Origin of the sequence: Streptomyces sp. CC224B (assembly GCF_030010595.1) — a bacterium.
Taxonomy (GTDB): domain Bacteria; phylum Actinomycetota; class Actinomycetes; order Streptomycetales; family Streptomycetaceae; genus Streptomyces; species Streptomyces longispororuber.
This window is the reverse complement of the sequence record NZ_JASCXL010000030.1, coordinates 1-85,994: the sequence shown is the minus strand read 5'-3', so window position 1 is coordinate 85,994 and position 85,994 is coordinate 1. Positions and strand designations below refer to the sequence as shown.

Genomic DNA, 85,994 nt, shown 5'->3' with positions numbered 1-85,994 from the left:
GGCCGCAACGGGGCGCGCCGGGTCCGGTGCGGCGCTGGCGGGGCGCGCGAGGCACCGGCGACGCGTGCGGGGCCGCCGGACTCGCCCCGCGTGCGGCGGCGAGGACCGGGTGCGCCGCGTGCGCCGCGCACGGGAACGCCGTGAACGCACTCTCGATTCAGCCCGATGGTGACCTGGCCCCGGCACCGCGCGTTGGCCGGACATGACCCCCACACATGCTCCGGCAGGACCGCACCGGCGGACTCTTGTGATGCCGCCTGCCGCCGCAGAATCGGTTCATCATAGGTCTCACTACACACACCAGCAGCCCTTCGCGCCCCAGGCCTCCTTCACCCCACAGGCCTCGTACGCCTCACCGCTCTCCTACACCCCCCAGCAGTCCCCGCCGCCCCCTCCCCCGCCGCAGCCCTCGCCGCCGCCGGACCCGCCCATCTACCGGGCGCTGATCCGCCACTGGACCGAGCGCGGCCGGACCCTGCCGGGCCACCACGACCCGGAGTGGGTCCGGCTCGCGGCGCCCCCGGCCGGCAGCGGCCAGTTCACCCAGCACTTCGGGGGCGGCGGGGAGGGGCAGTACGGCGCCGTGCGCGACGACCAGTTCGGGCCGCCCGGGGACGGGCCGTACGCCATGCCCCGCGGGCGGCAGTTCGGGGCGCCCGGCGAGGCGTTCGGCGGCGGGCGGGAGGCCTCGTTCGGCGCCTGGCACGAGCCGTCGCCCGGCGTCCGCCAGACCACCGCGTTCGGCACCGGCCGGGGCGCGCCGCAGGGGCAGGCCGACGACACGCTGCCCATCGGCGACCGCGGCACCCGCTACGACGCGGCGCGGCGTCCGGCCGCCGCGCCCGAGCGGGAGGAGGAGCGCGGCCTGCGGCCCCGGGGCGCGGACCCCCGGCTGCTGATCACCCCCGCGCCGCAGAGCTCCTTCGGGCTGCGTCCGGAGCCCGCCTGAGCCGGGCCCCGGGAGCCTGGCGGAGCGCGTCGGGTGCCGGGGCCGACAGCGCGCCGGGGCGCCACGGGGCCGGCGCGGGGCCGGGTCCGGCGCATCGGTGCGCGCCGGGCCCGGAGGAGTCCGGTGCGCGCCGCGCTCGGAGGGGACGAGCGCGCGCCGGGCCCGGTCGGCCTCAGCGCGAGTCGGGGCCCGCGAGGTGGCGGGCGATGACCATCCGCTGGATCTGGTTGGTGCCCTCGACGATCTGCAGGACCTTGGCCTCGCGCATGTAGCGCTCGACCGGGAAGTCCGCGGTGTAGCCGTAGCCGCCCAGGACCTGCACGGCGTCCGTGGTGACCTTCATCGCGGCGTCGGTACACAGGAGCTTGGCCATCGCGGCCTGCTTGGAGAACGGCCTGCCCGCGTCCCGCAGCCGCGCCGCCGACAGGTACAGCGCCCGGCCCGCCTCGATCTGCGTCGCCATGTCGGCGAGCATGAAGCGCAGCCCCTGGAAGTCGGCGATGGGCCGCCCGAACTGCCGCCGCTCGGTCGCGTAGGACAGCGCCTCGTCGAGCGCCGCCTGGGCCACGCCGATGGCGCACGCGGCGATGCCGAGCCGCCCCGAGTCCAGCGCCGACAGGGCGATCGCGAAGCCCTGGCCCTCGTCGCCGATCCGGCGCTCGTCACCGACCCGGACCTCGTCGAAGTGGAGCTGTGCCGTGGGCGAGCCCTTCATGCCCATCTTCTTCTCCGGCGCGGCGGCCGCGAGTCCCGGCGCGTCCCCCGGGACGAGGAAGGCCGTGACGCCCCGGGGGCCCTCGCCGCCGGTGCGAGCGAGCACGGTGTAGAAGTCGGCGATGCCGCCGTGCGTGATCCAGGCCTTCGTGCCGGACAGGACCCAGTCGTCGCCGTCCCGCACCGCCTTGGTGCGCAGCGACGCGGCGTCCGACCCCGAGGACGGCTCCGACAGGCAGTAGGCGCCGAGCAGGCCGCCGCCGAGCATGTCGGGCAGGTACTCCGCCCGCTGCTCCTTGCTGCCGTAGCCCGCCAGGGCGTGGCAGGCGAGGGAGTGCACGCTGACGCCGAGGCCGACGGTGAGCCGGGCCGCGGCGAGCTCCTCGAGGACCTGGAGGTAGACCTCGTAGGGCTGGTCGCCGCCGCCGAACGCGGAGTCGTAGGCCAGGCCCAGCAGGCCCGACTCCGAGAGCAGGGTGAAGAGTTCGCGCGGGAAGCGGCCCTCGGCCTCCTCCTGTGCGGCGTGCGGCGCGATCTCCCGCTGGACGAGCTCGCGGACCAGCGCCAGCAGGTCCCGGGCCTCTTCGGTGGGCAGTTGACGCTCCACCGGCTGCACGGCTGACTCGGGCATGCTGCTCTCCTCTCCCCTGTGGGGCGCTTGCGGCGGACGCGCGCACGGGGTGTGGCGCCGCTGCCGTGAGATGCCCCGTCCGATGCTGCCCCTCCGGATCGCGGAGGCGGCTGACCAGTGACGGTGGCGCGTTGAGTATGCCCGATCGGAGGCATGGCGTCACGGGTGATCCCGGCCGGAATGGGATCTTCCCCAGTCGTTGTCCAGCCGCGCGCGAGGACGGTCGCCGACGGGGCCGGTCACTCCCCGAGTGATCCCGAAATTGGTCCGAACCATTGACGCACTGGTCTAGTCCTCCTACAGTCCAGCGGCACGGAATCTTTCGCGTCCATGCCAATTCAAGGCGCGACTGTTCTTCGGTCAACAGCACCACCCCCCTTGCTCCCCCCTCCCCCCACGAGGAGACAGCGATGCCAAGACCACACCGTCCCCGCGCCCGGTTCCGGGCGCTCGTGGCCACCGCCTGTACCGCCGTGCTCGGCGCGGGCCTGCTCGCCGGAGCGGGCACCGCGGCGGCGGAGCAGAACGCCGCCCCCAAGGCCGCGGAGGTGCAGGCGGGTTCGCGCGTCGTCGGCTACTTCACCGAATGGGGCGTCTACGGCCGGAACTACCACGTCAAGAACATCGAGACGTCCGGTTCCGCCAACAAGCTCACGCACATCAACTACGCCTTCGGCAACGTCCAGGGCGGCAAGTGCGCGATGGGCGACGCCTACGCCGCCACCGACAAGGCCTACTCCGCCGACCAGAGCGTCGACGGCGTGGCGGACACCTGGGACCAGCCGCTGCGGGGCAACTTCAACCAGCTGCGCAAGCTGAAGAAGAAGCACCCGGACCTCAAGGTCCTGTGGTCCTTCGGCGGCTGGACCTGGTCCGGCGGCTTCACCGAGGCCGCGAAGAACCCGCAGGCCTTCGCCCAGTCCTGCTACGACCTGGTCGAGAACTCCAAGTGGGCCGACGTCTTCGACGGCATCGACATCGACTGGGAGTACCCCAACGCCTGCGGCCTGACCTGCGACACCAGCGGGCGGGCAGCGTACAAGAACCTGATGGCCGCCGTGCGCGCCAAGTTCGGCTCCAAGAACCTGGTCACCGCCGCCATCCCGGCCGACGCCTCCCCCGGCGGCAAGATCGACGCCGCGGACTACGGCGGCGCCGCCCAGTACGTCGACTGGTACAACCCGATGACGTACGACTACTTCGGCGCCTGGGACGCCAAGGGCCCGACGGCGCCGCACTCGCCGCTGAGCTCCTACAGCGGCATCCCCAAGGCCGACTACCACTCGCAGGCCACGATCGCGAAGCTCAAGGGCCTCGGCGTCCCCGCCAACAAGCTGCTGCTCGGCATCGGCTTCTACGGCCGCGGCTGGACCGGCGTCACGCAGAAGGCGCCGGGCGGCACCGCGACCGGCCCCGCGCAGGGCACGTACGAGCAGGGCATCGACGACTACAAGGTGCTCAAGACCAAGTGCCCGGCCAACGGCACGGTCGGCGGGACCGCGTACGCGCACTGCGGCACCAACTGGTGGAGCTACGACACCCCGGCCACCATCGCCGGGAAGATGAACTACAAGAACCAGCAGGGCCTGGGAGGCACCTTCTTCTGGGAGCTCAGCGGCGACACCGCGAACGGTGAGCTGATCAAGGCCATCAACTAGCCGTACGCGGCACACGAGCGGGGCGGGAGCCGGCGGGCTCCCGCCCCTTCGCCGTGTCAGCCCCGGGGCGGGGCCGGGCAGGTGGGCTCGAACTCCTCGATCACGTCCAGGGTTTCGCGCAGGGTCCGCACGAGCAGCTCGCGCACCGCGTCCCGCGGCAGCTCCTTCTCCCCCGCCGCGTCCGCCCGGCCGATCCAGTCGAGCGTGATCCCCTCCACGCTGCACAGCCAGCCGAGCAGCGCCGTGCGCGCGAGGGGCGGGATCGCGCGGCGGCCGTACGCGCCCTCGGCGATCGTGCCGATGATCGCCTCGCGCACGCCGTCCCGTATGGCGTGCACCTCGGCGTCGAACCCGACGCCGCCGCTGACGATGGTCCGGTACGCCGCCTGGTGGTGCTCGGCGTAGCGCAGATAGCCGTCGATGGTGCGGTGCGCCCGCTCCTCCGGCGGGAGTTCGGTGTCCCCGGCGGCGCGCGCGACCAGGTCGGCCACCGAGTCCTCGATGATCGCGAGGTAGTAGCCGCGCTTGGACTTGAAGTAGTAGTAGATCAGCCCCTTGGCGACGCCCGCCTGTCTCGCGATGTCGTCCATCGAGAGCGCGTCGTAGGACGTGTCGGCGAAGAGCTTCCGGCCGATCGTGATCAGTTCGGCGCGGCGCGCCACCGAGCGGTCGGTGCCGCGCGCCTGCGGGCGGTCGGGATCGGGGGAACGATCGGTACCGCACTGTTGACTATTATTCAATATCGGCCCTAGTCTCCAACTGCCTTGGGATGGCCCGCAGTATGGCAGACCCGCGCGGCCCGCCCGTGCGGCCGCGGCCCTCCCGACGGCGCCCTGTAACGCACTCCCCTGACGCACGCGCGGTACGGCCGACTCGTACGGGAGGACAACAGTGAGCGCAGACAAGCGGCCCTTACGCGGGTCCGCGACCGAGGGCAGAACCAACTGGAAGAAGACGGCCGTCATCGCGCTGCCCGCGTTCGTCGCGGTCGGCGCGATGGCGTCGGTCATGGCGGAGGGCGCGCTGGCCGCGTCCTTCGCGGTCTCGGGGACCAGTTTCCAGGTCTCCTCCGGCCGCCTGTCGAGCCAGGGCCTGGCCAGCTACGTGGAGACGGACCGGTCGGTGGACGGCAAGGGCCACCCCGTGGCGCTCCTGGGCATCGGCGACGCCACGCTGTCCGACATCTGCCAGGCCGCCGCGGTCAAGACGCCGCTCGGCACAGTGGTGTTCAAGCTGACGGCGGGCGGCGACGCGGGCAAGGTCACCGCGAGCAACCTGGTCATCGACGCCGAGGACCTGGTCGGCGACGCCCGCTTCGGCACCGCCGAGATCGGCCGGGACGCCTCCACGCTGGACGAGGTGCCCGGGGTCAAGGGCGACAAGGGCAAGTTCGGCCTCCAGGCCGGGGACATCGAGGTGTCCGGGGTCCGGTCCAACGCCTGGTCGGCGACCGGTGGCAACTTCCGCCTCAAGGGCATGCGGGTCGACGTCAGCCTCGGCGGCAAGAAGTGCTTCTGAGCGGGCGGGGCGCACCGCGCTTCGGCGGGTGGCTCGACGAGCGGCTGCCGCTCCCGGGAGCGCGCCGGGTGTTCCGCCGCTGGCGGCGCACCCGGCCCTTCTGGGGCGGGCTGCTGCTCCTGCTGGGCGGCGCGGAGCTGCTCCTCGTGCCGCTGTCGCCGCTGACCGTCCTGGTCAGCCTCGGGATCGGCGGGATCGCCGCGATCGGCATCGGGATCGGGCTGATGGTCGCCGGGCTGTTCCTGTGGCTGCTGCCGCACACGCACCACTACGTGTCCGTCAACGCCATGATCCTGTCCGTCCTGTCGTTCGCCGCGACGAACCTCGGCGGCTTCCTGGTCGGCATGGTGCTCGGCATCGTCGGCAGCGCGATGGGCTTCGGGTGGACGCCGGTGCCCGCGGACGGCCAGGAGGAGGCGCGGCGGCCGGGGATCCGCGACGGGCAGGGCACGCGGACCCTCGCCGTGCTGCTTCCGGTGGTCCTCGCCGGGGCGGCGCTGTGGGGGGCCGTCCCGGCGAAGGCCGCGCCCGGCTTGCCGCCGGGAGCGCACCCGCCCGGGGGGCGGGCGGCCGGGGCGCCGCGCGCGCCGGGGGCGGGGGAGGTCGTGGCGGCGCGGACGCCGCCGACGGTCACCACCACGTTGTTCGCGCCGAAGGGCTTCATCGTCGCCGGGGTCCGCACCGTCCCCACCGCCGACGGGCCGCTGAAGGTCATGGTGCTGCGGATGCGCGCGGCCTCGCTGACCGACTACCGGCTGCGGACCCGGGACGGCGGCCGCGAACTCGCCCTGGGCGCCGACAAGCTGGACCTGAGCGGCAAGGTCACGCTCTACCTGACCAGGTTCAAGGGCTGCATCGAGGGTCTGCTCTGCCTGACCTTCACACCCGACCGGCTGCCGGTGCCGCCGCTGGTGCCGCCGTTCGTCTTCATGACCGACGTGAGCGCCGAGCAGGCCCTGGTCACCTCGGACGAGATCGTCGCCGGCGGGCTCACGCTGCGGGCCCGCCCCTGACCCGGGCCCGGCAGGCACCCCACACCCACCCCCCACGGGGAGGCACCGTGCTGCAGATCCAGGCCGCGCTGCTGTGGGCCTACGCGGTGGGCGCAACGTCCGCGCTCGCCGCGGGGCGCCAGCTCCAGGTGTGGGAGCGGATCACCGCGGGCGAGGGCCCGCGCACCCGCAGCCACGCCGCCAACCCGTACCTGGCGCTCACCCTGCTCTTCGCCGCCGTGCTCATGGTGCCGACGGGGCTCTTCCTGCTGTGGCAGAACCCGTCCTGGGCGACCATGCACGTCGCACGCGGCCACGACGACGTATGGGCCGGGTTCGTCCTGGCGTACGCGGGCGGCATCCCGGTCGGGGCGGTCCTCGGCTTCCTCGCGGCGCGCGCCCTGGTGCTCGTGGGCGCGGGCTACTAGGCGTACCTGCAGTGCGCGGGCGCCCACTTCCTGGTCTTCGGGGTGCTCGTGCACGGCTGGGACGGCAGCGGGTACGAGCGGTTCCTGTCGCCGGGGGCCCGCGACTGGGCGGACTGGCCGCACGACAGCGTGGTGAACAACGCCCTGGACTTCGCCACCTCGGGCACGTTCCTCGCCCTGCTCGTGCTCGGCGCGGCCGTCGTGGGCACCCTGCTGCTCATGCAGGTCGGCTGGCTTGTCGAGGGCTGGTCGCTGCCCGGTGCGGAGGAGGACCGCGGGGTGCGCCCGGTCCTCGCCGTGGCGATCGCGGCGGCCGGGGTGTACGGCCTGCCGTTCCTCGGGGCACTGGCCGCGAGCGCCCTCGTCCGGCTGCTCGGCGGCTGGCCGGGGCTCGTGCTGTGCGCGGTGGCCACGGGGCTGGTCCTGCTGCCCCGGCGCTCGCCCGTGCGGCGGCTCTACAACCTGGTGGGCGTCCCGGACCGGCACTGGCGGGCGGAGCCGGAGCCCGCCCGCGGCACGGCCGGGGTCAGATCAGACCGGCCTGCGTGACCAGCATCGCCAGCAGCACGACGAGCGTCCAGCCCAGCAGGTGTTCGACGACCTTGGGGCCGTCGTCCTGCGGGCCGCCGGTGCGGGCCTTGAGGCCCACGGGGGCCTGGAGAACGGTGGCGGTGGCGGAGCTCGCGGTCATGGCAACTCTCGATACGTCGTCCGGCAGCGCGTGCGCCGCGCGCCGGTGGCTTCCCCCGGGACCCCTCCACCATGCCAGGGAAACCCCTCCTTTCGAGGGAGACGTTGGTCACGCCACAACTCGGGCCCGGTGCCGTGCGTCTAAGTCGGCGTACGTCCGCCGGCGGCGCGTGCGCCCGAGTCGGCGTACGCGCGCGGGCGGCGGACGCGCGTTCGCGCACCGCCGACCGAAGGGTTCCCGATGAGCACGTTCCCGACGCCCCGCCGCGGCGCGCGGCTCGCCCTCGCGGCGGCCGTGGCCGTGACGGCCGCCCTCACCGGCCCGGTCTCGTACGCCACCTCCCCGGGCGCCGCCGACGGCGAGCCCACGCCCGGCGCCCCGGGCCTCGGAGACCCGATGTTCCCGCTCGACGGCAACGGCGGCTACCGGGTCGACCGCTACCTGCTGGACTTCGACTGGCAGGCGCCCCGGACGCCGTTCGCGGCCACGGCCACGATCAAGGCCACCGCCACCCAGCACCTGTCCCGCTTCAACCTCGACTTCGGCGGCAACACGCTGCACACGGTCACCGTCGACGGCAGGGCCGCGGGCACGTCGCGCGAGGGCGACGAGCTGACCGTCACGCCCGCGGCGCCGCTTGCCAAGGGCCGCCCCTTCACGGTCGAGGTCAGCTACACCGCCGACCCCACGCAGGTCCGGCACCGCGACGACGCCATCGAGACCTACGGCTGGATCCCCACGCCCGACGGCACCGTGGTCTACCCGCAGCCCAACGGCGCCCGGCTGATCTTCCCCGCCAACGACCACCCGAGCCGGCGCGCGCCCATCACCTTCCGCATCACCACGCCGAAGGACCTGACGGCCGTGGCCAACGGCAGGCTGGTCGGTAGGAGCGCCCGGCCCGGTGACCGGGTGCGGTGGACGTACGACTCGGAGCAGCCGCTGTCCACGCAGCTCGTGCAGCTCGCGATCGGCAGGTTCACCCTCGTCGACGGCGAGGGCCCGCGCGGCCTGCCGCTGCGCGACGTCGTCCCGGACGCGCTGGTGGAGCCCACGGCGAAGTACCGCAAGCTCACCCCCGAGCACCTGGCGTGGCTGGAGGAGAGGCTCGGCCCCTACCCCTTCAACCGCTACGGCGTCCTCGTCGGCGACACCGACCTCGGCGTCGCCCTGGAGACCCAGACCCTGTCGCTCGTCCCCAAGGCCGACCTGCTCGGCACCCAGGTCGACGCCGAGCGGAACCTGGTGCACGAGCTGGCCCACCAGTGGTTCGGCGACAGCGTCGCCCTGGCGAGCTGGTCGGACCTGTGGGTCAGCGAGGGCCACGCCCGCTTCTACGAGCGGATGTACTCCGAGCAGCACGGCGGCGACAGCTTCGAGGCCACGATGAAGGCCGCGTACCGGGCGCACGACCAGTGGCGCCGCGACTTCGGCGCCCCGGCCGAGCCCACCGAGCCGAACCTCTTCAAGCGCATGCGGTACGACGGCTCGGCGCTCGTCCTGTACGCGCTGCGGGAGAAGGTCGGCGACGCCACCTTCCAGAAGATCGAGCGGGCCTGGGTCACGCGGTACCGCGGGAAGGCCGCGAGCACACGGGAGTACGTCGACCTGGCGACCCGGGTCGCGGGCGCGGACGGCAAGGACATCGAGGGCTTCCTGGAGCCGTGGCTGTACGGCCCGAGCACGCCGCCGATGCCGGGGCACCCGGACTGGGTGGTGGACCCGGCGACCTGAGCCCCGCGCCCCGGAGGCCCGCGTTCCGGAGATTCGCGTTCCGGAGATTCGCGTTCCGGAGATCCGCGTTCCGGAGATCCGCGTTCCGGAGATCCGCGTCGCGGACGCCTCGCGCCCCGGAGATCGCGTGCGGCCTCCGGGGCGCCCCGGCGTCAGCGCACGCCCACCGCCGCGAGGGCGCGGACCTGCCGCTTCGCCGGCCGCAGCGGGAAGTACAGGTAGCAGACGCCGCCGCTGCCGGAGACGACCCTGCCCTGGGCGTTCTTGCGCTTGGTGCGCAGCCAGACGTTCTCGAACTCGCGGCGCCGGTAGACGCGCCGCACCGCGGCGTTGGTCGGGGACGCCGGGTCGTTGGCGATCACGTCGCCGTCGGCGGTGAAGCCGACGACCGTCATCAGGTGGCCCGCCGTTCCGTACCCGGCGCCGGTCAGCTCCTCCTTCAGGAACGACTGCGACGTGATGACCGGGATGCCCGCCGCGATCAGCGTCTCCAGGTCGGTGAGGGACCCGAGCCGCGTGACGACGCCCTGCATGTCCCGGTACGTCGCGGCGTAGGCGGCGTTGAACGGCCAGTTGCCGCAGCCGCCGTACTGGTAGTCGTAGGTGAAACGGGCCGCGTGGCACACCTGCGGGTCGGTGTAGGAGGGGTCGACCCAGGCGAGGTCGGCGGCCGTGGGCCCGCGGCCCCAGTACTCCAGGATCATCTGCGACGAGGTGGGGCTGCACCAGGCCTCGCCGCCGTTGTCGTACTCGGGGTACCGGCCCTTGTGGACCTCCTGCGAGTAGCGCGGCACGGCCAGCTCCGCGGCGGGCCCCGGCTCGGAGGCCGGCACCGTGAAGCGGTCGGGCACGTCCGAGGCCATGGCGCCGAGCCGCCACACCGTGGGGGTGAGCGCGGTACCGGGTCTGCGGTACAGGGTCAGGCGCAGCCGGTAGGCGGCCACGCGCAGGCCGCTCGCGGGGTCGTCGACGGCCAGGGTGTCGGTCCAGACGCTGGACCTGCCGTCCTTCTGGCCGTCGACGGAGGTACGCCGTATCACCGGGGCCGCCGGGTCCTGCCGGTCGTCGCCGGAGGCCCAGCGGCCGAGGACGTACCAGGGGGACGTGGTGCCGTCGGAGTAGGCGGCCTCCGCCTCGACCTGGATCCAGGTGCCGGTCGGGGTGCGGGCGTTCCACGAGGCGATGACCTCGGTGGCGGGCACGTCGGGCCGGTGCGCCGGGGACGTCCAGCGGGCGTACTCCCAGGTGGTGGTCGCGCCGGTGTGCGGGTCGGTGTAGCCGGTGGTGCCGGCGGGCTCGGCGATCGCGACGCCGGGGCGGGTGGAGCCGGTGACACGGGTGCCGTCGGGCGTGCCCGCGCCCCAGTCCTTGCGTGAGGTCCAGAAGCGGTTGTCCACGGGCCGGTCGGCGCGGGGCGGGCGGGTGCGGGGGGCGGTTCCGGGGCGGGCGCCGGGCACGGCGCCCGCGCGGGTGGCTACGGCCGCGACGGCGGTCAGGGCGGCGGCGCCCGCCGCGGTGGTGAGGAGTCTTCTGCGGGACATGTTCTCGGCTCGGTCCATGGACGGGACCCCCAGTCGGTTCCGGTCGACGGGCTGCGGTGGAGGGTGTGCGGGGGAAGGCGTGCCGCCGCGCCGCGGGAACGGCGTACGGGGCGCGGGACACGCCTTGGTCAGGTACACGTAGGGGACAGGTACAGGCTGGTCAGGTACACGACAGTGGGCCAACTATGGCCTCACCCTGGCGGGTTCTGCCAGGGAGAGGACCGTGGCGACACGCACCAATATTGGCCTCTACCACTGGTATGACCTGCGGCGCCACGCTGAACCGCGCACACGTTCGCTTTTCGGGTCCGGGGCCTAGGCTGGCGGGTGATGACAAGGAACCGCCGCCCCACGCCCCTCCCGCGCCTCGCCCGTGCGCTGCGCGCGCTCCCCCCGTCCTGCGGGCCGGTCCGGCTGGTCGCCGTGGACGGGCACGCGGGCTCCGGCAAGTCCACGTTCGCCGCCCGGCTCGCCGAGGCGCTCGGCGGCGCGCCGGTCCTGCGGCTCGACGACATCGCGAGCCACGAGGCGCTGTTCGACTGGACCGGGCGGCTGCGGCGGCAGGTCCTCACGCCACTGTCCCGGGGTGAGGCGGCGCACTACGAGGCGTACGACTGGCACACGCGCCGCTTCGGCCCTGCAAGCCGCCCCCTGCCCGCGGCCCCCGTGGTCCTGCTGGAGGGTGTCGGCGCCGGCCGCCGCCTGCTCCGCCCGTCTTTGGCGCGGCTGCTCTGGATGGAGCAGCCGCGCGACGCCGCCTGGGCCCGCGGGCGCCGCCGGGACGGCCCGGCGCAAAGTGACTTCTGGGACGGCTGGGAGCCCGCCGAGCGACAGCATTTCGCCGAAGACCCGTCCCGGCCGTACGCCCAGTTTCTGGTGCGTGAGGTGCCGGAGGGGTACGAGGTGCTGACGGGGCCCGCCGGGACGGCAAGGGACGCCCAAATCATCACGCAGAGTGAAGGCCGGTCGGCAACGCGCTGAACCTCCGGAACACCCCTTCCGGACGGCCTGGCCGGATTTCACGCATGCCTCAACTCGGCTTGACCGAGGGGCCTTACAGGACTTACGTTCTCAATGTGCGGCCTTTCGGGTCGCCCTTGTACGCGAAGCCCCCGGTTGTTCCCCCGTGATCGGGGGCTTCGTTCTGCCCGCGCACCCCTCGCGCCGGCCACCCGCGCGCCGCCGTCCGCTCACCCTGGGTGACCATCGCGCCCCCCTCATCCCCGCGCGCCCGCCCGGGGCGCCGCGGCCGATCCCCGGCGCCCGCACCCTACGGCCGACCGCCCGGCCGCAGGTACGATGCGGTGTGGTGCGACCGACGCACGGCGGCTTCGGGCACCGGGTCAACTCCCGTTCGCGGCATGGTGGTTCAGAACGGCTGCCGGCGGGCACCGGCCCGGTGTCGGACACCCGGGGGCACGGCTTGTGGGGGACGTGATGGACTTCGGCACGCAGAGCCAGGCCGCCCCGGCCGACCTCGCCTGGCTGCGGGGCGTCGACGCCTGCACGATGGGCGCCTACCCGCAGGCGGAGGAGGAGTTCCGGGCCGCGGTGCGCATGGACCCGGGCATGGCCGACGGCTGGCTGGGGCTGCACGCGCTGCGCGTCGACACCACGACGGCACTGCTGCGGATGTACCAGCACCGGGACCGCTTCGGCGAGCAGCGCGCCCGCCACGCGCGCACCCTGAACTCCTGGTACTGGCTCGGCTGGTGGGTCCAGCCCGTCCTGGAGTCCCCCCGCGACCTGCTGCTCGCGCACGCCTCGCACTGGCTGGACGGCCGCCACGTGCCCGAGCTCGACCGGGCCCTGGCCGGGCTCCCGCCCGTCGACGCCGACCCGCACGTCCGCTTCCTGCACGCCTGCCGCGCCTACCTGGTCAAGGACTGGGAGCAGCTCGTGCGCCACACCGACCCGCTGCTCGACGACCCGATGCTCGGCATCGAGGCGGGCCTGTTCGGCGGCATGGCACGGGTCCGCCTGGACATGTACGGCCAGGCCGAGCCGCTGCTCTCCGCGGCCCTGATGCGCTGCCGCAGCGAGCAGCCGCAGCGCAAGGAGCTGCGCTACTGGCTGGCCCGGGCGCACGAGGGCACCGGCCGCTCCGCCGCCGCCCTGCCGCTGTACCGCGCGGTGCACCGCGTCGACCCCGCCTTCATGGACACCTCGGCCCGGCTCGCCGCGATCGCCGAGGGCGACGGGTACGACGCCGCCGACCTGGCCGCGGTCACCCTGGCCGGCCCGGTCCAGGACGCGCTCGACGGGCCCGAGGGCGTCGAGGCGCTGCTCGGCGCCGAGGGCCGCGACCTCAAGGTCACCGAGCCCGAGCTGCCCTCCGGCACGGGCCCGGCCGAGCCGCCCGCCGCCGACACCGTGCGCGAGACGCGTGAGAAGGCGGTGCTGCCCGTCAAGCCCGCTGCCCCGCAGCCGCCGTCCGGGCCCACGGACCCGGCGCTGCTCGCCGAAGCCCTCGCCGAGCTGGAGCGCATGGTCGGTCTCGAACCGGTCAAGCGGCAGGTCAAGGCGTTGTCCGCGCAGCTGGAGATGGCCCGCCTGCGGGCGGCCCAGGGGCTGCCCGTGCAGCCGCCGAAACGACACTTCGTCTTCTCCGGCCCGTCCGGCACCGGCAAGACCACCGTGGCCCGCATCCTCGGCCGGGTCTTCTACGCCCTCGGGCTCCTCGGCGGCGACCACCTCGTGGAGGCCCAGCGCGCGGACCTGGTCGGCGAGTACCTGGGGCAGACGGCCGTCAAGGCCAACGAGCTCATCGACTCCGCCCTGGGCGGCGTCCTCTTCGTCGACGAGGCCTACGCCCTGTCCAACTCCGGCTACGGCAAGGGCGACGCGTACGGCGACGAGGCGCTCCAGGTCCTGCTGAAGCGGGCCGAGGACAACCGCGACCACCTCGTGGTGATCCTCGCCGGCTACCCGGAGGGCATGGACCGCCTCCTCGCCGCCAACCCCGGCCTGTCCTCGCGCTTCACCACCCGCGTCGACTTCCCGTCGTACCGCCCGCTCGAACTCACCGCGATCGGCCAGGTGCTCGCCGCCGAGAACGGCGACGTGTGGGACGAGGAGGCCCTGGAGGAGCTGCGGTCCATCAGCGGGCACGTGGTCGACCAGGCCTGGATCGACGAGCTGGGCAACGGAAGGTTCCTGCGCACGCTGTACGAGAAGAGCTGCGCCTACCGCGACCTGCGCCTGTCCGGCTACCCCGGCGAGCCGACCCGCACCGACCTGGCCACGCTCCGGCTGCCCGACCTGATGCAGGCGTACGGCGAGGTGCTCTCCGGCCGCGGCCCGACGGAGCCGCCCGGGGCGGGCTAGCCGGGCCTTCCGCAGCGCGGCGGGCGCGTCACCCCTTAAGCGCGGCGGGCGCGTCACCCCTTAGGGGCGTTTGACCGCCAAGACACCGAACGTCCGCCCGGGTGTCCGCGACCCTGACCGCAAGGGCGCGGACTCGGTGGGGGTGGGCGGCGGTGACCACCTGGCTGGCGTGGGGATTCTTCACCGCCGTCGCGGCGGCCACCGGCACCGGCGTGGCCCTGTGGACCGCCTGCGGCCTCGGCTTCCAGCTCGCCGTCGACAGCTTCGTGGTGACGGACACCGTCCTCTCCCTCACCCTCGCCTCCTGCGGCGTCGCCGTGGCCTGGCGCCGCCCCCGCAACCCCATCGGCTGGCTGCTGCTCGGCGGCGGGGCCGCGCACGCCGGGACCGTCATGGCCCTCGGCTTCCTCGCACTCGGGCTGCGCGAGGGCTGGAGCGGTACGACGCTGCGGGTCCTGGTGACGCTGGCGCTGGCCGCCTGGCCCCTCGGGCTGCGGCTGTTCGTGCCGCTCGCGCTGCTGCTGTTCCCCACCGGGGCGCTGCCGAGCCCGCGCTGGCGGCCGGTCGCCTGGGGCACGGCCGGGATCGGGGGCCTGTTCTGGCTGTGGAGCGTGACCACGCCCCGGCCGTACGCGCTCGGCGGCCCGCCGGGCTATCTGCACGTCCTGAGCTGGCCGCCGCTGGAGCCGTTCCGGCCGCAGACCGACCTCCTGGGCATCTTCGTGCCGCTGCTCATCGACCTCGCCGCGCTCGTCGTGCGCTACCGCTGGGGCGACGAGGCGCTGCGCCGCCAGGTGCTGTGGCTGATGCTCGCCGTGCTCTGCGCCGTCCCGTGGTGGCCGCTCGGCATGCGCGCGGAGGCGCTCCAGGTCCTGATCACCGCCCAGCCGATCGCGATCGCCGTCGCGATCCTGTGCCCCCAGCTGCTCGACATCCAGTGGGTGGTCTCCCGGGCCCTGCTCTACCTGGCGCTCTCCCTCGGCGTGCTGGGCGTGTACACCTCCGTGGTGCTGTTCCTGGACCACGTGCTGCGGGAGACCTTCCACATCGGCGGCGCCGCGCTCGTGGCCGTGGCCGTCGCGATCGCCTTCCACCCGGTGCGCGGCGCGCTCCAGCACGGCATCGACCGGCTGCTGTACGGCGACCGGGGCGACCCGGTGCGCGCGCTGACCCGCATCGGCGCCCGGCTGACCGCCGAGACCGGTCTGGACGGGCTGCTCCTCACGGTCCGCGACGCGCTGCGCCTGCCGTACGCCGCCTTCTGCCTGGAGGGGCGCCCGGTGGCCGCCTCGGGCACACCGCCGCCCGGCTGCGTACGGGTGCCGCTGCCCGCGCCGGGCACCCGGCGGGCCGAGCTCGTCGTGGGCACCCGGCCGGGGCAGGCCCGGCTCGGCGCGGAGGACCTGCGCGCCCTGCGGGTCCTGGTGGTGCCGCTCGGGGTGGCGGTGCGCGCGACCGTGCTCTCCGAGGAGCTCCAGTCCTCGCGCGAGCGCCTGGTGTCGGCGCGCGAGGAGGAGCGGCGGCGGCTGCGCCGCGATCTGCACGACGGGCTCGGCCCCACCCTCACCGGCCTGGCCTTCACCGCCGACGCCGCGCGCAACCTGGTCCGCTCCGACCCGGACACCGCCGAGGAGCTCCTGGCGCAGTTGCGCGGGCACGCGAGCGGCGCCATCGACGAGATCCGCCGCCTGGTCGAGGGGCTGCGGCCGCCCGCCCTGGACGAGCTGGGGCTGGTCGCGGCCCTGGCCCGGCAGGCCGAGCGGCTGAGCCACCGCGTCGGCGGCGCGCCGCTCGCCATCACCGTCGACGCGCCCGACAGGATCCCCCGGCTGCCGGCCGCGGTCGAGGTGGCGGCGTACCGCATCGCGACCGAGGCGCTGACGAACGCCGCCCGGCACTCCCGGGCGGACCACGCGCTGGTCCGGCTGCGCATCGACAGCGCGCACAACGCCGACAGCGCCGACGACACCGACGACGCGCTGCGCATCGAGGTCACCGACAACGGCGGCCCGTCCGCCCGGCCGTGGCAGCCCGGTGTGGGCATGTCCACGATGGCGGAGCGGGCCGCCGAGCTCGCCGGCTGGTGCCGGTGCCGACCCGGGCCGGAGGGCGGGGAGGTGAGCGCCGTCCTGCCGTTGCGGTCGGGTGGCACCAGCGCGGCGCCGTACGGCCGAGGTCCCTGAGCCCGTCGGCCGTACGGGGTCCGGTCGCGTGGGCCCCGGCCCTCAGGCGTGCGGGATCCGGGTCCACGTGTGGCAGACGTACTCACCGGCGGCCACCACCCTCGTGACCGCACCACCTCCCCCCGCCGCGGCCTCGGCTGTCGCCCCGGCGTAGCCGGCGCAGAGGGCCGCCGCGGCAAGGGTCGCCACGCCAACTGCCTTGAGGTGCTCGCGCATTGCCGTACTCCTTGGGATGCCGGCCCGCCGGGACGAGCACGTGCCTGAGGGCGCACGTGCCGACCGGCGGGCTCACGAGTGGTGCCCCGAGGGGAGGTGTCCGGCGCATGAGGAGCCTCCGTTCCGGGGCGTGATCATCGGCGTTCCAGGGACTGGTGCTTCAGCCGGGCCCGCCGCGGCGGGCCCGGCTGCCCCCGTGCCGCTCAGGATGGCCCGGGCCCGGCCCTCGCGGTCAGGGCGCGCGTCCCCGCCCGTACCGGGAAGACCTCCCGGCCGCCACGGGTGCGCGCACCCAGGACGGCGGGGTCCGCCGTCACGACGATGGGTAGGTACGGGGAGACGCACCGCCGCTGTGGGGAGCCGAGCCTTGACGACGTCCGCCGAGTCCTGTGAGCTCACCGTGGTCCTCGCCGACGACCACCCTGTCGTACGCGGCGGGCTGCGGGCTCTGCTCGGGTCCCTCGACGGGATCAGGGTGGTCGGGGAGGCGGCGGGCGGGCGCGACGCCGTGCGCGAGACGCTGCTGCACCGGCCCCGGGTGCTGGTCATCGACCTGGAGATGCCGGACCTCGACGGGGTCAGCGCGACCCGCGAGGTGCTCGCGTCCGCGCCGGACACGGCGGTGCTCGTGCTGACGATGTTCGAGGACGACGAGTCGGTGTTCGCGGCGATGCGGGCGGGTGCCCGCGGCTACATCCTCAAGGGCGCCTCCCAGGACGAGATCGTGCGCGCGGTGCGCTGCGTGGCCGCCGGCGAGGCGATCTTCGGGCCGCGCATCGCCCGCCGCGTGGCCGAGTGGATGTCCCACCCGCACCGCACGGCGGCGCGCTCGCCCTTCCCGGAGCTGACCGCGCGCGAGCTGGAGGTGCTCGACCTGATCGCCGCGGGGATGGCCAACCCAGCCATCGCGCGGAGCTTGCGGCTCGCGCCGAAGACCATCAGCAACCATGTCTCGGCGATCTTCATGAAGCTGCAGGTCGCCGACCGGGCCACGGCTATCGTCCGGGCCCGCGACGCGGGGCTTGGCCGTGGGCCTTGAGCGGGGTTGTCGCGCTGCGCGCTCGTCCTCAAGCGCCGGACGGGCTTGATTCTCGTCCCGTACGTGCTTGTCCGCGGGCTGGGCCCCCGTCCCGTACAGACTTACCGCGCTGCGCGCTTGTCCTCAAACGCCGGACGGGCTGGGATTCTCGTCCCGTACATGCTTGTCCGCGGGCCGGGGCCCCCGTCCCGTACAGACTTACCGCGCTGCGCGCTTGTCCTCAAACGCCGGACGGGCTGGGACTTCCCGTCGGTGGGGCTTTCCGTTGGTGGGGTGCCCGTCCGGCGTTGTGGGGGGTGGGGTCAGCCGACCAGTTCCTTGTCCTGTGGTGCTCGCGGGGGTGGGGGCGTGTGGGGGGCCGGGGTGCGGTGGGCCGGGTCGCGGACCTCGCCGACCAGGAGCTCCAGGACGTCCTCCAGGGCGACAAGGCCGAGCACCCGTCCGGAGGCGTCGGCCACCTGGGCCAGGTGCGTCGCGGCGCGGCGCATCACGGTCAGGGCGTCGTCCAGGGGCAGTTCGGCGCGGAGCGTCGTCATCTGGTGCCAGACGTGCTGCGGCACCGCGCGGCCGGTGTCCTCCAGGTCGAGGACGTCCTTCACGTGCAGGTAGCCCATGAAGGCGCCGCCCTCCGTACGGACCGGGAAGCGCGAGTAGCCCGTGCGGGCGGTGAGGTCGACGACCTGCTCCGGGGTGACCGACGGGCCCACGGTGACCAGGGACGCGCTGTCGAGCAGGACGTCGGTGACCGGGCGCGAGCCCAGCTCCAGGGCGTCCTCCAGGCGCTCCTGCTCCTGCGGGTCGAGCAGCCCCGCCTGGCCCGCGTCCTCCACGAGCCGGCCGAGCTGGACGCTGGTGAAGACCGCCTCCACCTCGTCCCGGGGCTCGACCTTGAAGAGCCGCAGGATGACCCGGGAGCAGGCGCCGAGCGCGGCCGTGACGGGCCGGCACAGCCGGGCGAAGGCGACCAGGCCCGGGCTGAGCCAGAGCGCGGTGCGCTCCGGCGCGGCCATGGCGAGGTTCTTGGGCACCATCTCGCCGACGACGAGGTGGAGGAAGACCACCACGGCGAGCGCGATGACGTACCCGAGCGGGTGGATCACGCCGTGCGGCAGGCGCACCGCCTCGAACAGCGGCTCCAGGAGGCGGGCCACGGTCGGCTCGGCGACCGCGCCGAGCGTCAGCGAGCAGACGGTGATGCCGAACTGGGCGGCCGCCATCATCTGCGGCAGGTGCTCCAGGCCGTACAGGACCTGCCGGGCGCGGGCCGAGGCGAGCGGCTCGATCTGGCTGCGGCGCACGGAGACGAGCGCGAACTCGGCCCCGACGAAGAAGCCGTTGGCGAGCACGAGCAGCAGGGCGAACAGGAGTTGCAGGGCGCTCATCGCACCGCCTCCGGGATCCGCGCGGCGCCCCGGTCCCCCGCCGCGTCGGCGAGGCCCGCGGGCGGGGCCGCGTCGCGTGCGCGGACCGGCTCGGCGGCGCCGGTGCCCCCGGTCCGCACCAGCCGCACGCGCTCGGCGCGGTAGTGGCCTACCTGCCGGACGGACAGGCGCCAGCCCGGCAGTTCGGCCCGGTCGCCGGGGACCGGGATGCGGCCGAGCAGGTCGGCGACGAGCCCGGCCACGGTCTCGTACGGGCCCTCGGGGACGGCGAGGCCGATGCGCCGGAGCGTGTCGACGCGGCAGCCGCCGTCGGCCTCCCAGGCCGGGCGGCCGTCCTCGGGGGCGGCCGCGGCGAGTTCGGGCAAGTCCTGGTGGTCGTGCTCGTCGCGGACCTCGCCGACGAGTTCCTCGACGATGTCCTCCAGGGTGACGACCCCGGCCGTGCCGCCGTACTCGTCGACGACGACGGCCATCGGCTGCTCGCTGCGCAGCCGCTCCAGGAGGGGCTGGACGGGCAGCGTCTCGGGGACGAGCAGCGGCGCCTTGGCGATGCGGCCGACGGGGGTGCGCAGCCGCTCGTGCCCGGGGACCGCGAGGGCGTCCTTGAGGTGGACCACGCCGACGACCTCGTCGATCCGCTCGTGGTAGACGGGGAAGCGGGACAGACCGGTGGCGCGGGTCAGGTTGACCACGTCCTCGGCGGTCGCTGATGACTGGAGCGCGCTGACCTTCACGCGCGGCGTCATCACGTGCTGCGCGGTGAGCTCGCCGAGCGAGAGCGCCCGGACGAACAGGTCGGCGGTGTCCTGCTCCAAGGCCCCGGCCAGCGCCGAGTGCCGGGCGAGCGAGACCAGCTCACCGGGGGTGCGGGCGGAGGCCAGCTCCTCGGTGGGCTCGACGCCGAGGGCGCGGACGAGCCGGTTGGCGACGGCGTTCAGGCCGGCGATCACCGGGCGGAACAGGCGCGCGAAGGCGTGCTGCGGGCCGGCCACGAAGCGGGCCACCTGGAGGGGGCGGGACACCGCCCAGTTCTTCGGCACCAGCTCGCCGATCACCATCTGCACGGCGGACGCCAGGAGCATGCCGACGGCCACGGACACCCCCGGGACCGCCGCGTCCGGCAGGCCCGCTGCGGTGAACGGGCCCGCGAGCAGTCGCGCGAGGGCCGGTTCGGCGAGCATGCCGACGACGAGGGAGGTGAGGGTGATGCCGAGCTGGGTGCCCGAGAGCTGGAAGGACAGCTCCCGCAGGGAGCTGACGACTCTGCGGGCCCGCCGGTCGCCGTCGGCCGCCGCGTTCTCGGCGTCGGCCCGCTCGACGGTGACGAGGCCGAACTCGGCCGCCACGAAGAAGCCGTTGGCGAGGATCAGCAGGAAGGCCGCTCCGAGGAGCAGCAGGGGGATGGTCATGATGCCGCCGCCTCGCCCGGTGCGCGGAGCCCGGGATGTCGGGAGGGGGCGGCGCAGGTACTACAGGACGATCCGTCCATCGCCGGAGAGGGTCACTCCTCGGGTAGCAGGGGCCCCTGGGGGCCGCGGGCCCGGCAGGGGCGGGGCGGCACACCGGGCCGGCCCCGCCACCAGGTTAATCAAGACCCGCCGCGGAGGTCAGCCGCCCTCGCGGGCGGAGCGCGCCTCGGCGAGGGCGCGCAGCGCGCGGGCGTCGCCGATGGCCTGCTGCTTGGCGATGCCCGGCTGGATGCCGAGGGCGGGCAGGCTGGTGCCGTCGCTGAGGTCGAGGAAGACCCAGGGGTCGCCGGGGCGGAGGTTGACCCGCAGGATCTCGGCCCAGGCCAGGCGGCGCCGGGTGGCGATGTTCACGACGGTCACGCCGGACTCCTCGGCGACGACCTTGGGCCGGCTGAGCAGCACGAGGACGCCGGCCAGCAGCGCACCGGTGAAGACGAAGCTGACGCGCTCGCCCGGGTTGAGGTTCGGCAGGATCATCGCGATCACCACCAGGACCGCGAAGATCGCGACCGCGGCGGTGAGCAGCACGGCGCGGGTGCGGCCCGGCCGGAAGGTGACGGGCAGCGCGGGCGGGGCCGGGGCCCCGGACGGCTGGGACGGCCCTGACGGCTCTGGGGGCTTGCTCATGGCGGGGTTCCTCTGCCCGGTCACAGGCGGCAGGCGTGGATGGCCGTGGTCAGGATGGCCCGGGCGCCGATGGCGTACAGGTCGTCCATGACGCGCTGGGCGTCCTTGGTGGGGACCATGGAGCGGACGGCGACCCAGCCCTCGTTGTGCAGCGGCGAGATGGTCGGCGACTCCAGGCCGGGGGTGAGGGCCACGGCCTGTTCCAGGTGCTCGGCGCGGCAGTCGTAGTCCATCATCACGTACGTCCGGGCGACGAGGACGCCCTGGAGGCGGCGCAGGAACTGCTGGACCTTGGGGTCGGCGTCGGCGTCGGAGTCGGCGCCGGCGCGCCGGATGACGACGGCCTCGGACGTCATGATGGGCTCGCCGAACACCTCGAGGCCCGCGTTGCGCAGGCTGGTGCCGGTCTCGACGACGTCCGCGATGACCTGGGCGACGCCCAGCTCGATGGCGGTCTCGACGGCGCCGTCGAGGTGGATGACGGAGGCGTCGACGCCGTGGTCGGCCAGGTGCTTGGCGACGATGCCCTCGTAGGAGGTGGCGACGGTGCGGCCGGCGAGGTCGGCGAGGCCGTGCGCGGTGCCCGGCTTGGCGGCGAAGCGGAAGGTGGAGCGGGCGAAGCCGAGCGGCAGGATCTCCTCGGCGTTGGCGCCGGAGTCGATCAGCAGGTCGCGGCCGGTGATGCCGATGTCGAGCTTGCCGGAGGAGACGTAGATGGCGATGTCCCGCGGGCGCAGGTAGAAGAACTCGACCTCGTTCGCCGGGTCGACGATGACGAGTTCCTTGGACTCGCGGCGCTGCTGGTATCCGGCCTCATGCAGCATCGCCGACGCAGGTCCGGACAGTGAACCCTTGTTGGGGACGGCGATGCGCAGCATGAGGCGGGATTCCTTTGCGGGAAGGGTGTGGGAAGGGTGTGAAAAGGGTGCGGGGAGGGTGTACGGGAAGAGGGGTGGCGGGCGGGGCGGGCGCCCTAGAGGTGGGCGTACACGTCGTTGAGGGAGATGCCGCGGGCGACCATCATCACCTGCACGTGGTACAGGAGCTGGGAGATCTCCTCGGCGGCGGCCTCCTTGCCCTCGTACTCGGCGGCCATCCAGACCTCGGCGGCCTCCTCGACGACCTTCTTGCCGATGGCATGGACGCCCTTGCCGACCAGTTCCGCGGTGCGGGAGGTGGCGGGGTCGCCGTTGACGGCTTTGTCTTGGAGCTCGGTGAAGAGCTCCTCGAAAGTCTTCTTGGACATGATGCCGCTTACTCTACGCGCCCGCGGCAGCCCCCTCAGCGCCAGGGCTCGGAGACGGTGCGCAGGGTGGCGGCCGTCGCGACGGCGGCGGTGACCGCCTCGTGGCCCTTGTCCTCGCTGGAGCCCTCCAGGCCCGCGCGGTCCAGGGCCTGCTCCTCGGTGTCGCAGGTCAGCACGCCGAAGCCGACCGGTACGCCGGTGTCGACGGAGACCTGGGTGAGGCCCTGGGTGACGCCCTGGCACACGTAGTCGAAGTGCGGGGTGCCGCCGCGGATGACGACGCCGAGGGCGACGACGGCGTCGTAGCCGCGGCCGGCGAGGACCTTGGCGACGACGGGCAGCTCGAAGCTGCCGGGCACGCGCAGGAGGGTCGGCTCGTCGATGCCGAGCTCGTGCAGGGCGCGCAGCGCGCCGTCGACGAGGCCGTCCATGACCTTCTCGTGCCACAGGGCGGCGATGACGGCGACGCGCAGGTCGCCGCAGTTCTTCACGCTCAGTTCGGGGGCACCCTTGCCGCTCACGCGCTTCTCCTAGGGGTGGTGGGGTGGACGGTGCAGAACGGGGTCACTGGTTGCCGCAGGCGGACATGTCCGTGGCGTCGAGCCAGGGCAGGTCGTGGCCCATGCGGTCGCGCTTGGTGCGCAGGTAGCGCAGGTTGTGCTCGCCCGCGGTGACCGGCATCGGCTCGCGCGCGACCACCTTGAGGCCGTGGCGGGTGAGCGCCTCGGTCTTGTCGGGGTTGTTGGTCAGCAGGCGCAGGCTGCGCACGCCGAGGTCGTCGAGGATCTGGGCGCCCGCGCCGTAGTCGCGGGCGTCGGCGGGCAGGCCCAGCTCCAGGTTCGCGTCCAGGGTGTCGCTGCCGCGCTCCTGGAGCTCGTACGCGCGCAGCTTGGACAGCAGGCCGATGCCGCGGCCCTCGTGGCCGCGCAGGTAGACCACGACGCCGCGGCCGGCGGCGGCGATGCGGCGCATGGACTCCTGGAGCTGGGGGCCGCAGTCGCAGCGCAGCGAGTGGAAGACGTCGCCGGTCAGGCACTCGGAGTGGACGCGCACGAGGACGTCCTCGCCGTCGTCGATGGCGCCGTGCACGAGGGCCACGTGCTCGACGCCGTCGGCGGTGGAGCGGTAGCCGTACGCGGTGAACTCGCCGAAGGAGGTGGGCAGGTGCACCTCGGCCTCGCGGCGGACCGTGGGTTCGGCGGCGCGGCGGTAGGCGATCAGGTCCTCGATGGAGATGATCGTCAGGCCGTGCTTGCGGGCGAAGCGGACGAGCTGGGGCAGGCGGAGCATGCGCCCGTCCTCGCCGGCGATCTCGACGATCGCCCCGGCCGGGCGCAGGCCCGCGAGCCGGGCGAGGTCGACGGCGGCCTCGGTGTGGCCGTCGCGGGCGAGGACGCCGCCCTCCTTGGCGCGCAGCGGGAAGATGTGGCCGGGGCGCACGAAGTCGTCGGGCCCGGCCTTGCCGCCGGCGAGCATCTGCAGGGTGGTGGCGCGGTCGGCGGCGGAGATGCCGGTGGTCACGCCGTGCGCGGTGCTCGCGTCGACGGAGACGGTGAAGGCGGTCCGCATGGACTCGGTGTTGTGCGCGACCATCTGCGGAAGCTGGAGCCGGTCGAGTTCGGCACCCTCCATGGGGGCGCAGATCAGGCCGCGGCACTCGCTCATCATGAAGGCGACGATCTCGGGGGTGGCCTTCTCGGCGGCGATGACGAGGTCGCCCTCGTTCTCCCGGTCCTCGTCGTCGACGACCACGACGGGGCGGCCCGCGGCGATGTCCCGGACGGCCAGCTCGACGGGATCGAGGCAGAGGTCCTCGGAGTTGTCGGCGGTGTACGAGAAGGGGTGCACAGGACTGGTGTCCTCGGGGGCGGCGGGAGGCGTGTGGGTGGTCATGCCGGGGCTCCTTCGATGACGGGCTGCGGCTGCTGCGGCGCGGCCGCGGCGCGCGAGCGCAGCCACCAGTCGCGCAGGCCCCACAGGACGAGGGCGAGGTAGACGACGTACACGAGGCCGGAGAAGGCGAGGCCGCTGGAGAACGCGAGGGGGACGCCCACGATGTCGACGAGCAGCCAGGCGAACCAGAACTCGACGAGGCCGCGGGCCTGGGCCACCATCGCGGCGAGCGTGCCGACGAAGATGTAGGCGTCCGGCCAGGGGTTCCAGGACAGGTCGGGCACGGCGGTGAACAGGGCGCCGACGGCGAGGGTGCCCACGGCGGTGGCGCCGAGGAGCAGCCCGCGCTCCTTCCAGGTGGCGAAGCGGACGGCGATGGAGCCGTCCTGGGCCTTGCGGGTGCCGCGGGTCCACTGGTGCCAGCCCCACAGGGCGACGGCTATCACCAGCAGTTGCTTGCCGACGCCGCCGCTGAGCTGGGCGGAGGCGTACGCGCCGACGAGGATCAGGCCGGAGAGGAACTGGGCGGGCCAGGTCCACACCGAGCGGCGCCAGCCGAGCGCGAGGGCGACGAGGCCGATGCTGTTGCCGATCATGTCGGACCACATGATGTGCTGGCCGAAGGCGGCGAAGGCCTCGCCGTTGAGCCAGTCCAGGTGCGGCGCGTTCATCGGGTGGTCTCCTCGGCTCCGGCGCGGCTGCCGAGCAGGCGCTCCACGTACTTGGCGATGACGTCGACCTCGAGGTTGACCGGGTCGCCGGGCTGCTTGACGCCGAGCGTGGTGAGCGCGAGCGTCGTGGGGATCAGGCTGACGGTGAAGTGGTCGGGGCCGGCCTCGACGACGGTGAGGCTGACGCCGTCGACGGTGATGGAGCCCTTCTCGACCACGTAGCGGGCCAGGTTCCCGGGCAGGGAGACCTTGACGATCTCCCAGTTCTCGGAGGGCTTGCGGTCGAGGACGGTGCCGGTGCCGTCCACGTGGCCCTGCACGATGTGGCCGCCGAGGCGGGCGCCGACGGCGGTGGGGCGCTCCAGATTGACCTTCGCGCCGGGGACGAGGGCGCCGAGGCTGGAGCGGTCGAGCGTCTCGGCCATCACGTCGGCGGTGAACTCGTCGCCCTCGCGCTCGACGACGGTCAGGCACACGCCGTTGACGGCGATGGAGTCGCCGTGCTTCGCGCCGTCGGTGACGACGGGACCGCGCAGGCGGAAGCGGGACGCGTCGGCCAGGGTCTCGACGGCGGTGACTTCGCCCAGCTCTTCGACGATTCCGGTGAACACGCTCAGTGCTCCTTCGTGGCAGGGGTGGGGAACGCGGCGGTGGCGGCCGCCGGGGCGGCGGACGCGGAGGTGGCGCCCGCGGGGACGGCGGTGACGCGCAGATCGGGTCCGACGCGGACGGCCTCGGTCACGTCGAGCCGCAACGCTTCGGCGATCGTGGTGATTCCGCCGCCGGTGAGGACGGCGGGGCCCGCGCCGAGCAGCGCGGGCGCGAGGTAGCCGACGACGCGGTCGACGGCCCCGGCGGCGACGAAGGCGCCCGCGAGGGTGGCCCCGCCCTCAAGGAGCACGGAGCGTACGTCGCGGGCGTGCAGGGCGGTGAGCAGGGCCGTGACGTCCAGGCCGCGCCCGGCGCGCGGCAGCCGCAGCGCCTCGGCGCCGGCCGGGGCGGGCGCGTCCTCGGCGACGGCGATCAGCGTGGGCGCGGCGTCGTCCAGGACGCGGGCGCCGGGCCGGACGGCGGTGCCCTCGGTGTCGACGACGACGCGCAGCGGCTGGCGCGCGCCCGCCTCGGCGGCGGGGCCGCGTACGGCCAGGTGCGGGTCGTCGGCGCGGGCGGTGCCGGAGCCGACGACGACGGCGTCGCACTCGGCGCGCAGGCGGTGCACGTCGGCGCGGGCCGCGGCGGAGGTGATCCAGCGGCTGGTGCCGTCGGCGGCGGCGGTGCGGCCGTCGAGGGTGGCGGCGTACTTCCAGGTGACGTGCGGGCGGCCGTGGCGCACGGAGGTGAGCCAGGCGGCGTTGACCGCCTCGGCCTCGGCCGCGAGCAGGCCCGCCTCGACGTCCACGCCGGCCGCGCGCAGGGCGGCGCCGCCGCCGGTCGCGGCCGGGTTCGGGTCGCCGACCGCGTACACGACGCGGGTGATCCCGGCGTCGAGCAGCGCCTGGGCGCAGGGGCCGGTGCGGCCGGTGTGGTTGCAGGGTTCGAGGGTGACGACGGCGGTGCCGCCGCGGGCCCGGTCGCCGGCCGCGCGCAGGGCGTGGACCTCGGCGTGCGGGCCGCCCGCGCGCTGGTGGTGGCCCTCGCCGACGGTGCGCCCGGCGGCGTCGAGGACGACGCAGCCGACGACCGGGTTGGGGCTGGTGAAGCCGAGTCCGCGCGCGGCGAGCGCGAGGGCGTGCCGCATGGCGGCTGCTTCGGCCTGGGTGGCCACCGGGTCCTCCTGCCTCTTCGGGCACGGACTCCGGGGCGCGTCGAGAAGACGACGGCAAGGACGAGCGGGAGCACACGGGACCGACGACGCCGGAGGAGACCTGTCCCGGGTACGGAACAAGCCACTACGGCGGGTCGGCACACAGAGGTGTGCCCGCTCGCCGCGCACTGCCTCCCATCCGGACTTTCACCGTCGGTCCAGGAGTTTCACCTGGTCAACCGGCCACTGGAGGTGGCCGGGTCGCGGACTGTAACCGCCGGTTCGGAATTACACCGACCCCGGAGTGCGCTGCTGCTGGTACCCAGCCAGTGTGCCACGGCTGGTCGTGGGCGTGCGGGGCGCCTTCTGTGGACTGGCTCACAGCGGCCTCGTTATCAGGCGGGGAGTCCGCTTCGCCCCCTATGCGGTCAGAAATCCGTCAGAAGCACATCAGAACCCCGTCAGAACTCCGCCAGGAATCCACGAGAAACCCGCCAGGAATCCGTCAGAAGTGCGGCAGAAACGCGGCAGTCGCTGGCCAGGAGTTGACCGGAAACCGATCCGGCGCCCGTCAGGACTCCGCCATGCCGTGGTCCGGATCCGGCCAAGAACTGACAGGCCACCTTCCGCATTTCTATTGGTCCATACCTATTGACGCTCTGGTCTAGTCCTCTTAGCGTCTGCGTCACCTCCGAGGAGTGGCCCGGCCGGTGTGCACGCCGCGGGCCGCCGTCCCCGTTCGTTGTGTGACACCAGCCTCCCCAGGAGGAACCACGTGCCCACCCCCACACGCGCGAGAGTCACGCTCCTGGCCGCCGGCACCGCCGCCGCCGGTCTGCTCCTGAGCACGCTCACCGCGACGACCTCGCACGCCGCGGACAACGAGTCCTGCAGACCCGACGGCCTGTACAGCACACCAGGCGTCGACGTCCCCTACTGTTCCGTCTACGATGCCGACGGCCGCGAGAAGATGGGCGCCGACCACCAGCGCCGCGTCATCGGCTACTTCACCGGCTGGCGCACCGGCAAGAACGGCGAGCCCGCCTACCTCGCCTCCGACATCCCCTGGGACAAGGTCACCCACCTCAACTACGCCTTCGCACACGTCGGCAAGGACAACAGGATCTCCGTCGGCTCCGACGGCGAGAAGAACCCCGCCACCGGCATGACCTGGCCGGGGGTCGCGGGCGCCGAGATGGACCCGGGCCTGCCCTACAAGGGCCACTTCAACCTCCTGAACAAGTTCAAGAAGAAGCACCCGGACGTGAAGACCCTGGTCTCCGTGGGCGGCTGGGCCGAGACCGGCGGCTACTTCGGCGACGACGGCAAGCGCGTGAACTCCGGCGGCTTCTACTCGATGGCCACCAACGCCGACGGCTCGGTGAACCAGGCGGGCATCGACACCTTCGCCGACTCGACCGTCGCGTTCCTCAAGAAGTACGGCTTCAACGGCGTCGACATCGACTACGAGTACCCGACGACCATGAAGGACGCGGGCAACCCGCTGGACTGGCAGCTCGCCAACGGCCGCCGCGCGGGCCTGGTCAAGGGCTACGCCGCGCTGATGAAGACGCTGCGCCAGAAGCTCGACAAGGCGGGCGCGGCCGACGGCAGGCACTACCTGCTCACGGTGGCGGCCCCCTCCTCCGGCTACCTGCTGCGCGGCATGGAGACCTTCCAGGTCCAGAAGTACCTGGACTACGTCAACATCATGTCGTACGACCTGCACGGCGCGTGGAACGAGCACGTCGGCCCCAACGCCTCGCTGTACGACGACGGCAAGGACTCCGAGCTGGCCGCGGCGGGCGTGTACGGCAGCCAGCAGTACGGCGGCCTCGGCTACCTCAACACCGACTGGGCGTACCACTACTTCCGCGGCTCGATGCCCGCGGGCCGGATCAACATCGGCCTGCCGTACTACACGCGCGGCTTCAAGAACGTGCAGGGCGGCACCGACGGGCTGTGGGGCAAGGCAGCCACGACGAACTGCCCGGCCGGGTCGGGCCTGACCAAGTGCGGTGACGGCGCCGTCGGCATCGACAACCTGTGGCACGACAAGGACGACAACGGCAAGGAGTCCCCGGCCGGTTCGAACCCGATGTGGCACGCCAAGAACCTGGAGAAGGGCGTCGTCGGGGACTACGTGACCAAGTACGGCTTCCCCGCCGGCACCAAGCTCACCGGCACCTACGCGCGCAAGTACGACTCCACGCTGGTCGCGCCCTGGCTGTGGAACGCCGAGAAGAAGGTCTTCCTGTCCACCGAGGACGAGCAGTCGGTGAAGGCCAAGGCCGACTACGTGGTCGACAAGGGCATCGGCGGCACCATGGTCTGGGAGCTGGCCGGTGACTACCGGTACGACGCCGCCAAGGGCCAGTACGAGATCGGCGACACGCTGACGACGGCGATGTACGAGAAGTTCAAGTCGGCCTCGCCGTACGGCGCCAAGGTCGCGGGCAAGGAGCTGCCGAGCAAGGCCGTGGACATCGGCGTGGAGTTCGGCGACTTCAAGCTCGGCGACTCCAACTACCCGATCACGCCGAAGCTGAAGATCACCAACAACACCAGGACGACGCTGCCCGGCGGCACGGAGTTCCAGTTCGACTACTCCACCTCCGCCCCGGCCAACGCCTCCGACCAGTCCGGCTTCGGCACGAAGGTGATCAGCAGCGGCCACACCGGGAACAACGTCGGCGGCCTGAAGGGCGACTTCCACCGGGTCTCGCTGAAGCTCCCGGCCTGGCAGACGCTGGCGCCCGGCGCGTCCGTGGACCTGTCGTTCAACTACTACCTGCCGGTGTCGACCCCGTCCAACTGGACCGTGACCATCGGCGGCACGACGTACGCGCTCGCCGGTGACCTGGCCCGCGGCACCACCGTGGTCGAGCCCGGCGGCGGCGGTCCGACCGACCCGCCCGGGCCGACGGACCCGCCCGGGAAGTGCACCGCGCCCGCCTGGAGCGCGAGCTCCGAGTACGGCTCCGGGACGACCGTGTCCCACAAGGCGCACACCTGGAAGGCCAAGTGGTGGACGAAGGGCGAGGAGCCCGGCTCCACCGGGCAGTGGGGGGTCTGGCAGGACCTGGGGGCCTGCTGACGCCCTGACCGGGCACCCGTGACCGAGGAGGGCCCGCGGGACACCGCTTCCCGCGCCCTCCCCGCAGACGCCCGGCGGCGGGAAGAACGTGCCCTTGCCCCGCCGCCGGGCTTCCATCCTTTCCTGGCCTTCCCGGCCTCCCTGGCCTCCCCGACGAGCCGGAGGCCCCGGCCCGCTCCTCCCCGTGGGCCGGGGCCTCCTGCCCGTCGGGGCCGTCGGCTTGTCGGGGGCTGGAGGATCCGGTCGGTGTGCGGGGCGCGCCGGCGCCGCTCACGCCCCCGTCGCGAACAGCTCCTCCTGGGCCGCGTCCCGGGCCGTGAGCAGGGCGCCCCGCAGCACCGCCGCGCCGCCGAGCGCGCTGGCCCGCACCTCCGTGCGCAGCGGCGACATCGCGGCGACCCGCTCGGCCACGCGCGCGGCCAGGGCCTCGCCGCCCGCCCGCCCCAGCTCGCCGCCGAGCACCACGCACCCCGGGTCGAGCACGGCCGCGACGGACGCCGCGCCGATGGCCACCCGGTCCGCGAGCGCGGCCAGGAACGGCGCGTCGCCGGTGTCGACGGCGTGCCGCACCAGCGCGGCCGCGGGCAGCTCGCCCGGCTCCGGCTCGGCCTTCAGGCCGTGGTCCGCCGCGAGGTCGGCCACCGCCGCCGACCCGGCGAGCGAGTGGAAGCCGCCGTCGCAGGCGGTCGCCGTCGGCAGGCCGCCCGTGCCGGGTACCGGCAGGAAGCCGATCTCGCCGGCGCCGCCCGAGGCGCCCCGGCGCAGCACGCCGTCCAGGACGACGGCCGCGCCCGCGCCCGCGCCGAGCCAGAGCAGGACGAAGGTGTCCTGATCGTGGGCGGCGCCGTCGCGCTGCTCGGCGCGGGCGGCGAGGTTGGTCTCGTTCTCCACCAGGACGCGCGCGGGCAGCCGCTCCGTCAGCGCGGCCACCAGGCGCCGGTGCCAGGCCGGCAGGCCCGCCGAGTCGCGCAGGTCCCCGGTGGCCGGGTCGATGAGGCCGGGGGCGCCCACGCCGACGGTGTGCAGCCGGGTGGCGCCGCCCGCGCCCGCGGTGCGCTCGACCAGGGCGACGGCCCGCTCGACGGCGCGCCCCGTGCCGGTGCCGTCGCCCATGGGCAGCGAGGCCTCGGCGAGCGGCCGGCCGAGCAGGTCGGCCACGACGACGGCCACGCTCTCGGTGCGGACGTCGAGCGCGGCCAGGTGGGCGCGGTCGGCGACTATGCCGTACAGGCGGGCGTTCGGGCCCCGGCGGCGCTCCCCCGCCTCGCCGACCACCGTGATCAGGCCGGCGTCCCGCAGCCGCTCGACGAGGTCGGCGACGGAGGGCCGGGACAGGCCGGTGAGCTCCTTCAGCCGCCCGGCCGTCAGGGGACCCTCGCGCTGCAGCAGGCGCAGCGCGAGCCGGTCGTTGATGGCCCGTGCGGTGCTCGGTGATGCGGGCATGGCCGGATCCTTCCACAGCGCTCACGCCGGTCCGCCGGGGCGGCCGCGCGGTCGCGCGCGATATTCGGTTTCCCGCCCCTCTTCTATCAGGCAGGGTTCCTGATAGTTTACTGCGGCGGTTCCGACCGGGACCGTGGAGGGGTGGAGCACATGAGTGGGCAGGGCCAAGTGGCGTACAGCAAGGAACGGTTGAGCCGGGCGCGGCTCGCCGTGGCGGTCGTCTTCTGCGTGCACGGAGCGGTCGCCGGGTCGTTCGCGACCCGGGTGCCGTGGATCCAGGACCACGCGGACGTCAGCGCCGGCATGCTCGGCCTTGCGCTCGCCTTCCCGGCGGTCGGGGCCTCGCTGGCGATGCCGCTGGCGGGCTGGGTGAGCCATCGCTTCGGCGCCCGTACGGCGCTGCGCGGGCTGCTCGCGCTGTGGACGCTGGCGCTCACGCTGCCCTCGCTCGCGCCGAACATGGTCACGCTGTGCGCGGCCCTCTTCGTGTACGGCGCGACGTCCGGGATGGCGGACGTCGCGATGAACGCGCTGGGCGTCGAGGTCGAGAACCGCCTGGAGAAGTCCATCATGTCGGGGCTGCACGGCATGTGGAGCGCGGGCGCCCTGCTCGGCTCGGCGGGCGGCACCGTCGCGGCCCACCTGGGCGCGGACGCGCGGCTGCACCACGCCCTCGCGGCGGCGGTGCTCACCGTGGCGGGCCTCGTCGTCTGCCAGGGCGTGCTCGACCTGCGCAGCACCCCGGAGGAGGAGCCGCCGCCGCGCTTCGCGCTGCCGCCGAGGTCGGCGCTGCTCATCGGCGCGGTCGGGTTCTGCGCGGTGTTCGCCGAGGGCGCGAGCCTGGACTGGTCGGCGGTGTACCTCAAGGACGTGCTGGACTCCTCGGCGGGCCTGGCCGCCGCGTGCACCACCGGCTTCACGCTGACGATGGCCGTCGCCCGGTTCGCGGGCGACAAGGTGGTCGACCGGTTCGGCGCGGTCCGCACCGTGCGGGTGGGCGGGGCGTGCGCCGCGCTCGGCGGCCTCCTGGTCGTGACCGCCCCGCACGCGGCGCTCGCCATGACCGGCTTCGCGCTGCTCGGCCTCGGCATCGCGGTCGTCGTCCCGCTGGCCTTCGCGGCGGCCGGGCGCAGCGGGCCGAACCCGAGCCAGGCCATCGCGGGCGTCGCCACCATCACGTACACCTCCAGCCTCATCGCCCCGTCGGCGATCGGCGCGCTCGCCGACGCCACGAGCCTGGTCGCCTCCTTCGGCCTGGTCACGGTCCTGGCGTGCGGCCTGATGGCGTTCGCCGGGGTGCTGCGCACGAACGGGCGCCCGGCGGCGGGCACGGCCGCGCCGGAGGCGGCGCCGGCGGAGCGGAAGAGCTGAGGGCCGCCGCCTTCCACCAGGCGGTGAGCGGGCCGGGGCGCGCGGGGACTCGAAAAGACCTGGTCCTTACGTCGCATTAACATGTCGACGCTGATCGTCCCGCGCACAGAAAGCGAACTCACCATGGATCTCGGCGTGCGCTGGAGACTGCACGGCGACGGGCGCACCCCCGCGCCCGGGGCCGTCGTCCGCCCCGACGAACGGCTCTCGTGGCCCCGCACGGCCGGGCTCGGCGCCCAGCACGTGGTGGCGATGTTCGGGGCGTCGTTCGTCGCCCCGGTCCTCATGGGCCTCGACCCGAACCTCGCGATCATGATGTCGGGCGTCGCGACCGTCATCTTCCTGCTCGCCACCCGCGGCCGGGTGCCCAGCTACCTCGGCTGCTCGCTGTCGTTCGTGGGCGTGGCCGCGGTGATCCGCGCCCAGGGGGGCTCCAGCGCGACGGTGACCGGGGCCGTGTTCGTGGTGGGCGCGGCCCTCTTCGTGGTGGGCCTCGCCGTGCAGCGGTTCGGCGCGCGGATCATCCACGCGGCGATGCCGCCGATCGTCACCGGCGCGGTCGTCATGCTCATCGGCTTCAACCTCGCGCCGGTGACGGCCTCGACCTACTGGCCGCAGGACCAGTGGACGGCGCTGCTCGTGATGCTGTTCACCGGTCTGGCCGTGGTGTGCCTGCGCGGCTTCTGGTCCCGGATCGCCATCTTCCTCGGCCTGGTCTTCGGCTACGCGCTGTCCTGGGCCCTCGACGCGGTCTTCGGGAAGATCCACTCGGCGGACGGCTCCGGCAAGGTCACCGACCACTGGCGCCTGGACTTCTCGGCGGTCGGCCACGCGGACTGGATCGGCCTGCCCTCCTTCCACGCCCCGGCCTTCGAGTGGTCGGCCATCCTCGTCGCGCTGCCCGTGGTGATCGCCCTCGTCGCCGAGAACGCCGGCCACGTCAAGGCCGTCGGCGAGATGACCGGCGACGACCTGGACGGCAAGCTGGGGACCGCGATCTCCGCGGACGGCGCCGCGTCCATGCTGTCCACGGCCGTCGGCGGCCCGCCGAACACCACGTACTCCGAGAACATCGGCGTGATGGCCGCGACCCGCGTCTACTCCACCGCCGCGTACTGGGCGGCGGCGGGCTTCGCGCTGCTCTTCGGCCTGTGCCCGAAGTTCGGCGCGGTCGTCGCCGCGATCCCGGGCGGCGTGCTCGGCGGCATCACCGTCATCCTGTACGGCATGATCGGCCTGCTCGGCGCCCAGATCTGGATCAACGCCGGGGTGGACCTGCGCAACCCGCTGAACCTGGTCCCGGCCGCCGCGGGCATCATCATCGGCGTCGGCAACGTCTCCCTGAAGTTCACCGACAACTTCTCCCTCAGCGGCATCGCCCTCGGCACCCTCGTGGTGATCACCGGCTACCACGTGCTGCGCGCGTTCGCGCCCGCCCACCTGAAGACCCAGGAGCCGCTCCTGGACGCGGGGACGTCGTCGTACGACGAGCGGGAGGACGCGTCGTACGACGAGCGGGAGAACGGGCGGGAGACGGACGGGACCGGGACGGGCGACCGGGACACGGGCGCGGGTGGCGCCACGTCCGGCAAGCCGTAGGCGGCCGCCGCGCCGTAAGCGCTCCGCCCGGCAAGCCGTGGGCGGGGCCGCCGCGCCGTCGGCGCCCGCCGGGTCGCGGGCGCCCCGCCGTCCCCCGTTTCGGGGAAGCGCCCGCCCGGCGGCCCCGTCCGCCGGGCCGGGGCTGGGACCCTGCCCCCATGGCGCGGTTGGAGCGGTTGGCCGAGTGCACGCACCCGGCGCACGGAGTGGACGCGGTGATCGCGCGCATGCGCGCGCTGGACAGGACCTGGCCGCACGGCGACGGCGTCGCGGTCTTCAACCGCGTGTATATGGCGGTGACACAGGAGGTCGGGCGGCACGTCGGCGCGGGAGCGTTCCCGGACGCCGAGGCCGCCGCCACGCTGGGCGTCCGGTTCGCCGAGCGCTATCTGGCGGCTGTGGACGCGGTGGCCGCAGACCGGCGCCCACCCGCGTGCTGGCGCCCGCTGTTCCAGCTCCGCCGCCATCCGGGCGTACGGCCGCTCCAGTTCGCCCTCGCGAGTTGGTTGAACATGCACTGCACTCACGGCCTTTTGACCTGCGAACATGCAGAAGCCCCACCCCCCAGCCGGGGTGGGGCTCCGTGCACTCCTACCAGCACCGACACCAGCAACGGGACGGCAGGAGCGGCGCCTCCTGTATGCCTGGGGGCACACCAGGAGGACGAGCAGGACGCTAGCGGGAAGTGGCAGCCTCTTCGGCCTCACCCTGGGACGGCCGCCGTAGCCTCCCCGCTGCGCCCACCACGCCCGGTGCGCTGTGATGAGCAGTCGGGCGCGGGTCTTAGGGGCCCCGACCGGCGACGAGCGATCAGACGCCAGTCGGGGCCGTGCCCGTCGGCCATGGCAGCGCCAGCATGGCCGCGGGCCGGTCGCCCTTGCCTCGCCCCCTCCCGCCGGGGGTGGTGGCGGGGCTTCTCGTACGAGGCAGGGCGGGTCTTTACGGGGCGGCGCGGTCGACGGACACGAAGACGGTTGCTGTGCGCCAGAAATTCACGTGCCCCAAGTCGGCCGCGTGCCGCTTGCAGGCCTCGTCGACCTGCTCCGGCGTGGCATTCTCCGGTGCCCGCCACCGGCAGTCAGGACGGGTACAGGCGGCGCCCACGTACTCCTGCGGGTACTGGACCACCTGGAGGTCATCTACTGCGTGCGCAGTCATCGGCGGCCTTTCCGTTGCTGGATTGCTTCGACCGATGTCGCAATGATGTCCTCCACCCACGCACGCCTGAAATGCGTGTGATCAGTGCTAGCCCGGTGACCGGCTATCGGGGTGTCCAACTCCTCCACGTCCCTGGCGGAGGCTGTTTCCGACCAGCTACATCCTCGGTGACTGCACCGGACTGTCACTTTGGCTACCGATCCAGGGACACGTCGGGTCTGTACCTCAGGGTGGGCCGTGGTCATGACGTCCTTTTGCCGTGGTCGCATTTACGGATCTCACGGGCACGAGAGGCGGCAATGTGCAGGTGTCCTGCCGACAAGGCGTCTTGGCGTTGCTTCTCAAGCGCTCCGCATACGTCGCACGACGGGTTCGGCTGACACGAGACACGGGCGTCGTCCACGAGAGCAGGCTGATTAGGAGGCATCACGAGCCCCCTACGAATGGGTGGTCGACGTGAACGCCGGCGCCGTCCGCGGTCGTTGACGGATGCGCCCGAATTCTCTGGGAGCACGCCTCCACCATGGGTAAGTCACCGGCGGCCCGCGCGATCTCCCGCGCCTCCGCCGCAACTCCACACGGGCCGCACCCCTCCACGGGTACGGGCTCCAACTCCAGGGCCGCGCGGTCTACTTCGCACTCAGCCATAGCCCCTCGCCTTCCCCTCGTGCTTGGGTGAGGACGACGGTACGGAGTGGCTGTAGCTAGCTCCAGCGAGTTCTACAGAATTCTACGGATCATCCCAGGGCATCGACAGCAGCAGTGATGCGCGCACGGGCCCCGGCTCCGTAGACAGCCAACTTCGCGAACTCCCTGAAGGCTTTGAGGTACTGCTCCACCTCGGAGGGTGCAGTGACGTTCACCTGAGCCGTTAGCAACTCGACCTGTGCTTGCGCCTCGTCGTAGACGCTGAAGGTCTCCAGCATCCACATGCGCCTATCAGCAGAGAACGGGATCACTCCGAGAGACACCGACGGAAGCGCCATGACCGAAAGCAAGTGCCCCAACTGTCCAGCCATAACTTCCGCGCCTCCTACGCGGTGGCGTAGGACGGCCTCTTCGACGAGCAGCGCGAACCTGTGATCGCCTTCACGGATGACGCGAGAGCGTTCTAGTCGCGCCTCCACGGCCTCCGAGACGTCATCTGGTGTCCCGCGGAACGTTGCGATAGACCCGAGTAGCGCACGCGCGTAGCCGTCCGTTTGAAGGATGCCGGGCACTACGTTTGAGCAGTAGATCCGGAACGAACGCGTACGCTCGAATAGCGGGACGTACGACTCCTGGAGGCGTCGAAGTCCTGTGCGCTGGAGGCGTCGCCAGTCGATGTACATGTTGTCTGCCAACCGCGAGGCCGCGATCAGGTCGTCCGCCATCGCGTCAGCGTCACAGGCTCGACACCAAGCTCTAATGTCGTTGTCTGACGGGGGAGTTACGGCGTTCTCCAGGCGTGAGACCTTCGACCGGTACCACCCTGTCCGGCCGGCTACGTCCGCAGCCGTCAGGTTGGCATCCTTGCGGATCTCCCGGAGGCGATCCGCAAGGGCCTTGCGAGCGGCCTGGACGCTCGATGATGGAGACGAGGACATGTGTGGGTGTTCCGCTAGATCCTGTACTCCCCGTGCGGCGTAGCACGGCTCCAGACGCCTTCAAAGGCGTCTGCACAGAGCTTCACTACCGACGGTTCATCGGTCACCTCGTCGCCCAGGTAGGTGCCGTCACCAGAGAAATAGCCGAACCTGACCAGCTGGTCGTCGAAGACCCAGAAGTCGTTACCGGGCAACGCGAGATCGGACGACTTGCGCCGGGGAAGCCATCGGATGTCCTCCCCAGCGGCGATGTTGGCGAACGTCCCGTCGTAGAGGTACCGCGTGTACTCACTGACGGGCTCCGACACGATCCGTGCCCGGCGGATCGTGACGCCACGGGCCACTGCACCCGCCACCATGTCCAACCAGGGTCGCCACCACGACGAGCGGTCGTCAGGGTCCGGGCGGTATCCCGTCTTCCAAGCCTCTACGCGCGGCGCCTCGTCAGGGTCGTCGTAGTGGTCGCGCATCTCAAGATGCACAGCCGACCGTTGACACCCCGCGAGCAGCTCACTGAACGGCGGAGCGCTCTGCCACATCACACGCCTCCCTGATGGCTGCCACCATTCGCATCGGCAGCCGTACGACGCCCTCACCGTCAGGAACCGGCCCACTCTTGAGGCAGTCCGCGAGGGTCTCCCCATCTGCGTCCCACCCCTGGAACACAAGCTCCTGACGATCTTCGTTGACCCACACCGTCGGGCAGTTAGCTCCGTCGGTCTCGGGGTCCTTCGCGATGAACCGTAGCGCCATAACCGTTCCAACCCTTCTGCGGGTTCTACGAATGTCTACGCACCATCACGCCTGCGGTGACAGCCGTCAAGGGCACCTAGACAGGGAAGCCCAACGCTCGCATCCGCCGCCGGTACGCCTTGCCGTGGTCCCCATTGCAGTACCGACGGACACGGCCCCGCCCCGTCCTCTGCTCCAGCACGGCCCCGCAGTGCAGGCAACCACAGTGGTGCTGCTTCGTGCTCTTCGTCATGTCGAACATGGCTGCTTCCTCTCAAGTCATGGGAGCGTCCTGCGCCGCACAGGGGCAGCGCAGGACGCATGGAGTGTGTGCGTGTGGTGTACGTCAGACGTAGCGGCCACCGTTGATAAGGCGTCCTGTCGCCGCATCACGAACCTGAATACGCTGGTCCACTAGGCCATGAAGTTCACGGCCGTCAAGCGTGGTGGAGTTGTGCACAGTTACTTCCACGTTGGGCACCCCGCTTCTAGCGTTGCGGATAGCATCCCATTGGCCACTTGTGAAGACGGGCTCGGGCCTTCCAGTTCCGTTGGCGACGAGTGACAGGCCCGGCGGCAGGTATCCGCCCTCGTCGTACCAGTGCGGAGAGCGTGACTGCCATTTCGCCCACGCTGCCGCAGGGCTGCCGTAGTCGGGGCGACTTGCGATGTACCCCAATCCCCAGTCAATCTGAGTTCGAGGGTTCGTCCTCCAGTCAGGACCGGCCGCCGCCATCTTCTCTGGGGGTAGCGCCTGGGGAATTCCGAACGCTCCAGATGACGGGTTCCGCGCGTTCCAGCGCCACCCGCTCTCGTTGTGCCACAGCTTTTTGAGTGGACCGAATTGACTTGGCCCCCAGCCGTATCGCGCAAGTGCCGATTTGGCGTACTGCTGTGCCGCGCCCACAGCGGTCGCATTGAAACCCCCGCGAGCACGCAGGTACGGCATGGGGTCAACAGGCTTGCCGTTCTTTCGCGCCTCCAGGTGGAGGTGCGGACCGGAGCTGTTACCCGTCGAGCCGACTCGCCCGATGGTGTCGCCACGCATGACAGCCTTGCCGGCGGACGTCAGAATTCGGGAAAGATGAGCGTAGAAGCTGGTCAGGCCACCACCGTGATTGACCTCGACATGGTGTCCGTATGGCCCTCCGCTGCCGGTCCTGAGCACGCGTCCCATGGCGACGGATTTGACGAATGTACCCGTCGGTGCGGGAAAGTCCAGGCCGGTGTGATACCCGGAGGACCACATCGGGCCAGCCTTACCGAACGGCGTTCCGTACCCGACGTTGACCGGCTTCAGCCACTGGCCTCCGCCGACGTCGATGAACATCGACTGTGCGGCACCGACGATCTTGTCCTTCAGCCCCGAAATCATCTTCTTGGGGATGCCGGCTATCACCTTCGCCATGGGTGAGCCGCCCAAACCGCGTTGAATCCGAGACACGATCGGACGCGTGAGCGCAGTCCATATTTTGCTCGGATTCGTGATGAGGTCAGAGCCGACCTTTGCCCAGTCGGTAATCTTCCGGGCGCCGTCCTTGGCCTTGTCCACCGTCCAGTTATACGGAGCGGTGAGACCTGACCCGAAGCGGCCGAGAATACCGCCGTCCTCCATGAGTTGCGTCCCCGCCGCCCTGTGGAGACTGAGAGCGCGAGACCGGTATTTGGGGTCCGTCGGAATGACGTACTCAGGCCAACGGGGGTTACCCTCTCCGACAATTGCTGTCGGCTTGTTGACCTTCATCGGGCGGGCAGCTCCCCAGCCGGAGCCTACCGTGCCACCAGCCTCAAGGAGCTTCGGATTCTCTGGAAGCAGCTTCGGAGCGACGGGCAGCTTGCCTAGTCCAACGAATTTCGCAACCTTGTCCCAGACCTTCTTAATCCCATTCGTGTATACGGTACGGATCACGAAGTTAACGGGACGGGCGGCTACACCAGCAACGCCGCGCCAAACTTCACCGATAATCTTCTTCGCGGATCTGAAGGCCTCGCCGACGAGGCGGACACCCTCCTTGATCCGGTCGAAAGCCGGGCGCAGTCCCTTCCGCCAGAGGAAGGACGCGGCGGAGGAAATCCCGCTGAACGCGGGTTTAATCGCCTTCTCGTGCAGCCGTCGTCCTGCGGCGCCGATTCCCCGGAAAGCAGGAGCAAGCGTCTTCTCATAGAGCGCTTTGCCAACCCGCCCGACCACCCGGAAAGCCTCGCCAATGCGGGCACCTGTCGGCTTGATCCCATTGTCGTATAGGGCTCCGAGCGCGCGCCGGATTCCGCGGAACGCGGGAGCTAGGGTCTTCTCGTACAGAGCCTTACCGATCCGACCCACACGACGGAGACCACCTCCGATAGCCTCCGCAGCAGGCTTGATGCCGTATTCCCAGAGTGCCCCCGCGGCGTCCGAAATTCCGTCGAAAGCCGGAGACATCCCTTCACGCCACAGCCATTTAGCGGTACCCGCCAGCGCCTCGAAAGCAATAACGATGGGCGCCACGAAGGCCACGACGATTACGGCTACAAGGATCTTCGCGGCCGTCGATATCGCATCAAAAGCGGGCTTAATCGCCTCGCGCCACAGCCACGTCGCGAAGCGCCCCACACTCTTGGCGCCGCTGACGATCCCGTCGAATGCTGGCTTCAACCCGCTTTTCCATGCCGCCTCCGCCGCCTTCCGGATTCCAGCCCAGGCGCCGTCGACGATCCGACGGAATGTCTCTGACTTCTTGTAGGCATATACGAGTCCGGCAGCCAGTAGCCCAATGAGCATGATGACGCGGAAGATGGGGAGCTGTCGCATGACGAATGCAGTGACGCCCAGCGCCAGATTCCACGCCCGGTTGGCGATGATCAAGGCCCACAGAGCCTGTACAGCAATCGGGCATGTCTCGGCGAAGTCGGCAAGCCCCGACGCCATGGCCCCAATGAATTCAAGCACAGGGCCTGACATCGGACTCAGTGCACGCGCTATCTCGTATATCGCTCGTCCGACATCGCCTAGCGTGTCAGCTAGGACGCCGCCCATTTCGTCGGAATAGTCGAGGAAGCGCTCGAATTCCGGCGAACCCTTGAGCGACGTCCCCCATTTCGCGAAGCGGGCAGTGATCGAATCGGACTTGTCCGCGATCGTGTCCATGTGGGGCAGGAAAGCGTTAATGATTCCTGCTATGCCCTTGAAGATGTTACCGAAGGCGCGGCCGAGACCCGTAATTGCAGGATACGCGCTCTTGGCTATGCCTTGTTTGAAGTCCTGCCAGAACGGCGACTTAATTTGCCGGGACGCCGCCCTTTGAAGGTCGGATACCGCACGAGCAGATTCACGGACAAGCGGCGTGAGTCCCGGAAGTGAATTCTTCGCCCCGGTTACCGCCCGCGTGAAAATGGGCAGGACGTCAGGCTCGACGCTCTTCGCCCATTCCTTGTACGCCGACGTAAGGCCCTTTGGCCCCGCGATAGCGTCGAAGAGATCCCGCTGTGCCGGTGAGAGCTTCTGGAGTGCCTTGCGGTAGTCGTCCGTCTTACTCGCGGCCTTTGCGGTGGTGTCGACGCCGGACAGCCGTGCCGACTCGACACCGCGCTCCGCGGCCTCGATGGACTCCGCAGCCTGGACCTGCGCCTCAGCGACACCGCGGACGGCATCCTTGACCTTGCGCTGAGCGTCGGCGACGCTGCGGGCCGCCTGCTCCTGCGCGTCGACGAGGCCCTGGTGAGCATCGGCGACCCGCTGAGCGGCCTCCACCTGCTCCCGAGCTGCCTCGCGCTGAGCGTCCGCGACGGCGCGCGTCTCCTCGCGGACGCGGCGCTGTGCGTCGGCGACGGCATCGGCCGCACGCTTGACGTCGTCGTTCCCGGCGACGCCCTCCTTGCGAGCCTTCTCCGCCTCCTTCTCAAGATCCTTGAGGCTGTCTCCCTGCTCCTTGGCGCCCTGGACGGCTTGGTCGTAGGCGAGGCGGGCGCGGTCGAGCTGTAGCTGAGTGGCCTTGCCCAAGTCGTACTGCTGCTGTGTCTTCTGGAGTTCGAGTTCCGCCTCCTGCACGCGCAGGGTGGCGTCACGCTGTGCGAGCCGGCCGCCGACGAGCCGGTCCTCCAGGTCCGCTAGCTGCTGGGCAGCGGTCGCACGGGCCTGTGTGAGATCGTCCTCCGCCTGACGCGCGGCCCTCTTGGCGTCGGCGAGGGAGCGCTCTGCCTGCTCCACGTTCCGTGCTGCCTGCCGACGCTGCTCCGCGGCCCGCTGAGCGGCCTCCGCGACGGCTCGTTCCGCGTCCGCAACCTGACGAGTGGCCTGGCGGGTGGTGTCCGCGAGTGCGCGTTGAGCGTCCTCCACGGCGCGGTTGGCCTGAGCAATCTGGCGCGACGCGTTCCGGTGAGCGGCTGCTAGCGACTGCTGAGCGGACGCCATCTGAAGAGCACGCTGAGCGGCACGGACCTGGGTAGCAGCTCCGGTCTCTGAAGCGCGAGTCGATTCCTGTTCGGCTGCTGTCTTTGCCTGGAGCGCGGACGCCACACGCTTTACAGCCAGCCCGCCCGCCAGGGCGAGCGAGCCGACGCCGACAGCCGCGACGGTGGCCATGGACGCGATGGCACCGAGACCCGCGGCTGCGACAGGGAAGACGGGGAGCGCTGCTACGCCGCCGAGAGCGACGCCGAGAGCCGTAAGGGACGCCATCGCGGGCGCCGTATTGGCTTTAACGCGGACATTGACGTCGTCGCGATCGAGACCGTTAACAGCGCTCTGCATGGCTGCGATTTCAGCGCGCGCCGCAGCGATATCTGTACGAACCTGTACGTTGGGAGACCGACTCCCCAACCGTGCAAGCTCGGCGTCGAGAGCCTCCATTTCCGCCAACGCACTAGCAGCGTCGACGTCAATACCTACTCGTTTACCGGAAAGGGTTTCAAGCCGAGACCGAACGCGAGCCAAATCAGCATCGAAGCCCGTTGTCGCAAGGCGAACATCCGCCCGCGGGAGGTTGCGGAACGCGGCCTGAAGCCTGCTCCGGAATGCTCTCCCAAACGCCCCGGCGTTGTCATCTCCCTGTCGTGTTGAAGCGGCGCGCGCCGCTCGCCCCCCGTCGTTGATTGCGTTGGGTATCGCAGTCACAATCCGACGCGCTAGAGCGTCACCAATGGCGTCACCGAGAGCATTGCCTATACGGTCACCGGAGCCGGTCAGCGTGGCGCGCATGGCCTGTGCCATACGCTCACCCATCTTCTGACCTGCGTCGACGCCTACGCGGTCCGCAGCGGGGAGGACAGCCTCCTTTAGCTTGCGGTGGAAATTGGGGACGACAGGAACGACGTCAACAGCGGCACCGCCGACTATATCCAGATCAGCAGCCATGGAGACTTCCGAGGATGTTGCAGACGTCAAACGGCTCCGAACGGCCGTCCAACAACCTCCGCAACGCGTCTAGGCATCGCGTTGCTTCGCCAATATCAGGTGTTGGGGCCGCGTTCTCAACGGCCTTGCGCAACCATTCGTAGTCTCGACACCCGTCTCCGCAATACATGGCTGGCAACGCCATGTTACCTATAAGGACGTGTTCCACATGGAATCGGCACCCGTCTCTAGCGCAAGCGTCGTCAGCATTCATTGATATCTCTTTCGGGCATAGAAAAAGCCCCAGAGCGCGTCCGCTCGGGGCTTTCGAAGGTCAAGAGTTCAGCACGAACCGCAGATGCTTCGTCACGCTTTCAGGTATCTGACCTGCGGCTTGTTACGGTAAATAGTTGATCTTGCGCGTCCCGCTTGATCGTTCCGTAGACACGCCCCCTCGCATCCGTGGTGCGGAGGCGGGTCCAGGAGCCGCCAGAGGGCGCCCAAGGGGCCCTTATGGCGTCCGTGTCCACTTCCCCCAGACCCGTACAGACAGAGAGGACCAGCACCTTAACGGTCTTCCGATCGACCCCACCTCGGGTCACTCCCCTGGGGTGGGGCTATCAACTGCGTTGCGCCTGCGGTTCGTTGTACGATTGGGAGTGCCAAGACGCCGTCAGCAGTGCTGACCGATGAGTCCAAGACGTCTGTAGCTAAGGCACCGACCCGACTAGTGAGGGTCAACCCGCGATCGACAGCACGTACAACGTCAGTAGGTCTCACGACCTCAACGGACCGTCACGACGACGGACGCAGTGAGCGCGGGCACTGCGGTAAGGCAGGCTGCCGTCTGCCTCGTTGGGGACGCTGCCTTAGCACCTCCACGAGGACGGCTCTGTTGTCGTGGAGGACTGCTCGTGTGGCCCGTGCTTGATCCCCTTACCGTGCTCGCCTACTGCTTCACGGTGCTGTGCCTGACTGCTGTTGCCCTTGTGTGCGTGGCCCTGCGTGGTTCCGCCCCAGCCGAACGCCCACTCATCTTGCGCAGTCTGGCCCACGTTGTGCGCGCCTGGGCGGACGCGCTCAGGTTCTGGCGTAGGCGTTAGCCCTGCGGATGGGTCGACGCACACTCGTCGAAGATGAGCGTTGACGTCATCGGTTCTCTACGGTGTAGGTCCGCTCATGGAAGGGATTTGTGCGACGCTGCTGCTCGTCTGCACGCGTCTCACGCTGCGGGTGCTTCGTTCGGTAGCGCTCAGCACCACCTGCGACAGTCCCGGCACCGTTACCGATGTCCGGGCCACGGTCCCCGCCGGATCGGTGCACAGGAGCGGGCGGGGACGTCAGGCCGAACTCTGCGGCCAACGTCTGTGCGTCCGCTTCCAACTCCTCCGGTGTCGAGCCCTGGAGGCGTGCGGACTGCTCGACCGACAGGCCGACGGAGAGAGCCGCGCGGACTCGCGCGAGTTCAGCAAGCGCGTTGTCGCGCTCCTGCTCGGGGGTGAGTTCGTTCACGGGTGCTCCTAGAGGTAGTCAGTAGTCGACGGCTCGCGGTCCGGGTAAGCAGCGTTCGCCTTCGTCTTTGCGGGTGTCGGCTGCGAGGCGTCCAGGTGCGGCGTGCGCGAGTGCGCGTAGGTTTGTGCCGGCCGTGGTTCACGGATCGGCACGACGCGCGGGGAGATGTCGATGAGGGGGCCGTGGTCGTCGTAGGCGACGGGCTCCGTCGCTGCCATGACTTCCGCCTCCAGGTCGTCATACGACGTCGGGACGTAGCCCGTGCCACTCTGCGCGACCCACACGAGGAACTCGGCGTCGTAAGTGCCGGAGCGCATTCCGTCGACGATGTGCGCCGGGATGTCGTCGACTCGTACGCCCTTGATCTCCCCGTGGCCCTGCGCGCGCCACATGCGCATTCGCGCCCGCTCGTCCTCCCCGGTCACGGCACGAAGGACGTCCCACTGAGCCGCGCGGACGTTTCGATAGTCCTTCAGTAATGACGTCAAGCGACGCCATGCGTCGAGGGCATCCGCGCCCGCTTCGATGGCCTGCTCCGCGGTCGTGACGCCCCCCAGTGCCTCGCCCGCGGCCTTCGCGGTGTCCAGGATCTCCTCTAGTCGGCCGCCGAGATGCTCCAAGGCGTCAGCGGAGAGGGAGTTTCGCAGGAACTCCGCAGTCATCTTCGTGGACTCCTCCAAGCGCCACAGGGCGATGCTCTCAGCCTCCCAGACGAGAGCCTCAGCGTGCGCCTTCGCCGCATCCCTCGCGAACGTCGACGACCACTTGCCGGTCTCCTGAAAGGTGGCGATAGCCGCGTCCCTAACGGCCGTCAGAGCCTCTGCGGGTGTCTTTCCCGGGGCGAATCCGCGACGGAGCTTCACGGCCGCCTCGTAGCGCTCCTGTGCCTTCGCTACTTCGGGCACTGTCGCCCACGCCTCCCGAAGGAGGGGATTGCTTGTTTCTCGCATGCTGTACGTGTCCTCTCATACGTAAGGCCCGTCACTCAGTAGTGACGGGCCCATGGCAGGGTCTGAGCGGCCATCAGGCCGCGTTCCAGTGCGCTTGAGTCTCCCAGTAAGCCGCGCGCTCTGAACGGCGCTTGCGCGCTCGCTCAAGGATCTCGTCGGCATTGGACGCGTAGCGTCTGCGCTCGGCTGAGTTACTGCATTGACGGCACGTCGCCTTCAACCCGTACCGGGCCATGGCGTCGCGGTGGAAGTGCGCAGCGTCGAAAGGCTTCGTGTCTCCGCATCTGACGCACGTCTGGGAGTGCGGTACAGCCTCGTTCATGTCTTCTCCTTCGGGTTATTCTGACGACCTGTCTCCGGAGGCCAACAAAAAGCGCGCCGCGACTCGGCGGCGCTTTGAAGAGGGTGAATGGGCGGCGGAGCGCAGCGTCACGGAGGCGAGAGGAGGGGGCCATCCGCGCGGCGCTCTACGCCACCCATTCCATCGCGCAAGCCCCGGGCGGAATCACGGAGCGCGCGGCGGGGGGGTACGTTGCACTTCCCCCTACTTATGTAGTGTCGTGAGTGTGACAGTGACACAGAGCGACAGACGTAGATAATGCCTGTTCAGGCCCCTGATAGGTCTCCGGCCTATTGGCATCAAGGTGTGCATCGTTGCATGTTCGTTACCTGATCCCGATGGGGGCCCACAGCCCCGCTGTACGTCGGCTTCCTCCTCCGGCGGCACGGAGAGTTACGAACGGCCGACGCGGACAAACCCGATGCCAAAGTGTCAAACTAACTGCCTTCTCAACTTTCTTCTAATGCGCGTTAGAGAGAAAGCTGAGAAGGCAGTTAGTTTGACACTTTGGCACTAGGTTTGGCGTTCCCGCTGGTCAGCGATGAGCGCGCCCGGAAGCCGATCGGAGTGTGACGGCTCCCAAGGTACCGAAACGGTAACGAACGAGGAGGACGATTCCGCTTCGACGGCGAGAGTCGACGCCCGCCAGGAGCGGGGGCGCGCCTCCGGGTTGCCCCGGTGCGCGCCCATCCACCACCTTGACTACGCAGCGTGCGCTAGCGAGCGATGTACCGCGGACGCCTGAGCGCACCCTCCGCAGACACTAGGCGTCCACGTCCCGCCAATGAGGCGCGGGCGGGCGCTCGGGCGGACAGCGCCACAGTGGGTGCATGCGCGGGTGGGCTCGAACGTCGCATGCAGCTCCTCCGGGGTCATCACGCACATGTCCCGCTCCATCGCTTCCGCGCCGAGCACGGCGGCCGACGTCGAGTCGAGCCAAGAGGGGTCAAGCACCACGCCCGCGTAGTCGTCGACGTTGTGCTCCATGCCGACCGCGACGACTGCGTGAAGGCGAAGCCGATCCGCAGCGTCAAAGGCGAGCGCGGTGAGGTCGCTCAGGGTGTCAGCGGTGCTCGTGTTGCCGATGACGAGGACAACGGGGGTCGCGTGCGTCATGATGGGGACTCCTCTGTGGAGGACGAACGCCCCGTGATGGTCTGCCAGGACTGCGGGGCGTTCGCCGTTTCGGCGTGCTGCTCTTGTGGCCACAAAACTACCCACCTTGTGGCCACAAACGCAAGCCTTGGGCGGCTTGTGTTTGTGGCCACAACCGAGCTACCGTCTGCGCATGGACGTCGAAGAGAACGAGTACGACAAGGCCCGGCGCGTGCGCATGCCTGACGACGAATGGGAGCCGCTTCTCCAGGCTGCGAAGACCATGCACCCCACGGGGCGCAGTCCGCGGGGGCGCGTCATTCGAGAGTTCGTGCAGTGGTATCTACGCCGACCGGGCGCCAAGCTCCCTGAGCGGCCCCCAGCCGGCCCGTGGAGTAACCCGTCGACTGGATGACAAAGAGCCCCTCTCCGGGTCTGGAGAGGGGCTATTCTGCGTCCGCTACAGCGTCGCTTGGTGCCTTGCTTCTTCGATCTCGTCCGACTCAGGGTCAGGGCGATCAATCTCCATCGTCAGCCGCTCCTCAATCGGGCGTCGCCATCCCGTCGGAGGGCCCACCGTGACGCGGACGTTCAGGGAGAGCATGATCTGCCGACGCTCCTCGTCACTCGCCTCATGGAAGGCGTCACCCCACGTCGTATCGAGTTCGATTTCTTGGACCCTCGGTGGCTCTACGGGGACGCTCCGCAGTTGCTCCAGTCGCTCCGCGATACCATTCATCTGCCTCATTACGACGTCAGCAGCGGCACCACGCATCTGGGGGAGGCGGTTTCCTAGCTCTTCTAGGTTCGTCTCCAACTCTGCGATCTCCGCGCGGTGGTCGACGCCCGGCGTGCGCACAATCTGCGTCTGTCGCATGAACCCAAACCGGCGGATGAACTCAGCATGTACCCACGCAACTGTTATCGACCGCGTAACCGTGGGCTTCGGGGCTTCCTTACCATGACGGCTGCTGTTGCAGCGAAAGACACCAGTCCGCGTCCCGTCGCCCTCCGTGCGCGAGCCGGTGTGCATGTTGCCGATGCACCAGTGACAGACCAGGACGCCCAGTAGCTCATGCGCGTCGCGCCGACGCGGGACCTGGAGCGCTTCGACGGCCATCTCCTTCAAAGCCTCGTCCAACTCCCGGGCTGTCTCGTCACTGATGAGCGCCTCTCCCTGAAGTACGGGGCTGCCGTCAGCATTACGTACCGTAGTTCCCTCGCGCGTGACGAGGTGCCCGCGGTTTAGTGCGGACATAAGCATTGAACGAACGGTGGTCGGCATCCACCGGCTTTCCGGGTCCTCTTCGCGTCCTGCGAGTCTGGCCCTGTGATTCGCGGGGGTGACGGCACCCGATTCAATAAGCCAATCAGTGATTGAGTTGAACGATTTCCGCGCGATAGCTCGCGCGATAGCTGCGCGACGGATATCGGCTGTCTCCTTGTGCTCTCCCAACCACCAACCCTCGTTGCCGTCAGGGAAAGTTTTCCGGACGGGCTGGAAGCCGTAAGGCACCGGGCCACCTGCCCACCTGCCGAGAGCTTGGAGACGAGCCGCAGCACCCTGGTTTCGCTCGACGATGGTCTGTCCTTCGAGTTGGGCAGCGAAGGCCAGAATCAGCATGATCAGTTCAGACATTGCTGAACCGAAGTCGAGTTCGAGCATGTCTCCGCCGGGTCCTGAAGCGAAGACGAGCCGCTTACCATACTGCTTGGCGAAACGTCCCAGGTTTGCCATATCGGCCATGGACCGTACAGCGCGGTCCATACGTTGCCAGACGAGTACATCCCACTCTTCCGGTCGCTCTAGCCAGTAGAGAAGTTCTTCCCGCTCCCATGGGGACGTCTTCAGTGCTGATACGTCAATGTCCTTCGCCCACCCGACGAGGACTCCTCCGATGCGGTGGGCGGCGAGAGTGATCATCTCCTCTTGCACTTCGGGGGAGGTTGATGCGTCGTTGTACCGGCTGAGTCGGATAGCACCTACTACCCGGGGGGCGTGGCGGGCAGCCACAGCGATGCCCGCGCGCCGTGCGAGTTGCGACATGGATGGGATGCTACTCCGAACGGTTCGCCCTGGCGGGCATCAACGCGCACATCGGCCACGACCTGGCGCTCGCCGTCGTGGACACCTGCCACAGCGTCGGCTGCGAACCGGCCGACCTGGAGGACGAGTTCGACCGCGTGGGCGACATCCTCGTCGCCTTGGAGGAGCGGGTCCGCGAGGAGCTGATGCCGGGCCCGGACGTGTTCCAGGTCGCTGATCCGCTGACCCATCTGCTCGGTTCCTGGAGCCTGGAGCGGGCCCGCGACGGCGCCTGGTCGGCCGCGCGGACCCTGTGGACGCTGCGCCCGTTCCCGGGCGTCGCCGAGGAGTTGCGCGAGCGGCTGGACGGGGCGGTGGGCGTGGTGGGGCGGATGCTGCTCACCCCGCTGCCGGACTGACCCACGCCGCACCGCCCACGGGATCGCCCCGCACCCCCACCGACTCCCCCGCGCCCCCACCGACCCGCTCCACACCGCCCACCGGCTCACCCCGCACCGCCCGCCCACCGGATCCAGCCACGCCGGTAACGGCAGCCTCCTGAACCTCCGTGCACGCGTTGTACGTTGCACCGCTCGACCGCGACCCGACGCAGCCCGACACTGGAGGACATCCATGGCGACCCGACTGGGGCTCGGCCTTCCGCAGATGAAGTGGACCGACCTGGGGCGCGACGTCCCCGACGTGGCCCGCGCCGCCGAGCGGACCGGCTTCGACAGCCTGTGGGTCTTCGAGCGCGTCCTGTTCCCGGACCTGCCCACGCAGGGCCTCTTCGGCGTCCCGGGGCTGCCCTGGCCGGACAGCTACCGCTCGGTCGCCGACCCGCTGGTCACGCTCACGCTCGCCGCCGCGGCCACCGAGCGGGCCCGGCTCGGCACCAGCGTCCTGGTGGCCCCGCTGCACGTGCCGTTGCAGCTCGCCCGCTCGCTGGCGTCGCTCGACGCGGCCAGCGGCGGCCGGGTGGTGGCGGGGTTCGGCACCGGCTGGTCCCTGGACGAGTACGCGGCGGCCTCGGTGGCCCCCTTCGAGCGGCGCGGCAAGGTGCTCGACGAGCTGATCGACGTGTGCCGCGCGGTGTGGGGCCCGGACCCGGTGGCGTACGAGGGCGAGCTGACCCGGATCGCGTCCGCCGAGGTGGGCCCGAAGCCCGCGCGGCCCATCCCCGTCCTGCTGCCCGCGAGCAGCCCGCGCGCCCTGCGCCGCCTGGTGGACCGCGCGGACGGCTGGATGCCCGTGGCCACGGGCGCCGCCGCGCTCGCCGAGCAGTGGCGCCGGGTGCGGGACGCGGCCGCCGAGCGCGGCCGCGAGCGGCCCCTGCGGACCGTGCTGCGCGTGAACGCCCGCTACACGCCCGAGCCGTACGACGGCGCCGACCGCTCCCCCTTCCAGGGAAGCGTCGACCAGATCGTCGAGGACCTGGCCGCGCACGCCGAGGTGGGTCTGGAGGAGATCCTCGTCGACCTCCAGAGCGGCGTGCGCGACGCGAAGGAGCTCACCGACGTCGCCGCCGAGGTGTACGCGGCGGCGCGTGCGGCGGGCATCTGAGCGGAGCCGGGGGCCTCAGTCCTCCGGCAGCTCGACCGGCGCGATCTCGTCGTAGAGGTCGCCGGGGCCGGGGTTCGTCGGGTCGGTCTCGCCGCCGAAGTGGTGCATGACGCCCCACACGGCGTTCAGCGCGGTCTGCACGGCGCCCTCGGCCCAGCCCGCCGTCCAGGAGATGTCGTCGCCCGCGAGGAAGATGCCGCGCTTGTCCTCGGGGAGGCGGTCCTGCATGAAGTGCGTGAACAGGCGCCGCTGGTAGCGGTAGTGGCCCGGCAGGTTGGCCTTGAACGCGCCCATGAAGTAGGGCTCGTTCTCCCAGGACACGGTCACCGGGTTGCCGATGATGTGCTTCCTGATGTCGACCTTCGGGTAGATCTTGCCGAGCGAGTCGAGCATGACCTCCATGCGCTCGTTCGCCGACAGCGGCAGCCACTTCAGGCTGTCGTCGCACCAGGTGTAGGAGAGGCAGATGACGGCGGGCTTGTCCGGGCCGTCGTCCAGCAGGTAGGTGCCGCGGGTCATGCGGTCGGTGAGCGTCATCGACATGACGTCACGACCGGTCTCCTCGTCCTTGTCCAGCCAGAACGGCCGGTCCACCGGCACGAAGAGCTTGCTCGACTCCATGTAGTGGGTGCGCTCCATCGCCGTCCAGTGGTCGATGGGGAACAGCGAGTCGTCACACTCGATCTTGGAGAGCAGCATCCAGGACTGGGCGGTGAAGATCACGGCCCGGTAGGTGCGGATGTCGCCGTGCGCGTCGGTGACGGTGACGCGGTTGCCCGCGGTGCGGTGCAGCCGGGTCACGGCCGGCTTCGGCGCGCGGTTCTCGTGCAGCGACGCCAGGGAGGTGCCGAGCGGCCAGTGCGTGATCTTCTGCGGCTCGCGCTCCCACAGCCGCAGCGGCAACTGCTGGGAGCCGCCGACGATGCCGCGGTGGTGGTCGTCGGCCTCGGTGTAGACGACGCGCAGGATCTCCAGGATGGAGTTGGGGAAGTCGGTGTCCCAGCCGCCGGTGCCGAAGCCGACCTGGCCGAAGATCTCGCGGTGGCGGAAGGACTTGAAGGCCTCGGACTCGCAGAGGAAGCCGTAGAACGTCTGGTTGTCGAGCTTCTCGACGAGCTTCGCCCAGATCTCGCGGATGCGCGGCACGTCGCGCTCGCGCAGCGCGCGGTTCATGTCGGAGAAGTCCGCGCCCTCCTCCAGGCAGTCGGCCCACGCCTTGGCCACGTCGCGGTAGACCTGCGGCAGGTCGTCGATGGTCTCGGCGTAGTGCGACTCGCCCTTCAGGTCGACGACGGTCGACGGCGTCGCCTCGGCGAGCGGGTTCGGGAACGGCCGGGTCTTCAGGCCCACCAGGTCGATGTAGTGCTGGAGCGCCGTGGAGGACGGCGGGAAGCGCATCGCGCCCATCTCCGCCGTCAAACCCTCGGCCTCGGGGCCGTCGAAGCCGACGGTGCGCAGCCGGCCGCCGATCTGGTCCGCCTCGTAGACGACGGGCTTGAGGCCCATCTTCATCAGCTCGTACGCCGCGATGATGCCGGACAGGCCACCGCCGATGACGGCGACCTCGGCCCCGTGCTCGGTCGCGGGTATCTGGCCGAGGCCGGCCGGGTGCGCGAGGAAGTCGTCGTAGGCGTACGGGAAGTCCGGCCCGAACATGGTGATGGGCGGCAGGGGGTGCCCCTGGACGACGTCCGGGGGAGCGTCGGTGTGCTGGACGGCGGTGGGCACCGTGGACGTCATGGGGTACGGACTCCTTGCGGCAAGGTACGAAAAGCTCGTGCGGGGGAGGTGTCAGATCAGGGACGCGTACAGGCCGGGGCGGCGGTCGCGCAGGTAGGGGTTGGCCTCGCGGGAGGCGGCGAGGAACTCCGGGTCGGCGTCGGCGAACACCAGCTCGTCGCCGCGCCCGGCCCGGGCGCGGGCCACGCCGTCGGGCCCGGCGAGCGTGGACAGGCCGACGAACTCGAACTCGCCCTCCTGCCCGACGCGGTTGACGTACGCGACGTACATCTGGCTCTCGAAGGCGCGCACCGGCACGACGGACTCGGCGACGAACTGGAAGGGGTGCATCTGCGCCGTGGGGACGAGCAGCAGGTCGGTGCCCGCGAGGGCGTGCGCGCGGACGTTCTCCGGGAACTCCACGTCGTAGCAGATCATCAGGCCGACCGTGAGGCCGTCGAGCTCGGCCTGGACGACGGCCTGCTCGCCCGGCGTGAAGTGGTCGCGCTCGAAGCAGCCGAAGAGGTGGGTCTTGCGGTAGTTGGCCAGGCGCGTGCCGTCGGCGCCGATGAGCTGGACGGCGTTGAAGACGTCCTCGCCGTCGCGCTCCGGGTAGGCGTAGGCGACGGCAAGGCCGTGGCGCGCCGCGATCTCGGCGACGGTGTCGGCCGCCTCGCCGTCCGCGGGCTCGGCCAGGCGCGGCACGTCGGCGCCGATCGCGTAGCCCGTCAGGAACATCTCCGGCGTCACCAGGAGCCGCGCCCCGGCCGCGGCGGCGCGGGCGGCGGCCTCGTCCAGGGCCTTGAGGTTGGCGGCGACAGAACCGGGACGCCCCGAGCTCTGGAGCAGGGCGGTGCGCAGCGACGGCATGGCTGACCTCGGGGACGCGGGGAAAAGGGGTGAGTGAGTCGGATAGACCGTACGTTTCGCGGGACTGGCGGGACAAGACACGACCGTTGCGCCCGCCTGCGCGATCCGTTGCGCGTCGGGGCGCTCCGGCGGCGATTCGTTGCGTACGGGCGTACGGGCCGCGTAAGGGAGGCGTACGGACCGCGTACGGACCGCGTACCGCTGGGGTCGCGGGGGTGTCCGCCTCGCGGCGCAGCCGGGTGTCCGGCGCCTCCCCCGCGCGGCGGAAGCGGAGAGCAGCCTCGGGCGCGACGTGCCGGGGCCCCGCTCCGGGAGATCGTGAGGTCACCCGGAACGACCGGGGCCGCCCGACCGACGGAGGTCTTCCCGTGAGCCGTGTCACCTTCACCCGCTCCAGCACCCGCGCCCTCGCCGTGGGCGCCGCGCTCCTGCTCACCGCGGGCACGGCGGCCGTCGCCGTGGCGTCCGGCGAGGACGGTACGCGCCCGGCGCGGGCCGCCGAGGCGAAGCCGCGGGAGGCCGCCGCGCTGACCGGTTCGGCGAAGCTGTTCCGCAGGACGACGGAGGACGTGACGTTCACCTTCGACGCGCATCTGGCGAAGCGCCACAACGCCGACCCGACGAAGGCCACCGGCACCTTCAGGTTCGTGCACCTGGACCGGCCCGGCGGCAAGGGCGGCTGGGCCGAGGGCCGCATCGACTGCCTGCTGACCGGCGGCAAGGTGGCGTCGGCGACGGGCATCATCACCAGGACCAACATCGGGAGGATGAAGGGCAGCCGCGTCGGCTTCAGCGTCCACGACCAGGGCAAGCAGGACCGGCTCGGCTACAGCTGGGCCGCGACCGGCGGCCCCGACGGCACGAAGAAGCTGACGAAGTGCACCAGCGCCGCGCCGTTCGAGAAGGTCAGGCAGGGCACGGGCGACTTCCACGTGACCCCGTGGAAGGTGCCGTACCCCGAGGGCCGCTGAGGAGCCCCCCGAAGGGGCGCGGGGCTGTTTCCATGTGCGGCTCCGCCGCGCGGGCGCGACCAGCCCCAACGCGCCCGCAGTCGCGAAACCCCGGACGAGGCAACCCTCTAGGCGGGGGAACCGGAGGAGAAACGGCGCATCAGCGGCGAGAGAACCAGCACCGACTTGGTCCGCTCGACGAACGGCTCCCCCGCGATCCGCTCCAGCACCCGCTCGAAGTGCCGCATGTCCGCGGCGAAGACCTGCACGATCGCGTCCGCCTCCCCGGTCACGGTGGAGGCGGACGCGATCTCGGGGTACCGCTCCAGACCCCGCTGGATCGCCTCCGGCGAGGTGTTGCGCCGGCAGTAGATCTCGATGAACCCCTCGGTCTCCCAGCCGAGCGCGGCCGGGTCGACGCGGACGGTGAAGCCGGTGATGGCTCCGGTGGCCCGCAGCCTGTCCACGCGCCGTTTCACGGCGGGCGCGGACAGGCCGACGAGCTGGCCGATGTCGGCGTAGGAGCGGCGGGCGTCCTCGGCGAGGGCGTGCACGATGCGTTCGTCGAGATCGTTCAGTCGCACAGGGGGTCGTTCACTTTTCTGCGTGGCGCTGCACGCGGGTCACTTCGCTGTGGAGACCTCCCCGGCGGCGGACTCGGTCTCCAGACGGGAGCGGCGCATCCCGTACAGGAAGTAGAACACGAGCCCGACGGCCATCCAGACACCGAAGACCGCCCAGGTGACCGCGTCGAGGTTGTACATGTTGTAGGCGCAGAAGCCGAAGCCGAGCACCGGGAAGAGCCAGCCGAGCGGCACCCGGAAGGTGCGGGGCATGTCCGGGCGGGTGCGGCGCAGCACGATCACGGCGATGTTGACCAGGCCGAAGGCGAAGAGCGTGCCGATGCTGGTGGCGTCGACGAGCTTGCCGAGCGGGACGACCGAGGCGAGGGCGCCGCAGAACAGCGACACCAGGACGGTGTTCACGCGGGGCGTGCCGGTCTTGCCGCTGACCCGGGCGAACGCCTTGGGCACGAGGCCGTCGCGGGACATCGCGAAGAGCACGCGGGTCTGGCCGTAGAGCACGGTCAGGACGACGCTGGCGATGGAGATGACGGCGCCGGCGGCGAGCAGCGTGCCCCAGACGGTCTGGCCCGTGACGTCGTTCATGATCGCGGTCAGCGACGCCTCGGAGCCCTCGAAGTCCTTCCAGTTCCAGGCGCCGACGGCGACCGCGGCGACCAGGACGTACAGCGCGGTCACGATGATCAGCGAGAGCATGATCGCGCGCGGCAGGTCGCGCTGCGGGTTCTTGGCCTCCTCACCGGCGGTGGAGGCGGCGTCGAAGCCGATGTACGAGAAGAACAGGCTGGCCCCGGCCGCGCTGACCCCGGCGACGCCGAGCGGCATGAAGTCGGAGTAGTTGCCGGACTTGAAGCCCGTGAAGCCGACGGCGCAGAACAGGATCAGGGCCGCGATCTTCACGATGACCATGATCGTGTTGGCGCGGGCGGACTCCTTGGCACCGCCCAGCAGGAAGACCATGGCGAGCAGCACCACGATCAGGCCGGGCAGGTTGATGAAGGTCCCGTCGGCCTCGCCGGGCGCCGCGGAGAGGGCGTCCGGGATGGTGACCCCGATGGTGCCGTCGAGCAGCTCGTTCAGGTACTCGCCCCAGCCGACGGCGACGGCCGCGACGGACACGCCGTACTCCAGGACCAGGCACCAGCCGCAGACCCAGGCGACGAGTTCGCCCATCGTTGCGTATGCGTACGAGTAGGAGGAGCCCGCGACCGGGATGGAGCCGGCCAGTTCGGCGTAGGAGAGGGCCGAGAAGAGGGCGGTGAGACCGGCGATCACGAAGGAGATCGTGACGGCCGGGCCGGCCTTCGGGACGCTCTCGCCGAGCACCACGAAGATGCCGGTGCCGAGCGTCGCACCAATGCTGATCATGGTGAGCTGCCACATGCCGAGGGTGCGGCGCAGCGTGCCGCCCTCGCCCTGACCACCCTCGGCGATCAGGCGGTCCACCGGCTTGCGCCGCGTCATTCGGCTGCCGAGCCCACCGACGCCCTGGGGGCGTGGGCGGGTCTGCGGGGGTGCGCCCTGGTCGAGCACTGGGCTGGCTCCTTAATCGCTGCCGGTCGGTGGGCAGGGACCCCACGGCAGCCCGCGCGAACACGGGAACCCACCGAGCAGGCAGTCCCCGCCACGCCACGTACAGCGCCCGACTCTAAGGGGTTGCGCTTCCCAGCCGAAATGCAGCAACGTTGCGCATCAGCACAAGATCGTTGCGTGACTGCCGCCCGGACGGGGCTTTGTTGCGCCGACCCTTTCGTCCGTTGCGCGACGCCCGATTTCGTCCGTTGCGTGACGCCCGTTCCACTCCGGTGCGCGCACGGACTCGCAGCTCGTGTTTCCTCGTCTGCCCAGGGGCTCCGGGAACATGCCGACGGCCCCCCGCGAGCGTGCTCGCGGGGGGCCGTCGGGGCGGCGGGAGGGGTCAGCTCCAGCTTGCGTGCAGCGGCTTGCCCTCGGCGTATCCGGCGGCGCTCTGGATGCCGACGGTGGCCTTCTCGGCGAACTCCTCCAGGGAGGCGGCGCCGGCGTAGGTGCAGGACGAGCGGACGCCCGCGATGATCGAGTCGATCAGGTCCTCGACGCCCGGCCGCGCCGGGTCGAGGAACATGCGGGAGTGCGAGATGCCCTCCTCGAACAGCGCCTTGCGGGCGCGGTCGTAGGCGGACTCCTCGGCCGTGCGGTTGCGCACCGCGCGGGCCGAGGCCATGCCGAAGGACTCCTTGTACAGGCGGCCGTTCGCGTCCTGCTGGAGGTCGCCCGGGGACTCGTACGTGCCCGCGAACCAGGAGCCGATCATGACGTTCGACGCGCCCGCGGCGAGCGCCATGGCCACGTCGCGCGGGTGCCGCACGCCGCCGTCGGCCCAGACGTGCTTGCCGTACTTCCTGGCCTCGGCGGCGCACTCCAGGACCGCGGAGAACTGCGGGCGGCCCACGCCGGTCATCATGCGGGTGGTGCACATGGCGCCCGGTCCGACGCCGACCTTGATGATGTCGGCACCGGCCTCGATCAGGTCGCGCACGCCCTCGGCGGCGACGATGTTGCCCGCCACGATCGGGACCGCCGGGTCCAGGGCGCGCACGGCCTTGACCGCGGTGATCATCGACTCCTGGTGGCCGTGCGCGGTGTCCACGACGAGCGTGTCCACGCCGGCGTCGAGGAGCTGCTTGGCCTTGCCCGCCACGTCGCCGTTGATGCCCACGGCGGCGGCGACGCGGAGCTTGCCGTTCGCGTCCACGGCGGGCTTGTAGAGGGTCGCGCGCAGGGCGCCGGTGCGGGTCAGGATGCCCGCGAGGCGGCCGTCCTTGTCGACGGCGGGCGCGTAGCGGCGGTTGGCGCCGTCCAGCTTGTTGAAGGCGTCGCGCGGGTCAATGTCCGCGTCGAGCAGCAGGAGGTCCTTCGACATGACCTCGGAGAGCTGCGTGAAGCGGTCCACGCCGTTCAGGTCGGTGTCGGTGACCACGCCGACCGGCCGCTGGTCGCCGTCCACCACGACGCCCGCGTTGTGCGCGCGCTTGGGCAGCAGCGACAGGGCGTCGGCGACGGTCTGCGTGGGGGCGAGGACGATGGGGGTGTCGAGGACGTGGTGGCGCGTCTTCACCCAGGAGATGACCTCGGTGACGACCTCGATCGGGATGTCCTGCGGAATGACGACGAGGCCGCCGCGGCGGGCGACGGTCTCGGCCATGCGGCGGCCCGCGATCGCCGTCATGTTGGCCACGACCAGCGGGATCGTGGTGCCGGTGCCGTCGGGCGAGGCGAGGTCGACGCCCTGGCGGGAGCCGACGGCCGAGCGCCGCGGGACCATGAAGACGTCGTCGTACGTCAGGTCGTACGCAGGCTGGATGTCATTGAGGAAACGCACGTGCTGCTCATCCCAGTCGATCAGAGGTGGCCCCCGAACCGGACGGCCGGGGGAAAAGCACGTACTTCATTGTCCCATGCCGGACGTGCTGCGCCGCCTGGGACGATCCCCCAGGCACCCCCGGAACGCCCTGGTCGGATCCTCCAAGGGCCGCGCCTGCCCGGCGGCGGCACCGGCCCTAGGCGCCCAGGGCGAGCACGACCTCCAGGGGCGCGTCCGCGGCGCGCCAGTGGTCCACCGCCGCGGCGAAGACGTCCTGGGCGGTCTCCCACTCCCCCGGCGCCTCGCGGGCGTACTCCTGCCAGCCGGTGACCACCACGAGGCGGCCGGGCGCCGTCGGGGCCCAGGACGGGTCCGTCAGACAGTCCGCCAGCGCGTCCCAGTTGCGCCCGAACCACCGCGGCAGCGTGAACGCGGTGGCGCACCGGTCCATGAACGCGCCCTTGTCCCGTACGCCGCCCAGGTCCAGGGCGACCGTGGTCCACCCGGTGCCCCGCACGGCCCCGGCCACCCCCGCGAGCGGCCCGTCCGGCCCGCCGGCCCCCGTCACGCTCCCGCCTCCGTCACCGTCGCCGTCACGCCCGCGCCTCCGTCACGCTCGCGCCTCCCCGTCACCGTCACGCCTTCCTCACCTTCCCGCTGCCGTCATCTGAGCACCGCCGTGAACGACGCGTAGTGGTCGTCCGTGTAGTAGGTCTCGCCCGCGCGGCCGGTGACCAGGCGCCGGGCGCCGCGGTCGCGCTCGCCGAGGGTGCGGACGGTGTACTCGCGGTAGTAGCCGCGGGGCTTGCGCGGCAGCTCGCCCTCGAAGTTGCCGAAGACGGTGCCGTCCTTGGGGTACGGGTACGGCCCGCCCTCGTCGATGAGGCGCAGGGTGCGGCGGGCCTCGGCGGGCAGCCGGCCGGCCGTGACGGTCGGCATGCCCTGCGCCCAGGCGGGCGTCGAGGCCGTGGGCCCGGCCTGCTCGCGCTCCGTGCCGCAGCCCGCGGTGAGCACCGCGAGACAGACCAGCAGCGCGCCGAGCACCCGCCCGGCCGACCGAACGATCATGGGCCCGATGCTGCCACAGCCTGGACGCACCGGCCCGGCGGGCGGCTCAGCTCCCGTCCGGGTCCGCGCGGTCGAGCGCGGGGCGCGGCGCGGGTCCGGCCTCAAGGAGGCGGTCGGCGGCCGCCGTGTCCGTGACCAGGCTGGTCACGAGCCCGGAGCGCAGCACCGCGTCGATGGCCGCCGCCTTGCGCTGGCCCCCGGCGATCGCGACGACCTCCGGGATGCGGCGCAGCCGGTCCGCCTCGACCGTGATGCAGCGCTCGCCGAGGTCGCGGCCGACCCGGCGGCCCTCGGCGTCGAAGAGGTGCGCGGACATCTCGGCGGCGACGCCGAGGGAGGCGTAGTGCGCGCGCTCCTCGTCCGTGAGCATGTCGTGCACGGTGGAGATGCCGGGCTCCCAGGAGCCGATGGACACCGCGGCGACGGTCACCTTGTCGAAGTACTCGAAGGCGCGGGCGATGCCGGTTTGGTGGCGCAGCGCGGCGGCCGTCGCCGCGTCGGGCAGGAGCATCGGCGCGTAGATGGGGTGGGCGTCGCCCCCGGAGACCTGCGCGGCGCGGCGCACGGCCTCGACCGAGCCGCGCTCGGCGGTCCCCGCGTCGTACACACCGGTGAGCTGCACGACCGTGCACGGCGGCAGCGATTCGAGGGCCGCCGCCATGGTGATGGTGGAGCGGCCCCAGGCGAGGCCGAGCACGTCGCCTTCGGTCACCAGTTCGCCGAGGAGTCCCGCCGCGACCTCGCCGAGGTTCTCCGGATCGGGGGAGTCGCCGGGGTCGTCGGCGGAGGTCGGGGACTCCACGACGACGGCGTGCCGCAGGCCGTAGCGGGCGCGCAGCGCGTCCGAGCGCTCGGCGTCCAGCTCCGCGGGCACGCGGATCTCGATCCGTACAAGGTCACGTTCGAGCGCCGTCTCCAGGACCCGGGCCACCTTGAAGCGGCTGACGCCGAACTCCTCGGCGATCTGGATCTTGGACTTGCCCTCGAGATAGAAGCGGCGGGCCATGGCCGCCGCCTGCACCAGCTCCGCGGGTCCCATCCGCATGGCTGACCGACCCGCCGACATGGCCGACACGGCGCTCTCCTCACTGCTCACGACTGCTCACTGCTGATCACGACATTCGTACACCTGGATGCGTTGTTCATCCTCGCAGATCCCGCGTACGTGATCAGCCCTGATGGACTGCGTTCACGTTCCCGTGGCCAAGCCGTCGGCCGGGCGGGCCCCCGGCCGTCCGGCGGGCGGGGGTCCGGCCGTGGGCGGAGGGGGTCCGTCCGCCGGCGCGGGTCAGTGGCCGCAGGCCCACCCGGCGTCCGCCGTCGCCGCCTCGGCCCGCTCGCGCAGGGCGCGGACCGCCCGGCCCGGGTCCTCGGCGCCGTAGACCGCGGACCCGGCGACGAAGACGTCGGCGCCGGCCTCGGCGCACCGCTCGATGGTGTCGGCGGAGACGCCGCCGTCGACCTGGAGCCACAGGTCGAGGCCGTGCTTGCCGATGAGCGCACGGGTGCGGCGGATCTTGGGGAGCATGATGTCGAGGAAGGCCTGCCCGCCGAAGCCGGGCTCGACCGTCATGATCAGCAGCATGTCCAGCTCGGGCAGCAGGTCCTCGTACGGCTCGATCGGCGTCGCGGGCTTGAGCGCCATGGAGGCGCGCGCCCCCTTCGCGCGGATCTCGCGCGCGAGCCGTACGGGCGCCGCGGCCGCCTCCGCGTGGAAGGTGACCGAGCCCGCGCCCGCCTCGACGTACTGCGGGGCCCAGCGATCGGGGTCCTCAATCATCAGATGGCAGTCCAGCGGCGTCTCCGTCGCCCGTGCCAGGGACTCTACGACCGGGACCCCGAGGGTGAGGTTCGGTACGAAGTGGTTGTCCATCACGTCGACGTGGAGCCAGTCCGCCCCGTCGACGGCCTTCGCCTCGTCGGCGAGGCGGGCGAAGTCTGCGGACAGGATGCTCGGGTTGATCTGCGCGGCCATGCCCCAAGCCTGCCATGCCCCGCGCCGCCCGCCCGCCCCGGTCCCACCGAGGCCCGCGCACGGCCTCCCGCACCCGTGCGCACCGTGCCATGCTGGCCGTCCACCTCAGGCGCGCGGGCGACGGGGGAACCGATGCCGGAAACGCCGGAACCGCCGACGGCGAGGCGCGGGCGGCCACGGCCGGCGCGCGCGGGAGCGGCGTGGCTGGTCTGCGGGCCGCGCGCCAAGTGGCTGGTCCTCGTGTTCTGGCTGGTCGTCCTCGTCGTCGCGGCGCCGTTCGCGCAGAAGCTCACCGACGAGCAGGACAACACCACCTCGTCCTGGGTGCCGCGCTCCGCGGAGTCCACCCAGGTCCTCGACCTCTCCGAGGAGTTCCGGCCCGAGTCCATGCCGATGGTCGTCGTGTACGCGCGCGAGGACGGCCCTCTGACGGCCGCGGACCGCGAGCGCGTCCAGGAGGGCGTCGCCGGGGTCAAGCAGCTGCGGTCCCACTCGATCCGCGGCGACGAGACGCGCGGGCCGGCGTTCGACAAGAAGGGCGACGGCGCCCGGGCGGCCCAGGTGTACGTGCCGCTCACCATGGCCGACGACACCTACAACGACCTGCCGAAAGCAGTCGACGCCGTCCGCGACCGCGTGGGCGGGAGCGCGGACGGCCTGGACGTCTACATCACCGGCCCGGCCGGCGTGAACGCCGACCTCGCGGAGGTCTTCGGCGACCTCGACTCCACGCTGCTGCTCGCCGCGGGCGCCGTCGTCGTGGTCGCCCTGCTCATCACGTACCGCAGCCCCGTCCTGCTCCTGGTGCCCCTCATTTCCGCGTTCGTCTCCCTCTACGCCGCCCAGGCGCTGATCTACCTGCTCGCCGCGCACGCGGGCCTGACGGTCAACGGCCAGAGCGCGGGCATCCTGACCGTGCTCGTCTTCGGCGCGGGCACGGACTACGCCCTGCTCCTGGTGGCCCGCTACCGCGAGGAGCTGCGCCGCCACGAGGACCGGCACGAGGCCATGGCGCTCGCCCTGCACCGGGCGGGGCCTGCCGTGATCGCCTCCAGCGCGACCGTGGTCCTGAGCATGCTGGTGCTGCTGGCGGCCGAGATGAACTCCACGCGCGGCCTCGGCCCGGTCGCCGCCATCGGCGTGGCCGTGGCGCTGCTCGCGATGCTGTCGCTGTTCCCCGCCCTGCTGGTGGTCTGCGGCCGCTGGCTGTTCTGGCCGAAGATCCCGCACCACGGTTCCGCCGACCCCGCGGAGAAGGGCTTCTGGGCCCGCACGGGCCGCCTCGTCGCGCGCCGCCCCCGGATGACCTGGGTCCTCACCTCCGTGGTGCTCGCGGCGCTCTCCCTCGGCCTGCTCCAGCTCCGCGCGGCCGGGGTCAGCAACGACGAGGCCTTCCTCGACAAGCCGGACTCCGTCACCGGCCAGGAGGTGCAGGCGACGTACTTCCCGGCGGGCTCCGGCGACCCGCTTGTCGTGGTCGCCGACCGGGAGCGGGCCCGGGAGGTCGCCCGCGTCGTCGCGGGCACCGAGGGCGTGGACCCGGCCGGCGTCGCCGTACCGCCCGGGACGAAGCCCGAGCACGACGGGAAGGTCCTGTACGAGGCGGTCCTCACCGACCCGTCCGACAGCGACGAGGCCAAGGACACCGTCGAGCGCGTCCGGGACGCCGTGCACGCGATCCCGGACGCGGACGCGAAGGTCGGCGGCGGCACCGCGACGCTGCTCGACATGGACAAGGCCACCGTTCACGACGACAAGCTGGTGATCCCGCTCGTGCTCGTGGTGGTGCTGCTCATCCTCACGGTGCTGCTGCGGGCGGTCGTGGCACCGCTGCTGCTCATCGCCACGGTCATCCTGTCGTTCTCCGCGGCCCTGGGCATCAGCGCGCTCGTCTTCCGCCACGTCTTCGACTTCCCCGGCGAGACCACGGACTTCCCGCTGTTCGTCTTCGTGTTCCTCGTCGCGCTGGGCATCGACTACAACATCTTCCTCGCCACGCGCATCCGCGAGGAGGCAGGCCTCCAGGGCACCCGCCCCGGCGTGGTGACCGCCCTGGCCGCCACGGGCGCGGTCATCACCTCGGCGGGCCTGGTCCTGGCGGGCACCTTCGCCGTCCTCGGCACCATCCCCATGGTCGCCTTCGTGGAAATAGGCTTCGCGGTCGCCCTGGGCGTCCTCCTGGACACCTTCGTCGTCCGCTCGATCCTGGTCACAAGCCTGTTCCTGGACGCAGGAGACAAGGTCTGGTGGCCCCGCAAGCCACCCACCCGCGCGCCGGGGTAACCCCCACCGGACACGCGAGGACGACCACGCGCACCGGCACAGCATCCAGCCCGTCCGGCGCTTGAGGACGAGCGCGCAGCGCGACACCCCACCCACTCAGCGCCGGACGACAACACACAGCACACCGGCACACTCCCAGCCCGTCCGGCACTTGAGGACAAGCGCGCAGCACAACCATCCAGCCCGTCCGGCACTTGAGGACAAGCGCGCAGCGCGACCATCCAGCCCGTCCGGCGCTTGAGGACAAGCGCGCAGCGCAACTATCCAGCCCGTCCGGCGTTTGAGGACAAGCGCGCAGCGCGAGAAGGGGTGCCGGGGCCCGCCAGGGCCCCGGTCAGTTCACCCGCCGCATGACCGCCAAGTACATCGCATCGGTGCCATGAACATGAGGCCACAACTGCACATCAGGCCCCTCCCCCAGCCCCGGCACCCCGGACAGCAGCGGCCGCGCGTCGAGCAACTCGGCGCCGCCCCGCTGCTTGAGGACGTCGTCCACCACGGCCCGGGTCTCCGCGAGGTGCGGCGAGCACGTGGCGTACCCCACGACTCCCCCGACCCGCACGGACTCCAACGCCGTGTGCAGCAGCGACCGTTGCAGCGGGGCGAAGCCCTCCAAGTCCTCGGGCCTGCGCCGCCACCGCGCCTCGGGCCGCCGCCGCAGCGCGCCGAGCCCCGTGCAGGGCACGTCCATCAGGACCCGGTCGAACGTGCCGGGCCGCCACGGCGGGCGCGTACCGTCGGCGGCGATGACCTGGTACGGCCCCGGGTTCCCGGCCAGGGCCTGGCCCACGAGACCGGCCCGGTGCGGCTGCTTCTCGGAGGCCAGCAGGACCGCCCCGCGCTCGGCGGCGAGGCCCGCGAGCAGCGCGGCCTTCCCGCCGGGCCCGGCGCACCCGTCCAGCCACTTCGTGTCGGGCCCGTCGACCGGGGCGTTCGCGAGCGCGAGCGCGACGAGCTGGCTGCCCTCGTCCTGCACCCCGGCGCGGCCCGCGCGCACCGCGTCGATGCGCCCGGGCTCGCCGCCCTCGGCGAGCCGCACGGCGTACGGCGACCAGCGCCCCGGCAGCGCGCTCTCCTCGCCCAGCGTGTCGAGCAGCTCGTCGGCGGTGGACCGTCCCGGGCGGGCCACGAGGGTCACCTCGGGCCGTTCGTTGTCGGCCTCCAGCAGGTCCTCGATCCCGCCCCGGCCGCCGCCGAGCGAGTCCCACAGCGCGGAGACGACCCATCGCGGGTGCGAATGCACCACCGCGAGATGCTCCTCGGGATCGTCGTCGTAGGGCGGCGCCACCTTCGCCAGCCACCCGTCGAGGTCGTCGCCCGCGACCTTGCGCAGCACGGCGTTGACGAACTTCGCCCGCCCGTCGCCGAGCACCACGCGCGCCAGCTCCACGGACGCGGACACGGCGGCGTGCGTGGGGATGCGGGTGCCGAGGAGCTGGTGCACCCCGAGGTTCAGCACGTCGAGCACGGGCGGGTCGACCTCGCGCAGCGGCCGGTCGATGCAGGCGGCGACGATCGCGTCGTACGTGCCCTGCCGGCGCAGCGTGCCGTACACGAGCTCGGTGGCGAGCGCCGCGTCCCGCGCGTCGAACCCCTCGTCACGCTCGCGGGCCTTGCGCAGCAGCGGCGGCAGGACGAGGTTCGCGTACGCGTCACGCTCGTCCACGGCCCGCAGCGCCTCGAAGGCGAGGATGCGCACGGGGTCCTTCTGCGGCCGCCGGTAGGGCTTGCCGGGCTTGCGCGGACGGCGCTTGGCTTGGTCGTTCAAAGGTGCTCCGCTGATGGGGTACGAGCGTGGGTACGGGTCCGCGTGCGGGCCCGGGTACGCGAGCGTCCCGAGCGGCGGGCGGCGCGTACGCGGGGCGCGCGCCACGGGGCGGACCCCCTCAGCGTACGTCGGCCGCCCCGGCCCTCCCACCCGCCTCCCGGCCCGCCGGGCCCCCGGCCCCGACGGCGGGGCTACGCGCCGAACCGCTCGTCCGCGGCGATCCGCACCCCGCGCGCCCAGTCGGCGGCGGCCATGGGCTTCTTGCCCTGCGCCTGCACCCAGAGCAGCTCCACGGCGTACGAGCCCGTACCGACGTACAGGTTCTTCTTGCCCGCGGACAGCTCGCCGGGCGCGAGGTCGGTCCGGTCGGGCACCGGCACGGCCTGGATCAGCTTCAGGCGCTCACCGCGGAAGACGGTCCAGGCGCCCGGGGCGGGCGTGCAGCCGCGCACCACGCGGTCCACGCGCAGGGCCGGGGCCGACCAGTCGACCTGCGCGTCCTCGACGGTGATCTTCGGCGCGACGGTGACGCCGTCGGCGGGCTGCGGCACGGCGGTCAGCGAGCCGTCCTCGATGCCGTCCATCGTCGCGGCGAGCAGCCCGGAGCCCGCGAACGCGAGCCGGGTCAGCAGGTCGCCGCTGGTGTCCGTGGGCCGGATCTCCTCGGTGACCGTGCCGTACACCGGGCCGGAGTCCAGCCCCTCCTCGATGAGGAAGGTGGAGGCCCCGGTGATCTCGTCCCCGGCCATGATCGCGTGCTGTACGGGGGCCGCGCCGCGCCAGGCGGGCAGCAGCGAGAAGTGCAGGTTGACCCAGCCGTGGGCGGGGATGTCCAGGGCCGCCTTCGGCAGCAGCGCGCCGTAGGCGACGACCGGGCAGCAGTCGGGCGCGATCTCGCGCAGCCGGGCCAGGAACTCCTCGTCGCGCGGCTTCGCGGGCTTCAGGACCTCGATGCCGGCCTCCTGCGCGCGCTCGGCCACCGGGCTCGCGACCAGCCTGCGGCCCCGGCCCGCGGGGGCGTCGGGGCGCGTGACGACGGCGGCCACCTCGTGCCGGCCGGAGGCGATCAGGGCGTCCAGGGCGGGGACGGCGACCTCGGGGGTGCCTGCGAAGACCAGCTTCACTGGGTGCTACCTCGGATTTCTGGGGGTCGGCGGCGGCTCTCGGCGGCGACGCGCCGTGCGGGCACGGCAGCGCACCAGTCTAGGGGCCGCCACGAGAACGCCCCCTGCGGGCCGCCCGCCCTCGGCACGCGGCGCACGCTGCGCCGTCGCGCGGCTCACATTGCGTCGTCGCGCGGCTCACGCGGCACCGTCGCCGCGGGCCCGCCGCCCGTGCCCGGACGCACCGAGCGCGACGGGGGCCGCTGGGCCGTCCGGGGGATGCCGCGCCAGGGGCGCCCCGACGGCGCACGACGTGGTACGGCGCCGCGGGGGCGTACGCACGCTCGTGCGCCCTGCGCATATGCGGATACGCCCTGCAACCGTGACCACACACGGCGTAGCGCGTTGGTCAAGAAAAGGTTGACCGGAACGGGCCGCACGAGGCAGACGCGGCCCACTCCCCATACCCCCTACCAGCACCACCAATCACCACAAAAGTTCCCTTGCGTCCGTCAGGCGGTCAGGACACCGACTCCTCCCGCCTCCGCCCGTCCCCTCACCCCAGACCTCCCCCGCACCTCCGAGCTCCCCGCACCTCAGATCTTCCCCGCACCTCAGACCTTCCTTTTCCAGAACTCCCCGACCCCGATCCCTCAACGCCGGTTCGAGAGGCTTGTTCATGGCCGACCACGCAACCCACGACGCCCAGGCACGGGCCAGCCTGCACCTGCTGGTGCGGGACATCGAGCGGGTCCGCCGGCAGGTGGACGCGCTGCGCACCCTCACCGCGCAGCTCGGCAACGTCTACCGCCCGCGTCGCTCCAGCCCCTCCGCGGGCTTCGTCGTGTACGGGCGCGCACCCGCTCCGACCGTCCGCCTCGCCCAGGAACTGCGGGACAGCGTCGAGACGCTGGTCACCGCCGCGGTCGACTTCGACCGTTCCCTGGGCTTCTCGTGGGACGCGGTGGGCTCCGCGCTCGGCGTCACCAAGCAGGCGGTGCACCGCCGGTACGGCGCCCGGCGGACCACTCCGCAGGCCCCGGCCACCGCCGAGCCGGAGCGCGCCGCCGAGCCGGCCACCGCTGCGGCCACCGCCGCCACCACCGCCCGCACGGTCCCCCTGGGTCCCCCGCTCCCCTCCGTCCCCGCGGCCCGGGCCATGCCGACCCAGCCGACCGCGGGCAGCCCCGGTCTGCGCGACGACGTCCGCCCCAGCGCCTTCCCCGGCCCGCGCAACGGCTGACGACCCGAGTGCCCCCGCCCGCCGTCACGTCGACGGCGAGCGGGGGCACTGGTGTGTCCGGGCACCGGGGTGTTCGGCCCCCGCTCCGTACAGGGTCCCCAGCTCCGGAAGTCCGGGCCTCCCGGCACCGCAACTCGCCGCGTCCGAAAACCCGTTGTACCGACGCGTCCGAAGACCCGTTGTACCGACGCGTCCGCACCAGCCGCTTGCTCAGGCCCCGGCCCGAGGCCGCCTCACCCGATGTCCAGCGGATCGATCCGCACCCGCACCGCCTGCTGCGCCGCCACGCCCCGCGCCATCCGCGCGGCCTGCGCCGTCTTCAGGGCGCGGGCCAGCGCCGCGCCGCTGCCCGGCGGCACCCGCACCAGGACCCGCTCCCACCGCTCCCCCGGCGGCGCGTCGCCGGGGCGGCGCGGGCGGCCGGGCTCGGCGGCGGGCACCGGCACCGGACCGAGTACCTCGGCGTCCGGGGGCAGTTCGGTCTGGCCCAGGAACTCGGTGAGCGCCTCGGGCGCACCCGTCACCGACGCCATCCGCGACACCGGCGGGAACCCCAGCTCCGCCCGCTCGGCCAGCTCCCGCACCGCGTGCCCGGCGGGATCCCACCGCACCAGCGCCTGCACCGGCCGCAGCGTGGGCTCGGCGACCACCACGACGGTGCCGCCCGCGCCCTGGTCCCGTACCAGCGCTGCGGCGCCGATCCACCGCCGCAGCGCGTCCTCGCCGGCCCGCAGGTCCGGCCGCCCGAGCATGGCCCAGCCGTCCAGGAGCAGCGCGGCCGCGTACCCGCCCTCGGCCACCGGCTCGGCGCCCGGCGTGCTCACCACCAGGGCGGGGGCCGGGCCCACCGTGTCCAGGACCTGCTCACGCCCCGAGGTGCGCACCGGGACCGCCGGGAACGCCCGCCCCAGCTCCTCCGCGGTGCGCCGCGCGCCCACGACCTGCGCGCGCAGCCGGAAGCCGCCGCACTCCGGGCAGTGCCAGGCGGCCTCGTCCCGCCCGCACCAGCCGCACACCAGAGGCCCGGCGTCCCGCGCCTCCAGCGGCCCGGCGCAGTGGCGGCACCGGGCGGGCTCCCGGCACCGCTCGCAGGCGAGCCGCGGCACGTAGCCCCGGCGGGGCACCTGCACGAGGACGGGCCCTTGCTTCAGCCCGTCCCGGGCGATCTGCCAGGCCAGGCTCGGCAGCCGGGCGGCCCGCGCGGCCTCGTCCCGGGCGAGGTCGCCGTCCCCCACGGTCCGTACCAGCGGCGCGGCGGCGCGCACCTGCTCCCGGTCGGCGGCGAGCGGCGCGGCCCAGCCGCTCTCGACGAGCTGGGCGCCCTCGACCGTACAGCTCCAACCCCCCAGCAGGAACGCGCACTTGTCCCGTGAGGCGCGCAGCTCAAGGACCTCCCGCACGTGCGGGAACGGGGCGTTCTCGTCCCCGTGGCCCGGGTCGCCGTCGTCCCACACCACGACCAGACCCAGGTTCCTGACCGGCGCGAACATGGCGGCCCGGGTCCCCACGACGGCGCGCACGGCTCCGCGGCGCACCGCGAGCCACTCCCGGTACCGCCGCTCCTGACCGGCGTCGGCGGTCAGCAGCGCGTGCTGCCCCTCACCGAGCAGCGCCCGCAGCGCCGCGTCCACGCGCGCGGCGGGCCGCCCGGCCGGTACGACGACGAGCGCGCCGCGCCCCGAGGCCAGCGTCGCCTGCACGGCCCGGGCGATCTCCTCGGCCCACAGCGGCCCCGGCAGCGCGGTCCACACGGCCCGCGGGGCCCCACCCGCGGCCAGCGCGGCGAGGAACTCGGGCCCCCGCGCGTACCTCCGCCACGAGCCGGGCTCCGGTGCCGCGGGCGCGGCGGGCGGAGGCGGCGACGGGCGCCCCTCGGCACGCGCGTGCCGCGGCGGCACCGCGAGCTGCAGGACGTCGGCGAGGCTGCCCGCGTACCGGTCGGCCACGGCGCGGGCGAGCCCGAGCAGCTCCTCGTCGAGCACGCGCTCGGGCGACACGACCTGGGCGAGCGCGGCCAGCGGCCCCGTGTAGTCCGACTCGGCGACGCGCTCGACGAGGAAGCCGTCGACGAGGCCGCCGCCCTCGCGCCGCCCGTCGCGCACGTTCCGCGCCCCGGCGCCGAACCGCACCCGCACCCGCACGCCGGGCTGCGCCTGCGCGTCCAGCTCCTCGGGCACCGCGTAGTCGAAGTACCGGTCGAGGTGCAGCACCCCCTTGTCCACCACCACCCGCGCCACCGGCAGCGCCCCGGCCAGCGCGGCCCCCCGCCACGTGCGTGGCTTGGCGCGCGGCACCTTGGCCTTGCGCACGCTGTCCCTGATGAGCGCGAGCTGCTCGGGCTCCACCCCGGCGGACCGCTCACCCTCCTCGTTCTCGCTGCTCACAGCAGCATTCCTACCAGACGGGTCCGACAACGCGGCCTGCCGGGACGCCCCGCCCCCGCACCCGGGCAGCCCCCGGTGACTGGCCGGTTTCCCTTCCTCGACATCCGCCACGTGCTGGACGACACCCGGCGCGCCGGGGACCCCGTCCCGGTGGCAGGACATCGCGCCGCCGTACGGCGGCAGGGACGCGGAAGGGAGCGGGGACGGGAACAGGGACGGCGGTGGGAACAGGGACGGCGGTGGGGCCGGTCCGGACACGGGCTCGCTCGACGTCTTCCTGTCGTGGTTCGGGATCTCGCCCGACGATCCGGAGGCCCCCCTCTTCGCCGAGCGGGCGAGGAAGCTCGCCGAGGCCCACGGCGCCGGCGGCCTCGCCGAGGCCCTCCGGCGCCGCTACGGGCAGGGCCCGCCGGACGACGACACCGGCGAGGACCCGCCGCAACCGGCCGCCGCCCCCTCCTGACGCACCGAGGCCCGGCGCCCCCACAGGGGGTGCCGGGCCTCGACGGAGCCGGGAGGGAGGGCGTCAGCCCTCCAGGCCCGCGGCCTTGCGCAGGGCGTCGACGCGGTCCGTCCGCTCCCAGGTGAAGTCCGGCAGCGCGCGGCCGAAGTGGCCGTACGCGGCGGTCTGGGAGTAGATCGGGCGGAGCAGGTCGAGGTCGCGGATGATCGCGGCCGGGCGGAGGTCGAAGACCTCGCCGATGGCCTGCTCGATCTTGTCGGTGTCGACCGTGTTGGTGCCGAAGGTCTCGACGAACAGGCCGACCGGCTCGGCCTTGCCGATGGCGTAGGCGACCTGGACCTCGCAGCGGGCGGCGAGGCCGGCCGCGACGACGTTCTTCGCGACCCAGCGCATGGCGTAGGCGGCGGAGCGGTCCACCTTGGACGGGTCCTTGCCGGAGAAGGCGCCGCCGCCGTGGCGGGCCATGCCGCCGTACGTGTCGATGATGATCTTGCGGCCGGTCAGGCCGGCGTCGCCCATCGGGCCGCCGATCTCGAACCGTCCTGTGGGGTTGACCAGCAGGCGGTAGCCCTCGGTCTCCAGCTTGATGCCGTCGTCGACCAGGGCCTTCAGCTCCGGCTCGACCACGAACTCGCGGATGTCCGGGGCGAGCAGGGAGTCCAGGTCGATGTCCGAGGCGTGCTGGGAGGAGACCACGACCGTGTCGAGGCGGACGGCCTTGTCGCCGTCGTACTCGATGGTGACCTGGGTCTTGCCGTCGGGACGCAGGTAGGGGATGGTGCCGTTCTTGCGGACCTCGGACAGGCGGCGCGAGAGGCGGTGCGCGAGGTGGATCGGGAGCGGCATGAGCTCCGGGGTCTCGTCGCAGGCGTAGCCGAACATCAGGCCCTGGTCGCCGGCGCCCTGCTTGTCCAGCTCGTCCTCATCGCCCTCGACACGCTGCTCGTACGCCGTGTCGACGCCCTGCGCGATGTCCGGGGACTGCGCGCCGATGGACACCGACACGCCGCAGGAGGCGCCGTCGAAGCCCTTCTTCGAGGAGTCGTAGCCGATCTCGAGGATCTTGTCGCGCACGAGCTGCGCGATCGGCGCGTACGCCTTGGTCGTGACCTCACCGGCGACGTGCACGAGGCCGGTGGTGATGAGCGTTTCGACGGCGACCCGGGACGTCGGGTCCTCGCGCAGAAGCGCGTCGAGAATGGTGTCGCTGATCTGGTCAGCGATCTTGTCGGGGTGGCCCTCGGTCACGGACTCCGAGGTGAAGAGACGGCGGGACACATCGCTCCCTGTGGTTGCAGCGGCTGCTGGCTGATCATTGACGGACGGGCCGAGAGCTGCGCTCGACGTCGTCCGAGACCAGTTTATCGGTCGTGCAGGCCCGCACGGCCACCCGCCTCGTCCCAGTCGAGGCCTGTGACCTGCGGCACTGCATTGTGCGATACGACGATCGGTCTTCACCAGAGGGTGCGGGGCCCGCGTAGGACGGGTTCAGGACGTGTTTAGGACGGGCCCACGGCGCCTCGTGGGGTGAACGCCACCTTCCGGTTACGCAGCCGCTGCCTCATTCGTACCTGAAGAGGCCGGATGGTGCGGATGGTGTCACTTTAGGCAGGAGCGGGTCGCTTCAGGCAGTGTCGGGTTGCTTCAGGCCGAAGCGGGTGGGTTCCGGCCCATCGGGTCGGATCAGGCACCTCGGGCCCGTGGCACGGCCAGCCAGCCAGCCAGCGGCGCGTGTCCGGGCCCGTCGGCGCCTCAGTCGAGGGGCGGGCCGGCGAGGCGGGGGACGACGAGGTCCCAGACGGTGTCCGCGAGGTCGTCCTTGGGGCCGTACGGCACCGGGGTCTCGCTGCCGTCGGAGCCGAGCACCACGGCCTCGTTCCGCTCGGAGCCGAAGGTCTTGCGCTCCCCCACCTCGTTGACCACGAGCAGGTCGCAGCCCTTGCGGGCGAGCTTGGCGCGCCCGTTGGCCAGGACGTCGTCGGTCTCGGCGGCGAAGCCGACGACGACCTGTCCCGGGCGCGGGCGGTCGGCCGCGAGCTCGGCGAGGATGTCGGGGTTGCGGACGAGGGCGACGGGGGCCGGGTCCTCGCCGTCCTTCTTCTTGATCTTCCCGGCGGCGTACGCGGCCGGGCGGAAGTCGGCCACGGCCGCGGCCATCACCACCGCGTCGGCGTCGGCGGCGGCCTTCAGGACGGCCTCGCGGAGCTGCACGGCGGTGCCCACGGGCACCACGTCGACGCCCGCAGGCTCCGGCAGCGCCGCGTTGGCCGAGACGAGCGTGACCCGGGCGCCACGCGCGGCGGCGCTGCGGGCGAGGGCGTAGCCCTGCTTGCCGGAGGAGCGGTTGCCGAGGAAGCGCACGGGGTCGAGGGGCTCACGGGTGCCGCCCGCGCTGACCACGACGTGGCGGCCGGCGAGGTCCTGGCCGCCGGTGCCGCGCGCCAGGACCCGGCGTACGACCTCGAAGAGCTCGGCGGGCTCGGGGAAGCGGCCCTTGCCGGTGTCGACGCCCGTGAGGCGGCCGACGGCCGGCTCGACGACGAGGGCGCCGCGGCGGCGCAGGGTCGCCACGTTCTCCTGGGTGGCCGGGTGCTCCCACATCTCCGTGTGCATGGCGGGTGCGAAGACCACCGGGCAGCGGGCCGTGAGCAGGGTGTTCGTCAGCAGGTCGTCGGCGAGGCCGTGGGCGGCCTTGGCGAGCATGTCGGCGGTGGCGGGCGCCACGACCACGAGGTCGGCGCCCTGGCCGATGCGGACGTGGGGGACCTCGTGGACGTCGGACCAGACCTCCGTGGAGACGGGGTGGCCGGACAGCGCCGACCAGGTCGGGGCGCCGACGAACTGCAGCGCCGACCGCGTCGGCACGACGCGTACGTCGTGGCCGGACTCCGTGAGCCGCCTGAGCAGCTCGCACGCCTTGTAGGCGGCGATCCCGCCGCTGACCCCCAGAACGACCTTCGGCTTGTCCACGGTGCCTCCCCGCACTTGCCCGCACTTGGCCGTGCGCGCCCGCGCACGACTCCATGACACACCACAGGCCCGGCAGTCGCGCTGCCGGGCCTGTGGTGACGTATGACTGCTTACTGCGCCGGGCCCTCGACGGCCTCGGACGTCAGCAGGCCCGCGTTGATCTCGCGGAGCGCGATCGACAGCGGCTTCTCGTGCACGTGGGTGTCCACGAGCGGGCCGACGTACTCGAGAAGGCCCTCGCCGAGCTGCGAGTAGTACGCGTTGATCTGACGGGCGCGCTTGGCGGCGTAGATCACGAGGCTGTACTTCGAGTCGGTGGCCTCGAGCAGTTCATCAATCGGCGGGTTGATGATGCCCTCGGGCGCGGTGATGGAAGAGGACACTCTCTGCCTTCCGAAGGGGGTGAAGATCAAACAACTTTCATCAAGGCTAGCAGCTCGCGCGCCACGTCCTCGACCGAGGTGTTGACCAGGGTGGTGTCGAACTCGGGCTCCGCGGCCAGCTCCACGCGCGCGGCGCGGAGTCTGCGCTCGATCACCTCGGCCGCCTCGGTGCCGCGGCCGGTGAGGCGGCGCACCAGCTCGTCCCAGCTCGGCGGGGCGAGGAAGACGAGCTGAGCGTCGGTCATCGACTCGCGCACCTGCCGCGCGCCCTGGAGGTCGATCTCCAGCAGGACGGGCTCGCCCGCCTCCAGGCGGTCCATGACGGCGCGCCGGGGCGTGCCGTAGCGGTTGCCCGCGAATTCCGCCCACTCCAGGAGCTCGCCGTTGGCGATCAGCTTGTCCATCTCCTCGTCGGAGACGAAGAAGTAGTGCACACCATGGCGCTCGCCGGGACGGGGCTTGCGGGTGGTCGCCGAGACCGAGAGCCAGACCTCGGGGTGTTCCTTGCGCATATGGGCGACGACCGTGCTCTTGCCGACCCCGGAGGGGCCGGAGAGCACGGTCAGCCGCGGACGTTCACTCATGCAGCGATTATCCAGGTTCTCAGGGGTGCCCGAGACCAGGTTCGCGCGACGGCCCGGGGCCGTCAGGCGCCGCTGCCGCCGAACTCGCGCTCCAGGGAGGCGATCTGATTGGAGCCGAGGCCCCGCACGCGGCGGCTTTCGGAGATGCCGAGGCGCTCCATGATCTGCTTGGCGCGGACCTTGCCCACGCCCGGCAGGGACTCAAGGAGGGCGGAGACCTTCATCTTGCCGATGACGTCGTTCTCCTGGCCCTGCTTGATGACCTCGTGAAGGGAGGCGCCGGAGTGCTTGAGTCGATTCTTGACCTCGGCCCGCTCCCGGCGAGCCGCGGCGGCCTTTTCGAGCGCGGCTGCGCGCTGTTCAGGGGTAAGGGGCGGAAGAGCCACGCCTACGTCACCTCGAAGATCGAACTGTCGGATACGGACCGGTGAGGAACCTAGTCGCCCCACACCAGGGGAGCAACGTGCAACGCGCTTGCCCGTTGGCTCTGCTCGGAGACTAGCGGCCATGGCCGCCGGAGTCAGCGAGAACAAGCGAAAAGTCCTGGTCAGCCTCTGTTGAGCCCGGCATACCGGACAAAATGCCCCGGATTTGGCCGGGTGTCGCGTAAGCAACGTGTCAGTTCGGAGGGGTGTGCCGTGGGTTCGGCGGGGTGCGCCGGCGGTCCGGCGGGGTCTGCCGACGGTCCGGCGAGGTCCGCCGTGGCGCGACATCCCTCCGACCGGCGCGGCCCCTCCCGTCGGCGCGGCCCCTCCGACCGGCGCGGCCCGGCCGCCCCCGCCGGCTACGACCCGCCGACCGCCTGCCGCACCTCGTCCGCGAACCGCGCGGCCGCCTCCCGCAGCGCCCCCGCGTCCGGGCCCGCCTTCAGCACCCCTCGGCTCACGTTGGGTACGACGTTGCGCACGGCCGCGCCGAAGACGCGGGGCAGGTCGGCGGGGGTCGCGCCCTGCGCCCCGATGCCGGGGGCCAGGAGCGGGCCGTTGATGGCGAGGTCGAAGGAGGACAGGTCGCCGAGCGTGGCGCCGACCACCGCGCCGTAGGAGCCCATGGGCGCGGCGCCGGCGTTCTCGCGCGCGAGGTGCGCAAGCATGGTCGCGCCGATCGTGCGCCCGTCCGCGCGCTGCGCGCGCTGCACCTCCGCGCCCTCCGGGTTCGAGGTCAGGGCGAGCACGAACAGGCCCGCGCCGCTCTCGCGGGCCAGGTCCGCGGCGGGCCGCAGGGACTCGTAGCCGAGGTACGGCGAGACGGTCAGGGCGTCCGAGAACAGCGGCGCGCCCGGGCGCAGGAAGGCCTCCGCGTACGCGGCCATGGTGGAGCCGATGTCGCCCCGCTTGGCGTCCATGACGACGAGGCCCCCGGCGGCGCGCAGGTCGGCGACGGCCCGCTCCAGGACGGCGACGCCGCGCGAGCCGAAGCGCTCGAAGAAGGCCGCCTGCGGCTTGAAGACGGCGACCTGGTCGGCGAGGGCCTCCACGACGGTGCGCGTGAAGGTCTCCAGGCCCTGGATGTCGTCGTCCAGGCCCCACGCGGCCAGGAGCGAGGCGTGCGGGTCGATGCCCACGCAGAGCGGGCCGCGGGTGTCCATGGCCCGGCGCAGCCGCGTACCGAAGGGTTCTGGGTGGCTCATGCGGCGGGGGCCTTTCGCGTGTCGGCGCCGATCGCTTCGGCGAGCGTGGCGTACGGGGAGGCGGCGAGCCGGGCGGCGAGCCCCTTGTGGATCGCGCGGGCCCAGAACGGGCCCTCGTAGATGAAGGCGCTGTAGCCCTGCACCAGCGTGGCGCCGGCGAGGATGCGCTGCCAGGCGTCCTCGGCGGTCTCGACGCCGCCGACGCCCACGAGGGTGATCCGGTCGCCCACGCGCGCGTAGAGGCGCCGCAGCACCTGGAGGGAGCGCTCCTTCAGGGGCGCGCCGGAGAGCCCGCCGGTCTCGGCGGTCAGCGCCGGGTCGGAGACGAGGCCGAGGCCCTCGCGGGCGATGGTCGTGTTGGTGGCGATGATGCCGTCAAGGCCGAGCTCGACGGCGAGGTCGGCGACCGCGTCGACGTCGTCGTCGGCCAGGTCGGGCGCGATCTTCACGAGCAGCGGGACGCGGCGGCCCTCGACACTGCGGTCGGCGGCCTCGCGCACGGCCGTCAGGAGCGGGCGCAGGGACTCGGTGGCCTGGAGGTCGCGCAGGCCGGGCGTGTTCGGCGAGGACACGTTGACGACGAGGTAGTCGGCGTGGCGGGCCAGGCGCTCGGTGGACTTCACGTAGTCGGCGACGGCCCCGGCCTCCGGGACGGCCTTGGTCTTGCCGATGTTGACGCCGACGACGCCCTTGAAGACGGGCTCGCGGGCGGCGAGGCGGGCGGCCACGGCGGCCGAGCCGTCGTTGTTGAAGCCCATGCGGTTGATCAGGGCGCGGTCCTGGACCAGTCGGAAGAGCCGCTTCTTGGGGTTGCCGGGCTGCGGCTCGCCCGTGACGGTGCCGATCTCGACGTGGTCGAAGCCGAGCATCGCCATGCCGTCGACCGCGACGGCGTTCTTGTCGAACCCGGCGGCGAGCCCGAACGGCCCGTGCATCCGCAGGCCGAAGGCCTCGGTGCGCAGCTCCTGGTAGCGGGGGGCGAGCGCGGCGGCGAGGAAGGTGCGCAGGACGGGGACGCGCGCGGCGAGCCGGATCCAGCCGAAGGCGAGGTGGTGGGCGCGCTCGGGGTCCAAGCGCCGGAAGACGAGCCGGAAGAAGAGTGCGTACATGCTGGTGTCCTCATAGGGCCGCATACGGCCTCATAGGGAGGGGGACACCGCGTACGGTGTCCCCCTCATGGGCTGCGAGTCGCTCCGCGGGAAGCGCGGTGCTCCGTCCGCGGGCCGGTGGGGGCTGGTCGCGCAGTTCCCCGCGCCCCTTCGGGGCGCTTCCGAACCGCGGGCCCCGCTCAGTCGCGGGCCGCGACCAGACGTTCCGCGTGCTCCTGGAGCGAGCGCACGCCCACTCCGCCGTGGTGGAGGGCGTCGATGCCCTGTACCGCGGCGGCGAGGCCCTGGACGGTCGTCAGGCACGGCACGGACCGGGCGACGGCCGCGGTGCGGATGTCGTAGCCGTCGAGGCGGCCGCCGGTGCCGTAGGGGGTGTTGACGATGAGGTCGACCTCGCCGTCGTGGATGAGCTGGACGATGGTCCGCTCGCCGTTCGGGCCCTCGCCCTCGGACTGCTTGCGCACGACGGTGGCGTTGATGCCGTTGCGCCGGAGCACCTCGGCCGTGCCGGACGTGGCGAGCAGTTCGAAGCCGTGGGCGACGAGCTCCCGCGCCGGGAAGATCATCGAGCGCTTGTCGCGGTTGGCGACGGAGATGAACGCGCGGCCCTTGGTCGGCAGCGGCCCGTAGGCGCCCGCCTGCGACTTGGCGTACGCCGTGCCGAAGACGGAGTCGATGCCCATGACCTCGCCGGTGGAGCGCATCTCCGGACCGAGCACCGTGTCGACGCCGCGGCCCTGGATGTCGCGGAAGCGCGACCAGGGCATGACGGCCTCCTTGACGGAGATCGGCGCGTCCAGCGGCAGCTCGCCGCCGTCGCCGCGGGCGGGCAGCAGCCCCTCGGCGCGCAGCTCCGCGACGGTCGCGCCCAGCGAGATGCGGGCGGCGGCCTTGGCGAGCGGCACCGCGGTGGCCTTGGAGGTGAAGGGCACCGTGCGCGAGGCGCGCGGGTTGGCCTCCAGGACGTACAGGATGTCCCCGGCCATGGCGAACTGGATGTTGATCAGGCCGCGGACGCCGACGCCGCGCGCGATGGCCTCCGTGGAGGTGCGCAGGCGCTTGATGTCGTGGCCGCCGAGGGTGATCGGGGGCAGGGCGCACGCCGAGTCGCCGGAGTGGATGCCGGCCTCCTCGATGTGCTCCATGACGCCGCCCAGGTACAGCTCGTGGCCGTCGTAGAGCGCGTCCACGTCGATCTCGATGGCGTCGTCGAGGAAGCGGTCGACGAGGACCGGGCGGTCGGCGCTGATCTCGGTGGACTCGGCGATGTACGCCTGGAGGCGGGCCTCCTCGTACACGATCTCCATGCCGCGCCCGCCGAGGACGTACGAGGGCCGGACGAGCACCGGGTAGCCGATCTCGTCGGCGATCTCCTTGGCCTCGGCGAAGGTGGTGGCGGTGCCGTGCTTGGGCGCGGGCAGTCCGGCCTCGGCGAGCACGCGGCCGAAGGCGCCGCGGTCCTCGGCGGCGTGGATGGCCTCGGGCGAGGTGCCGACGACCGGGACGCCGTTGTCCTTCAGGGCCTGGGAGAGGCCGAGCGGGGTCTGGCCGCCGAGCTGGACGACGACGCCCGCGACCGGGCCCGCGACGGACTCGGCGTGGACGATCTCCAGGACGTCCTCCAGGGTGAGCGGCTCGAAGTAGAGCCGGTCGGAGGTGTCGTAGTCGGTGGAGACGGTCTCCGGGTTGCAGTTGACCATGACGGTCTCGTAGCCGGCGTCGCTGAGCGCGAAGGAGGCGTGCACGCAGGAGTAGTCGAACTCGATGCCCTGGCCGATGCGGTTCGGGCCGGAGCCGAGGATGATCACGGCGGGCTTCTCGCGCGGCGCGACCTCGCTCTCCTCGTCGTAGGAGGAGTAGAAGTACGGCGTCTTCGCGGCGAACTCGGCGGCGCAGGTGTCGACCGTCTTGTAGACGGGGCGCACGCCGAGGGCGTGCCGCACCTCGCGCACCACGTCCTCGCGCAGGCCGCGGATCTCGGCGATCTGCGTGTCGGAGAAGCCGTGCCGCTTGGCCTCGGCGAGCAGCTCGGCGGTGAGCTCGTCGGCCTCGGCCAGCTCGTCCGCGATCTCCTTGATCAGGAAGAGCTGGTCGACGAACCACGGGTCGATCTTCGTGGCGTCGAAGACCTCCTGCGGGGTGGCTCCGGCGCGGATGGCCTGCATGACGGTGTTGATCCGGCCGTCGGTGGGGCGCACGGCCGCGCGCAGCAGGGTGTTCTTGTCGCCGGGCTTTCCGGTGAAGGCGAACTGGCTGCCCTTCTTCTCCAGGGAGCGCAGCGCCTTCTGCAGGGCCTCGGTGAAGTTGCGGCCGATGGCCATGGCCTCGCCGACCGACTTCATCGTGGTGGTGAGCGTCGAGTCCGCCTGCGGGAACTTCTCGAAGGCGAAGCGCGGGGCCTTGACGACGACGTAGTCGAGGGTCGGCTCGAAGGACGCCGGGGTCTTCTCGGTGATGTCGTTGGGGATCTCATCGAGGGTGTAGCCCACGGCCAGCTTCGCTGCGATCTTCGCGATCGGGAAGCCGGTGGCCTTCGACGCGAGCGCCGACGACCGCGAGACCCGCGGGTTCATCTCGATGACGATCACACGGCCGTCGGCCGGGTTCACCGCGAACTGGATGTTGCAGCCGCCGGTGTCGACGCCGACCTCGCGGATGATCGCGATGCCCACGTCCCGCAGGATCTGGTACTCGCGGTCGGTGAGGGTCATGGCGGGCGCGACGGTGATCGAGTCACCGGTGTGCACGCCCATGGGGTCGAAGTTCTCGATGGAGCAGACGACCACGACGTTGTCGTTCTTGTCGCGCATCAGCTCCAGCTCGTACTCCTTCCAGCCGAGGATGGACTCCTCCAGGAGCACCTCGGTGGTCGGCGAGAGGGTGAGGCCCTGGCCCGCGATGCGGCGCAGCTCGTCCTCGTTGTGCGCGAAGCCGGAGCCGGCGCCGCCCATGGTGAAGGAGGGGCGGACGACGACGGGGTAGCCGCCGAGCTCCTCGACGCCGTTCAGGACGTCGTCCATGGAGTGGCAGATCACGGAGCGTGCGGACTCGCCGTGGCCGATCTTGCCGCGGACGGCCTCGACGACGTCCTTGAACAGGTCGCGGTCCTCGCCCTTGTTGATCGCCTCGACGTTCGCGCCGATCAGCTCGACGCCGTACTTCTCCAGCACGCCCTGCTCGTGCATCGAGATGGCGGTGTTGAGCGCGGTCTGGCCGCCGAGGGTGGGCAGGAGCGCGTCGGGGCGCTCCTTGGCGATGATCTTCTCGACGAACTCCGGGGTGATCGGCTCGACGTACGTGGCGTCGGCGATCTCCGGGTCGGTCATGATCGTCGCGGGGTTCGAGTTGACGAGGATGACGCGCAGCCCCTCGGACTTCAGGACGCGGCACGCCTGCGTCCCGGAGTAGTCGAACTCCGCTGCCTGGCCGATGACGATCGGGCCGGAGCCGATGACCAGGACGGACTGGATATCGGTGCGCTTAGGCACGCTGGCCCTCCATCAGAGCGGTGTTCATCAAAGACGTGAAGCGGTCGAAGAGGTACGCGGCGTCGTGCGGGCCCGCGGCCGCCTCGGGGTGGTACTGGACGCTGAACGCGGGCCGGTCGAGGAGCTGGAGCCCCTCCACCACCTGGTCGTTCAGGCACACGTGGGAGACCTCGGCGCGGCCGTAGGGGGTGTCGGAGACCCGGTCGAGCGGCGCGTCGACGGCGAAGCCGTGGTTGTGCGCGGTGACCTCGACCTTGCCCGTGGTGCGGTCCTGCACGGGCTGGTTGATGCCGCGGTGGCCGTACTTCAGCTTGTACGTGCCGAAGCCCAGGGCGCGGCCGAGGATCTGGTTGCCGAAGCAGATGCCGAACAGCGGCGTCCCGCGCTCCAGGACCTCGCGCATGAGGGCAACGGGGCCGTCGGCGGTGGCGGGGTCGCCGGGGCCGTTGGAGAAGAACACGCCGTCGGGGCCGACCGCGTACACGTCCTCGGCGGTCGCGGTGGCCGGCAGCACGTGCACCTCGATGCCGCGCTCGGCCATGCGCTGCGGGGTCATGCCCTTGATGCCGAGATCGATCGCGGCGACGGTGAACTTCTTCTCGCCGATCGCGGGGACGACGTAGGCCTCCTGGGTGGCAACCTCGGCGGACAGGTCCGCGCCCTTCATCTGGGGCTGTGCCTGGACCCTGGCGAGTAGCTCGGCGTCGGGGGCGAGGGCCTCGCCGGAGAAGACGCCGACGCGCATGGCGCCGCGCTCGCGCAGGTGGCGGGTGAGGGCGCGGGTGTCGATGCCGCTGATGCCGACGACGCCCTGGCGCGCCAGCTCCTCATCGAGGGTGCGGCGCGAGCGCCAGCTCGAGGGCACCCGGGCGGGGTCGCGCACCACGTAGCCCGCGACCCAGATCTTCTTGGACTCGGGGTCCTCGTCGTTGACGCCGGTGTTGCCGACGTGCGGGGCGGTCATCACCACGACCTGGCGGTGGTACGACGGGTCGGTGAGGGTCTCCTGGTAGCCGGTCATGCCGGTGGAGAAGACGGCCTCGCCGAAGGTCTCCCCCACCGCGCCGTAGGCGCGGCCGCGGAAGACTCGGCCGTCCTCCAGGACGAGTACGGCGGGGATCTTGGTGGCTCCCCGTGTGGAGGTCGTCATCGTGCGCCTTCCGTTTCCGTCGTGCTGTCGATCGCGGCGCCGGTGCCGGTGATCTCGGTGCTGTTGATCATGTTGTTGATGGTGTCGACCCACTCCGCCTGCTCGGCGGCGCGGTCGGAGCGGAAGCCGGAGTCGAGCAGCTTGTCGCCGTGGGCCCAGGTGACGATCAGCAGGCCGCCCTCGGCGAGGACCTTGCCCGCGATGCCCTTGTCGAGCCGGGCCTCGCGCAGGGCCTGCTTCGGGATGAAGAAGTCCCGCGCCCCGGGGCGGACCACGTCCAGGCCCGCGTCGGTGAGGGTCAGCTCCACCCGGCTGCGGGTGCCCAGGCCGTGCGCCACGATGCGGTCCAGCCACTGGCCCGCCGTGGTGGAGCCGTGGTAGCGGCCGGTCAGCTCCAGTCTCACCGGGCCGGGGTCGGACGGCACGCCCGGGAGGTCGGGGAGGTCGCCCTGGAGGGTGCCGCGCCACTTCCAGCCCTCGCGCATCAGCCAGTAGACGAGCGCGATGAAGAGCAGGATGCCGACGACCCAGCCGGCGCGGGCGGCCCAGTCGGTGACCTGCGCCGACTTCTCGTCGGCGGCGAGCGGGGTCAGGGCGGAGGGGGTACGGAGGTGCGGTGCGGTCACTGGAGCTTCCCGTCGACGAGCGTGGCGCGGCCCCGCAGCCAGGTGTGGGTGACGCGTCCCGGCAGCTCACGGCCCTCGTAGGGGGTGTTGCGGCTCCGGGAGGCGAAGCCCGCGGGGTCCACGGTTCCACGGTATGCCGGATCGACGAGGGTGAGGTTGGCGGGCTCGCCGGGCGCGACCGGGCGGCCCTGGCCCGTCGCCCGCCCGATCTCGGCGGGCTTGACGGACATGCGTTCGGCGACGCCGGCCCAGGTCAGCAGGCCGGTGTCGACCATCGTGTGCTGGACCACGGACAGGGCGGTCTCCAGGCCCACCATGCCCATGGCGGCCGCGGCCCACTCGCAGTCCTTGTCCTCGTGCGGGTGCGGGGCGTGGTCGGTGGCGACGATGTCGATGGTGCCGTCGGCGAGGGCCTCGCGCAGCGCCATGACGTCGCGCTCGGTGCGCAGCGGCGGGTTGACCTTGTAGACCGGGTTGTAGCTGCGCACCAGCTCGTCGGTGAGGAGCAGGTGGTGCGGGGTGACCTCGGCGGTGACGTCGATGCCGCGGGACTTGGCCCAGCGGACGATCTCCACGGAGCCCGCCGTGGACAGGTGGCAGATGTGCACGCGGGAGCCGACGTGCTCGGCGAGGAGCACGTCCCTGGCGATGATCGACTCCTCGGCGACGGCGGGCCAGCCGCCGAGCCCGAGCTCCGCCGAGACGACGCCCTCGTTCATCTGGGCGCCCTCGGTGAGCCGCGGCTCCTGGGCGTGCTGGGCGACGACACCGCCGAAGGCCTTCACGTACTCCAGGGCGCGCCGCATGATCACGGCGTCGTCGACGCACTTGCCGTCGTCGGAGAAGACGGTGACCCCGGCGGCCGACTCGTGCATGGCCCCGAGCTCGGCGAGCTTCCTGCCCTCCAGGCCCACGGTGACGGCGCCGATCGGCTGCACGTCGCAGTAGCCGGACTCCTTGCCGAGCCGCCAGACCTGCTCGACGACGCCCGCGGTGTCGGCGACCGGGAAGGTGTTGGCCATCGCGAACACCGTGGTGTAGCCACCGCCGGCCGCGGCGCGGGTGCCGGTGAGGACGGTCTCGGAGTCCTCGCGGCCCGGCTCGCGCAGGTGCGTGTGCAGGTCGACGAGGCCCGGCAGCAGGACCTTGCCGCCGGCCTCGACCACGGTGGCGCCCTCGTCGCTCAGGCCGTCGCCGACGGCCGCGACGGTCTCGCCGTCGATCAGCACGTCCTGCGGCTCGCCGCCGAGTACGCGCGCACCGCGGATCAGGATCTTGCTCATGGTCTTACTTCTCCTCGGTACGGGGGTGGGAGGCGGCGGCGGGCTCCTGGCCGCCGAGCAGCAGGTACAGGACGGCCATCCGGATGGAGACGCCGTTGGCCACCTGCTCCACGACGGTGCAGCGGGGCGAGTCGGCGACCTCGGCGGTGATCTCCATGCCGCGGACCATCGGGCCGGGGTGCATCACGACGGCGTGCTCGGGCATCCTCGCCATCCGCTCGGCGTCGAGGCCGTAGCGGCGCGAGTACTCGCGCTCGGTCGGGAAGAACGCGGCGTTCATCCGCTCGCGCTGCACGCGCAGCATCATCACGGCGTCGGACTTGGGCAGCACCCGGTCCAGGTCGTAGGAGACCTCGCAGGGCCAGTTCCCGACGCCGACCGGCACCAGGGTGGGCGGGGCGACCAGGGTGACCTCGGCGCCGAGGGTGTGCAGCAGGTCGACGTTCGAGCGGGCGACGCGGCTGTGCAGGATGTCGCCGACGATGGTGACGCGGCGGCCGGTGAGGTCCTGGCCGATCCCCGCGTCCTTGCCGACCAGGCGGCGGCGCATGCTGAACGCGTCGAGCAGGGCCTGCGTGGGGTGCTGGTGGGTGCCGTCACCGGCGTTGATCACGGCCGCGTCGATCCAGCCGGAGTTCGCGAGTGTGTACGGCGCGCCGGAGGCCCCGTGCCGGATGACGACGGCGTCGACGCCCATGGCCTCCAGGGTCTGGGCGGTGTCCTTCAGGGACTCGCCCTTGGAGACGCTCGACCCCTTGGCACTGAAGTTGATCACGTCGGCGGACAGGCGCTTCTCGGCGGCCTCGAAGGAGATCCGGGTGCGCGTCGAGTCCTCGAAGAAGAGGTTGACGACGGTACGGCCGCGCAGCGTCGGCAGTTTCTTGATCGGCCGGTCGGCGACGCGGGCCATCTCCTCCGCGGTGTCGAGGATGAGGACGGCGTCGTCGCGGGTCAGGTCGGCGGCCGAGATGAGGTGTCGCATCATCGGGTGGGCTCCGTAGGGATGACGGGTGTGCGGGTGCCTGGCGGCGCCCCGTGCCGGACGGCGGGCACGCGGGCGCGCGGCGGCGCGCGCACGGTCCGCGGGGGGCGGGGTGCGTCTGAGAAGGGGCGGAGGCTACTGCTCGCCGGCCGGGGTGGTCTGCTTGGCACCGAGCAGCACGGCGTCGCGGCCGTCCTCCTCGGCGAGCTGGACCTTGACCGTCTCCCGCAGCGACGTGGGGAGGTTCTTGCCGACGTAGTCGGCGCGGATGGGCAGTTCCCGGTGGCCGCGGTCGACGAGCACGGCGAGCTGCACCGCGCGCGGGCGGCCGATGTCGTTCAGGGCGTCGAGGGCGGCACGGATGGTGCGGCCGGAGAAGAGCACGTCGTCGACGAGGACGACCAGGCAGCCGTCGATGCCGTCACCGGGGATCTCGGTACGGGCGAGCGCACGCGGCGGGTGCATGCGCAGGTCGTCGCGGTACATCGTGATATCGAGCGAGCCGACGGGGACCTTGCGGCCGGTGATCTCCTCGAGCTTGGCGGCGAGCCGGCGGCCGAGGAAGACGCCGCGGGTCGGAATGCCGAGCAGCACGACGTCGTCGGCGCCCTTGGCGCGCTCCACGATTTCGTGGGCGATACGGGTCAACACCCGTGCGATGTCCGGGCCTTCGAGAACGGGCCGCGGCACACCGGAGGCATGCGTGTCCATGAAAACGGACCTCCTTCTCCGCCTCACGGGACGGACTTTAAAGGACGTCGAATGTCCGCTGAGGTGCGCCGACTGGCGCCACAGCGTCTTTCACGGTACCAGCATCGGCAACGCGGGCCGTCACCTCCCCCCGGAAGAGGCCCTCGGACCCATTCGGCTTGACGCAGCCAAGTAACGCTGCGTAACCTCACAGTGAGTCACCAAGCCGCGCGGCGGAGCCGCACGTTGTCACAGCGTCCGGGGAGCTATATGTCCAGCGAATACGCCAAACAGCTCGGGGCCAAGCTCCGCGCCATCCGTACCCAGCAGGGCCTTTCCCTCCACGGCGTGGAGGAGAAGTCCCAGGGGCGCTGGAAGGCGGTCGTGGTGGGGTCGTACGAGCGTGGCGACCGCGCCGTGACCGTGCAGCGCCTTGCCGAGCTGGCGGACTTCTACGGCGTTCCCGTGCAGGAACTGCTTCCGGGCACCCCGCCCGGCGGCGCCGCCGAGCCGCCGCCCAAGCTGGTCCTCGACCTGGAGCGCCTGGCCCACGTCCCGGCCGAGAAGGCGGGCCCCTTGCAGCGGTACGCCGCCACGATCCAGTCGCAGCGCGGCGACTACAACGGCAAGGTGCTCTCCATCCGCCAGGACGACCTGCGCACCCTTGCCGTGATCTACGACCAGTCGCCCTCGGTGCTCACCGAGCAGCTCATCAGCTGGGGCGTCCTGGACGCGGACGCGCGCCGGGCCGTGGCCCACGAAGAAGTCTGAGCCCGTTCGGAGGCTCTCAGCAGAAACGTGGGGGGCGGGGGGGGGGGGGGGGGGGGGGGGGGGGGGGGGGCCCCCCGCGGGGGGGGGCGGGGGGGGGGGGGGGGGGGGGGGGGGGGGGGGGGGGGGGGGGGGCGGGGGG

68 protein-coding genes, 3 pseudogenes and 1 riboswitch are annotated in these 85,994 nt (G+C 71.9%); of the genes and pseudogenes, 21 read left to right on the top strand and 50 right to left on the bottom strand.

Translation table 11 applies throughout. The features are described 5' to 3' along the window. The first annotated feature begins 250 nt into the window (after window positions 1-250). A complete protein-coding gene (locus QK440_RS14870; RefSeq protein WP_282793562.1) occupies window positions 251-949 on the top strand; it encodes a hypothetical protein in 699 nt (232 codons plus the stop codon). Window positions 950-1,121: 172 nt separating this feature from the next. On the opposite strand, the gene QK440_RS14865 is transcribed toward QK440_RS14870, so the two are convergent. Further along, on the bottom strand, window positions 1,122-2,294 hold the full coding sequence (locus QK440_RS14865) for an acyl-CoA dehydrogenase family protein (protein ID WP_282793556.1): 1,173 nt from the start codon (window positions 2,292-2,294) through the stop codon (window positions 1,122-1,124). 410 nt (window positions 2,295-2,704) lie between these two features. On the opposite strand from QK440_RS14865, the gene QK440_RS14860 reads away from it, so the two are divergent. Then, window positions 2,705-3,952: a glycoside hydrolase family 18 protein gene (locus QK440_RS14860; protein WP_282793555.1), complete on the top strand. Its 1,248-nt coding sequence runs from the start codon at window positions 2,705-2,707 to the stop codon at window positions 3,950-3,952. 56 nt (window positions 3,953-4,008) lie between these two features. Here QK440_RS14860 and QK440_RS14855 read toward each other — a convergent pair whose 3' ends face one another. After that, a complete protein-coding gene (locus tag QK440_RS14855) occupies window positions 4,009-4,692 on the bottom strand; it encodes a TetR/AcrR family transcriptional regulator (RefSeq protein ID WP_282793554.1) in 684 nt (227 codons plus the stop codon). Between the two features lie 256 nt (window positions 4,693-4,948). On the opposite strand from QK440_RS14855, the gene QK440_RS14850 reads away from it, so the two are divergent. The 4 genes from QK440_RS14850 to QK440_RS14835 are packed head-to-tail and all read left to right on the top strand — an operon-like array spanning window position 4,949 to window position 7,439. Continuing rightward, entirely contained in the window at window positions 4,949-5,470 is a 522-nt protein-coding gene (locus tag QK440_RS14850) for a DUF6230 family protein (protein ID WP_282793560.1), read from the top strand. Next, the gene (locus QK440_RS14845) at window positions 5,461-6,483 is read left to right on the top strand and encodes a DUF6114 domain-containing protein (protein ID WP_282793553.1); all 1,023 of its coding nucleotides are present in this window, start codon (window positions 5,461-5,463) and stop codon (window positions 6,481-6,483) included. The genes QK440_RS14850 and QK440_RS14845 overlap by 10 nt, the downstream gene beginning before the upstream one ends. A gap of 47 nt (window positions 6,484-6,530) precedes the next feature. Continuing rightward, on the top strand, window positions 6,531-6,890 hold the full coding sequence (locus tag QK440_RS14840; protein WP_282793552.1) for a hypothetical protein: 360 nt from the start codon (window positions 6,531-6,533) through the stop codon (window positions 6,888-6,890). A gap of 42 nt (window positions 6,891-6,932) precedes the next feature. Continuing rightward, a complete protein-coding gene (locus QK440_RS14835; RefSeq protein ID WP_282793551.1) occupies window positions 6,933-7,439 on the top strand; it encodes a hypothetical protein in 507 nt (168 codons plus the stop codon). On the opposite strand, the gene QK440_RS14830 is transcribed toward QK440_RS14835, so the two are convergent. Beyond that, entirely contained in the window at window positions 7,417-7,581 is a 165-nt protein-coding gene (locus QK440_RS14830; RefSeq protein ID WP_282793550.1) for an SCO1431 family membrane protein, read from the bottom strand. The genes QK440_RS14835 and QK440_RS14830 overlap by 23 nt on opposite strands. Window positions 7,582-7,821: 240 nt before the next feature. Between QK440_RS14830 and QK440_RS14825 the strand changes: the two genes are divergently transcribed. Next, window positions 7,822-9,315, top strand: coding sequence for a M1 family metallopeptidase (locus tag QK440_RS14825; RefSeq protein ID WP_282793549.1), 1,494 nt, complete (start codon window positions 7,822-7,824; stop codon window positions 9,313-9,315). Window positions 9,316-9,331: 16 nt separating this feature from the next. Here the strand turns inward: QK440_RS14825 and QK440_RS14820 are convergent. Both QK440_RS14820 and QK440_RS14815 read right to left on the bottom strand, forming a co-directional pair. Next, window positions 9,332-9,439 (bottom strand): annotated as a pseudogene (locus QK440_RS14820) (pentapeptide repeat-containing protein); the annotation flags it as partial. A gap of 28 nt (window positions 9,440-9,467) precedes the next feature. Next, a complete protein-coding gene (locus QK440_RS14815) occupies window positions 9,468-10,874 on the bottom strand; it encodes a peptidase C39 family protein (protein ID WP_282793548.1) in 1,407 nt (468 codons plus the stop codon). Window positions 10,875-11,186: 312 nt separating this feature from the next. Between QK440_RS14815 and QK440_RS14810 the strand changes: the two genes are divergently transcribed. The 3 genes from QK440_RS14810 (at window position 11,187) to QK440_RS14800 (ending at window position 16,366) form a co-directional block, all read left to right on the top strand. Continuing rightward, window positions 11,187-11,837 (top strand): hypothetical protein, encoded by a 651-nt coding sequence (locus QK440_RS14810; RefSeq protein ID WP_282793547.1) that lies wholly within the window; start codon window positions 11,187-11,189, stop codon window positions 11,835-11,837. Between the two features lie 456 nt (window positions 11,838-12,293). Then, complete coding sequence (locus tag QK440_RS14805; RefSeq protein ID WP_282793546.1) at window positions 12,294-14,183, top strand: AAA family ATPase; 1,890 nt, start codon at window positions 12,294-12,296, stop codon at window positions 14,181-14,183. A gap of 152 nt (window positions 14,184-14,335) precedes the next feature. Beyond that, the gene (locus tag QK440_RS14800; RefSeq protein ID WP_282793545.1) at window positions 14,336-16,366 is read left to right on the top strand and encodes a histidine kinase; all 2,031 of its coding nucleotides are present in this window, start codon (window positions 14,336-14,338) and stop codon (window positions 16,364-16,366) included. Window positions 16,367-16,408: 42 nt separating this feature from the next. Here the strand turns inward: QK440_RS14800 and QK440_RS14795 are convergent, their stop codons facing one another. Then, a complete protein-coding gene (locus QK440_RS14795; protein WP_282793544.1) occupies window positions 16,409-16,582 on the bottom strand; it encodes a hypothetical protein in 174 nt (57 codons plus the stop codon). Between the two features lie 367 nt (window positions 16,583-16,949). On the opposite strand from QK440_RS14795, the gene QK440_RS14790 reads away from it, so the two are divergent. Further along, window positions 16,950-17,621 carry a response regulator transcription factor gene (locus QK440_RS14790; protein WP_282793543.1) on the top strand — a complete coding sequence of 224 codons (672 nt, stop codon included), beginning with the start codon at window positions 16,950-16,952 and terminating at the stop codon, window positions 17,619-17,621. Window positions 17,622-17,923: 302 nt separating this feature from the next. Here the strand turns inward: QK440_RS14790 and QK440_RS14785 are convergent, their stop codons facing one another. From QK440_RS14785 to ribD, 10 genes are all read right to left on the bottom strand, one after another. Beyond that, a complete protein-coding gene (locus QK440_RS14785; protein ID WP_282793542.1) occupies window positions 17,924-19,003 on the bottom strand; it encodes a hemolysin family protein in 1,080 nt (359 codons plus the stop codon). Beyond that, window positions 19,000-20,412 (bottom strand): hemolysin family protein, encoded by a 1,413-nt coding sequence (locus QK440_RS14780; RefSeq protein ID WP_282793541.1) that lies wholly within the window; start codon window positions 20,410-20,412, stop codon window positions 19,000-19,002. The genes QK440_RS14785 and QK440_RS14780 overlap by 4 nt, the downstream gene beginning before the upstream one ends. Window positions 20,413-20,610: 198 nt before the next feature. Continuing rightward, a complete protein-coding gene (locus QK440_RS14775) occupies window positions 20,611-21,099 on the bottom strand; it encodes a PH domain-containing protein (RefSeq protein WP_282793540.1) in 489 nt (162 codons plus the stop codon). A 20-nt stretch (window positions 21,100-21,119) separates the two neighbouring features. After that, complete coding sequence (gene hisG / locus QK440_RS14770; RefSeq protein ID WP_282793539.1) at window positions 21,120-21,977, bottom strand: ATP phosphoribosyltransferase; 858 nt, start codon at window positions 21,975-21,977, stop codon at window positions 21,120-21,122. Between the two features lie 95 nt (window positions 21,978-22,072). Next, on the bottom strand, window positions 22,073-22,345 hold the full coding sequence (locus QK440_RS14765; protein ID WP_282793538.1) for a phosphoribosyl-ATP diphosphatase: 273 nt from the start codon (window positions 22,343-22,345) through the stop codon (window positions 22,073-22,075). A 35-nt stretch (window positions 22,346-22,380) separates the two neighbouring features. Next, the gene (gene ribH, locus QK440_RS14760; protein WP_190139373.1) at window positions 22,381-22,866 is read right to left on the bottom strand and encodes a 6,7-dimethyl-8-ribityllumazine synthase; all 486 of its coding nucleotides are present in this window, start codon (window positions 22,864-22,866) and stop codon (window positions 22,381-22,383) included. A gap of 43 nt (window positions 22,867-22,909) precedes the next feature. Beyond that, complete coding sequence (locus tag QK440_RS14755) at window positions 22,910-24,238, bottom strand: bifunctional 3,4-dihydroxy-2-butanone-4-phosphate synthase/GTP cyclohydrolase II (protein WP_282793537.1); 1,329 nt, start codon at window positions 24,236-24,238, stop codon at window positions 22,910-22,912. Further along, entirely contained in the window at window positions 24,235-24,909 is a 675-nt protein-coding gene (locus QK440_RS14750) for a nicotinamide mononucleotide transporter family protein (RefSeq protein ID WP_282793536.1), read from the bottom strand. The genes QK440_RS14755 and QK440_RS14750 overlap by 4 nt, the downstream gene beginning before the upstream one ends. Next, a complete protein-coding gene (locus QK440_RS14745; protein ID WP_282793535.1) occupies window positions 24,906-25,520 on the bottom strand; it encodes a riboflavin synthase in 615 nt (204 codons plus the stop codon). The genes QK440_RS14750 and QK440_RS14745 overlap by 4 nt, the downstream gene beginning before the upstream one ends. 2 nt (window positions 25,521-25,522) lie before the next feature. Continuing rightward, on the bottom strand, window positions 25,523-26,674 hold the full coding sequence (gene ribD, locus QK440_RS14740; RefSeq protein ID WP_282793534.1) for a bifunctional diaminohydroxyphosphoribosylaminopyrimidine deaminase/5-amino-6-(5-phosphoribosylamino)uracil reductase RibD: 1,152 nt from the start codon (window positions 26,672-26,674) through the stop codon (window positions 25,523-25,525). Window positions 26,675-26,834: 160 nt separating this feature from the next. Continuing rightward, window positions 26,835-26,965, bottom strand: a riboswitch (FMN riboswitch). A 463-nt stretch (window positions 26,966-27,428) separates the two neighbouring features. On the opposite strand from ribD, the gene QK440_RS14735 reads away from it, so the two are divergent. Continuing rightward, window positions 27,429-29,750, top strand: coding sequence for a chitinase C-terminal domain-containing protein (locus tag QK440_RS14735; RefSeq protein ID WP_282793533.1), 2,322 nt, complete (start codon window positions 27,429-27,431; stop codon window positions 29,748-29,750). 270 nt (window positions 29,751-30,020) lie between these two features. On the opposite strand, the gene QK440_RS14730 is transcribed toward QK440_RS14735, so the two are convergent. After that, window positions 30,021-31,193, bottom strand: a complete 1,173-nt coding sequence (locus QK440_RS14730) for an ROK family transcriptional regulator (RefSeq protein ID WP_282793532.1) — start codon at window positions 31,191-31,193, stop codon at window positions 30,021-30,023. Window positions 31,194-31,343: 150 nt separating this feature from the next. On the opposite strand from QK440_RS14730, the gene QK440_RS14725 reads away from it, so the two are divergent. From QK440_RS14725 to QK440_RS14715, 3 genes and pseudogenes are all read left to right on the top strand, one after another. Beyond that, window positions 31,344-32,564 carry an MFS transporter gene (locus tag QK440_RS14725; RefSeq protein ID WP_282793531.1) on the top strand — a complete coding sequence of 407 codons (1,221 nt, stop codon included), beginning with the start codon at window positions 31,344-31,346 and terminating at the stop codon, window positions 32,562-32,564. 123 nt (window positions 32,565-32,687) lie between these two features. After that, window positions 32,688-34,163, top strand: a complete 1,476-nt coding sequence (locus QK440_RS14720; RefSeq protein WP_282793559.1) for a solute carrier family 23 protein — start codon at window positions 32,688-32,690, stop codon at window positions 34,161-34,163. Between the two features lie 158 nt (window positions 34,164-34,321). Then, a pseudogene (locus QK440_RS14715) lies at window positions 34,322-34,681 on the top strand (DUF5995 family protein); the annotation flags it as partial. Window positions 34,682-35,102: 421 nt separating this feature from the next. On the opposite strand, the gene QK440_RS14710 reads toward QK440_RS14715, so the two are convergent. From QK440_RS14710 to QK440_RS14670, 8 genes are all read right to left on the bottom strand, one after another. After that, window positions 35,103-35,321 (bottom strand): hypothetical protein, encoded by a 219-nt coding sequence (locus QK440_RS14710; protein WP_282793561.1) that lies wholly within the window; start codon window positions 35,319-35,321, stop codon window positions 35,103-35,105. A 737-nt stretch (window positions 35,322-36,058) separates the two neighbouring features. Continuing rightward, window positions 36,059-36,907 (bottom strand): helix-turn-helix transcriptional regulator, encoded by an 849-nt coding sequence (locus QK440_RS14705; protein ID WP_282793530.1) that lies wholly within the window; start codon window positions 36,905-36,907, stop codon window positions 36,059-36,061. A 14-nt stretch (window positions 36,908-36,921) separates the two neighbouring features. Continuing rightward, the gene (locus QK440_RS14700) at window positions 36,922-37,446 is read right to left on the bottom strand and encodes a DUF6879 family protein (protein WP_282793529.1); all 525 of its coding nucleotides are present in this window, start codon (window positions 37,444-37,446) and stop codon (window positions 36,922-36,924) included. A 539-nt stretch (window positions 37,447-37,985) separates the two neighbouring features. Beyond that, window positions 37,986-42,971, bottom strand: coding sequence for a peptidoglycan DD-metalloendopeptidase family protein (locus QK440_RS14690; RefSeq protein ID WP_282793527.1), 4,986 nt, complete (start codon window positions 42,969-42,971; stop codon window positions 37,986-37,988). A 1,128-nt stretch (window positions 42,972-44,099) separates the two neighbouring features. After that, window positions 44,100-44,462 carry a hypothetical protein gene (locus tag QK440_RS14685; RefSeq protein ID WP_282793526.1) on the bottom strand — a complete coding sequence of 121 codons (363 nt, stop codon included), beginning with the start codon at window positions 44,460-44,462 and terminating at the stop codon, window positions 44,100-44,102. Between the two features lie 8 nt (window positions 44,463-44,470). Continuing rightward, window positions 44,471-45,412, bottom strand: coding sequence for a hypothetical protein (locus tag QK440_RS14680; protein WP_282793525.1), 942 nt, complete (start codon window positions 45,410-45,412; stop codon window positions 44,471-44,473). A 1,042-nt stretch (window positions 45,413-46,454) separates the two neighbouring features. Beyond that, window positions 46,455-46,868: a hypothetical protein gene (locus QK440_RS14675; RefSeq protein WP_282793524.1), complete on the bottom strand. Its 414-nt coding sequence runs from the start codon at window positions 46,866-46,868 to the stop codon at window positions 46,455-46,457. A 439-nt stretch (window positions 46,869-47,307) separates the two neighbouring features. After that, entirely contained in the window at window positions 47,308-48,894 is a 1,587-nt protein-coding gene (locus QK440_RS14670; protein ID WP_282793523.1) for a recombinase family protein, read from the bottom strand. Between the two features lie 20 nt (window positions 48,895-48,914). On the opposite strand from QK440_RS14670, the pseudogene QK440_RS14665 reads away from it, so the two are divergent. Then, a pseudogene (locus tag QK440_RS14665) lies at window positions 48,915-49,292 on the top strand (DUF5995 family protein); the annotation flags it as partial. Between the two features lie 214 nt (window positions 49,293-49,506). Continuing rightward, on the top strand, window positions 49,507-50,436 hold the full coding sequence (locus tag QK440_RS14660; protein ID WP_282793522.1) for an LLM class F420-dependent oxidoreductase: 930 nt from the start codon (window positions 49,507-49,509) through the stop codon (window positions 50,434-50,436). 15 nt (window positions 50,437-50,451) lie between these two features. Here the strand turns inward: QK440_RS14660 and QK440_RS14655 are convergent, their stop codons facing one another. Together QK440_RS14655 and QK440_RS14650 are read right to left on the bottom strand one after the other, a co-directional pair. Continuing rightward, window positions 50,452-52,176, bottom strand: coding sequence for an NAD(P)/FAD-dependent oxidoreductase (locus tag QK440_RS14655; protein ID WP_282793521.1), 1,725 nt, complete (start codon window positions 52,174-52,176; stop codon window positions 50,452-50,454). 51 nt (window positions 52,177-52,227) lie between these two features. Continuing rightward, window positions 52,228-53,025 (bottom strand): carbon-nitrogen hydrolase family protein, encoded by a 798-nt coding sequence (locus tag QK440_RS14650; protein WP_282793520.1) that lies wholly within the window; start codon window positions 53,023-53,025, stop codon window positions 52,228-52,230. Window positions 53,026-53,393: 368 nt separating this feature from the next. On the opposite strand from QK440_RS14650, the gene QK440_RS14645 reads away from it, so the two are divergent. Continuing rightward, window positions 53,394-53,996 (top strand): Repetin, encoded by a 603-nt coding sequence (locus QK440_RS14645; protein WP_282793519.1) that lies wholly within the window; start codon window positions 53,394-53,396, stop codon window positions 53,994-53,996. A gap of 107 nt (window positions 53,997-54,103) precedes the next feature. On the opposite strand, the gene QK440_RS14640 is transcribed toward QK440_RS14645, so the two are convergent. The 7 genes from QK440_RS14640 to rpe all read right to left on the bottom strand — a co-directional run bounded on the left by QK440_RS14640 (window position 54,104) and on the right by rpe (window position 60,945). Then, entirely contained in the window at window positions 54,104-54,559 is a 456-nt protein-coding gene (locus QK440_RS14640) for an Lrp/AsnC family transcriptional regulator (protein WP_030360443.1), read from the bottom strand. A gap of 39 nt (window positions 54,560-54,598) precedes the next feature. Beyond that, window positions 54,599-56,092 carry an amino acid permease gene (locus QK440_RS14635; protein WP_282793518.1) on the bottom strand — a complete coding sequence of 498 codons (1,494 nt, stop codon included), beginning with the start codon at window positions 56,090-56,092 and terminating at the stop codon, window positions 54,599-54,601. Between the two features lie 385 nt (window positions 56,093-56,477). Continuing rightward, on the bottom strand, window positions 56,478-57,920 hold the full coding sequence (locus QK440_RS14630) for a GuaB1 family IMP dehydrogenase-related protein (protein ID WP_282793517.1): 1,443 nt from the start codon (window positions 57,918-57,920) through the stop codon (window positions 56,478-56,480). 178 nt (window positions 57,921-58,098) lie between these two features. Beyond that, the gene (locus QK440_RS14625; protein ID WP_349239292.1) at window positions 58,099-58,470 is read right to left on the bottom strand and encodes a barstar family protein; all 372 of its coding nucleotides are present in this window, start codon (window positions 58,468-58,470) and stop codon (window positions 58,099-58,101) included. Window positions 58,471-58,565: 95 nt separating this feature from the next. Further along, window positions 58,566-58,970, bottom strand: coding sequence for a ribonuclease domain-containing protein (locus QK440_RS14620; protein ID WP_282793516.1), 405 nt, complete (start codon window positions 58,968-58,970; stop codon window positions 58,566-58,568). Window positions 58,971-59,016: 46 nt separating this feature from the next. After that, window positions 59,017-60,036, bottom strand: a complete 1,020-nt coding sequence (locus QK440_RS14615; RefSeq protein ID WP_282793557.1) for a sugar-binding domain-containing protein — start codon at window positions 60,034-60,036, stop codon at window positions 59,017-59,019. A 222-nt stretch (window positions 60,037-60,258) separates the two neighbouring features. After that, the gene (rpe, locus tag QK440_RS14610; protein WP_282793515.1) at window positions 60,259-60,945 is read right to left on the bottom strand and encodes a ribulose-phosphate 3-epimerase; all 687 of its coding nucleotides are present in this window, start codon (window positions 60,943-60,945) and stop codon (window positions 60,259-60,261) included. A 132-nt stretch (window positions 60,946-61,077) separates the two neighbouring features. Here rpe and QK440_RS14605 point away from each other — a divergent pair, with 132 nt between their 5' ends. Then, entirely contained in the window at window positions 61,078-63,228 is a 2,151-nt protein-coding gene (locus tag QK440_RS14605) for an MMPL family transporter (RefSeq protein ID WP_282793514.1), read from the top strand. A 334-nt stretch (window positions 63,229-63,562) separates the two neighbouring features. Here QK440_RS14605 and QK440_RS14600 read toward each other — a convergent pair whose 3' ends face one another. Both QK440_RS14600 and fmt read right to left on the bottom strand, forming a co-directional pair. Then, on the bottom strand, window positions 63,563-64,996 hold the full coding sequence (locus QK440_RS14600) for a transcription antitermination factor NusB (RefSeq protein ID WP_282793513.1): 1,434 nt from the start codon (window positions 64,994-64,996) through the stop codon (window positions 63,563-63,565). Between the two features lie 191 nt (window positions 64,997-65,187). Next, window positions 65,188-66,120: a methionyl-tRNA formyltransferase gene (gene fmt, locus QK440_RS14595; RefSeq protein ID WP_282793512.1), complete on the bottom strand. Its 933-nt coding sequence runs from the start codon at window positions 66,118-66,120 to the stop codon at window positions 65,188-65,190. 658 nt (window positions 66,121-66,778) lie between these two features. Between fmt and QK440_RS14590 the strand changes: the two genes are divergently transcribed. Continuing rightward, entirely contained in the window at window positions 66,779-67,342 is a 564-nt protein-coding gene (locus tag QK440_RS14590) for a hypothetical protein (protein ID WP_282793511.1), read from the top strand. A 233-nt stretch (window positions 67,343-67,575) separates the two neighbouring features. On the opposite strand, the gene QK440_RS14585 is transcribed toward QK440_RS14590, so the two are convergent. The 14 genes from QK440_RS14585 to pyrR all read right to left on the bottom strand — a co-directional run bounded on the left by QK440_RS14585 (window position 67,576) and on the right by pyrR (window position 85,105). After that, window positions 67,576-69,726 (bottom strand): primosomal protein N', encoded by a 2,151-nt coding sequence (locus tag QK440_RS14585; protein ID WP_282793510.1) that lies wholly within the window; start codon window positions 69,724-69,726, stop codon window positions 67,576-67,578. Window positions 69,727-70,252: 526 nt separating this feature from the next. Continuing rightward, window positions 70,253-71,467, bottom strand: coding sequence for a methionine adenosyltransferase (gene metK / locus QK440_RS14580; protein WP_282793509.1), 1,215 nt, complete (start codon window positions 71,465-71,467; stop codon window positions 70,253-70,255). Window positions 71,468-71,941: 474 nt separating this feature from the next. Then, window positions 71,942-73,159, bottom strand: coding sequence for a bifunctional phosphopantothenoylcysteine decarboxylase/phosphopantothenate--cysteine ligase CoaBC (gene coaBC, locus QK440_RS14575; RefSeq protein WP_282793508.1), 1,218 nt, complete (start codon window positions 73,157-73,159; stop codon window positions 71,942-71,944). A gap of 110 nt (window positions 73,160-73,269) precedes the next feature. Then, window positions 73,270-73,542 carry a DNA-directed RNA polymerase subunit omega gene (gene rpoZ / locus QK440_RS14570; RefSeq protein ID WP_003982715.1) on the bottom strand — a complete coding sequence of 91 codons (273 nt, stop codon included), beginning with the start codon at window positions 73,540-73,542 and terminating at the stop codon, window positions 73,270-73,272. Between the two features lie 26 nt (window positions 73,543-73,568). Beyond that, entirely contained in the window at window positions 73,569-74,126 is a 558-nt protein-coding gene (gene gmk / locus QK440_RS14565; RefSeq protein ID WP_138958558.1) for a guanylate kinase, read from the bottom strand. A 62-nt stretch (window positions 74,127-74,188) separates the two neighbouring features. Continuing rightward, the gene (locus QK440_RS14560; protein ID WP_016638838.1) at window positions 74,189-74,512 is read right to left on the bottom strand and encodes an integration host factor; all 324 of its coding nucleotides are present in this window, start codon (window positions 74,510-74,512) and stop codon (window positions 74,189-74,191) included. A gap of 398 nt (window positions 74,513-74,910) precedes the next feature. Continuing rightward, entirely contained in the window at window positions 74,911-75,756 is an 846-nt protein-coding gene (pyrF, locus tag QK440_RS14555; protein WP_282793507.1) for an orotidine-5'-phosphate decarboxylase, read from the bottom strand. Continuing rightward, a complete protein-coding gene (locus tag QK440_RS14550; RefSeq protein ID WP_282793506.1) occupies window positions 75,753-76,865 on the bottom strand; it encodes a quinone-dependent dihydroorotate dehydrogenase in 1,113 nt (370 codons plus the stop codon). The genes pyrF and QK440_RS14550 overlap by 4 nt, the downstream gene beginning before the upstream one ends. Before the next feature lie 179 nt (window positions 76,866-77,044). Next, window positions 77,045-80,353, bottom strand: coding sequence for a carbamoyl-phosphate synthase large subunit (gene carB, locus QK440_RS14545; RefSeq protein WP_282793505.1), 3,309 nt, complete (start codon window positions 80,351-80,353; stop codon window positions 77,045-77,047). Further along, window positions 80,346-81,503, bottom strand: coding sequence for a glutamine-hydrolyzing carbamoyl-phosphate synthase small subunit (gene carA, locus QK440_RS14540; RefSeq protein WP_282793504.1), 1,158 nt, complete (start codon window positions 81,501-81,503; stop codon window positions 80,346-80,348). Before carA ends, carB begins: the two co-directional genes overlap by 8 nt. Next, complete coding sequence (locus QK440_RS14535) at window positions 81,500-82,129, bottom strand: hypothetical protein (protein WP_282793503.1); 630 nt, start codon at window positions 82,127-82,129, stop codon at window positions 81,500-81,502. Before QK440_RS14535 ends, carA begins: the two co-directional genes overlap by 4 nt. Then, on the bottom strand, window positions 82,126-83,412 hold the full coding sequence (locus QK440_RS14530) for a dihydroorotase (protein ID WP_282793502.1): 1,287 nt from the start codon (window positions 83,410-83,412) through the stop codon (window positions 82,126-82,128). The genes QK440_RS14535 and QK440_RS14530 overlap by 4 nt, the downstream gene beginning before the upstream one ends. Before the next feature lie 4 nt (window positions 83,413-83,416). Then, window positions 83,417-84,397 carry an aspartate carbamoyltransferase catalytic subunit gene (locus QK440_RS14525; protein WP_282793501.1) on the bottom strand — a complete coding sequence of 327 codons (981 nt, stop codon included), beginning with the start codon at window positions 84,395-84,397 and terminating at the stop codon, window positions 83,417-83,419. 132 nt (window positions 84,398-84,529) lie between these two features. After that, window positions 84,530-85,105, bottom strand: a complete 576-nt coding sequence (gene pyrR / locus QK440_RS14520) for a bifunctional pyr operon transcriptional regulator/uracil phosphoribosyltransferase PyrR (RefSeq protein ID WP_282793500.1) — start codon at window positions 85,103-85,105, stop codon at window positions 84,530-84,532. 249 nt (window positions 85,106-85,354) lie between these two features. On the opposite strand from pyrR, the gene bldD reads away from it, so the two are divergent. Next, window positions 85,355-85,855: a transcriptional regulator BldD gene (bldD, locus tag QK440_RS14515; RefSeq protein WP_016638847.1), complete on the top strand. Its 501-nt coding sequence runs from the start codon at window positions 85,355-85,357 to the stop codon at window positions 85,853-85,855. Window positions 85,856-85,994: the final 139 nt, after the last annotated feature.

Excerpts from the sequence above, each read along its gene's own strand:
- QK440_RS14870 (WP_282793562.1), top strand. The coding sequence starts at position 251 with ATGCCGCCTGCCGCCGCAGAATCGGTTCATCATAGGTCTCACTACACA.
- QK440_RS14865 (WP_282793556.1), bottom strand. The coding sequence starts at position 2,294 with ATGCCCGAGTCAGCCGTGCAGCCGGTGGAGCGTCAACTGCCCACCGAA.
- QK440_RS14860 (WP_282793555.1), top strand. The coding sequence starts at position 2,705 with ATGCCAAGACCACACCGTCCCCGCGCCCGGTTCCGGGCGCTCGTGGCC.
- QK440_RS14850 (WP_282793560.1), top strand. The coding sequence starts at position 4,949 with ATGGCGTCGGTCATGGCGGAGGGCGCGCTGGCCGCGTCCTTCGCGGTC.
- QK440_RS14830 (WP_282793550.1), bottom strand. The coding sequence starts at position 7,581 with ATGACCGCGAGCTCCGCCACCGCCACCGTTCTCCAGGCCCCCGTGGGC.
- QK440_RS14825 (WP_282793549.1), top strand. The coding sequence starts at position 7,822 with ATGAGCACGTTCCCGACGCCCCGCCGCGGCGCGCGGCTCGCCCTCGCG.
- QK440_RS14815 (WP_282793548.1), bottom strand. The coding sequence starts at position 10,874 with ATGGACCGAGCCGAGAACATGTCCCGCAGAAGACTCCTCACCACCGCG.
- QK440_RS14810 (WP_282793547.1), top strand. The coding sequence starts at position 11,187 with ATGACAAGGAACCGCCGCCCCACGCCCCTCCCGCGCCTCGCCCGTGCG.
- QK440_RS14805 (WP_282793546.1), top strand. The coding sequence starts at position 12,294 with ATGGACTTCGGCACGCAGAGCCAGGCCGCCCCGGCCGACCTCGCCTGG.
- QK440_RS14795 (WP_282793544.1), bottom strand. The coding sequence starts at position 16,582 with ATGCGCGAGCACCTCAAGGCAGTTGGCGTGGCGACCCTTGCCGCGGCG.
- QK440_RS14785 (WP_282793542.1), bottom strand. The coding sequence starts at position 19,003 with ATGAGCGCCCTGCAACTCCTGTTCGCCCTGCTGCTCGTGCTCGCCAAC.
- QK440_RS14780 (WP_282793541.1), bottom strand. The coding sequence starts at position 20,412 with ATGACCATCCCCCTGCTGCTCCTCGGAGCGGCCTTCCTGCTGATCCTC.
- QK440_RS14775 (WP_282793540.1), bottom strand. The coding sequence starts at position 21,099 with ATGAGCAAGCCCCCAGAGCCGTCAGGGCCGTCCCAGCCGTCCGGGGCC.
- hisG (WP_282793539.1), bottom strand. The coding sequence starts at position 21,977 with ATGCTGCGCATCGCCGTCCCCAACAAGGGTTCACTGTCCGGACCTGCG.
- QK440_RS14765 (WP_282793538.1), bottom strand. The coding sequence starts at position 22,345 with ATGTCCAAGAAGACTTTCGAGGAGCTCTTCACCGAGCTCCAAGACAAA.
- QK440_RS14755 (WP_282793537.1), bottom strand. The coding sequence starts at position 24,238 with ATGACCACCCACACGCCTCCCGCCGCCCCCGAGGACACCAGTCCTGTG.
- QK440_RS14750 (WP_282793536.1), bottom strand. The coding sequence starts at position 24,909 with ATGAACGCGCCGCACCTGGACTGGCTCAACGGCGAGGCCTTCGCCGCC.
- QK440_RS14730 (WP_282793532.1), bottom strand. The coding sequence starts at position 31,193 with ATGCCCGCATCACCGAGCACCGCACGGGCCATCAACGACCGGCTCGCG.
- QK440_RS14725 (WP_282793531.1), top strand. The coding sequence starts at position 31,344 with ATGAGTGGGCAGGGCCAAGTGGCGTACAGCAAGGAACGGTTGAGCCGG.
- QK440_RS14720 (WP_282793559.1), top strand. The coding sequence starts at position 32,688 with ATGGATCTCGGCGTGCGCTGGAGACTGCACGGCGACGGGCGCACCCCC.
- QK440_RS14710 (WP_282793561.1), bottom strand. The coding sequence starts at position 35,321 with ATGACTGCGCACGCAGTAGATGACCTCCAGGTGGTCCAGTACCCGCAG.
- QK440_RS14705 (WP_282793530.1), bottom strand. The coding sequence starts at position 36,907 with ATGTCCTCGTCTCCATCATCGAGCGTCCAGGCCGCTCGCAAGGCCCTT.
- QK440_RS14700 (WP_282793529.1), bottom strand. The coding sequence starts at position 37,446 with ATGTGGCAGAGCGCTCCGCCGTTCAGTGAGCTGCTCGCGGGGTGTCAA.
- QK440_RS14690 (WP_282793527.1), bottom strand. The coding sequence starts at position 42,971 with ATGGCTGCTGATCTGGATATAGTCGGCGGTGCCGCTGTTGACGTCGTT.
- QK440_RS14680 (WP_282793525.1), bottom strand. The coding sequence starts at position 45,412 with ATGCGAGAAACAAGCAATCCCCTCCTTCGGGAGGCGTGGGCGACAGTG.
- QK440_RS14675 (WP_282793524.1), bottom strand. The coding sequence starts at position 46,868 with ATGACGCACGCGACCCCCGTTGTCCTCGTCATCGGCAACACGAGCACC.
- QK440_RS14670 (WP_282793523.1), bottom strand. The coding sequence starts at position 48,894 with ATGTCGCAACTCGCACGGCGCGCGGGCATCGCTGTGGCTGCCCGCCAC.
- QK440_RS14660 (WP_282793522.1), top strand. The coding sequence starts at position 49,507 with ATGGCGACCCGACTGGGGCTCGGCCTTCCGCAGATGAAGTGGACCGAC.
- QK440_RS14655 (WP_282793521.1), bottom strand. The coding sequence starts at position 52,176 with ATGACGTCCACGGTGCCCACCGCCGTCCAGCACACCGACGCTCCCCCG.
- QK440_RS14650 (WP_282793520.1), bottom strand. The coding sequence starts at position 53,025 with ATGCCGTCGCTGCGCACCGCCCTGCTCCAGAGCTCGGGGCGTCCCGGT.
- QK440_RS14620 (WP_282793516.1), bottom strand. The coding sequence starts at position 58,970 with ATGATCGTTCGGTCGGCCGGGCGGGTGCTCGGCGCGCTGCTGGTCTGT.
- QK440_RS14615 (WP_282793557.1), bottom strand. The coding sequence starts at position 60,036 with ATGTCGGCGGGTCGGTCAGCCATGCGGATGGGACCCGCGGAGCTGGTG.
- rpe (WP_282793515.1), bottom strand. The coding sequence starts at position 60,945 with ATGGCCGCGCAGATCAACCCGAGCATCCTGTCCGCAGACTTCGCCCGC.
- QK440_RS14605 (WP_282793514.1), top strand. The coding sequence starts at position 61,078 with ATGCCGGAAACGCCGGAACCGCCGACGGCGAGGCGCGGGCGGCCACGG.
- QK440_RS14590 (WP_282793511.1), top strand. The coding sequence starts at position 66,779 with ATGGCCGACCACGCAACCCACGACGCCCAGGCACGGGCCAGCCTGCAC.
- gmk (WP_138958558.1), bottom strand. The coding sequence starts at position 74,126 with ATGAGTGAACGTCCGCGGCTGACCGTGCTCTCCGGCCCCTCCGGGGTC.
- pyrF (WP_282793507.1), bottom strand. The coding sequence starts at position 75,756 with ATGAGCCACCCAGAACCCTTCGGTACGCGGCTGCGCCGGGCCATGGAC.
- QK440_RS14550 (WP_282793506.1), bottom strand. The coding sequence starts at position 76,865 with ATGTACGCACTCTTCTTCCGGCTCGTCTTCCGGCGCTTGGACCCCGAG.
- carA (WP_282793504.1), bottom strand. The coding sequence starts at position 81,503 with ATGACGACCTCCACACGGGGAGCCACCAAGATCCCCGCCGTACTCGTC.
- QK440_RS14530 (WP_282793502.1), bottom strand. The coding sequence starts at position 83,412 with ATGAGCAAGATCCTGATCCGCGGTGCGCGCGTACTCGGCGGCGAGCCG.
- QK440_RS14525 (WP_282793501.1), bottom strand. The coding sequence starts at position 84,397 with ATGATGCGACACCTCATCTCGGCCGCCGACCTGACCCGCGACGACGCC.
- pyrR (WP_282793500.1), bottom strand. The coding sequence starts at position 85,105 with ATGGACACGCATGCCTCCGGTGTGCCGCGGCCCGTTCTCGAAGGCCCG.
- bldD (WP_016638847.1), top strand. The coding sequence starts at position 85,355 with ATGTCCAGCGAATACGCCAAACAGCTCGGGGCCAAGCTCCGCGCCATC.